Annotated in this window: 104 protein-coding genes, 1 tRNA gene and 1 pseudogene (2 of these 106 running past the window's edge); 56 read left to right on the top strand and 50 right to left on the bottom strand. The window is 65.5% G+C overall.

Annotated features, from left to right (window positions below; translation table 11 throughout):
- The 12 genes and pseudogenes from gspD (NLR35_RS13925) to NLR35_RS13870 all read left to right on the top strand — a co-directional run.
- Window positions 1-784, top strand: partial view of a type II secretion system secretin GspD gene (gspD, locus tag NLR35_RS13925; RefSeq protein WP_257167100.1) — the end only. 1,529 nt of this gene lie to the left of the window's left edge; 784 of the gene's 2,313 nt are visible here — the last part of the coding sequence; its start codon lies off the left edge, out of view; its stop codon occupies window positions 782-784.
- A pseudogene (locus NLR35_RS13920) lies at window positions 781-1,306 on the top strand (tetratricopeptide repeat protein). The gene gspD (NLR35_RS13925) and the pseudogene NLR35_RS13920 overlap by 4 nt, the downstream one beginning before the upstream one ends.
- A gap of 124 nt (window positions 1,307-1,430) precedes the next feature.
- A complete protein-coding gene (locus NLR35_RS13915; protein WP_257167099.1) occupies window positions 1,431-3,086 on the top strand; it encodes a GspE/PulE family protein in 1,656 nt (551 codons plus the stop codon).
- Window positions 3,087-3,090: 4 nt separating this feature from the next.
- Window positions 3,091-4,305, top strand: a complete 1,215-nt coding sequence (locus NLR35_RS13910) for a type II secretion system F family protein (protein ID WP_257167098.1) — start codon at window positions 3,091-3,093, stop codon at window positions 4,303-4,305.
- 5 nt (window positions 4,306-4,310) lie between these two features.
- On the top strand, window positions 4,311-4,799 hold the full coding sequence (gene gspG, locus NLR35_RS13905) for a type II secretion system major pseudopilin GspG (RefSeq protein ID WP_257167097.1): 489 nt from the start codon (window positions 4,311-4,313) through the stop codon (window positions 4,797-4,799).
- A gap of 2 nt (window positions 4,800-4,801) precedes the next feature.
- Window positions 4,802-5,275: a Tfp pilus assembly protein FimT/FimU gene (locus NLR35_RS13900; RefSeq protein WP_374940813.1), complete on the top strand. Its 474-nt coding sequence runs from the start codon at window positions 4,802-4,804 to the stop codon at window positions 5,273-5,275.
- Window positions 5,253-5,642, top strand: coding sequence for a type II secretion system protein J (locus NLR35_RS13895; protein WP_257167096.1), 390 nt, complete (start codon window positions 5,253-5,255; stop codon window positions 5,640-5,642). The genes NLR35_RS13900 and NLR35_RS13895 overlap by 23 nt, the downstream gene beginning before the upstream one ends.
- Window positions 5,642-6,340 (top strand): type II secretion system protein J, encoded by a 699-nt coding sequence (locus NLR35_RS13890; protein ID WP_257167095.1) that lies wholly within the window; start codon window positions 5,642-5,644, stop codon window positions 6,338-6,340. Before NLR35_RS13895 ends, NLR35_RS13890 begins: the two co-directional genes overlap by 1 nt.
- Before the next feature lie 2 nt (window positions 6,341-6,342).
- Window positions 6,343-7,281, top strand: coding sequence for a general secretion pathway protein GspK (locus NLR35_RS13885; protein ID WP_257167166.1), 939 nt, complete (start codon window positions 6,343-6,345; stop codon window positions 7,279-7,281).
- Between the two features lie 203 nt (window positions 7,282-7,484).
- Entirely contained in the window at window positions 7,485-8,363 is an 879-nt protein-coding gene (locus NLR35_RS13880; protein WP_308773862.1) for a PilN domain-containing protein, read from the top strand.
- Window positions 8,360-8,917, top strand: a complete 558-nt coding sequence (gspM, locus tag NLR35_RS13875) for a type II secretion system protein GspM (RefSeq protein ID WP_257167093.1) — start codon at window positions 8,360-8,362, stop codon at window positions 8,915-8,917. Before NLR35_RS13880 ends, gspM (NLR35_RS13875) begins: the two co-directional genes overlap by 4 nt.
- On the top strand, window positions 8,914-9,594 hold the full coding sequence (locus NLR35_RS13870; RefSeq protein WP_257167092.1) for a hypothetical protein: 681 nt from the start codon (window positions 8,914-8,916) through the stop codon (window positions 9,592-9,594). The genes gspM (NLR35_RS13875) and NLR35_RS13870 overlap by 4 nt, the downstream gene beginning before the upstream one ends.
- A gap of 82 nt (window positions 9,595-9,676) precedes the next feature.
- Here the strand turns inward: NLR35_RS13870 and NLR35_RS13865 are convergent, their stop codons facing one another.
- Window positions 9,677-9,979, bottom strand: coding sequence for a hypothetical protein (locus NLR35_RS13865; RefSeq protein WP_257167091.1), 303 nt, complete (start codon window positions 9,977-9,979; stop codon window positions 9,677-9,679).
- Between the two features lie 595 nt (window positions 9,980-10,574).
- Here NLR35_RS13865 and NLR35_RS13860 point away from each other — a divergent pair.
- The 4 genes from NLR35_RS13860 to NLR35_RS13845 all read left to right on the top strand — a co-directional run bounded on the left by NLR35_RS13860 (window position 10,575) and on the right by NLR35_RS13845 (window position 14,807).
- Window positions 10,575-12,569 carry a multicopper oxidase domain-containing protein gene (locus NLR35_RS13860; RefSeq protein WP_306577509.1) on the top strand — a complete coding sequence of 665 codons (1,995 nt, stop codon included), beginning with the start codon at window positions 10,575-10,577 and terminating at the stop codon, window positions 12,567-12,569.
- 400 nt (window positions 12,570-12,969) lie between these two features.
- The gene (locus NLR35_RS13855) at window positions 12,970-13,428 is read left to right on the top strand and encodes an FMN-binding protein (RefSeq protein WP_257167089.1); all 459 of its coding nucleotides are present in this window, start codon (window positions 12,970-12,972) and stop codon (window positions 13,426-13,428) included.
- Window positions 13,409-14,287 carry an FAD:protein FMN transferase gene (locus NLR35_RS13850; RefSeq protein WP_257167088.1) on the top strand — a complete coding sequence of 293 codons (879 nt, stop codon included), beginning with the start codon at window positions 13,409-13,411 and terminating at the stop codon, window positions 14,285-14,287. Before NLR35_RS13855 ends, NLR35_RS13850 begins: the two co-directional genes overlap by 20 nt.
- Window positions 14,277-14,807 (top strand): hypothetical protein, encoded by a 531-nt coding sequence (locus NLR35_RS13845; RefSeq protein WP_257167087.1) that lies wholly within the window; start codon window positions 14,277-14,279, stop codon window positions 14,805-14,807. Before NLR35_RS13850 ends, NLR35_RS13845 begins: the two co-directional genes overlap by 11 nt.
- 131 nt (window positions 14,808-14,938) lie before the next feature.
- Here the strand turns inward: NLR35_RS13845 and NLR35_RS13840 are convergent, their stop codons facing one another.
- The 4 genes from NLR35_RS13840 to gspD (NLR35_RS13825) all read right to left on the bottom strand — a co-directional run bounded on the left by NLR35_RS13840 (window position 14,939) and on the right by gspD (NLR35_RS13825) (window position 21,226).
- A complete protein-coding gene (locus tag NLR35_RS13840; protein WP_257167086.1) occupies window positions 14,939-16,057 on the bottom strand; it encodes a hypothetical protein in 1,119 nt (372 codons plus the stop codon).
- Between the two features lie 221 nt (window positions 16,058-16,278).
- The gene (locus NLR35_RS13835) at window positions 16,279-18,153 is read right to left on the bottom strand and encodes an alkaline phosphatase family protein (RefSeq protein WP_257167085.1); all 1,875 of its coding nucleotides are present in this window, start codon (window positions 18,151-18,153) and stop codon (window positions 16,279-16,281) included.
- Window positions 18,154-18,405: 252 nt separating this feature from the next.
- A complete protein-coding gene (locus tag NLR35_RS13830; protein ID WP_374940812.1) occupies window positions 18,406-18,897 on the bottom strand; it encodes a tetratricopeptide repeat protein in 492 nt (163 codons plus the stop codon).
- A 25-nt stretch (window positions 18,898-18,922) separates the two neighbouring features.
- A complete protein-coding gene (gspD, locus tag NLR35_RS13825; RefSeq protein WP_257167083.1) occupies window positions 18,923-21,226 on the bottom strand; it encodes a type II secretion system secretin GspD in 2,304 nt (767 codons plus the stop codon).
- Window positions 21,227-21,480: 254 nt separating this feature from the next.
- On the opposite strand from gspD (NLR35_RS13825), the gene NLR35_RS13820 reads away from it, so the two are divergent.
- From NLR35_RS13820 to NLR35_RS13775, 10 genes are read left to right on the top strand one after another with little or no spacing between them, the layout of a single operon-like run.
- The gene (locus NLR35_RS13820) at window positions 21,481-23,133 is read left to right on the top strand and encodes a GspE/PulE family protein (RefSeq protein ID WP_257167165.1); all 1,653 of its coding nucleotides are present in this window, start codon (window positions 21,481-21,483) and stop codon (window positions 23,131-23,133) included.
- 8 nt (window positions 23,134-23,141) lie between these two features.
- A complete protein-coding gene (locus tag NLR35_RS13815; RefSeq protein WP_257167082.1) occupies window positions 23,142-24,353 on the top strand; it encodes a type II secretion system F family protein in 1,212 nt (403 codons plus the stop codon).
- A gap of 22 nt (window positions 24,354-24,375) precedes the next feature.
- Window positions 24,376-24,852, top strand: a complete 477-nt coding sequence (gspG, locus tag NLR35_RS13810; protein WP_257167081.1) for a type II secretion system major pseudopilin GspG — start codon at window positions 24,376-24,378, stop codon at window positions 24,850-24,852.
- Window positions 24,845-25,306, top strand: a complete 462-nt coding sequence (locus NLR35_RS13805) for a prepilin-type N-terminal cleavage/methylation domain-containing protein (protein ID WP_257167080.1) — start codon at window positions 24,845-24,847, stop codon at window positions 25,304-25,306. The genes gspG (NLR35_RS13810) and NLR35_RS13805 overlap by 8 nt, the downstream gene beginning before the upstream one ends.
- Window positions 25,299-25,706, top strand: coding sequence for a prepilin-type N-terminal cleavage/methylation domain-containing protein (locus NLR35_RS13800; protein WP_257167079.1), 408 nt, complete (start codon window positions 25,299-25,301; stop codon window positions 25,704-25,706). The genes NLR35_RS13805 and NLR35_RS13800 overlap by 8 nt, the downstream gene beginning before the upstream one ends.
- Complete coding sequence (locus NLR35_RS13795; protein WP_257167078.1) at window positions 25,703-26,425, top strand: type II secretion system protein J; 723 nt, start codon at window positions 25,703-25,705, stop codon at window positions 26,423-26,425. Before NLR35_RS13800 ends, NLR35_RS13795 begins: the two co-directional genes overlap by 4 nt.
- Window positions 26,425-27,369 carry a general secretion pathway protein GspK gene (locus NLR35_RS13790; protein WP_257167077.1) on the top strand — a complete coding sequence of 315 codons (945 nt, stop codon included), beginning with the start codon at window positions 26,425-26,427 and terminating at the stop codon, window positions 27,367-27,369. The genes NLR35_RS13795 and NLR35_RS13790 overlap by 1 nt, the downstream gene beginning before the upstream one ends.
- Complete coding sequence (locus NLR35_RS13785; protein ID WP_257167076.1) at window positions 27,366-28,436, top strand: PilN domain-containing protein; 1,071 nt, start codon at window positions 27,366-27,368, stop codon at window positions 28,434-28,436. Before NLR35_RS13790 ends, NLR35_RS13785 begins: the two co-directional genes overlap by 4 nt.
- Window positions 28,433-28,993 carry a type II secretion system protein GspM gene (gene gspM / locus NLR35_RS13780; RefSeq protein ID WP_257167075.1) on the top strand — a complete coding sequence of 187 codons (561 nt, stop codon included), beginning with the start codon at window positions 28,433-28,435 and terminating at the stop codon, window positions 28,991-28,993. Before NLR35_RS13785 ends, gspM (NLR35_RS13780) begins: the two co-directional genes overlap by 4 nt.
- Entirely contained in the window at window positions 28,993-29,616 is a 624-nt protein-coding gene (locus NLR35_RS13775) for a general secretion pathway protein GspN (RefSeq protein WP_257167074.1), read from the top strand. Before gspM (NLR35_RS13780) ends, NLR35_RS13775 begins: the two co-directional genes overlap by 1 nt.
- A 14-nt stretch (window positions 29,617-29,630) precedes the next feature.
- On the opposite strand, the gene NLR35_RS13770 is transcribed toward NLR35_RS13775, so the two are convergent.
- The 5 genes from NLR35_RS13770 to NLR35_RS13750 are packed head-to-tail and all read right to left on the bottom strand — an operon-like array spanning window position 29,631 to window position 33,296.
- Window positions 29,631-30,122: an A24 family peptidase gene (locus NLR35_RS13770; RefSeq protein ID WP_257167073.1), complete on the bottom strand. Its 492-nt coding sequence runs from the start codon at window positions 30,120-30,122 to the stop codon at window positions 29,631-29,633.
- Window positions 30,123-30,168: 46 nt separating this feature from the next.
- Entirely contained in the window at window positions 30,169-30,789 is a 621-nt protein-coding gene (locus tag NLR35_RS13765; protein ID WP_257167072.1) for a HupE/UreJ family protein, read from the bottom strand.
- The gene (locus NLR35_RS13760; RefSeq protein ID WP_257167071.1) at window positions 30,786-31,397 is read right to left on the bottom strand and encodes a HupE/UreJ family protein; all 612 of its coding nucleotides are present in this window, start codon (window positions 31,395-31,397) and stop codon (window positions 30,786-30,788) included. Before NLR35_RS13760 ends, NLR35_RS13765 begins: the two co-directional genes overlap by 4 nt.
- A gap of 16 nt (window positions 31,398-31,413) precedes the next feature.
- Window positions 31,414-32,391 (bottom strand): HupE/UreJ family protein, encoded by a 978-nt coding sequence (locus NLR35_RS13755; protein ID WP_257167070.1) that lies wholly within the window; start codon window positions 32,389-32,391, stop codon window positions 31,414-31,416.
- On the bottom strand, window positions 32,388-33,296 hold the full coding sequence (locus NLR35_RS13750) for a peptidylprolyl isomerase (protein ID WP_257167069.1): 909 nt from the start codon (window positions 33,294-33,296) through the stop codon (window positions 32,388-32,390). The genes NLR35_RS13755 and NLR35_RS13750 overlap by 4 nt, the downstream gene beginning before the upstream one ends.
- Before the next feature lie 272 nt (window positions 33,297-33,568).
- Between NLR35_RS13750 and NLR35_RS13745 the strand changes: the two genes are divergently transcribed.
- The 3 genes from NLR35_RS13745 to NLR35_RS13735 all read left to right on the top strand — a co-directional run bounded on the left by NLR35_RS13745 (window position 33,569) and on the right by NLR35_RS13735 (window position 36,728).
- Entirely contained in the window at window positions 33,569-35,593 is a 2,025-nt protein-coding gene (locus tag NLR35_RS13745) for a hypothetical protein (RefSeq protein ID WP_257167068.1), read from the top strand.
- Window positions 35,594-35,698: 105 nt separating this feature from the next.
- Window positions 35,699-36,028 carry a hypothetical protein gene (locus tag NLR35_RS13740; protein WP_257167067.1) on the top strand — a complete coding sequence of 110 codons (330 nt, stop codon included), beginning with the start codon at window positions 35,699-35,701 and terminating at the stop codon, window positions 36,026-36,028.
- Between the two features lie 76 nt (window positions 36,029-36,104).
- Window positions 36,105-36,728, top strand: a complete 624-nt coding sequence (locus tag NLR35_RS13735; protein WP_257167066.1) for a 2OG-Fe(II) oxygenase family protein — start codon at window positions 36,105-36,107, stop codon at window positions 36,726-36,728.
- Window positions 36,729-36,736: 8 nt separating this feature from the next.
- Here the strand turns inward: NLR35_RS13735 and NLR35_RS13730 are convergent, their stop codons facing one another.
- Window positions 36,737-39,367 carry a spermidine synthase gene (locus NLR35_RS13730; protein WP_257167065.1) on the bottom strand — a complete coding sequence of 877 codons (2,631 nt, stop codon included), beginning with the start codon at window positions 39,365-39,367 and terminating at the stop codon, window positions 36,737-36,739.
- A gap of 404 nt (window positions 39,368-39,771) precedes the next feature.
- On the opposite strand from NLR35_RS13730, the gene NLR35_RS13725 reads away from it, so the two are divergent.
- The 8 genes from NLR35_RS13725 (at window position 39,772) to NLR35_RS13690 (ending at window position 53,163) form a co-directional block, all read left to right on the top strand.
- Window positions 39,772-42,357 (top strand): hybrid sensor histidine kinase/response regulator, encoded by a 2,586-nt coding sequence (locus tag NLR35_RS13725; protein ID WP_257167064.1) that lies wholly within the window; start codon window positions 39,772-39,774, stop codon window positions 42,355-42,357.
- 192 nt (window positions 42,358-42,549) lie between these two features.
- Window positions 42,550-43,908: a flagellar biosynthesis protein FlgA gene (locus tag NLR35_RS13720; protein ID WP_257167063.1), complete on the top strand. Its 1,359-nt coding sequence runs from the start codon at window positions 42,550-42,552 to the stop codon at window positions 43,906-43,908.
- A 213-nt stretch (window positions 43,909-44,121) separates the two neighbouring features.
- Window positions 44,122-45,582 (top strand): aldehyde dehydrogenase family protein, encoded by a 1,461-nt coding sequence (locus tag NLR35_RS13715; RefSeq protein ID WP_257167062.1) that lies wholly within the window; start codon window positions 44,122-44,124, stop codon window positions 45,580-45,582.
- Window positions 45,583-45,711: 129 nt separating this feature from the next.
- A complete protein-coding gene (locus tag NLR35_RS13710) occupies window positions 45,712-46,116 on the top strand; it encodes a carboxymuconolactone decarboxylase family protein (protein ID WP_257167061.1) in 405 nt (134 codons plus the stop codon).
- Window positions 46,113-47,030, top strand: a complete 918-nt coding sequence (locus NLR35_RS13705) for an NAD(P)-dependent oxidoreductase (RefSeq protein WP_257167060.1) — start codon at window positions 46,113-46,115, stop codon at window positions 47,028-47,030. The genes NLR35_RS13710 and NLR35_RS13705 overlap by 4 nt, the downstream gene beginning before the upstream one ends.
- Before the next feature lie 1,111 nt (window positions 47,031-48,141).
- On the top strand, window positions 48,142-49,812 hold the full coding sequence (locus tag NLR35_RS13700) for an amidohydrolase (RefSeq protein ID WP_257167059.1): 1,671 nt from the start codon (window positions 48,142-48,144) through the stop codon (window positions 49,810-49,812).
- Window positions 49,813-49,816: 4 nt separating this feature from the next.
- Window positions 49,817-51,619 (top strand): amidohydrolase, encoded by a 1,803-nt coding sequence (locus NLR35_RS13695; RefSeq protein ID WP_257167058.1) that lies wholly within the window; start codon window positions 49,817-49,819, stop codon window positions 51,617-51,619.
- A 41-nt stretch (window positions 51,620-51,660) separates the two neighbouring features.
- Window positions 51,661-53,163, top strand: a complete 1,503-nt coding sequence (locus NLR35_RS13690; protein ID WP_257167057.1) for an MFS transporter — start codon at window positions 51,661-51,663, stop codon at window positions 53,161-53,163.
- Between the two features lie 452 nt (window positions 53,164-53,615).
- Here the strand turns inward: NLR35_RS13690 and NLR35_RS13685 are convergent, their stop codons facing one another.
- The 15 genes from NLR35_RS13685 to NLR35_RS13615 form a co-directional block, all read right to left on the bottom strand.
- On the bottom strand, window positions 53,616-54,674 hold the full coding sequence (locus NLR35_RS13685) for a UDP-glucuronic acid decarboxylase family protein (RefSeq protein WP_257167056.1): 1,059 nt from the start codon (window positions 54,672-54,674) through the stop codon (window positions 53,616-53,618).
- On the bottom strand, window positions 54,671-55,816 hold the full coding sequence (locus NLR35_RS13680; protein ID WP_257167055.1) for a glycosyltransferase: 1,146 nt from the start codon (window positions 55,814-55,816) through the stop codon (window positions 54,671-54,673). The genes NLR35_RS13685 and NLR35_RS13680 overlap by 4 nt, the downstream gene beginning before the upstream one ends.
- Entirely contained in the window at window positions 55,813-56,901 is a 1,089-nt protein-coding gene (locus tag NLR35_RS13675; protein WP_257167054.1) for a glycosyltransferase, read from the bottom strand. Before NLR35_RS13675 ends, NLR35_RS13680 begins: the two co-directional genes overlap by 4 nt.
- Window positions 56,898-58,025, bottom strand: a complete 1,128-nt coding sequence (locus NLR35_RS13670) for a glycosyltransferase (RefSeq protein WP_257167053.1) — start codon at window positions 58,023-58,025, stop codon at window positions 56,898-56,900. Before NLR35_RS13670 ends, NLR35_RS13675 begins: the two co-directional genes overlap by 4 nt.
- Complete coding sequence (locus NLR35_RS13665; RefSeq protein WP_257167052.1) at window positions 58,022-59,116, bottom strand: glycosyltransferase family 4 protein; 1,095 nt, start codon at window positions 59,114-59,116, stop codon at window positions 58,022-58,024. Before NLR35_RS13665 ends, NLR35_RS13670 begins: the two co-directional genes overlap by 4 nt.
- Window positions 59,117-59,142: 26 nt before the next feature.
- Window positions 59,143-60,432, bottom strand: a complete 1,290-nt coding sequence (locus tag NLR35_RS13660) for a TIGR04295 family B12-binding domain-containing radical SAM protein (RefSeq protein ID WP_257167051.1) — start codon at window positions 60,430-60,432, stop codon at window positions 59,143-59,145.
- Window positions 60,429-61,490 (bottom strand): NAD-dependent epimerase/dehydratase family protein, encoded by a 1,062-nt coding sequence (locus NLR35_RS13655; protein ID WP_257167050.1) that lies wholly within the window; start codon window positions 61,488-61,490, stop codon window positions 60,429-60,431. The genes NLR35_RS13660 and NLR35_RS13655 overlap by 4 nt, the downstream gene beginning before the upstream one ends.
- Window positions 61,487-62,599, bottom strand: coding sequence for an SDR family NAD(P)-dependent oxidoreductase (locus tag NLR35_RS13650; protein ID WP_257167049.1), 1,113 nt, complete (start codon window positions 62,597-62,599; stop codon window positions 61,487-61,489). The genes NLR35_RS13655 and NLR35_RS13650 overlap by 4 nt, the downstream gene beginning before the upstream one ends.
- A gap of 133 nt (window positions 62,600-62,732) precedes the next feature.
- Entirely contained in the window at window positions 62,733-63,944 is a 1,212-nt protein-coding gene (locus NLR35_RS13645; RefSeq protein WP_257167048.1) for a phosphopentomutase, read from the bottom strand.
- A complete protein-coding gene (locus tag NLR35_RS13640) occupies window positions 63,932-64,876 on the bottom strand; it encodes a beta-xylosidase (protein ID WP_257167047.1) in 945 nt (314 codons plus the stop codon). Before NLR35_RS13640 ends, NLR35_RS13645 begins: the two co-directional genes overlap by 13 nt.
- Entirely contained in the window at window positions 64,873-65,637 is a 765-nt protein-coding gene (locus NLR35_RS13635; RefSeq protein WP_257167046.1) for a TIGR04290 family methyltransferase, read from the bottom strand. The genes NLR35_RS13640 and NLR35_RS13635 overlap by 4 nt, the downstream gene beginning before the upstream one ends.
- Window positions 65,634-66,434 (bottom strand): nucleotidyltransferase family protein, encoded by an 801-nt coding sequence (locus NLR35_RS13630; RefSeq protein ID WP_257167045.1) that lies wholly within the window; start codon window positions 66,432-66,434, stop codon window positions 65,634-65,636. Before NLR35_RS13630 ends, NLR35_RS13635 begins: the two co-directional genes overlap by 4 nt.
- Window position 66,435: 1 nt before the next feature.
- Window positions 66,436-67,536: a glycosyltransferase gene (locus tag NLR35_RS13625; protein WP_257167044.1), complete on the bottom strand. Its 1,101-nt coding sequence runs from the start codon at window positions 67,534-67,536 to the stop codon at window positions 66,436-66,438.
- Entirely contained in the window at window positions 67,533-68,129 is a 597-nt protein-coding gene (locus NLR35_RS13620) for a histidine phosphatase family protein (protein ID WP_257167043.1), read from the bottom strand. Before NLR35_RS13620 ends, NLR35_RS13625 begins: the two co-directional genes overlap by 4 nt.
- 11 nt (window positions 68,130-68,140) lie before the next feature.
- On the bottom strand, window positions 68,141-69,250 hold the full coding sequence (locus NLR35_RS13615) for an inositol-3-phosphate synthase (RefSeq protein ID WP_257167042.1): 1,110 nt from the start codon (window positions 69,248-69,250) through the stop codon (window positions 68,141-68,143).
- A gap of 316 nt (window positions 69,251-69,566) precedes the next feature.
- Between NLR35_RS13615 and NLR35_RS13610 the strand changes: the two genes are divergently transcribed.
- Window positions 69,567-69,842 carry a hypothetical protein gene (locus NLR35_RS13610; RefSeq protein WP_257167041.1) on the top strand — a complete coding sequence of 92 codons (276 nt, stop codon included), beginning with the start codon at window positions 69,567-69,569 and terminating at the stop codon, window positions 69,840-69,842.
- 47 nt (window positions 69,843-69,889) lie between these two features.
- The gene (locus tag NLR35_RS13605) at window positions 69,890-70,795 is read left to right on the top strand and encodes a hypothetical protein (protein ID WP_257167040.1); all 906 of its coding nucleotides are present in this window, start codon (window positions 69,890-69,892) and stop codon (window positions 70,793-70,795) included.
- Here NLR35_RS13605 and NLR35_RS13600 read toward each other — a convergent pair.
- Window positions 70,767-71,561 (bottom strand): Crp/Fnr family transcriptional regulator, encoded by a 795-nt coding sequence (locus tag NLR35_RS13600; RefSeq protein WP_257167039.1) that lies wholly within the window; start codon window positions 71,559-71,561, stop codon window positions 70,767-70,769. The two genes, NLR35_RS13605 and NLR35_RS13600, sit on opposite strands and share 29 nt — an antisense overlap.
- Window positions 71,562-71,745: 184 nt before the next feature.
- On the opposite strand from NLR35_RS13600, the gene NLR35_RS13595 reads away from it, so the two are divergent.
- Window positions 71,746-72,678: a c-type cytochrome gene (locus NLR35_RS13595; protein WP_374940811.1), complete on the top strand. Its 933-nt coding sequence runs from the start codon at window positions 71,746-71,748 to the stop codon at window positions 72,676-72,678.
- Between the two features lie 6 nt (window positions 72,679-72,684).
- Here NLR35_RS13595 and NLR35_RS13590 read toward each other — a convergent pair whose 3' ends face one another.
- Genes NLR35_RS13590 through NLR35_RS13555 form a run of 8 tightly spaced genes read right to left on the bottom strand, consistent with a single transcriptional unit; the run spans window position 72,685 to window position 79,546 of the window.
- A complete protein-coding gene (locus NLR35_RS13590) occupies window positions 72,685-73,095 on the bottom strand; it encodes a cytochrome c family protein (RefSeq protein ID WP_257167038.1) in 411 nt (136 codons plus the stop codon).
- Window positions 73,076-73,966 carry a cytochrome c oxidase assembly protein gene (locus NLR35_RS13585; protein ID WP_257167037.1) on the bottom strand — a complete coding sequence of 297 codons (891 nt, stop codon included), beginning with the start codon at window positions 73,964-73,966 and terminating at the stop codon, window positions 73,076-73,078. Before NLR35_RS13585 ends, NLR35_RS13590 begins: the two co-directional genes overlap by 20 nt.
- Window positions 73,954-74,289 (bottom strand): hypothetical protein, encoded by a 336-nt coding sequence (locus tag NLR35_RS13580; protein WP_257167036.1) that lies wholly within the window; start codon window positions 74,287-74,289, stop codon window positions 73,954-73,956. Before NLR35_RS13580 ends, NLR35_RS13585 begins: the two co-directional genes overlap by 13 nt.
- Window positions 74,286-74,888, bottom strand: coding sequence for a cytochrome c oxidase subunit 3 (locus NLR35_RS13575; RefSeq protein WP_257167035.1), 603 nt, complete (start codon window positions 74,886-74,888; stop codon window positions 74,286-74,288). The genes NLR35_RS13580 and NLR35_RS13575 overlap by 4 nt, the downstream gene beginning before the upstream one ends.
- Window positions 74,885-76,798, bottom strand: a complete 1,914-nt coding sequence (ctaD, locus tag NLR35_RS13570) for a cytochrome c oxidase subunit I (protein WP_257167034.1) — start codon at window positions 76,796-76,798, stop codon at window positions 74,885-74,887. Before ctaD ends, NLR35_RS13575 begins: the two co-directional genes overlap by 4 nt.
- Complete coding sequence (coxB, locus tag NLR35_RS13565; protein WP_257167033.1) at window positions 76,795-77,811, bottom strand: cytochrome c oxidase subunit II; 1,017 nt, start codon at window positions 77,809-77,811, stop codon at window positions 76,795-76,797. The genes ctaD and coxB overlap by 4 nt, the downstream gene beginning before the upstream one ends.
- The gene (locus NLR35_RS13560) at window positions 77,808-78,368 is read right to left on the bottom strand and encodes a cytochrome c (protein WP_257167032.1); all 561 of its coding nucleotides are present in this window, start codon (window positions 78,366-78,368) and stop codon (window positions 77,808-77,810) included. The genes coxB and NLR35_RS13560 overlap by 4 nt, the downstream gene beginning before the upstream one ends.
- A 50-nt stretch (window positions 78,369-78,418) precedes the next feature.
- Entirely contained in the window at window positions 78,419-79,546 is a 1,128-nt protein-coding gene (locus NLR35_RS13555; protein ID WP_257167031.1) for a DUF305 domain-containing protein, read from the bottom strand.
- A gap of 169 nt (window positions 79,547-79,715) precedes the next feature.
- Here NLR35_RS13555 and NLR35_RS13550 point away from each other — a divergent pair, with 169 nt between their 5' ends.
- The gene (locus tag NLR35_RS13550) at window positions 79,716-80,501 is read left to right on the top strand and encodes an SDR family oxidoreductase (protein ID WP_257167030.1); all 786 of its coding nucleotides are present in this window, start codon (window positions 79,716-79,718) and stop codon (window positions 80,499-80,501) included.
- Window positions 80,502-80,743: 242 nt separating this feature from the next.
- On the opposite strand, the gene NLR35_RS13545 is transcribed toward NLR35_RS13550, so the two are convergent.
- Both NLR35_RS13545 and NLR35_RS13540 read right to left on the bottom strand, forming a co-directional pair.
- Window positions 80,744-80,819: transfer RNA gene (locus NLR35_RS13545), tRNA-Ile, on the bottom strand.
- A gap of 196 nt (window positions 80,820-81,015) precedes the next feature.
- Window positions 81,016-81,981 carry a tripartite tricarboxylate transporter substrate binding protein gene (locus tag NLR35_RS13540; protein WP_257167029.1) on the bottom strand — a complete coding sequence of 322 codons (966 nt, stop codon included), beginning with the start codon at window positions 81,979-81,981 and terminating at the stop codon, window positions 81,016-81,018.
- A 107-nt stretch (window positions 81,982-82,088) separates the two neighbouring features.
- On the opposite strand from NLR35_RS13540, the gene NLR35_RS13535 reads away from it, so the two are divergent.
- Window positions 82,089-83,060: a TAXI family TRAP transporter solute-binding subunit gene (locus tag NLR35_RS13535; protein ID WP_257167028.1), complete on the top strand. Its 972-nt coding sequence runs from the start codon at window positions 82,089-82,091 to the stop codon at window positions 83,058-83,060.
- 135 nt (window positions 83,061-83,195) lie between these two features.
- On the opposite strand, the gene NLR35_RS13530 is transcribed toward NLR35_RS13535, so the two are convergent.
- The 3 genes from NLR35_RS13530 to mobA form a co-directional block, all read right to left on the bottom strand.
- Complete coding sequence (locus NLR35_RS13530) at window positions 83,196-84,407, bottom strand: ABC transporter substrate-binding protein (protein WP_257167027.1); 1,212 nt, start codon at window positions 84,405-84,407, stop codon at window positions 83,196-83,198.
- A 182-nt stretch (window positions 84,408-84,589) separates the two neighbouring features.
- A complete protein-coding gene (locus NLR35_RS13525; protein WP_257167026.1) occupies window positions 84,590-85,180 on the bottom strand; it encodes a cation transporter in 591 nt (196 codons plus the stop codon).
- 9 nt (window positions 85,181-85,189) lie between these two features.
- Window positions 85,190-85,813, bottom strand: coding sequence for a molybdenum cofactor guanylyltransferase MobA (gene mobA / locus NLR35_RS13520; protein WP_257167025.1), 624 nt, complete (start codon window positions 85,811-85,813; stop codon window positions 85,190-85,192).
- A gap of 196 nt (window positions 85,814-86,009) precedes the next feature.
- On the opposite strand from mobA, the gene mobB reads away from it, so the two are divergent.
- The 4 genes from mobB (at window position 86,010) to NLR35_RS13500 (ending at window position 89,710) form a co-directional block, all read left to right on the top strand.
- Window positions 86,010-86,555, top strand: coding sequence for a molybdopterin-guanine dinucleotide biosynthesis protein B (gene mobB, locus NLR35_RS13515; RefSeq protein ID WP_257167024.1), 546 nt, complete (start codon window positions 86,010-86,012; stop codon window positions 86,553-86,555).
- A gap of 111 nt (window positions 86,556-86,666) precedes the next feature.
- A complete protein-coding gene (locus NLR35_RS13510) occupies window positions 86,667-86,906 on the top strand; it encodes a sulfurtransferase TusA family protein (protein ID WP_257167163.1) in 240 nt (79 codons plus the stop codon).
- Window positions 86,907-87,631: 725 nt separating this feature from the next.
- Window positions 87,632-89,287 carry an OFA family MFS transporter gene (locus NLR35_RS13505; protein ID WP_257167023.1) on the top strand — a complete coding sequence of 552 codons (1,656 nt, stop codon included), beginning with the start codon at window positions 87,632-87,634 and terminating at the stop codon, window positions 89,285-89,287.
- A 177-nt stretch (window positions 89,288-89,464) separates the two neighbouring features.
- A complete protein-coding gene (locus NLR35_RS13500) occupies window positions 89,465-89,710 on the top strand; it encodes a hypothetical protein (RefSeq protein WP_257167022.1) in 246 nt (81 codons plus the stop codon).
- A gap of 39 nt (window positions 89,711-89,749) precedes the next feature.
- Here the strand turns inward: NLR35_RS13500 and dapA are convergent, their stop codons facing one another.
- From dapA to NLR35_RS13480, 4 genes are all read right to left on the bottom strand, one after another.
- Window positions 89,750-90,703 carry a 4-hydroxy-tetrahydrodipicolinate synthase gene (dapA, locus tag NLR35_RS13495; protein ID WP_257167021.1) on the bottom strand — a complete coding sequence of 318 codons (954 nt, stop codon included), beginning with the start codon at window positions 90,701-90,703 and terminating at the stop codon, window positions 89,750-89,752.
- Window positions 90,700-90,969, bottom strand: a complete 270-nt coding sequence (locus tag NLR35_RS13490; RefSeq protein WP_257167020.1) for a hypothetical protein — start codon at window positions 90,967-90,969, stop codon at window positions 90,700-90,702. The genes dapA and NLR35_RS13490 overlap by 4 nt, the downstream gene beginning before the upstream one ends.
- Window positions 90,970-91,106: 137 nt before the next feature.
- Entirely contained in the window at window positions 91,107-91,391 is a 285-nt protein-coding gene (locus NLR35_RS13485; protein ID WP_257167019.1) for a hypothetical protein, read from the bottom strand.
- A gap of 19 nt (window positions 91,392-91,410) precedes the next feature.
- Complete coding sequence (locus tag NLR35_RS13480) at window positions 91,411-91,854, bottom strand: hypothetical protein (RefSeq protein WP_257167018.1); 444 nt, start codon at window positions 91,852-91,854, stop codon at window positions 91,411-91,413.
- 241 nt (window positions 91,855-92,095) lie between these two features.
- Between NLR35_RS13480 and NLR35_RS13475 the strand changes: the two genes are divergently transcribed.
- The 8 genes from NLR35_RS13475 (at window position 92,096) to NLR35_RS13440 (ending at window position 100,968) form a co-directional block, all read left to right on the top strand.
- Window positions 92,096-92,284, top strand: coding sequence for a hypothetical protein (locus NLR35_RS13475; RefSeq protein ID WP_257167017.1), 189 nt, complete (start codon window positions 92,096-92,098; stop codon window positions 92,282-92,284).
- Window positions 92,285-92,293: 9 nt separating this feature from the next.
- Window positions 92,294-92,383, top strand: a complete 90-nt coding sequence (locus tag NLR35_RS13470; RefSeq protein ID WP_042340291.1) for a K(+)-transporting ATPase subunit F — start codon at window positions 92,294-92,296, stop codon at window positions 92,381-92,383.
- Between the two features lie 33 nt (window positions 92,384-92,416).
- Window positions 92,417-94,120 carry a potassium-transporting ATPase subunit KdpA gene (gene kdpA / locus NLR35_RS13465; protein ID WP_257167016.1) on the top strand — a complete coding sequence of 568 codons (1,704 nt, stop codon included), beginning with the start codon at window positions 92,417-92,419 and terminating at the stop codon, window positions 94,118-94,120.
- A gap of 16 nt (window positions 94,121-94,136) precedes the next feature.
- Window positions 94,137-96,257, top strand: a complete 2,121-nt coding sequence (gene kdpB, locus NLR35_RS13460) for a potassium-transporting ATPase subunit KdpB (protein ID WP_257167015.1) — start codon at window positions 94,137-94,139, stop codon at window positions 96,255-96,257.
- 116 nt (window positions 96,258-96,373) lie between these two features.
- Complete coding sequence (locus NLR35_RS13455; protein WP_257167014.1) at window positions 96,374-96,982, top strand: K(+)-transporting ATPase subunit C; 609 nt, start codon at window positions 96,374-96,376, stop codon at window positions 96,980-96,982.
- Between the two features lie 78 nt (window positions 96,983-97,060).
- On the top strand, window positions 97,061-99,778 hold the full coding sequence (locus NLR35_RS13450; RefSeq protein WP_257167013.1) for a sensor histidine kinase KdpD: 2,718 nt from the start codon (window positions 97,061-97,063) through the stop codon (window positions 99,776-99,778).
- The gene (locus NLR35_RS13445; protein ID WP_257167012.1) at window positions 99,775-100,464 is read left to right on the top strand and encodes a response regulator; all 690 of its coding nucleotides are present in this window, start codon (window positions 99,775-99,777) and stop codon (window positions 100,462-100,464) included. The genes NLR35_RS13450 and NLR35_RS13445 overlap by 4 nt, the downstream gene beginning before the upstream one ends.
- Window positions 100,465-100,668: 204 nt before the next feature.
- Window positions 100,669-100,968 (top strand): DUF6496 domain-containing protein, encoded by a 300-nt coding sequence (locus NLR35_RS13440; RefSeq protein ID WP_257167011.1) that lies wholly within the window; start codon window positions 100,669-100,671, stop codon window positions 100,966-100,968.
- Between the two features lie 343 nt (window positions 100,969-101,311).
- On the opposite strand, the gene NLR35_RS13435 is transcribed toward NLR35_RS13440, so the two are convergent.
- Window positions 101,312-102,190 carry a Ku protein gene (locus NLR35_RS13435; RefSeq protein ID WP_257167010.1) on the bottom strand — a complete coding sequence of 293 codons (879 nt, stop codon included), beginning with the start codon at window positions 102,188-102,190 and terminating at the stop codon, window positions 101,312-101,314.
- Window positions 102,191-102,844: 654 nt separating this feature from the next.
- On the opposite strand from NLR35_RS13435, the gene ligD reads away from it, so the two are divergent.
- A complete protein-coding gene (gene ligD / locus NLR35_RS13430) occupies window positions 102,845-105,559 on the top strand; it encodes a DNA ligase D (protein WP_257167009.1) in 2,715 nt (904 codons plus the stop codon).
- 68 nt (window positions 105,560-105,627) lie between these two features.
- Here the strand turns inward: ligD and NLR35_RS13425 are convergent, their stop codons facing one another.
- Window positions 105,628-105,792, bottom strand: coding sequence for a DUF3309 family protein (locus tag NLR35_RS13425; protein ID WP_006614022.1), 165 nt, complete (start codon window positions 105,790-105,792; stop codon window positions 105,628-105,630).
- A gap of 171 nt (window positions 105,793-105,963) precedes the next feature.
- Between NLR35_RS13425 and NLR35_RS13420 the strand changes: the two genes are divergently transcribed.
- Window positions 105,964-106,275 carry a polyhydroxyalkanoic acid system family protein gene (locus NLR35_RS13420; protein ID WP_257167008.1) on the top strand — a complete coding sequence of 104 codons (312 nt, stop codon included), beginning with the start codon at window positions 105,964-105,966 and terminating at the stop codon, window positions 106,273-106,275.
- Here NLR35_RS13420 and treY read toward each other — a convergent pair whose 3' ends face one another.
- The 4 genes in view from treY to glgB are tightly spaced (at most 4 nt apart) and all read right to left on the bottom strand, a layout consistent with a single transcriptional unit that may run on beyond the window.
- Complete coding sequence (gene treY, locus NLR35_RS13415; RefSeq protein ID WP_257167007.1) at window positions 106,276-109,080, bottom strand: malto-oligosyltrehalose synthase; 2,805 nt, start codon at window positions 109,078-109,080, stop codon at window positions 106,276-106,278. It lies immediately after the preceding gene.
- A 2-nt stretch (window positions 109,081-109,082) separates the two neighbouring features.
- Complete coding sequence (treZ, locus tag NLR35_RS13410; protein ID WP_257167006.1) at window positions 109,083-110,849, bottom strand: malto-oligosyltrehalose trehalohydrolase; 1,767 nt, start codon at window positions 110,847-110,849, stop codon at window positions 109,083-109,085.
- Window positions 110,846-112,921: a glycogen debranching protein GlgX gene (gene glgX / locus NLR35_RS13405; RefSeq protein ID WP_257167005.1), complete on the bottom strand. Its 2,076-nt coding sequence runs from the start codon at window positions 112,919-112,921 to the stop codon at window positions 110,846-110,848. The genes treZ and glgX overlap by 4 nt, the downstream gene beginning before the upstream one ends.
- Window positions 112,922-112,925: 4 nt before the next feature.
- On the bottom strand, window positions 112,926-114,070 hold the 3' portion of the coding sequence (gene glgB, locus NLR35_RS13400) for a 1,4-alpha-glucan branching protein GlgB (RefSeq protein WP_257167004.1). Its footprint extends 994 nt past the window's final position; the window shows 1,145 of its 2,139 coding nt (coding positions 995-2,139); its start codon lies off the right edge, out of view — the gene reads right to left on this strand; the stop codon is at window positions 112,926-112,928.

The following is a 114,070-nucleotide window of genomic DNA, read 5'->3' as shown; positions in this document are numbered from 1 at the left end:
CACCAGCAAGAATCTCGGCTTGAGGCCGGATCAGGGATCGCTGCTGAACACCACATCTACCTCGGCCCCGGCGACCGTCGCATCGGCGGCCGGGACGATCACCAATGCCTTCCTGAATCGCGCATTCCCCGGGTTCAACTTTCTGATCGGATCGGAATCGCAGCCGAGCGCGATCCTGAGCGCGTTGCATACCGTCACCGACGTCAAGGTGCTGTCCAATCCGTCGCTGGTGGTGATCGACAATCAGGCGGCCACCTTGCAGGTCGGTGACCAGGTGCCGGTGTCGACCGGCAGCGCCACCGTCCTGACGACCAACAACACCGTCGTGAACACCATCGACTACCGCAACACGGGAATCATTTTGCGCGTTGCGCCCCGGGTCAACGAGAACGGCAATGTGCGGCTGGAGATCGAGCAGGAGATCAGCAACGTCTCGCCGCAGACGGCCAACAGTCTCACGCCCACGGTGGCGCAGCGCAAGGTGAAGAGCTCGGTTGCGGTGGCGAGCGGCCAGACGGTGCTGCTTGCCGGTCTGATCAGCGAGACTCATCAGGGGACACGGAACGGAGTCCCTGGCCTCGACCAGATCCCCGGCCTGGGCGAGCTGTTCAGCAACAATGATCGCAGCCGCGGCCGCACCGAACTGATCATCTTCATTCGTCCGCAGATCATCCGCGACGGCACCGATGCCCACTATGTTGCCGAGGAGCTTCGCTCGAAGTTGCGGGGCACGATCAGGCCGATGTCGACGAGCGCCCTCCAGACATCGCGGGCCAGTCGATGAGATGGCATTCGACCATGATAGCCGGTGTCCTCGCGCTCTCGGTCGGGCTTGCCGCGGCTGACGCCCGACCTCGTGGGGACGGCTGGACGGCACTCGCGCGCGGCGATTACGCGCGCGCGGCCGCTCTGCTGGCGCCCTTGGCGCAGCGCGGGCAGCCGCGCGCCATGACCGCGCTCGGCTACATGTACGACAACGGCTTCGGTGTTCCGCAATCCTACGATGCCGCAGCCGAACTCTACATCGCTGCTGCCGAGCACGGCGATCCGGCGGCTCAGCATCTGCTCGGGCTGAGCTACGACAAGGGGCACGGCGTCGATCAGGACGTCGTGCTGGCCTACAAATGGCTGAGCCTGGCCGCGGCCGCGGCATCACAGCGCCAGCGCGAGCCGTATCTGCGAATCCGCAATGCGGTCGCATCGAAGATGTCGCGCGAACAGATCATCGAGGGGCAGCATCTCGTTGGAGTGGCAGCGGGACAGGATTGCAGGACCGCGCCGTGAGGCATCGACGTCGGGTTTGTAGTTGTTCTAAGTCGACGATCTCATAAGTGTCATCTTTGCATTCGAGTACGAAGGGTCTCAGACGAAGGATTCAGATCGTGCCCTCGGCATGAGGAGATCGGGTCCGGTCCATCACGGGAAGCGCCATGGTCTCGACTTCTCATCATCGCCCGGCCGACGATCCGCAGGGGCACGAGTTCGCCCGGCTCGGCGGCTCCCGGCCCGAGCGGAACGAGGGACCTGAAATTGCGATCGATACGATGTCTGGCGGGTTCGCCGATGAGATCGCCCGGCACCTCGGATTGCCGCGGATCACGCTCTCCGACCTGTTGGCTGCCGAGCCGCTGGTTGACCATTTTTCCCGGCGTTTCCTGCGGGAGACGATCGTCTTCCCGTTTCAATCGGCCCGGCATGGGCGGTGCCTTGCAGTGGCCGATCCGCGCGACACTGCGTCGGCGCGTGCGGCAGAGCTGGTGTTCGGCGGGCCCATCGCGCTCGTGGTGGCCTCGGCTGAGGATATCTCCGCGGCGCTGAGCAGGCTCGCTGACGATGATCATAGCCAGGCGCGCGCCGAGGCTCCTCAGCCGCAGCTGCGCGAGGATGACATCGAGGGCCTGCGCGACCTCGCAGCGGGAGCGCCGGTGGTGCGCGCCGTCAACGACCTGCTGGAGCAGGCCATCGAACTGCGTGCCAGCGACATCCATGTCGAAGCGATGCGGAGCGGGTTGTCGATCAGGATGCGCGTCGACGGTCTGCTGAAGCCGCTTGCTGCCCCCGCGGGTGTGCTGCCGCAAGCGGTGATCTCGCGGATCAAGATCGTCGCCGGACTGAACATCGCGGAGCGGCGGTTGCCGCAGGATGGCGCCGCACGGCTGCAGGTCGGCCGCTCCGAGCTGGACGTGCGCGTTGCCGTGATGCCGACGCAGCACGGCGAGTCGGCTGTGATCCGGCTGCTGCCCAGGGATCGCGGACTGCTTTCGATCGAGAAGCTCGGCTTTTCCGCGCACGACGACCGATCGCTCCGTCGGCTGTTGGCGCTGCCACACGGCATGATCGTGATCTGCGGCCCGACAGGCAGCGGCAAGACGACGACGCTGGCGACGGCGTTGTCGGTCCTCAACGAGCCGACGCGGAAGATCCTCACCATCGAGGACCCGGTTGAATATGAGCTGCCGGGCATCAATCAGTCGCAGGTCAAGCCGGCCATCGGGCTCACCTTTGCCTCCGCCTTGCGGTCCTTCGTGCGCCAGGACCCCGACGTCATCATGGTCGGCGAAGTGCGCGACGGCGAGACCGCCCATGTCGCGGTGCATGCGGCGCTGACCGGCCATCTCGTGCTGACGACGCTGCACACCGAGAATGCTGCGGCGGCGGTGCCGCGGCTGCTCGATCTCGGTGTGGAGGACTTCCTGCTTCGCTCGACGCTGCGGGCGGTGATCGCGCAGCGGCTGGTCCGCAGGCTGTGCGAACGTTGCAGGGCCAAGCGAACGCTGAGCGCCGATGATCTCGGTGCCGACCCGCGCTACGCGGCGGTCGGTTTCGGCGTCGGCGAGACCGTTTATGAGCCTGTCGGCTGCGACAGTTGCGGCGGCGCCGGCTATCGCGGCCGGCTCGGCATCTTCGAGGTTCTCGAACTCGATCCGGAGATCCGCTCGTTGATCCAGGGCTCGACCGACGCAAGCGCGATCGACCGTACCGCTATTCGCCGGGGCATGACGACGATGCTCGATGACGGCGTCGCCAAGTGCCGGGCCGGGGCGACGTCGGTTGCGGAAGTCCTGCGCGTCACAACGCTACGGTGAGCCGGTGAGCACATTCCGCTATCGCGCCCTTACCGAGACTGGTGATGTCGTACACGGCACCATCTCGGCCGCGACGGCCAAGGAGGTCGTCGACCGTATCGAATATCTGCGTCTGTTGCCGATCGAGACCTTCGAGGAGAAGGCGGCGGGCGCTGTCGCGCGGGATACGTTGGCCTGGTTTGGTGGTCCTGCTCCGGCCGATGTCACGATCTTCACGCGTGACCTAGCGTTGTTGCTGAAGGCGGGTGCACGGCTGGAGGATGCCCTCGATCTTCTCGCGGGCGACGCCGATATCGGGAAGCTGCGCCCGATCGTCGGCCGCTTGCGATCCAGCCTCCTTGCAGGAGAGAGCCTTGCCGAGGCGCTGGCGCATCATCCTCGGCAGTTTCCCGCGATGTATCTCGCATTGGTGCGGGTCGGCGAAGCCTCCGGCACGCTCGATCACGTGCTCGACATGCTCGGCGCCGAGCGGTCTCGCGCGGAAGCGACGCGCCGCAAGCTCACCGATGCGATGCAGTATCCGCTGTTTGTCCTCATCGCCGCCTGTCTCGTGATGCTGTTCTTCTTTGTCGTCGTGCTCCCGCAGTTCTCGACCGTGCTGCGCGACTTCGGCGCCAGGAGCGACGCAGCCATCACGACGTTTCTCGACATCTCTGACTTCTTGCGCGGGAACGGTCCCGTTCTCGCGCTCTTCGCCGGTACGATCATCGCTACGGGCGTTCTGTTGCTCAGCCGGGCGAGTGTGCGCGCCGCTGTGATCGCTTGGCTTTGCCGGCTGCCTGGCCTTGCGACAGTGTTCCGGTCGTACCGCACCAGCGTGTTCTGCCGCAACCTCGCCATCCTGCTCGGCAGCGGGCTGACGCTGACGGCGACCTTGCGAATCCTGGTCGATATCATGTCGGTCACCGGCAGCGGTGCAGCGTGGATCGCCGCGGCCGACCGCGTGCGGCATGGCGGCAAGCTCTCCGAAGCCGTGGCGGCGGCGGACATTCTGCCGCCGATGGCGACGCGGATGATCCGGATCGGCGAGGAGACCGGACAGTTGCCGGTGCTCGCCGGCCGCATCGCCGAGTTCTACGAGGCCAAGCTGCAGCGTAGCCTCGATCGTATCGTGGGCATCGTCGGGCCTGCCGCAATCATTCTCATCAGCGCCGTCGTGGGAGGTCTCATCGTGTCGGTCATGAGCGCACTCCTGTCGGTGACACAACTCGTCGGATAGAGACCATGGACGATCAGTCGAAGAAGCCAGCAATCGGCGGCGTCGAGCCGACCCGCATCACATGCGACGATCCTGAAAGCGGCTTCACGCTGGTGGAGATGCTGGTCGTCATCGCCATCATCGGCATGATCATGGGTTTGATCGGCCCGCGCGTGCTGTCGTCGCTGAACGAATCCCGGGTCAAGACCGCGCGAATTCAGATCCAGAGCTTTTCGAGCGCGCTCGATCTGTTCTACCTCGACACTGGTCGCTACCCGACCACGTCGGAAGGTCTGACGGCGCTGGTCCGGCCGGCATCGACCATTCCGGGCTGGGCCGGACCATATCTCAAGGGAGGAAACGTTCCGAGCGATCCCTGGAGCCATGCCTATGTCTACCGATCGCCGGGACAGCAGGTGCCCTATGAGATCGTCTCCTATGGATCGGACGGGCAGGAGGGCGGCACCGATCTCGCCACCGATATCTCCTCGTCGGTCGCCGTCGGTGGCAGATAGGGATGGATGATCGCGACGGCCGCACGGCCGGCTTCACGCTCATCGAAATGGTCTGTGTGCTCGCGGTCGTCGCGTTGATGGCGGCCGTGTCGTTGCCGGCGATGTCCAGGCAGACCTCGCGGCCGCGGCTGGAGGCTTATGCGCTCGAGACCGCCTCGTTGTTGAAGGCCGATCGAAATGCGGCCATTGGTCGTGGACTCGCGGTCAACACGCGGGTCGATGCGCGGGCGCGCCTGATCAGCGCGGGTGCGAGCAGGCAGGTGATCCGTCTTCCGGACGATGTCCGGCTGGAGACGGTGCTGCCGCGCAACTGCGACGACCGGCCGTCGTTCGAATCCATCAGCTTCTTCGGCTCGGGGATGTCGTGCGGCGGCGTCATCACGCTCACGCATCTCGATGCCGGCTACCAAATTCGCGTCAACTGGCTGACAGGAAGGGTTGAAGTGGGGTCGCATGCTGGCGTCACCAGACCATAATCGGGCCGCTGGCTTCACCCTGATCGAGACGCTGGTCGCGCTCGCGATCGTCGCGGTTTCGCTGGTCGCGATCGCGGCTCTCATGGGCTCGTCGAGCCGTGGGAGCCGGCGGTTGGAGCAGCATGTTGCATTGGTGCAGGCTGCTCATAACGCGCTGTGGCTGGCCTTTCCCTCGCGCCTGCCAGCTGCGCGGACAGCGGCGGGGGAGACGATGGCCCATGCCTGGCGCGCACAGGCGCAGCCATTCGGAACCGATGCCGGTGCGTCCGCGTGGGTGCCGCAACGGATCACGCTCCAGGTTCGATCGCCCTCCGGGGCAACCATGGAGCTCGAAACGATCCGTCTGTTCCGGAGGCAGGCCGAGTGATGGCGCGTCGCTCCAACGATTCGCAGGCCGGCTTCACGCTGATCGAAGTCCTGGTCGCGTTGGCGCTGATGGGGCTGCTGATCTCGGCCCTCGCGGCGATCACCGCGCAATGGATTCCGAGCTGGGATCGCGGCCTGCATCGCATCCAGCGCAACGAATCCCTAAGCCTCGCGCTCGACCGCATCAGCGCCGACGTCGCGGCCGCGGAATTCATCCGGCCCGATGCTCAGACCAAGTCTGTTCTGTTCGACGGATCGGAGACGTCGGTCACCTTCGTCAGGCTGTCGCTGGGACCGCGGAGCGGCCGGGGGCTCGATCTGGTTCGCATCTCGGAATCTGGCGACGGTGACGACGCGGTGCTCGTCCGAAAACGCGCCGCGTTCGCGCCTGGCAGTGCTCGTGAGTTGGCCGATCCCGTCGTGCTGCTCCAGGCGCCGTATCGCGTCTCGTTTGCCTATGCAGGGGCCGACCGGAACTGGGCGCCGTCGTGGCGGAGTGCCGAGAAGCTGCCGGCAGCGGTACGGGTGACGGTGCGCAACACGGCCGATGCGAGCGCGCCATCGATCTCACGAATCGCGATGATCCATATCTCGGCTCCGGCCGAGAGCGTCTGCAGCCCGGCAGACCGTCCGTGCGACAGGCAGATGCCGCAAGCGGACGTCACGGTCGGGCGTGCCGCGGCGCGGTCGGAGCCATGACCATGCGCAGCGCTCCTATCTCCACAGATGATGAAGGCCGTGATCGCGAAGGCGGCTTCGTCCTCGTTGCGGCGCTCTGGATCCTCGTTTCGCTGGCGGGGCTGGCCGGAGCTCTCTCGGTCTATCTTGTCAGTACCGTCCAGCGCCTGTCGCTCGACGACGCCCGGATGCGATCCGGCGCGCTGGCTTCTGCGGGTCTCGAGCTTGCCGCCTTCAAGCTCATCGCCATGCCGAAGTTGCAGCGGCCGCCGGCTGGGGCGTTCTCATTCCGGCTCGACCATGCGCAGGTGTCGGTCGCATTCCGGTCCGAAGCGGGCCGCATCGATCTTAATCATGCCCCAAAGCAGATGCTCGCTAACCTGTTCGCCGCGCTGGGCGCTCGCGCCGACAGGGCCAATGAGTATGCCGAGCGGATCATCGGCTGGCGGACCCCACCAGCCGAGAATGCTGCCGATCCGGAGCGTGAGCTCTATCGGACGGCAGGGATGGACTACGCGCCGCGTGGAGCGTCCTTTGCGAATGTCGAGGAGCTTCGCCTGGTGCTGAAGATCCCGCCGGCCCTGGTCGATCAGGCGATGCCGTTCGTGACCGTCTTCAGCGGGCGGCGTGAGATCGATCCGCTGGAGTCCGCGCCCGAAGTCGTCGCCGCGCTTCCCGGAATGACTCAGGATGTGTTGAAGAGCTTCCTGGAGCAGCGCGCCGGCCTGCGTCGCGAACCGAGATCGCTGGTATCGGCGCTTGGAGCGGCGCGCGCTGGTACGACGCTGGAGGTCGGCGACGCCTTCCGCGTGGGGATCACGATCGCTTTCGATGCAGGGCGACGCGCCGCGGTTGAAGTCGTCATCCTGCTGGCAGAGGGCGACGATCCATACCGTATCTTGTCGTGGCGGGACGACGTCGGAAGCGCGGTAATGCCCAGGCCGTCAGGAAAGGCGCTGTGATGAGAATGGCAATGGCCGCGCGCGGTGAGTTCGCAGCATGGATCCGCTCTGTGGCGGAGGCGATCATCGGTCTGAGCGGCCGGTTCAATCTCAAGTCCTCGGTGCAGCTGATCGAGACCGAGCACAATGTCTTCGTCGTCAAGTCGACGGGGCGATCCGGACCGCCGGATCATTCCGTTCTCCTGTCGAGCGGCGAAGCGGCCGTGCGGGCGCTTCCCGACAAATGGCTGGAGCTCGTGCGAGGCAGCCGGATCGAGGTGACGCTGCGGTCCGACCGCTTCCTTTGGCGACCGCTGGAACTGCCCAAGCGGGCCGTCGAGTTTCTGGAGCCGATGGTCCGCTCGCAGATCGATCGGCTGACGCCGTGGACGGCGCAGGACGCCGTGTTCGGCAGCACGGAGCCGGTCGAGATTTCGGCTGACCGCATTCAGACCACGGTCATTGCTGCGCCGAGGACGAGCACCGATCCCCTCATTCGGCTTGCCGAGTCCTGGCGAGCGGCCTGCATCGTGCTGATTGCCGCTCCCCAGGGCTCGGCGCACGAACGCGCCGCACCACGGGCAACGAGGCTGATCGAGCATCACCTGCGTGGACCGCTGGATGCAGGGCGCGTCGGCCGCATTCTGACGGTCGTGTTGGTCGTCGCAGGGCTCATGGCGACGCTATCGTTCGGCGCCACCAGCATTATGGGCGGCAAGCTCGAAGAGCAGCAGCGCGTGCTGTCACAACGGATATCGGAGCGGCGCGCAGCGCTGCGCCTGGGTGCCGAGGGGGCTGACAACAGCGCGTTCGGTGCCCTGCTGCGGAGCAAGCAGGAGAGGGCTGCCAGCGTGCTGGTGCTCGATGCGCTCTCCCGCGTGCTGCCGGACGAGACATACGTGACCGAGCTGCGCATCAACAGGGACAAGCTGCAGATCACCGGCATCAGTCGCGATGCGCCCGCACTGATTGGACTGCTCGAACAATCGGCGCACTTCAATCAAGCGACATTTTCAGCGCCGACGACGCGCGCGGCTGATGAAGCCGGAGAACGCTTCCACATCGAGGTCGGCCTCAAGGCTTACTTTGGGGGCAGCACATGAGCATCGCCAGCATGTTTGCGCGCACGCCGGCCTCGCCCGGCCTCGCCGCCACGGTCTATGTCGGGCTGCTCATGGCGCTGGGCGCGGCAACCGCGCTGCCCATCAAGAGCGTGCTCGATCAGCGCGCCGAACTGGCTGCGCTGACCGACACGCTGCGTCTTCTCGATGCCCACAGCATGGCCTTTGCGCGCGAGCACGGAAGCAATGCGACAGTCGTGACCGGATCGGCCTTTCTCGAAGGTTCCAGCGTCACCGTGGCCGGGGCGGCGCTGGTGCAGCGGGTGAATGAGGTCGTGAGTCGTCACGGCGGCAGCGTGTCTTCATCGCAGCTGGATGTGCAGAGCCCGCCTGCCAAGGCGCGGCAGATCAGCGTCAGCGCAAATTTCGAGGCCGATCAGGCTGCCTTGCAGCCGATTCTCTACGATCTGGAGGCCGGGATGCCGTGTCTGTTCGTCGATGAACTGGTTGCCGAGGGAGGCGGGTCCGCGGCCGCCGCGAGCGGCAAGCTGCGCATCATGATGACGGTGTCCGGACAATGGCAGGGCCCCCGATGAGGTATGTTGTCCAACTGGTCGCCGGCGGTTGTTGCTGCGTTCTCGCCGCCGCGTCGGCGTTTGCTCAGCTCGAGGGCTCGAGGCTCGATCCGGCTTACGCGATCTCCGATCAGCAGCCGCCCGCGCTCACGCAAGGCGCACCGCTTGTGTCCAGCCTGCAGGGGCGGGCCGCCAATCCGCTCTGGGGCATTCCACTCGATCGGCTCTCGGCGACGCGTGACCGCCCGATCTTCTCGCCCTCGCGGCGTCCGCCGCCGGCTGAAACGCCTCCGCCCGCCGTCGTGACCGCGCCGGAGGTGCAGGAGCCGATCCGGCCGGAGCGGCCGCAGCTGTCGCTCGTCGGAACCGTCGTCAACGGCAATCAGGGCCTCGCGATCTTCGTCGATCCAGGCAGCAAGACGCCATTGCGCATCAGGACCGGCGCGGACTACCAGGGCTGGATTCTGCGTCACGTCGAGGCGCGGTCGGCCACGCTAAAGAAGGGCGAAGACGTCGTCATTCTGTATTTCACACAGCAACCCGGACAACTGATAAGTCCCGTGACGACGGATATCGCTGAGACTCCGGTGACGCCGACTGCGCCTCCGTTGGCGCAAGCAGGGCCGCCTTTTCTGTCGCCCGAGTCGAGGCTGCTCCGCATGCATCAGCGGCAGCGCTCGGGTCGCCGGCAACTCTGAACGCACACGGCGGGGGATGACGATACGGTCGCATGGCGCCGCCGGCATTCCTGCCGGAAACGCCAGGAACGTTCCGGCGCCTTCAGCGCTTGCACAATCCGCTGGTCAGGACCCAACCCTTGTCGGTGAGCGCGGCTGAGACGATATCGAAATAGAGGCGCTTGTCCGGGTCGTCCTCGGAGACGAACGACACCTGACACAGGAAGCGCCCGTTCTCGTCGCCCTTGCCGCAAGTTGCCTCGACGATCTTGAGGCCCTTGTCGTGCCGGACACCCGATGCCGGTGCTTCCTGCTCATAGGCCTTCTGAATGATCTCGGTGGTCGGCGCGCCGCAGGCCATGCCGGTCACATTGCAGGCCCATGCGAGAACAACAGCAAGCAGCATCCTTAAGGTCTCCTTAGGACGGATCACCGGCGGAGCGCCGATCGATGGCCCATGGTGGGATGATAGGCCGCCTGTGATGATCTGAAGGTCGTGGCCGACGAACTAAGCAGGCTGGTTGTCGTTTTTGTGTCGCTCGGTGTGCGATGTGCGCACACAGCGGTTGTTTGTTCGTCTGATTAGATCGATTCTTGAACAGCGTGTCCGGAGTCTCACAAAGCGAAAGAAACGGTCACAAAGGAGACACCCGACATCCATAGCCAAAAAGGGGAGGGTGCGAGGGCGCATTGCTGACGATTGGAGTCAGCCCTCGCGAAGGCTGCGCCTATGAAGCTGCACGCTTTGCACCGATCTTAGTCTCGAAGCCAAATGGGGATCAGGCATGTTAGTCGGGTGTCTGCGGAAGCCAACGAAGAAAGCATTGATATCAGCAGCCGCGCTACTGGCGGGCTTGTCCCTGGCGGGCAGCGCAGCGCGCGCCCATGACCTGGTCGAGCCGACGGTATTCAGGAGCTGGCACGGAGTCCTGGACCTGTTGATGATCGCCAAGGCGAAGCCGATCTCGACGATCACCTATGCTCCGCCGGGCGGCTCGCCCATGAACCCGACCGGCTGGGTCTACGAGATCTGCCGCAGGCCCGCGTCGGGTAACACCTGTCCCGCCGGCGCCGCTGTGGCGGAGTATGGTGGCGTGCGCCTCGCGCTGCAAAAGGGGGACACGCTGAAGATCAGGCTGGTGAACCAGCTGCCGCAACTCGACGCGGCGAAGGTGAATCACAACACCGATCCCGGTCAGGCCAATCTGTTTCGCAATCCCACGAACCTGCATACGCATGGGCTGATCGTGGAGCCGCGTGCACCGACGCTGAGCGATCCGACGTTCGGGGACTACGTGTTCGTCCAGATCTTCAACTCCGCCAACGGCATGCCGGTGCCGCAGACAACGCATCAGCACGGCTCGAACAAGATGGACTATGCGGATTTCCGCATCGATATCCCGCGGAATCATCCGTCCGGACAGTTCTGGTTTCATCCTCACATCCATGGCATCTCGCTCAACCAGGTCTCGCAAGGACTGGCGGGTATCATCTCGGTCGGCGAGGTCTCGGACTATGCACATGGCGACGCCCGGGATACGCCGTTTCCCGACGCGAGCGTGCGCCACCTGATCCTGAAGGATCTTCAGGTCGCGCCAGGCGGCGCGGTGCAGTTCGACAGCGGCGCCGTCAACGTCCAGCCGGGCGAAGTGATCAATCAGCAGGATCCCGGCTTCTGCGCCCAATTCCCGGCAGACAGCTCCGAAGTTCGCGAAGGGGCGTGCCCCGGCGTCGATGCCTCGGCCGACGGCGGCTCGAATTTCACCGGCGGCAAATGGTACTTCACGGTCAACGGCAGGACATTCCCGAAGATGAAGGTGACCGATCCGGATGGTGAGGTCTGGCGGCTGACCAACGCCTCGGGCAGCCTGTCCTACAATCTTCAGCTGACTGACGACGACACCCAGAAGCCGATGATCATGCAGCTGATCTCGGTCGACGGCGTCAGCGTGAACCTGCCGCAGGACACGACGATGGACACCATGGTCCATCTCGGCGGCGCCCGCTTCCGCGTGGTGCCTTGTCCGCCGCTGCCGACCTCGCGCTTCCACTCCAAGCCGGTCTGCGTCACCCAGATGGTGATGATGCCGAGCTCGCGCACCGAAGTCTACGTCACCTATCGTGATCCGCAGACCGGGGCGATCGCGAGCTCCGGGCGTTCCGGGTCCGCGACGTTCAAGATGGCCGGATTGACGATGGGGAGCGGCGACCAATGGCCGGCGGTCGATCTCGCCAAGGTGCGCTTCCATCAGCATGGCTGGCGCAGCCACATTGCCTATGCGATGGATATCAGGGGCGATGCATTGGCCACGATGCAGCCCTCCGGCATTCTTGATGCAAAGGTCCCGTACGCGAACGCGGCGCCGTTGAAGGATGGCTGTCGTCCGCTGCCGCAAGGACACCGGCGCAGGATCTTTTTCGGTCTGGCCGATCTGAACGACGACGGCACCTTCGGTCTCGGCTATGAGGAGGTCGATCAAAACGGCAACCCTGTGCCGGGCACGCAGCTTCCCGTCAGTCAGTTCGATCCCGCGCAGAACATCGTCTGCCTGCCGCTCGCCGCCGGACAGCGCCCGGTCCACGAGACCTGGGAGCTTGTTCAGCTTTCGACCGAGAACCACAACTTCCACATCCACCAGACGCGGTTCAGGACCATCAACAGCAAGGCCGGAGAGAACACGCCGCTCGCGATCTCGTTCAACAAGAACATCGGCGGCGGCATGCTGCAGGACAACGTCCCGCTCGGGGTGGCGACTCCCAACGTGCCGGAGGTGATGGACGCTCAGAATGGCGTCTGCACCATCGAGCAGTGGCGCAGCGGGCAATGCACGTCCAAGCCCGTGGTGGTGGATATCCCGTTCTCGCAGGTCGGCGAGTTCGTCTACCACTGCCACATCCTCGAACATGAGGACGGGGGCATGATGGCGAAGATCAAGGTGGTGCCGTCGCCCTACGGCGCCTCGCCATGGGAGGCGATGAACCAGATGCCTTGGTAGGCGCTGCCGCGCTGATCCTCAGCGCAAGACGTCGGCGCCGCACGGGCGGCGCCGACGAGGCTGATGAGCTGGTACGCAGGCCTCCGTTTTGGCTCGGACGGTCGCTTGCCGTACAGCGCGGCGCTTGGGCGGTAAAAGCACGGTCGGCAACATCGTTATTCCCCAGCCGCTCCGGCAAATCGCCAATTTCGACGCGGCAATTCGCCGCAATCGGACCACTTACTAGCTGGCACTGACAATCGGAACGGTTTGCAAACGGCCGCGCCGTGCGTATCGGCAGCAGAGACAGTCCGTCGCCCGCTGCCGTCGGTCGAAGCGAGAGTTCTTCCTCGCCATCGAACCACGCCGGCTCCGGTCGCAAGGGAGGATGTGACATGACAACGGATTTGAGGTGGGCGCGATGAGCGGCTGGCTGAAATGGACGGCACCCGCTGCAGCCATCATGTCGGTCGCTTCGCCGGGATATGCGATGCAGTATATGAGCGTCGAAGAGGCGCAAAAGGCTGCGTTTCCCGGAGCGAGCTTCACCGAGGTTCAAGCCGGTCGCGTCTGGAAGGCCAGCAATGGCGGCTACTTCTATTACGACCATGTTGTCGGCAAGCACCTTCTGATCGACTACACGGTTGCGATCGGACCGGACGGGCGCGTGCGCAAGGTCGAGATCCTGAACTACCGCGAGTCGTATGGCGGCGAGGTGCACGATGCCAACTGGCTTGGGCAATTCGTCGGGAAAGGCAGCCAGAACGAGGTTCGCATCAATTCCGATATTCGAAACATATCGGGCGCGACGCTGTCATCGACCCACCTGACCGAGGGCGTGAAGAAGGTGCTGACCTATCATGCCAGCCACTTCCGCTAATCTGCGGCGAGCCAGGCCTCTGCTGGGAACATTCGTCGAGATCGACCTCGACGATGCGCCCGGGCACGACGCCGATGAGGTGATCGAGGCCGGGTTTGCCGCCGTCGCCGATGTGCATCGGCTGATGAGCTTCCATGATCCGGACAGTGACGTCTCGCGCCTGAACCGCGATGCATTCACGCGCCCGGTCTTGGTGCATCCCTGGACCTATTTCGTGCTGAAGACGGCCGTGGACATCGCGCGTCTTTCGGAGGGAGCCTTCGACGTCGCCGTGGCCGGATCGGCGCAGCCCTCCGCCGGCTTGTCTCCGAGAGCTGGCTCCGCGGTCGAGCTGCTGGCCGACCATCACGTCCGTTTCAATCACGCCGGTGTCAAGATCGATCTCGGCGGCATCGCTAAGGGGTTCGCCGTCGACTGCGCAGTCGAGGCGCTGCAGAGACGTGGCGTCCGCTCGGCCGTGGTGAATGCAGGCGGCGACCTCGCCGCTTTCGGGCCTCGCGCGCAAATCGTCGATATCCGCGATCCGACGGCGCCCGAGCGGATCCTGTGTCAGCTGGCCCTGCGCGACACGGCCATGGCGTCATCGGCGCGCCGCTTCGATCCATTCAGGTCGGCGGACACGACGGAGAGCGCCGTGGTCAATCCGGCAACGCGGCAGCCGGCCCGTGGCATCCATGGCGCAACGGTCTGCGCTCCAACCTGCATCGTCGCCGATGCGCTGACAAAGATCGTCATGATTACGGGTCAGCGGGCTGCCGGGCTGCTCACGCAGTTTCAGGCAAGCGCCATGCTCGTTGCGGCGGACGGCGACATCCTCACGACACCGGACTGGCAAGGAGATCTGCAGCATGCGGCTTAAAGGTGCGTTTCGCTTCGCCCTCTATGCGATTTTCGGGCTCCTCTTCGTCAGCGGAGCATTGTGGATCTATGCCGATCAGATGAAGACCCGCTCGGAGATGGACAGCGAGATCTGGCAACAGGCCGCCGCATTCCTGCTGAGCATGCATGGTGGAGCCGCGATGGTGACGCTTCTGCTGCTCGGTGCCCTCGGCCCCATGCATGTCCAGCGCGCGTGGCGTGCCCGCAAGAACCGGGCGACGGGCGTTCTCAGCCTCGCGCTCTATGCTCTGCTGATCGCGACCGCGTTCGGACTCTATTATGTGGGATCGGAAGCGCTGCGACCCTGGATCAGCACCGTCCATATCGCCTTTGGCCTCGGCGTCCCCGTCATCATCTCGGCCCATATCGTCGCTGGCCGCTGGAGCGTCGCTGCGGCGCCGCAGCCATTGCGTACGCAGCACGCGGCCGCTGCCACGCTGGTGCCCTCGGAGACGCCGGCCGATCCCGCACTGGTCGGTGTCATGAGCAAGGTGGGGTGACGCCGAGGGGCTCCCGAAGCAGTTCCCGGCAAGCCGGGCCGCTCTGGACAACTCGCGACCAGCGCCGCCCGGTCCTTTGATCGCTTGGGATCGTCCAGCACGCAGGCTGGACGATCCGATCTGCGGTGAGATCAGTTGGCGGCCGGCGCCGGGACGGCGGTGCGGTTCGCGGGCACGGTGACGGGCTGATAGGAGAACACGTCACGGCTGCGCGGGTCGACCGTCACCTTCAGCCAGCGCACGTCGTTGTTGCCATTGCCCTGGTTGTCACCGAACGTCTCGACTCGCACGAAGTTCTCCAGCCGCTGGCCGGCGCTGTTCAGGAAGGGCTGGTCGATCCGGAAGTAGTGGGAGTCGCCGTGGACGTAGGCGACCGGCTTGCGGAATGCCTCGACTTCGGTCCGCAGGGCCGACAGGAAGCTGGCGAAGCCGTCCGGCTGTCCATCGGTTTCGGCGAGCGTCTTGGGATCGCGGAGCGGGGCCCGCGTGGGATCTGCGAGGTCCCAGCCCGGATTGCCCTGGCTGATGAACATCACCGCGGCCGAGCGGTGCTTCTTGGCCTCTGCGAAGGTCTGCTGCATCCAGAGAATGACGGCGGCGTTGCGCGCGGTGTATTCGTCGGGATCGGGATTGGTATCGCACAGATTGTTGCATGAGCCCTGGACGTTCAGCGTCGCATAGGTGACGCGACCGACGGTCCAGCGACGGTTCTCGACACAGCCGACCTTGGTGCCATTGGCGCCGAGACACAGGGCATCGGTCTGCACCTCCTGGCGCAGCTTGCGCTGGCCGAGCGAGAACGGCGTCGAGAAGAACAATTTGCGCTCGTAGTCGAGCCGATCACGCGAATTGTAGCCGCCGTTCGAGGGGCGGTCGCAGTCGACCCAGTCATTGTCGCCCGGCGTGAACATCGCCGGCGCCTCGAGGCTGTTGAAATAGGCGAGCGCTTGAGCGTAGAGGCCGGCATCGCAGGCAGAGTTCGAGCCCTGCTTCAGGTCGCCGTCATGGACGGTGAACTTCAGCCGGTGCGCATTCATGTCGGCGATCAAGTTCGGGACCCCGACGGTGGCCTGCAGCGTGGAGTACGGCAGGTCGCCCCACAGGCCGATGGTGTAGCTGTCGTCACCATCGTCGCGGTCGTGGTCATGCGCAAGGCCTGATGCCACGGCGGCGAATGAGAGCAGCGAGACTGTCACCGACAATGTGAGCAGCTCGCGACAGGCAGAGTTGAATGATGATCGGAATGACATTCGGCAAGATCCCCCAAGACCTCGGTTGCATCGTCCGCTTGAACGCAAGCGGTCATGCGACGATGCGGAGCGTCGATAACGGGGACGTGACGATGGGCTGACAATCAGCTGACGGATCTGCGATGGTGCCGATCGGCGCGCTCCTGCTCGAAGGGGACGCGGAAAGCCCGCCGCGTTATGCGGCGGGCTTCGGCATCGATGGGCGTGCTCTCGCCTGTTCGTCAGCGATCGCGATCGTATCCGTCATCATCGTGGTCGTGGTGGTGCCATCCGCCGTGATCATGATCGCCGTCCTCATCGGCGAACACGAACAGGTTCATCAGATCACCGATTGCCGGACGGTTCTTTGGTACGTATCGGTTGTCGTCCCGATCGTGGATCGGATTCGGCAGCCGGTCGCGGCTGACCGCCGAGATCGCCGGCAGCCGCCAGTTGCGCTCGATGAACTTCAGCAGCGAGACGTGGTCGTAATAGGTGTGGTCGACATGCCCCTTCTTGGCCAGCGGCGAGACCAGGATGAAGGGAATGCGCGTGCCGTCGCCGAGGAAGTCCACGGGCTGAATATAGCCGGAGTCGTAGTAGCCGCCGCCCTCGTCGGTGGTGATGAAGATCGCGGTCTTGGCCCAGAGTTGCGGGTTGGCCTTGACGCGGTTGATCAGCGCCTCGAGGAACTTCTCATACAGATCCGTGGTCGAGTCGGCGGGATGGCCGGCCAGCGCCTCGAACGGACGGACGAACGATACGGCGGGCAGCGTATTGTTCTGCACGTCCTTCACGAACGCGCCGTAGTTCTGCAGCTTGGCCTCTTCCGCCGGGTTGGACATCACCTTGATGAAGCCGGTGAGCGGATCGCAGATGCCGCAATAGGAGTGGAACAGCAGCGGCACGCCGTCCACGCTGGTCGCGAAGGTGGTGGCGTCGTCGCCGCGGTCGGCGCTGTAATATTTCCACGACACGCCCTTGGCCGTCATCAGGTCGGCAATGGTGGGCGCGCTCTGCGGCGGCAGCACGAACTTGTCGGAGCCGAGCGCATTCGGCTTCGCGCTGGTCTGATTCCAGAACATGTTGTAATTGTTGACGAGATAATAGTGGTTCGGCGCGCAATTGTTGCGGAAGACGCCGTTCTTGAACAGTTGCTCGTTGACCGCGGCGACGCCGGGCGCGCTCGGATCGGAGCAGTTGACGTAAGAGCCGCCGCTATAGCCGTCCTGCTTGTAGTAGTTGTTGGTGCCGGAGACGGGGTCGGGATTCTCGATCTGGTTGGCATAGGGCACCGCGGGGGCGCCGTTCAGCGTCTCGGGATTGGTGAAGAACGCCGCATGACCGGTGACGAGGGACTGGAAGTTGGCGCCCGTGCCGCCCATGATCGCCTGGTGATAGTTGTCGCTGATGGCGTAGTCGTCGGCGAGCTGCTTGAAGAACGGCGCATCGCCCGGCTGCGCCTTGCCGGAGGCGTCGGTGAAGGGATTCATGTTGTAGAATCCCATCGAGATGGCGCCTTCCATCGGATTGAACCCGCCGGCCGGATAGGGCTTGCCGTTGGAGCCGGTGCCGATGCTCTGCTCGACCCACACGAACTTGTCGTGCTTGCCGCCGTCGATGTCCTGCCACATCTGGAAGAAGCGATGCACGGGGTCGCCGGTGTAGGCGGCGTAGGTTACATATTTCGAGATCTGGTACGGCCCGTTGGGCAGATTTGTCGGGAAGCGGGTGTCGAGCACGTTCTGCGGCAGCCCGATGCCGTAGGTGGTGTAGGGCTGGGGCAGCGTGGCGTAGGCTCCGGTGGAAGCGGTCTCCGCGGTGTAGCGCACTTCGTCGCGTCCGATGCGCTGCTCGGCCTTCTTGAAATGCGGGCCCGGCGTGCCGTCCTCGTTGACGATGCCCTTGCTGAGCAGGTTGTCGATGCTCTGGCCGGCCTTCGGCTTGTAGGTCCCGAACAGGTTGTCGAAGGTGTGGTTCTCTCCGACGATGATGATGACGTGCTCGATCGGCGTACTGGTCGCCGGTTGGGCAAGGGCGGGCGCGATGCTGGTCGCTGTAAAGACGGCGGTGGTCGCAAGGGCAAGCGCCTTGGACCGGGTGACTGTTCTGGTCATGACGGCTCCGAACGGAGGGAGGGCTGGCGTGCGCTCGAGCCGAGGCAACGCCTGCGACAAAACATCGCAGCAACAAATTGCAACGCCATGTCGGTCATGCTGCGGATTTATGAAAGCGGCTTGTGCGGCCTAACTAATCGTTGCGAGATCCGGCAAGCAGCCGATCGCAGCGGCGTGCTCGTCTCGCCGTCAGTCGCGCTCGGTCAACGTTCAGGAGAGCGTGGGCAAAGCGGTCTGCCGCGACCGTTTCGCTCAGAGCTGACCCGGCATCCAGTCAAGCGCCAGCGCCTGTCCCTGCGCGATCTGATCGGATGACATCTTCGAGGCAACGGCGTTGCGCAGGCGCAGATAGTAGCTGCGCTGCGCAGGCCGGGCATGTCCGGCGGCGAGGTTCAGCCATTTGTAGGCGAGCACCACGTCCTGCGGAACGCCGTGACCCTTGTCGTACATCAGCCCGAGCATGGCCTGGCCGAACGGGTTGCCTGCCGCAGCGGCCTGGCAATAGAGATCGCTGGCGACGACATAGGCTTGCGGCGTGCCGAAGCCGTTTTCATACATGAAGCCGAGCATGGCTTGCGCACGCGCATCGCCACGCAACGCCGGCGGCGTCAGCATGCGAACGGCGCGAACGAAATCGCCGCGCGCATAGGCGCTGCGTGCTGCCGCCACCGAATCGGCATGGCCTGGTGGTGCGGCTCCGAGCAGCAGGCTCACTGTCGCGAGCGCCGTTGCCAGGCGGCGCATCCGCGCTCGGACGACGCGTTTGATATCAGCGGGCGGTGCGGACACGCAGGTCATCCGTGATGCTGGCTCCGACCGATCCGCGGAGCTTGGAGCGGAGTTCTTCGGCCACCTGATGCGCATCGCTGCCGTCGCGAATGATCTGCGGCCGGATGAAGATGATCAGCTCGGTGCGCGTGCCCTTCTTGCCCTGGTGCGAGAACGCATCGCCAAGCACGGGGATCTCGTCGAAGCCGGGAATGCCGTTGCGGCTGCCGTTCTGCTGCTCGCTGATCAGGCCGGCCAGCAGCACCGTCTGGCCGTTTGCCACCGAGATCGCGCTCTTGACCTTGCGCTGCGACACCGTCGGGGTCAGGCTTGCCGCGGTCTGCGCTGCGACGTTGCTGATCTCCTGCTCGACCTCGAGCCGCACATTGCCGTTGGCAGCGATGCGCGGCACGACGCGCAGGATGATGCCGGTGTTGCGATAATCGATGGTGTTGACGACGGTGTTGCTCGACGACAGCACGGTGGCGCTGCCGGTCGACACCGGAACGACGTCGCCGACCTGCAGGGTGGCTGTCTGGTTGTTGATCACGACCAGCGAGGGATTGGACAGCACTTTCACGCTGGTCACGGTGTGGAGCGCATCGAGGATCATGTTGGGCGAGGCCTCGCTTCCGATCAGGAAATTGAATCCGGGAAGCGCGCGGTTGATCAGGGCCGTGGTTGCTGCCGAGGTCGCTGCTGTCGCCACCGATGTGGCCTGGGTGCTGCTGATCGATCCCTTGTCTGCGCCGAGGCCGAGAAACTTGCTCGAGAGATAGGACTGCACGCCGTAGGAGAGCTCGTTGGTCAGCGTGACCTCGGCGATCGTCGCGTCGATGCCGACCTGCAGCACCGGTTGGTCGAGCTGCTGCAGCGTGCTGGAGATGATGCGGTAGTTCTCGCGGTCGGCATAGATGAGCAGCGAGTTGTTCACGGTGTCCGGCGTGATGCGCACATTCGGCATCAAGGCCTGGCCTCCGCCGCCACCGGCGCGCGGCTCAAGTCCCGTCGAGGCGGACGTGCCGCTGGACGATGACGTGCCGGAGCCCTGCATGCCGGACAGACCCGCCCCGCCCTGCGTGCGGCCTGCCGGATTGGCCCCGGATCCCGACGATCCCGCCGCATTGGTGTTGAAGGAGAGCCGGTCGGCCACCGACGTCGTCGTGCCGTCCGATCCAGGCGCGGCCTGGCCGTCGGTGTTGTCCGCGGAGGAGGAGCTTGCGCCGCCGAACATGTCGGTCAGCACCTTCGCCAACTGGCGGGCATCGCCATAGCGGATCCGGTAGACGTGAACGCTGGTGCGGCCGGAGTCGGCCTGATCGAGCCGGCGGATCCAGGTCGCCGCGACCTGCAGCAGCGCCGGCTTGCGCGTCACCACCATGATGGCGTTGAGCCGGTTGACCACCTGAAGCTTGACGAGGTTCTGGCTCATGCCGTTCTCGCCGCTGTCCATGATCTTTTCGAGCTCGGCGATGACCGGCTCCGGCGCGGAGTTGCTGACCGGGAAGATGCCGACGGACTGGCCGCGCATCCAGTCGACATCGAAGCTCAACGCGGTTTCGATCGCGGAGCGGCGCTCGGCGCCGGTGCCTTGGATCAGCAGCAGGTTGCGGGTCGGATCGGCGCGCACGCTGCCGGCGCGCGTCGCAAAGCTGTCCATCAGTTTCAGGATGGTCTGCGCGCCGACATATTGCAGCGGCACCACGGAGACGCCATAGCCGGGCTCCGCGTGACTGGCCTCGGCATCGACCCGCCCGCCGCCGATGGCGTCGCCGAGCGGCGTCAGCTTGTAGCCGCCGCCTTCGCGCAGCAGCACGACGCCGGACAGACGAAGCGCGCTCTCGAGCACGAAGAGAATATCCGATTTCGGCACCGGGCGGGCCGAGACCAGGCTGACGCTGCCTTGCACCCGCGGATCGATGGAGTAGCCGGCGCCGAGGATATCGCCGATGACGACCTTCGCGACCAGCGCAATCGGCGTGTTCTCGAAGTTGAGATCGTAGCCTTTGCCATCCGCGGCCGGGAGCGGCCTGGCCTCGGCAACTTCCTGGACCATCGTCCCTTGATAGGTCCGTGCTGTCGCTCGCTCGACCTCGGGCCGTCCCTGGATCGAAGCGACCGGTGTATTGTCACGCGGCAGGATATCGATCGAGCGCACCTTGTCGATGACGTCGACATCCGCCGGCGCACTGGCCTGGGAGTTGAGAGTGGCCATGTTGCACGACGCGAGCAGCACTGCGGTCGCGAGCAATGAGGCCTGACGGACAACCGCAGCGGACTGGCTTCGATTGCCGATACGAAACATGCACTTGCCGATCTACTCGTGTTGACCGGTCGAGCTGGGAGCGCATCCCCTCTGGACCTTGGCGCCTGCATAGCGGTCCAATGTGACACTTATGTATATCCGCCCGAAGCTGCGCACCTTTGCATGACCTGTGTGTCGGAAATGTCGGCGCGGCCTGCGTTCGTACAGCTGTCATGTTCGCGATCGATAACGGCGGCAGCCAGCAGCGGGGTGCCGAGACGATGGGCCGGCGCGGGCGCTACCCGGATCACGCCATGAGCGGTACGCTGTCGACCCAGTTCCAGGATTATCTTCGGCAGCGCCATCCGCAGGCGGGCGAGCGCGCCGCTGCGGGCGAGGCTCAGGTCGCGCTTTGGGACAGGTTCGGCCTCAGCCCAGAAGTATTTGCCGAGGAGGCCGCACGCTTCACCGGTCTCGAACGCGTCTCGTTGCGCGAGCTGCTGGCGGCGTCGCCAGCGACTTCACAGTTTTCGGATCGCTTCCTGCGCGAGGTGCTCGGCTATCCCTATCAGACGGCCGAAGGCCATGCCGTGTTCGCCGTTGCAGATCCGACCGATCAGGCGGTGCGAAGGGCGGCCGAGCTCGTGCTTGGACCGGCGACCGTCTTCAAGGTCGCGTCTCACGAAGAGCTCGCTGTCGTTCTCGGCCAGCGCCTTGGCGGGCCGGAGGAGGCCGAAGTCTCGGCAGCGCAGGAGCTGCGCGACGACGACATCGAGAGCCTGCGCGATCTCGCCAGCGGCGCGCCGGTCGTTCGCGCAGTCAACGACCTGATCGAGAAGGCGGTCGAGATGCGCGCAAGCGACATCCATATCGAGCCGTTCTCGACCGGGCTTGTGGTCAGGCTGCGCGTCGACGGGCTGCTTCGTCCGATCGCGGCGCCCACCGGCGTGCTGCCGCAGGCCGTGATCTCGCGCATCAAGATCGTCGCTGGCCTGAACATCGCCGAGCGGCGCTTGCCGCAGGACGGCGCGGCGCGGATCCGCGCGGGGCGCGCCGAGATCGACGTCCGTGTCGCGATCATGCCGACGCAGGCCGGCGAGTCCGCCGTCCTGCGCATTCTGCCGAAGGACCGCTCGCAGCTGGTCGCGAACCGTCTTGGCCTGTCCGCGCGCGACGATGCGGCGCTGCGGCGGCTGATGACGCTGCCGCACGGCATGATCGTGATCACCGGACCAACCGGCAGTGGCAAGACCACGACGCTTGCGACGGTCCTGTCGATGCTCAACACGCCCGAACGCAAGATCCTCACGGTCGAGGATCCCGTCGAATATGAGATCCCCGGCATCAATCAGTCGCAGATCAAGCCGGCGATCGGTCTGACCTTCGCCAGCGCGCTGCGCTCCTTCGTGCGTCAGGACCCCGACGTGATCATGGTGGGCGAAATCCGTGACAGCGAGACCGCGCATGTCGCCGTTCATGCCGCGCTGACCGGCCATCTCGTGCTGACCACGCTGCACACCGAGACGGCGGCGGCAGCGGTGCCGCGACTGCTGGATCTCGGCGTCGAGGGTTATCTGCTGCGATCGACCTTGCGCGCGGTGATCGCCCAGCGCCTGGTGCGCCAGCTCTGTGAGCACTGCAAAACCGCAAGGCCGCTCGATGACGAAGCTTGCCGCGCTGATCCGCGCCTTCGCCATCTCGGTCTCGTGCCCGGCGACGTCATTTGGCATCCGACCGGCTGCGAGCGCTGCGGCCATAGCGGCTACCGCGGCCGCGTCGGCGTGTTCGAGCTGCTCGAGCTGACCAGCAGCCTTCGCGAGCTGATCGCCGATAGTGCCGACGGTCTCGCCATCGACCGGCGCGCCGTGCAGGAGGGGATGACGACGATGCTGGACGACGGCGTCGCCAAGTGCCGCGCCGGCGTCACCTCGGCGTCCGAGCTGCTACGTGTCCTCGTCGCGCGCTGAGGTGGACCGTGCCGAGCTATCGCTATCGCGCGCTGACGCAATCCGGTGAGGTCGTTGTCGGGTCTCTCGATGCCCCGTCGCGCGGCGAGGTCGAGCGCCGCATCTCCTACCTTCAGTTGCTGCTCATCGAAGCCGTCGAGGACAAGAGATCGGGCGCGTCGTCCTCGGGAGGGCTCTCGTTCGGCGGTCCGTCTGCAGCGGAGGTCACGACCTTTACCCGCGACCTGGCGCTGCTGCTCAAGGCCGGCGCGCGGCTCGACGACGCACTCGACCTGTTGTCGAGTGATTCCGATATTGGCCGGCTGCGTCCCGTCGTGGCGCGCCTGCGCGCCGCCATCATGGCCGGCGAGAGCTTTGCCGACGCCGCAGCCGCGCAGCCGTCGCTGTTCTCGCCGATGTATGTATCGCTGATGCGCGTGGGAGAGGCGTCTGGAACGCTCGATCACGTCCTGACGGCGCTCGCCGGGGAACGAGAGCGTTCCGAAGCGACCCGCCGCAAGCTCACCGATGCGATGCAGTACCCCGCCTTCGTGTTCCTGGCGGCGATCGGCGTGATGCTGTTCTTCCTCGTCGCCGTGCTGCCGAACTTCTCCGCCGTGCTGCGCGATTTCGGCGGTGGCGCGGATACGACGCTCGGCTTCTTCATGTCCTTGTCGGACATCGTGCGCGGCAATGCGGCGGCGATCTCGCTCGGTTGCGCCGCGCTGATCGCCGGTGGGTGGTGGCTATTGCGCCAGGCCGCGGTACGCGCCGCGCTGACCAGCGTCATCGCAGTGACGCCGGGGATCGGCGGCATTCTCATGTTCTATCGCACCAGCCTGTTCTGTCGCAATCTCGGCCTGCTGCTGGGCTGCGGCGTCACGCTGAGCGCGGGGCTTCGCATCCTCGTCGACGTGATGGCGGTGACATCCCAGCACGCGCCATGGTCGGCCGCCGCGGATCGCGTGCGTCATGGCGGCAAGCTGTCCCAGGCGCTGTCGGCCGACAACATGCTGCCGCCGATGGCGCTGCGCATGCTCAGGCTCGGCGAGGAGACGGGACAGCTGCCGACGCTCTCGACCCGGATCGCCGAGTTCTACGAAGCCAAGCTGCAGCGTTCGCTCGACCGCATCGTCGGCATCGTCGGCCCCGCCGCGATCCTGCTGATCAGCGTCGTGGTCGGCGGCCTGATCGTCTCGATCATGACGGCGCTGCTGTCGGTCACGCAACTCGTCGGCTGATTTTGAGAGCATGGAGACGGACATGACTTCGAGCACGAAAGCCACCCCCGCGAGCAGGGCGCGCCGCGACAATGAGCGCGGCTTCACGCTGGTCGAGATGCTGGTCGTGATTACCATCATCGGCCTGATCATGGGGCTGATCGGCCCACGCGTTCTGAACTATCTCAGCGAGTCCAAGACCAAGGCGGCGCGGATCCAGCTGCAGAGCTTCTCCAGCGCGCTCGATCTGTTCTATCTCGACGTCGGCCGCTATCCCTCGACTTCCGAAGGGCTTGCGGCGCTGGCGCAGCGGCCGGCCGGGTTGAATGCGTGGAACGGTCCCTATCTGAAGGGCGGGGCGGTCCCGAAGGATCCGTGGAACACGGCGTATGTCTACCGTGCGCCGGGAGATCGCGGCCCTTACGACATCATGTCCTACGGCGCCGACGGTCAGGAAGGCGGCAGCGGCACGGCCGCCGACATCGTGCTGGGAACGCAGACGAGCGCGCGCGGTGAGTAACGAGCGGCAGCGCGGCTTCACTCTGCTCGAGATGGTCTGCGTGCTAGCGATCATCGCGCTGCTGACGTCGGTCGCGCTGCCTTATCTCCCGCGCCAGACCTCGCGGCCGCGACTGCAGGCCTATGCGCTCCAGGCGGTCACGTTATTGAAGTCCGATCGCGCCGCTTCGATGCGCGGCGGGATGCGGGTTGACACCCACATCGATACGTCGCGACGCCTGATCCGCGCCGGCACGGGTGCTGCGCTGAAGCTGCCCGACGATGTATCGTTCCTGGCGACCTTGCCGCGCAGTTGCCAGCACCGGCCGGTGTTGGCGACGATCAGCTTCTTTCCCGATGGCCTGTCCTGCGGCGGCGCGATCACCCTGTCTCGGGCCGATCTCAGCCTGGAGATCCGGGTGAACTGGTTGACCGGACGGATCGACATCGTCTCGCGCGGAGCAGCTCATGGTTGACCACGGGAAGGCCGGCTGGGGCGAGGCGGGCTTTACGCTGATCGAAGTGCTCGTTGCCCTCGCGGTGGTCAGTGTGTCCCTCGTTGCAATAGGGGCGGTGGTTGCGCGCAACGCGAGCGGCGTGCGCAAGCTCGAGCAGCACGTGACTCTGGTGGCGGATGCGCGGCTCGCGCTGGCAACGATGCTGTCGGAGCGCAGTCGCCTGCAGCCCGGCCGCAGCGATCAGCGTTCCGGCTCGGGGGTGGTGGCGGTGCAGATCAGTCCGCTCGGCGGTGATTGGAGCCAGCCGGCGGGGCAGCAGGGCTGGATTCCGGAAATGATCATGCTGCAGGTGAAAACCGGCTCCGGCGCCGTTGCCAATGTGCCGACGGTTCGGCTGGTGCAAGGACCTCGCGAATGAGTGCTCGCGCAACGAGGTCGCAGGAGGCTGGCTTCGCGCTGATCGAGGCGCTCGGCGCGCTCGCCATCGCCGGCATCGTATTGTCGGCGCTGCTCGCGGTCAGCTCGCAATGGCTGCCGGCGTGGAAGCGCGGACTTGACCGGGTGCAGCGGGCCGAAATGGTGGCGGCGGCCCTGCGCAGGGTGGGCGATGATTTCGCCGCCGCACAGTTCGTCCCTCCCAATCGGGAGCAGAAAGGGCCGTTGTTCGTTGGCCAAGAGTTCTCCGCGATGTTCGTGCGCAGCGAGCTCGGTCCAAATGCCGGTCATGGCCTCGATATCGTGCGCATCGGCGAGGAGGGCGCGCGCAACGAGCGCGCAGTGCTACGCTCCCGCGCGCCGTTCGCACCGGTGCCGGTCGGCCAGCCCGTGGCCGAGCAGTTCCACTTCAGCGATTCCGTCGTGCTGCTGTCGGCGCCGTTCCGGATGTCGTTCGCCTATGCCGATCGGTCGATGGCTTGGACGACAGAGTGGCGGGATGCGACCAAGCTTCCGTTTGCCGTGCGCATGACGATCTTCGACGAGAGTCGCGGGCGAGAGCCCGTGCTCGTCAGTGCGGTCAGGATCGAGATCGACTCCCCCGGCGGCGCCTCCGTCGATGGGATCGCCGCAGGCAATGCCAACCGGCCACCGGCGGAAGCTCCGCCGTCGCAACCCTTCCAGAGTCAGCCGATCGACTGATGACGCCACGTTGTCCAAGCCACGCCTCGGCTCAGGGGCGCTCAGCGCAGGATGGTTTCATCCTGATTGCAGCCTTGTGGATGCTGGCCGCGCTGGCGGCTCTCGTCGTCATCGTCTCCCAGCAATTGGGCAGCTCGGCGCGCTTGCTCAGGCTGGAGGACGAGGCTGTCGAAGCCGATGCGCTGATCTCGGCGGCAACTGAATTGTCCGCCTATCGCCTGCTGCTGTCGAAGGAGGAGGACCGGCCGAAGCAGGGTGCATTTCGCCTCACACTCGCAGGCAATGACATCGCGGTCAGCTATGTCAGCGAGGCCGCGCGGATCGATCTCAACGCCGCATCGCAGGAGATGCTTGAAAATCTGTTCGTCGCCGTCGGCGCCGAACGGGACGCGGCGAAGGAGCATGCCGAGCGTGTCGTCGCCTGGCGGACCAGGCCGACAGACGCTGCGAAGGCGCAGGCGGAGGAGGCCCGCTATGCCGCGGCGGGACTGCAGCGGATGCCGCGGCTCGCACCGTTCGCCCATGTCGGCGAGCTCGCGCTCGTGCTTGGCCTGCCCGCTCCGCTGATCGACCGCGTGCTCCCGCTGGTCACCGTCTTCAACGGCTCGCCCGGGATCGACCCGACGATCGCGCCGACTGAGGTCGTGGCCGCGTTGCCCGGCATGACGCCGTTGATTCTGAAGGACTTCCTCAATTCGCGCGGCTCATCATCACTGGATGCGGACGGCCTGGCCAAGATGTTGGGGCCGGCTGCGAAGGATGCGGCCAAGGGCAAGAGCAAGGCGGTGCGCCTGCAAATCATCGTGGGACCGGCGGGTGGACTGCGTCATGCGGCGACCGTGGTGATCATCCCCGGTGAAGGCGAGCAGCCTTATCGGCTGCTGGCGCGGCAGGACGAAGGACCGCAACCGAGGAGCGCGCGGGAGGCGCGATCGAGCCGATGAAGCTGACCGAGAGCATCGAGCGCGGACTGACGGCGTGGACCGCCAGCGTGGCCGCCGGGATCGAAGCCGTCGCGGACCGGCAGCTCAGGCGCCCGCAGGTTCGTGTCACCTATCAGGGGCTCGACAATGTGGTCCTGTCGGTGCAGGCGCCCACGGCGAAATCCGAGGTCGAGCGGATCGTCGTCAATCTCGCCAAGGTCGACGCACGGGCCGCGCTCTCGCCCGAGTGGTCGCAGATCTTGCGCGGGTCGACGCTCGACGTCCATCTGTCGAGCACGAACGTGCTGGCACGGCCGCTCGACTTTCCGAAACAGGCCGAGCCGTTCCTCGACGGCATGATCCGCGCGCAGATCGGCCGGTTCACGCCCTGGACGCTCGATCAGGCGCTCTATGGCTACAGCGCGCCGCGCGCGGCAGACAACGAGCGGATCACGCTGACGCTCTTGGCGACGCCCCGCGCCCTCGTCCAGCCGCTCCTCACCTTTGCCGATGGGGTCGGTGCGGCGAAGATCGTCGTGCTGGCAGACGACGTTCTGAACGGCGGTGCCTCGATTCCGATCTTCAAGGCCTCGCTGCGCTCGGCGCTCGCAGGCGGCCGCGATCTCGGGCGCCTGCTCAAATTCGGTTGGCTTGGGGTTGCCGCGGCGACCGCGCTGCTGCTGGTGGCGACGACGCTGATCGGCGGATATCTCGACGGGGAGCGCGATGATGCACAGGCGCAGATCGCGCGGCTGCGGGCGGCGCTGCGACCCGCGATCGGTGCTTCGGCCGCGGACGGGCTTCTCGCCAAGCGCAAGCAGACGAGTCCCGCCAGCGTGATCGTCCTCGATACGCTGTCGAAGATCCTGCCGGACGGCACTTACGTCATCGAGCTGCATGTGGAGAATGATCGCCTGCAGATCTCCGGCCTCACCCAGGACGCGCCGGCGCTGATCCGGCTGATCGAGCAGTCGCCGCAGTTCAGCCGCGCGACCTTCTACGCGCCGACGACGCGCACCGCCGGCGAAGCGGGTGAGCGTTTTCACATCGAGGCGCGCATCAACGCGTATTTCGGAGACCGGGCATGAGCTGGCTGGACCCGTTGCGCCGAATCTTCGTCGGCTCGCCGGCCGTCGCCGCGGCGCTGTATGTCGCGACGTTGATCGTGCTGATCTGGGCAGGTGCTGCCGCCGTCATCGACATCAACGACAAGCGCGAGCAGCTCAATGATGCCAGCGCGCAACTGGCGCAGTTCTCCGGGCGCAAACGGCCGGGCGCAGCGGCCATGAGCGTTGCGGCGACACCAGGCGGTTCGGTGTTCGTCGAAGGACGGACGGTGACCATCGCGGGAGCGGCTCTGGTGCAACGCCTGACGGACGCGGTGGCCAAGGCCGGCGGCAACGTGCTGTCGACGCAGGTCGAGCTGCCGGCGGCACGCGCCAGCTCGAGCGTGATCAGCGTCGTCGCAAATTGCGAGCTGGAGCAGCCGGCATTGCAGCAACTGCTCTACGACATCGAGGCCGGATGGCCGTTCCTGTTCGTCGACCAGCTGCACGTCCAGCAATCGGTTGCCGACGCAGCCGGAGGCGCCGGGCGCCTGCGCGTGCTGCTGACCATCTCCGGGCAATGGCAAGGACAGATGTGATGCGTTCTCGGGTCACCCTCCGCGCGGTCGCGCTGGTCATGGCGTGCATGATCGGTAGCTTTCTTAGTCCGGCATGGGGCGAGGAAGGGGATGAGCCGGTTGCGCCGGTGCAGGCCGCAGCGACTGATCGCGCGGCGCCGTCCGTCAGCGCGGAGCCTGTGAAGCCTGCCGCCGCCGCGGGACCGACAGCGAGGAGCGCCAATCCGCTGTGGGATGTCCCGATCACCATATTGTCGGCCACGCGCGATCGTCCGATCTTCTCGCCGTCGCGTCGTCCGCCACCGCCGATCGCGGCGCCCGTCACGGTGATGCGCGCTCCGCCTCCGCCACCGCCGCAAGAGCCGGAGCGGCCGAACCTGCAGCTCGTCGGTACGGTGATCGGCGGCGACGAGAGTTTCGGCATATTCCTCGATCCGTCGTCGCAGACCTCGCTGCGGCTGCGCTTGGGGGCGTCGCATGAAGGCTGGCTGCTGCGGTCCGTGGAGTCGCGACAGGTGACGCTGGCGAAGGATGCCGAGACCGTTACCTTGCCGATGCCGCGACTCGGGCAGGCCGACGCCGATGAGAGGCAGCCACCCGCGCCGCCGGTGGGACGCGATCGCATGGCGCGGCGTTCACGCTGAGTACGTGCTGTCGCCTATGGCAGCACGATCCAATCGGCTCCCGCCGTCTGCAGCGCGAAGACCGCGAGCAGGCCGATGACCAGGAATGGGCCGAACGGCAGTGTCGTTGCTCCCGTCATGCGCCGGCCCATCAGGTGGAGCACGAGCACCGTCGCTAGCGCTGTTGTCGTGGCGATGAGCAGCAGGATCGGCAAGCCGGCCCAGCCGGTCCATAGCGTGGCAGCCATCAGAAATTTGACATCGCCGAGGCCCAGCCCCTGACGGCCGCGGACCATCGCATAAAGCCGGCGCAGCACCAGCAGGGCCATGCCGACGACCGCGGCCGCGGCGCCGTCCCGCAGGGCGTCCACAAGGTCGGCCTGTACGACCGTCCTGACCGCGCCGCTCGCGGCGACCAGCGCATTCATCCAGTCCGGCAGCAGGCCGCTGCGCAGGTCCGTCCAGATCAGCCCGGCGCAGGCCAGGACCAGCACGACGATGCAGATGATGTTGATGCTCTCGGTCACGCAGTTCCGATAGTCGCAGCCGCCGGGGACTGCAACATCGACGTGCTCATGGGGCCAGCGATAGTCCCGCCATCATCAGGCCGATCGCAGCCACCCAGCCGCCGACCGCGCGCACCGCGATGCCGCGCCAACTCGAGATCGGTGCGGTCTCAGGGCGTCGGACGGTGAGCGTCAGCGCCATCACCAGCGTGATGACCACGTAGCCGGCGCAGGCGAGCCCGGCTCCGTAGAGGAAACGGTCCATCTGCGGCGTCAGCTCGCCGGCATTCACGGCGCCGCGCATCATCCCGATGGCGAACGCGATGAAGCACACCAGCATGACCGGAATGCGCAGGGCGGACGCCAGCAGCAGGCCGAGCATGAGGATGCTCAAGGCATCGACGAGCGGTGACGTCGGAGCGACGCCGGCACTCACTGCGAGCGTCAGCCCGGCGCAGAGGCCGAGCGGAAACACCAGGACCAGCCATCGTCCACTGGCCGCGCCGAGCGAGCCGGCCAGCAGGCCGAGCGCGGCCCAGGTGAGGACGTCCTGCAGCGTGAGCAGGGGATGCAGGGCACCTGCGTAGAAATCACCGAGGCGGGCGGAGACGATGTGTGCGTCGGCGATCCCGCTCTGCGCCAGCCACACAAGGCAGGTGAGCAGTGTCGTTTTGAGGCGCGTGCTCATGCCGTGACTCCAAGGCTCGCGACCAGGAAGTAACCGCCGAGCGCGGCGATCGCAGCGCCGACGCCCCGGATGATGCGCTCGCCGCCCGGCCAGCGCGCGAGCGCGCCGATCGTGATGCCGCAGGCATGAAGCAGGCCGGTGGCAACGACAAAGCCGCAGCCATAGGCCAGGGGATTGGCCGAGGACGGAAGCTCGGCGCCATGCGCATGGCCGTGGAAGACGGCGAAGATGGCGACGATCGCAGCCGCTGCCGCGAACGGCACACGAATACGCAAGGCGACGGCTAATCCGAGGACGAGCGCCGACAGCGCGATCACCAGCTCCGGGACGGGCAGCCCGATCTTGAGAATGCCGAGCACGGCGCCGAACGCCATCACCAGCGGAAACACCACCGGCAGCACCCAGATCGCCACGCCGCCGAGCTGCGCGCCCCAGATGCCGACCGCGACCATCGCGACGAGATGATCGAGCCCGGTCAACGGATGCAGCAGGCCGCTGGCCAGACCGCCGCCGACGCCCGCCTGCTCATGTGCCAGCAGCGGACTCGCGCTGAGAGCCGACAACAGGGCGGCACTCGCGACCGTCTGCAGGATCTTGCGCCCGATCATGATCGCTCCCTTGTCGTCATACGGCGACCAGCACACGCGCGAGGCGGCCCAGGAACCAGAACATCGATACCGAGCCGATCGCGTAGGCGGGCAGCTCCACGCCCCAGCGCGGCATGACTGCGCCGAGCCGGCGATGCGCCCAGATCAATGCGAGCACCAGCGCCACGAACAGGATCTGTCCGATCTCGACGCCGACGTTGAAGAACAGCAGTGCCGCCGGCAGGATCCGCCGCTCCAGCCCGAGACCCGCCAGCGCGCTCGCAAAGCCGATGCCGTGGACGAGGCCGAAGCTGAAGGCAACGGCCCAGGGATAGCGGGCCGTGAGGCCGATCTCGCCGCGCTGCTGCTTGATGATCTCGACGCCGACGAACACGATGCTGAGCGCGATGCAGGCGTTGAGCGGGGCTTCGGGCACGCCGATCCAACCAAAAGCCGTGGCGGCCAGCGAGGCGCTGTGCCCGACCGTGAACGCCGTGATCGTCTTGAACAGCCGCCAGCCGCCCTGCACGATCCAGATCAGGCCGAGGACGAACAGCAAATGATCGGCGCCGAGCAGGATGTGGTCGATGCCGAGATTGACATAGGTCTTGCCGAGCTCGAGCCAGGTCTCGAGCGTCGGCGCGCCCGTGCCGAGCACGGTGACGACCGGATTGGCCGCCGAGATCGTGTAGCTGTTGGTCTTGCCGTCGAGCGAGGTGACGCGGATGATCGCCGCCGACATGTCCTCGCCGAGATTGGCGATGGTCATCTGCCCGACCAGGCCCTTATCGCCACAATTGAGTTCGGGCAGGCGCAGGAAGCAATGCGCGGGCATCTTCAGCTCGATGCGATTCTCGCTGTCCTTCGGCAGCGTCGTCCAGCGTCCGATATAGGCGCCGGGGCGCATCTCGCGGAATTCCAGCACGCCGAGCGTCGCCTGATGCGCGGCCACAGGGCGCGGGAGCAGCGGCGCTGCGAGCGCGAGCAGAACGAAGAGCAGCGCGCGCAGGCTCACGGCTCGTACCTGATCGTGTAGTTGGCCTTGAGCCGGCTCACGGCCTCCCAGGCCTGCTTGCGCGTCGCCTCGGTGTGCCAGATCTTGGCCGCTTCGGCGCGGATGTCATCGAACTTTGCCGGCGCGCCAGGCTTGCGCGCGTCGAGCCGGACGACATGCCAGCCGTCCTTGGATTGCAGCAGCGCCCATTCCTGCAGCGGCATCTTGAGGAGATTGTCACGGAAGCTCTGACCGAAGCCGTCGGCAAGGCTCGGGACCGGGCGATCGAGAATGGCGCGCGTCTGGTCGCGCAGCTCCTCGGATTCACGCTGCGCCTGGATGTCGTCGAGGTTGCGTCGCGCCGTCGCTTCATCGCTCGGCGGCGTCATGAAGAAGCTGACCCGCTCGGGCTCGTCGAACCGCTCGTGATTCTGCGCGAACCAGGCCTGCAGCTGCTCGTCGGTCGGTTGCGGCACCCGGACCTGATCGAAGATCAGATATTGCAGCTTGAAGGCGACGCGGTCGCGGATCATCTCGTCGCCGCGATCGACGCCGAGCAATTTGCCTTCTCTATAAAGAATCTCGCTGGCGACCCAGGCCTCGGTCATCTTCTGCAGCTCGGCCTCGCTCGGCACGCGCTGCTTGTCCTCGTCGAACGTGTCGATGAAGGATTGGCGCAGCGCCTTGGTCACGGTGATGACCTTCTCGTCCTTGGCGGGTGGATGCATGATCGCGTCAGCTGCAAAAATGAGACCGCCGAGAACGAGGAAGTGCAGCAGCGGCTCCCTGAGGAGTCCGCGCAGGACGCCAGGGGACGGCGGCGGTGCATCGCTCCGGCCGTGCAGCTCGCGATGGCCATCTTGCGGGCTGGCGCTTGCGGAGGCGCTCTCGAAGGTCGCCGCGTTCGACATGACAGGAGCTGACATCAATTCTTTACAACTGGACCGCGCTCATCGGCGCGGCGGGTATATGCAACGCCGCACTTGCCGTGTCACCGGACAATCCGCAGTGTCACAAAAATTTCGCAAGCGCCCCAAGCACGCGCCACTTCGCGAAGAGCGTGGAGCAAAGTTCAGAAAAATAAATCCTTCAACAAACTGTCTCCGAGTTTTGGTTTGGTCGCCGCGCGACAAGACGGCGCATCACTCGCGTTGTCATCACGGTTTTGAACTCGACGAATTCCTTTAGGGGCGACGACATGGTTCCATCTGCCAAGAAAATCCTGCTGACAGCGGCGTCGGTGACGCTCGCCTTGTCGCAAAACGCCGGCGCGGACGAGCGCTGGGGCGAGACGAGGAAGAGCAATCCGTATGTCGCCGGCGACATGCACAACCACAACACCTGCACCGACGGCTCGGTCGCAGCCGGCTATTCGATCGATCGTTCGGTCGGCAAGGGCACGTCGGCGGCCGGCGGCAACAATTTCGACCTCGACTGGTTCACGCTCGGCAACCATGGCGGCTCCGGTAACCGCGACTGCCGCTTCAGCGATGCGAGCGCCAATATCCCGGGCGACAACACCACCACCTATTGGAGCCAGACCCTCGGCAAGACCTTCGACGGCATCACCGTCACCAGCCTGAAGGGCACGCCGAACGGCACCGGCACCAACGCCACGATGTGGCGCTGGCAGTCGATCCAGGAGATCGAATATCCGACCATCGTCGCCCGCACCGCGACCTACAACAAGGTGCTGGTTGAAGGTCTGGAATGGATCGTTCCGGGCCATGAGCACACGGACGTCGCGGTCATCGCCGGCCAGAATCCCGGCGGCACCGGCAACGCGGACAAGATGGCCGAGTTCGAGTATCGCTACGACCGGGCCGACACCGACGCGATCGGTCCGGTCGATGGCGGCAACAACCCGATCTGGTCCGGCAAGGACAACGTCAACAACTCCGGCTCCGCCGGTCATGGCAAGGCTCTCGCCGGCATCACCTGGCTGCAGGCGAAATATCCGCTGCAGTCCTACGCGATCCCGACCCACACCGAGCGCCAGGGACCGTTCAATCCGAGCGGCACCGCCGGCTACAACATCGAGCACTTCCGCGACTTCAACAATGCCGGCCCGACCGTGGCGTTCGGCATCGAGGCTCCTGGCCACATGGCCGAGGGCGGCCTCACCGGCGGCTCCGGCTCGTACAAGTCGAACGCGGTCGGCGGCGGCACTTACGGCATGCACGGCGTCTACACCGCCAAGGTCGGCGGTTTGTGGGACGGCCTGCTCGGCGAGGGCCGCAACTTCTTCGTGTTCCAGAGCTCCGACTGGCACAGCCGCGGCGTCTATGGTGCGCGCGATGCCAGCACGACCGCGGACTTCATTCCCGGCGAGTACACCCGCCTCTATGTTCCGAACGAGCGGCGCTTCGACCAGCAGTCGATCATCGACGGCATGCGCTCGGGCAACTCCTACTCGGTGAACGCTCAGATCATCGGCCCCGACATGGTGTTCCGCGCCAAGGGCGAATGGGATGACGACTGGAAGACGATGGGCGAGACGCTGGTCGTGCGTCGCGGCGAGAAGATCGTGCTCGAGATGGAGGTGACTGTTCCGGCCTCCAACAACAGCCCGTACAGCTTCAACAACCCGCTGCTGCTGCCGGTCGGCATCAAGCAGCCGCTCAACAAGCCGTCTCTCGACCACGTCGATCTGATCACCGGTGACATCACCGGCCCGATCGCGCCGGGAGCTCCGGGCTATGCGGTCGCCAATGCCGGCGGCACCGCCGGTGCTGACATCGTCTACAACCCGTCGGCGAAGATCGCGAAGCAGATCCAGACGACCAAGATGCAGAGCTACAGACTGCGTGATGGTTCGACCCGTCTCAGCTTCCGGACCACCTTCACCGCCGGCAGCACGCCGTTCTACATCCGCGCCCGCGGCACCAACATCCCGCCGGCGACGCCGAACGTGTCCGACAGCGCCGGCAACCCGCTCCTCGACCTCAACAACGTCAATGTCAGCTGCACCGATGGGGCGTGCCCGTCGCATCTCGGCGTGGTCAACGGCGTGAAGAAGGTCACGAACGACGTGCAGGCCTGGTCGAACGTCTGGTTCTATGCGAATCCGATCTTCGTCCGAACCTATGGGACGCCCGAACTGCTGGTCGAGAAGAACAAGGAGCTGGCGCGCAAGCTCGCTCATGAGCATCACCACTGGCACGATTGGGATCACTGGGGTCATTGGGGCCACTGGGGTCACTGGGCCTTCAATCGCGACTGATTGATCCGCATCGATCCGGCGGGCGTCGTCCCGCCGGATCTGTCATCGGCGCCGGTTCGTAAACCGGCGCCTCGTCTTTAAGATAGACCCGTCCGGATGCGCTCGATGTTCCGTCTGCTCAGCCTGATCATCACTGCCCTCGCACTGTCGGTTGGGGGCGCGTCGGCGCATGACGAGGAGCCGACCAAGGAGAGCTGTGACGCCGCGGTGGCGGAGGCGCGGGCGCTCGCGGCAAGCCTGCCGGCCGACGACGTCTCGCGCTATTTCGCCGAGCGTGACATTCAGCAGGCGCTGGTCGAGGCCGGCAATGGCGAGTTCGACGACTGTGTCGAGAAGGCCGAGCAGGCGGTGTTCGAGGTGCGCGAGCGGCCGCACAGCCTCAAGCCGGGCGAGCGCCTGAACATTTTGCGCGCCGACGAGATCCCGTCGCGCTGACGCTCTTCGTCATGCCAGTGTCATGCATCTCGGCACATTGTCGGCGCCGTTCCGACGCGTGCAAGGCAGTCAAGGCATGGACCAGATCGAAGCTCTCTTCCCGATACCGCTGATGCGCTCGCCCGCGCTGCTGAGCGCGGAGTTGAAGGATGCAGCCGTGGCGGCGATCCGCAGCGCGAAGATCGAGACCAATCTGCGCTCCGGGCAGTTGTTTCATACGGAGGTCGCCGACCCCCGCGCCAACAACCTCTTTCAGACCATCGCCGATCTCGCCGTGCCCAAGCTGGTCGATTTCGGCGAGCTCCTGTTCGGCGACAAGCTGAACTGGACGGTCAAGGAGATGTGGACGAACATGCTGGAGACCGGCGGCAACCAGACCCTGCACGCCCACGCCAACAGCTTCATCTCCGGCATCTTCTATCTGACGCCATCACATCCGGGGAGCCGCACGGTGTTCGTGCGGCCGCCGGGCGGGAGCGACTTCTCGTTCCGGCATCACACGCGCAGTGCTGCCGTGGGTCCGTTCAATGCGGGCAAGTATGTGCTGCCGGAAGCCGAGCCGGGCGATCTCGTGCTGTTCCCCAGCTATCTCTATCACGAAGTGCCGCGCAATCAGGGCGACCAGCGCATCACCATCGCCTTCAACGCGATCCCCGACCATCTCGATTGCTGGGGTTATCGCGTCAGCTTCGGCACCTGATCACGCAGCTATCTTCCGAACTCCTTCGACAACAGCTCGCGCGCCTCGCGGCGTGACGGTGCTGCCGTGTCGATCGCCTGCAGCAGATGTTCCGCAGCGGTGCGATCCGATGCGAGCAGCGATCGCGCCATGCTGATCAGCGGCGCGTAGGCCGGCTCGAACTCGGCGCTCAGGCGGATGGCATCGAGCAGGCCCGGCGCGGCGGCCGCAATCAGCGCCGGCCCGCGCGGATCGCCGGTGAGCGCGGCGCCGGCTTGAAGAAAGCGGTTGCGGGCCTGCCAATAGGCCAGCAGGCGCTGATCCCATGCGGCACGCATCGAGGGATCGATCAATTCAGTCGCGCCGGTCCTCACCTGCGCCATCACGTTCAACAGCAGGTCCCACGGTGGTGCGGTGAGTGCCGTGACATTGCGCCGAGCATCGAAGGTGACGAACGGGAAATCGTCGGTGTTGTCGGGCCCGGCACCGGCAAACCGTGCCAGCGATGGCGCGCCGGCCACGTACTGGCCGAGCAGATCGATCGGCTGGGCAAACCCCAGCGGGAGAAGGACGGGACGAAGCTGCGAAGCCGAGAGTCGGACCGCAAGCCGATCGGGATCAAGGGCTTGCGGACGGCGCGATCCGATCAGAGCCAGCATCGGCGTGCGCACGCTGTAATGGTTCAGCCAGGCGGCACCTTCGGGGAAGACCGCAAGAAAGCTTCGGATGATGGCGCGTAGCGACGGTGCATCCAGCTGATAGAGCGGCAGCCATTGGCAGAACACGCCGTCGTCGCTCAGACGGCTGCGGACTGCGTCGAAATGCTCGCGCGTATACAGCGCGCCGCTGCCGTCCAGCGCGGGATGAAACAGGTCGGCGACGATCACGTCATAGCGCTTGTCGTCGGCGACGATGAAGCGTCGCGCATCGGCAACGGTGACCGGCGGCATGGCCGGCTTGGCCGCGTTGGTTTCGAACCACGGCAGCAGCGCGACGACTTCCGCCGACAGCTCGACCGCGCGGACATCGAGGTCCGGAATCTGCGCGCCGCCCAGCGCCGTCGCGCCGGTCCCGACGCCAAGAAAGAGCGCGTTGCGCGGCGCCGGATGCAGCAGCAGCGGCAGCATCGCTTGGCGGAAATCGGAGCGCACCGAGCTGGTGCCGCCCATGCGGAAATGCCCGTTCACCTGGAGATAGCGCGCGCCGGAGGCATCGTCGACGACACTCGCCGTCGCCATCGGTCCTTCGCGCAACGCCAGCAGCTTGCCGCCGGGCGGCACCTTCACCATGCTCGGCGCAGGCATCCACAGCAGCGCGAGCCCGACCAGGCTCGGCACGAATGCCCAGCAAAACGCTGCGCGGCTGGGCTGCAGCAGCATGAGATAGCCGAGCGCGACCAGCACCAGCGCGGTCCAGCTGCCGAAGGTCGGAATCAAAAGCTGCGCCGTCACCAGCGGCGCGATGGCCGCGCCGAGGCTGTTGATGCCGACGGCCCAGCCGACCGACCCGCTGATGTCGCGCACCTCCTGCATCAGCTGGCCGAACAATGCACCCATCGCCATCGACGGCAGTAGGAACAGGATCAGCGAGAGGCCCAGCTCGCCGGAAATGCCGAAGCTTGCTGCCTGATCGGCCCATCCTGCCATGAGCGGCGCCGAAACGGCGGTGCCCAGACAGGCGAGCGCGGTGATGGCCAGCAGTCCGGTCCTGCCGAAGCGCGCGACTGCGCCGATGCGCTGCCAGATCAGGCCGCCGGCTGCAGTCCCCAGCAGATAGGCCGCCAGCAGGCAGGCGAAGCTGTAGACGGTGTCCTGCATCATCTGCGCGGCGAGCCGAACGACCAGAACTTCGAAGGCGATGCCGATGAGACCGGTCAGGAACAGGGTGGCGCTCACGCGCAGCTCGATCGCGCCTGTTGCCGCGCGCGGCTCGCGCGCGGGCTGTTCGGTACCCAGTGACGACCCCAGTCGAAGGGCCGCCAGTGCGCAGGCCGCGTTGACGGCGGCCAGACAAAGAAGCGTCCTCGCCAATCCGAGTGTCGGGATCAGCACGAAGGTCGACAGCAGCGTGCCGGCGACCGCGCCGGCGGTGTTCGCGCCATAGACTCCGGCACTGACGGTGCCGCTGCGCCGCGCGCCCGACATCATGCGCTCGAGCGCCGTGAGCGTACCGCCCATCGCCACTGTGGCCGGCGACAGGATCAAGGTCGGCAGCAGGAAGCTCGCGCTCCATAGCAGCAGGGGCGACGGGGCGGTGCCCAGCAGCGGCGCGAGCGCGCGTGCGCTCGCTGGCAGCAGCCAGATTGCGCACACGCCCCATGCGCCGATCACCAGCTCAAGACCGGCATAGACCAGGTGCGGCCTCGCCGCGCGGCGGATTCGTCCATCCAGGACGAAGGCCCCGAACGCCAGGCCGGCGAAGAAGCCGGCGATGGCGCCGAGCACGGCCATCATCTCGGTGCCGAGCGCCAGCGCGAGCTGGCGGGTCCAGACGATCTCGTAGCCGAGGCCGGCCAGACCGGACGCTGCGGTGAGCAGCTTCAGGGCCAGCAGCGCAAGCGCCCCGAAGTCGTCGCGGGCGATGATGCCAGGAGACCCGGTGGACTGCTTCTCAGCGCCGACATTCGCTTCGCGCGCATCTGCATCAAGGATTTCAGTCAAGGGTCGCTAACCTGGTTCCTGAGATCGGTCGTCGCGCGATGCGGCGCAGGGATAGGCCGGCGCGCGCCACCGAGCTCCATTGCACCCCCGACGGCCTTGTTCTGTTTGCGTTTCGTGACGGTGGTTTGACAGGCGTCTGCATCCGAGCGGCCGCCCAGATGATGTCGCGCCAATCGCTCGCCGGTCGGGGCGGCATTGCGGGGCCGGCGTGCGGCGCCAGGGGATACCTGCGGCCATGACATCTCGCGCCAAAACGTGCTATGGGGACATCATGATCGTTCGCGAGGCGTTGGCCCCGAGATGACGCATTCTGCGAGGCTCCGGAAGCAAGGCTGACGGGAAATCGGCTGAATTCCCGCGGCGATCGATGGACCTGCTCGATCATTTCCTGACGTTCCGGCGGCATGTTGGACAACACCCAAACGACAACGGTCGATCCGCGCGGGTCGCGGCAGAGAGGCATGCTGGGCGCACTGATCGGCGGAGACCCGGCGTCCGGAATGGACCGGCGCTGGACGCCTCGGATCATCGTTCTCAGCGGGCTCATCCTGGCGCTGCTGTGTGATGCCTTCGTGGCGCACATGCTGTTCGTGAACTATCGGGAGACCTCTCGGACGACCGAAGCCGCCAACGGCGATCTCGCCCGCGCCCTCGAAGAATACATGCTGCGCAACATTCAGGGCGTCGACGTGCTGCTGAGCACGACGATCGGCAATCTCATCCAGAATCCGTCTCTGCTCACCCCCGGCAATCCGGCCCTGATCAAGGATCTCAAGCAGAGGGTCGCGCCGTATCCGATCGCGAGCGGAATCGTCGTGCTCGATGCGGAGGGCAACCTGCTGGGAGACAGCGAGGGCAACGGCGTGCCCGGGCGTCAAAGCAACTTTGCCGACCGCGCCTATTTCAAGGTTCAACGGGACGATCCGGGCCGCGGCCTCTTCATCGATGTCCCGCTCGTGGCGCGCGTGAACACCGGTTTGTTCATCGCAGTGAGCCGCGCGTTCAAGACGCTGGACGGACGTTTCGCCGGCGTGGTGTTCGTGCCCGTCGACTACGAAAATCTTCGCCGGTTCTTTCTGTCGCTGAACGTCGGCCAGCGCGGTACCGTCACCTTGTACCGCGACGACGGCACGATCCTGCTGCGGACGCCGAATGCGGACGAACTCGCCGGCCGAAACGTTCGATCGAATCGCCTGTTCAGCGTCTTTCTCCCGCAAGCATCGGATGGCAGCTTCGAAGGCAGCGGCGTGACCGACGGGGTCTCGCGGAGCGTCAGCTATCGACGAGTCGCCGGCCTGCCGCTGGTCGTCACCGTGGCCCGGCACCCCGTGGAGTACCTGGCCGGCTGGAAGAACAATGCATTGTACTACAGCCTCATCGCCGCCGGGCTCAATCTGCTGATCGTGGGGTTCGGCTTCACTCTGGCGCGGCAGTGGCAGCTGCGCGCGACATCCGAACAGGCGCTGCGGGACAATCTCGAGCAGCATCAATTGGTCACCGAGAACGTGCCTGCGCTGATCGTTCATGTCGGCGCCGACGGCCATATCCGTTACGCCAACCGTGTCGCGCGCGAATGGTATGCCGAGCCGTCTACCGAGGCCATCCGCAACCGCAAGATCGACGAGATCATCGATCCCTTGCCGATCGCAGAGGCGAGGCCGAAGATCCAGGCCGTGCTGTCGGGCCGCACGATCGGAGCCGAAGAGAAGGCGACGTTTCCCGACGGGCGTGAACGCTGGTGCGAGACCATTCGGGTGCCGGATTGCGGTCAAGACGGCACGGTGCGCGGCTATTTCGTCTTGTCGGTCGACATCACCGAGCGCAAGCGCATCGAGGACGAACTGCGTCAGGCGCAGAAGATGGATGCGATCGGGCAATTGGCCGGAGGCATCGCGCACGATTCCAACAACATGCTGGCGGCGACGCTCGGCAATCTCGACCTGCTGCTCGATGAATTGCCGTCCACCGACGCCTCCTGCCGCGGCATCGTCGAACGCGCCATCGAGGCGGCGGAGCGGGTGGCCGATCTCAATCGCCGCCTGCTCGCCTTCGCCCGCAAGCAGACGCTGCAGCCGCAGATCACCGACGTGAACCAGCTGGTCAGCGGGATGACCACCATCCTGCAGCGGACGCTCGGCGAGACGATCGAGATCGAGCTGGCGCAGGATCCGCAGCTCTGGCACTGCCTGATCGATCCGACGCAATTGCAGAATGCGCTGCTCAACCTCGCGCTCAACGCACGGGATGCCATGCCTGGCGGCGGGTGCCTGACGGTCACGACGGCGAACGCGGTGCTCGACGAGCCGCTCGATGACGGCGATGAGCGCATCGCTCCCGGTGACTACGTCACCATCGCGGTGTCCGACAGGGGAGACGGCATGTCGCCCGACGTCGCCCGTCGCGCCTTCGAACCATTCTTCACGACCAAGGAGTTCGGCAAAGGCAGCGGGCTCGGCCTCAGCATGGTCTATGGTTTTGCGCGGCAGTCGGGCGGCACGGTGGTGATCTCGAGCCGCGTCGCAGAGGGGACGCGCGTCACGCTGTATCTGCCGAGTGCAGGACCTGGTCCCACCGATCCGCCCCGCGCCGGGATCGATAAATTGTCACGGCCGGAGACCGGCGAGCGCATTCTGGTGGTCGAGGACAATGCGCTGGTCGGCGCGATGGCGTCGACGACGCTGTCTTCGTTGGGCTACAGTCCGGTCGTGGTCATCAATGCCAGCCTGGCAATCGCCGAGCTGGAGCGGTCGAACCCGGTATCGCTGCTGCTGACCGACATCATGCTGCCGGGCGGCATGACCGGCATCGACTTGGCGCGTCAGGTGCGCCGCAGGTGGCCGGACCTGCCGATCCTCTTCATGTCCGGATTCGCAGATCCCTCGCTCGTGCCGGAAGACTTCCGCGCCACCACGCAGCTTCTCACCAAGCCGTTTCGATTGGGCCAGTTGTCGGAAGCGATCGCGTGCGCCCTCGGCGGCCGCAAGAGCTGAATCCAAAAGAGCTGAAGCGAGGCAGGCAGCGATCATCGGCCGATCATGCGCCATGCAGCTCATCGCCGCGTGGCACGGCAGGCCTCATCGACAGGCCTCATCGACGAAGGCGCCTTGAAGTTCTCACGAACCACGCGCAAACAACCTGGATGGAACTTCAGATTCGTTCTGCCACCTCAGGAGATGCCGTCCGTGAATCTCTACGCCAAGCTCCTGGAGCGTAACGCCGCGCGCCGGCCGATCAAGGTCGGGCTGATCGGTGCGGGCAAATTTGGCGCGATGTATCTGCATCAGGTGCTGCGGACGCCGGGCATCCATCTCGTGGGCATCGCCGATCTGTCCCCGGCGCGTGCGATCGAGAACCTGAAGCGCGTCGGCTGGGACGAGCAGCGTTATGCCGCATCGTCGCTTGAGGACGCGTTGAAGCACGGCACGACCTTCCTGAGCGATGATTGGCAGGCCCTGGTCGGATGCGATGCGATCGATGTCATCGCCGAATGCACCGGCAATCCGATCGCTGCGGTCGAGCATTGTCTGGCGGCGTTCGCCGCCGGCAAGCCGATCATCAATGTCACCGTGGAGGCCGATGCGTTCTGCGGGCCGATCCTCGCGCACAAGGCAAAGCAGGCCGGTGTCATCTATAGTCTCGCTTATGGCGATCAGCCGGCGCTCGCCTGTGATCTCGTCGACTGGGCGCGCGCCTGCGGCTTTCCGGTGGTCGCCGCCGGACGCGGCCACAAATGGCTGCCGCACTACCGGGAATCCACGCCGGAAACGGTGTGGGACCATTGGGGCCTGACCGCCGAGCAGGCCGCGCGCGGCGGCATGAATCCCAAGATGTTCAACGCCTTTCTCGACGGCTCCAAGCCGGCGATCGAATCGGCTGCGATCGCCAATGCGACCGGTCTCGAAGCGCCATCTCAGGGCCTCGCATTCCCGCCGGGCTCGGTCGACGACATTCCGACCCTGATGCGGCCGCGCGCGGAAGGGGGCGTGCTGGAAGCCAAGGGCCAGGTCGAAGTCGTGTCCTGCCTCACGTCGGACGGCGAGCCCATCGCCAACGACATCCGCAAGGGTGTGTGGGTCTGTTTCGAGGCCGACAGCGACTACGTCCGCAATTGTTTCGAGGAGTATAAGGTCGTCACCGATCCGAGCGGCCGCTACATGAGCTCCTACAAGAAGTGGCATCTGATCGGCCTCGAGCTCGGCATCTCCGTCGCATCGGTGGTTTTGCGTGGCGAGCCGACCGGCGCGGCGATCTGCTTCAATGCCGACGTCGCGGCGACGGCGAAACGGGATCTCAAGCCCGGCGATATGCTCGACGGCGAAGGCGGCTATACCGTCTATGGCAAGCTTGCGCCGGCCGAAGCCTCGCTGGCCCAGGGTTATCTTCCGCTCGGGCTCGCCCATCAGGTGCGCCTGGTCCGGCCGGTCGCCAAGGACGCCTGCATCACCTGGTCGGACGTGGCCATCGACGAGACCTTGCCGGCCGTCCGTCTGCGCCGGGAGCAGGAGGCGCTTTATGCGCCCACCATGAGCCGGCATGCGTGACGGTGTCGCCGGGCGGGCGCGGTCGTGGTCGTCCGGCGGTGCCTGCAAATGCCGGTGATGGGCCGGGCCATGATGTGCAATCCGCGGCGTCTGATGCTAGAGCAGCCCTGGTCTATTTGAACGATCCAACGACCCGACCGCCACCGATGGAGGTCTCAGCGGCTGGCTGCAACGGCCCGGGAGCGAGGGAACGGAAGACGTGGGAGAGCTGCCATGAACGCCAATGTCAAACTGCCTGCCGCCAAGGGTGTCTTCATCGACAACAAATGGCAGCCGGCGCAATCGGGCCGGACCATTGCGATGCTGGCGCCTGCGACCGGGCAGGTGATCGCCTCGATCGCGGCCGGCGACAAGGCCGACATCGATCTCGCGGTCGCCGCGGCGCGCCGCGCGCTCGAAGGTCCGTGGGGCCGCCTCGCGGCCGTGGAGCGTGGGCGCCTGCTGTCGAAGCTTGGCCGTCTCGTCGAGGATAATGCGGAGGAGCTGGCGAAGCTCGAGGCCGCCGACACCGGCAAGCCGATGAAGCAGGCCAAGGCCGACGTCGTCGCAGTCGCACGCTATTTCGAATATTACGGCGGCGCTGCCGACAAGGTGCATGGCGATACCATTCCGTTCCTCGACGGTTTCTTCGTCACGACGGTTTATGAGCCGCTTGGCGTGACCGGCCACATCATTCCTTGGAACTACCCGGGTCAGATGTTCGGGCGTACCGTTGCGCCGGCACTGGCGATGGGCAATGCGACCGTGATCAAGCCGGCCGAGGAGGCCTGCCTGGTGCCGCTGCGGCTCGCCGAGCTTGCGGCCGAGGCCGGCTTTCCGGCGGGCGCCATCAACGTCGTGCCGGGTCTCGGCGAAGAGGCGGGCGCGGCGTTGTCGGCCCATGACGGCATCGACTTCCTCTCCTTCACCGGCAGCCCCGAGGTCGGCACGCTGGTGCAGACTGCGGCGGCGAAGAACCACATCGGCTGCACGCTCGAGCTCGGCGGCAAGTCGCCGCAGATCGTGTTCGCCGATGCCGATCTCGACGCGGCGCTGACGTCGGTGGCGGCGGCGATTGTGCAGAATGCCGGGCAGACCTGCTCGGCCGGCTCGCGCGTGCTCGTCGAACGCACGATGTGGGATCGCTTCCTGGCCGAGCTCAAGCTGCGCTTCGAGAAGATCACCGCCGGCACCCCGGAGATGGATCTCGATCTCGGCCCTGTCATCAGCGCGGTTCAGAAGAAGCGCATCGAAGGCATGCTGGCGCGCGCCGAGAGCGGCGGTGCGACACGCGTCGCTTCGGGCCGGATCGCCGAGGGCGTGCCGAGCGAAGGCTTCTATGTCGCGCCTGCGCTGTATCAGCACGTCGACCGCAATTCCGAGTTGGCGCGCGAAGAGGTGTTCGGTCCGGTGCTGGCGGCGATGCCGTTCGACGATGAGGCCGATGCGATCAGGCTCGCCAATGCCACGGATTTCGGCCTGGTTGCCGGCGTCTGGTCGGGCGACGGCTCACGCGCGATGCGCGTCGCGCGCAAGGTCAAGGTCGGCCAGATGTTCGTCAACGGCTACGGCGCCGGTGGCGGCATCGAGCTGCCGTTCGGCGGCATGAAGAAGTCCGGTCATGGCCGCGAGAAGGGTTTCGAGGCGCTGTACGAGCTTGCCGCGATGAAGACCCTGATCGTCAAGCACGGCTAGATCAGCGAATCCACGGCTCCGATCAATTCCGCCGCACGGACGCGACTGACGACGCTGTCCGGCGGCGTTGTTGTCAATCCCGACGGCAAGGCGTTAATTGCGTCAGGCTTTGCAGAAGGAGACGAGCGGATGAGCGACGAGAACGAGCTGTTCGAGAAGGGCCTGAAGGTGCGCCGTGAGGTGCTCGGCGCATCCTATGTCGATGGCAGCCTCGCCAAGGCCGACGACTTCATGATGGCGTTCCAGCACATCACCACCGAGATGTGCTGGGGTTATGCCTGGACGCGTCCGGGTCTCGATCGCCGCACCCGCAGCATCGTCAATCTCGCGATGCTGACTGCGCTGAGCAAGCCGAGCGAGCTCAAGCTTCACGTCAAGGGCGCGCTCACCAACGGTGTCACGGTGGATGAGATCAAGGAGATCCTGCTGCACGCCACCGTCTATTGCGGCATTCCCGCCGGCCTCGAGGCGTTCAAGGCCGCCCATGAGGTGCTCGTCGCGGAAGGCGCGATCCCGAAGAAGGACGGCGCATGAGCGCGCCGCAACGCATCCTGTTCGTCGGCATCGGCAATATGGGCTGGCCGATGGCCGGGCGTCTGCTCGGTGCCGGCTTTTCGGTCGCCGTCAGTGACGCCGTGCCGGGCCGCGCCGCCGATTTCGTGCGTCAGGTTGGTGGCACCGAGGCGGCGGATCTCGCGGCCGCCGCGCCGCTGGCGGATGTCATCATCACGATGCTGCCGACCAGCAAACATGTCGGCGAAGCCGTCGCCGCGCTGCGCGACGGCTTGAAGCAAGGGCAGATCCTGATCGACATGAGCTCCGGCGCGCCGGCGGCGACGCAGGCGATCGCGGCCGATCTTGCTCCGCTCGGCGTGACCATGCTCGACGCGCCGGTCTCCGGTGGCGTGCCGCGCGCGAGAACTGGCGAGCTCGCGATCATGGCCGGCGGCGATGCGGCCGCGCTCGATCGGGTCGAGCCGCTATTGCGCGCGATGGGCACCACGATCCATCGCATCGGCGGCCTCGGCTCCGGCCAGGCGATGAAGGCGCTGAACAATCTCGTCTCCGCCGGCGGCTTCCTGATCGGCATCGAGGCGCTGTTGATCGGCCAGCAGTTCGGCATCGATCCCGCGCTGATGACCGACGTGCTCAACGCCTCGACCGGCATGAACAACTCGACGCAGAAGAAGTTCAAGCAGTTCGTGCTGTCGCGCGAATTCAACAGCGGCTTCGGCCTCGACTTGATGGTCAAGGACCTGTCGATCGCACTCGAGGTCGCACGCGCAGCCGGAATCGCCGCGCCGTTCTCCAATCTCTGCCGCGAGCTGAGCGCGAGCGCGCAGGGCCTGCTCGGCCCGGGCCAGGATCACACGGCGCTGGCGAAGCTGAGCGAGGCGCTTGCGGGTGTCGAGCTGAACCGTGAACAAAGCCCGCCTTCGCAGAGCTGAGATCAGCGGATCGCAGCTCCTGGAAATCGGATGGGATCGGCGGCGAGCGATCGAACGCGCTAAATTGAGCGTCACGCTGATAACCTGAAGGTCATAGGTTCAAATCCTGTCGCGCAACAAACGAACGCCCGCAGCTTCGGCCGCGGGCGTTGTCGTAGGTACGTCGAACGTGGGCGGCGCCCTGCGGGGCGGTGAACGGGCGCAGCAGCGTGGATTGATCGCGTGGGGATCGACGACACTATCTGCTTCTGCCCGTTGCACGTGATCGCGTATGGCGAGCTCACCGAGCCGTTCTGGGCGCGCGACAGTGAAGGCTCGCACCGACCGGCGTCGTGTCCTCATGACGCAGATCGGCAGCTTCCTCGAGGTTCACGGCCAAACTGGATGCGCCGCGAGCGGTGGAGGCGATTGAAGTCGCCACCCGTCATCTGCAAGTCTGATCCGCAAGCCGAAGGGGGCGAGTGGCCTTCGTCCGCAGAGCGGCGCATGTTCCCTTCGTATCAACGGTCCAGCCGACGCGATTCCGCGTGGTAGTTAATCGCTTGTCTCTTCCGAACCTCAGCGCCGTCGATCGATTTGTGACGCGTAGCGATGCCAGTCGTTTGCAATCGCGAATCCGGCCGTAGTTGTACGGATCTACAAATACACGTTATGTGCAGGAAACTTTTCGGTTTGGCGGTAGTGTCACCGCGGCGTGTCTCGCTGCCTGTGACGCGACCTGAAGCTCCGTCGAACTTCGGCCAGAACATTTTTAGCAGGTATCAATTCAAACTGAATCCGACGGTGCAGAATGAATCTTACCGACATCGAAACGTGCGGGCAGCTGTGATGGCCCGTCCTGCGCCGTCATCTGCTGACGTGGCGGCATTTGGAAAAGGAAGAACTGATCATGTGTGTCGTATGCGAATGGGCGAGAGTGCTGGAGGATCCGAAAGCGTTCCCGCTCTCCCGCCGCGGGATGATCGGAAATGCCGCCAAATTCGCGGCGGTCGCCGTTGCCGCGCCGATCGCGGCTGGAGCGGAGACGGCTTCTGCAGCAGAGGATCGGGCCTCGTCGCGCGCGCAGCCGTCTGCAGCTGGCGGCAAGGCGGACTGGCTATTTCAAAATGGAATGATCTACACGGTCAATTCGGCGCAGCCGATCGCTGAGGCGGTGGCGGTCCGCGCCAAGGAGATCGTCTATGTCGGCGACAAGGCCGGCGCCGCGGCATGGCGAGGACCGCGCACCAGGGTGGTCGACCTCGCCGGGCGGATGCTGCTGCCCGGCTTCATCGATAGCCACAACCACCTCATCGCCCTGGCGGTCACCAAGCTCGGCCTGAACCTTCGCGACATCGTCGGCAAGGACAAGGTGCTCGACGCCATTCGTCAGTACATCGCCACGCTGCCACCCGGAGCGCCGCTGCGCGGCTATGGCTGGACGGGAGGCGTCTCGTTCGGCTCCGATCACTTTCCGCGACGCGAATGGCTCGACGAAATCACCGGTGATCGGCCGATGCTGATCTGGAACGCCGACATCCACGAGTCCTGGTTCAACACCGCCGCGATGAAGCTCGCGGGGATCGATAAGAACTCCCCCGATCCCGAACCGGGCAAGCAGTATTTCAAGCGCGATCCCGATGGTACGCCGACCGGCGTCGCGATCGAAGGCGCGACCATCCCGCTTGCGGTCGCGACCGGCGTGTTTTCGCGGGAGACGATCCGGGAGTCGCAGCGCCTGACCATCGACCGTGCGCCGTCATGGGGTTTGACGGCCTATATGGACGCCGGCGTATTGGCCGGCCCTTCCAGCGGCGGATCCGAGGTCTTGTGGCGAGACATCATCGATCGCGACAATCGCGGTGAATTGCCGATCCGCATCGTCGGCACGGTCTGGACCCGGGCCGAGAAGGATGATCCGAAAGCGATCGCCGCCGAGCTCGCCGCCTGGAACAAGAAGCTGCGTTCGCCTCACGTGCAGATCTCGATCTGCAAGATGTGGACGGACGGCACGGCGATGGCCGGCACGGCGCTGCTGCTGGACCCGCTGGAAAACCAGCCGGGCAACAAGGGCTCGGGCATTCTGTCGCCAGCCCATATCAGGGCGCAGGTCGAGGCCGTTCACCGCGCCGGATTCGACATGCACATTCATGCCGACGCGGATGGGTCGGTCCGGATCGTGGTCGATGCCATCGAGGACGTGCAGAAGCGGCTTGGCCAGCAGGGGCGGCGGCACACCGTCTGTCATCTGTCGCTCGCGCATCCCGACGACGTCAAGCGGTTCAAGCCGCTCGGCATCATCGCCAACGGCACGCCCGCCTGGGCCACCAATTACGACGGCGTCTATGTCGAGGAGTACAACAAGCTGTTCGGCGAGAAGCGCGTCGAGGAGCGCGTGTACGCCTATGGCGATCTCGTGCGGTCTGGCGCGACCGTCACCTTCGGCGCCGACCTGGGCGGTGTCGATATCGACGAATGCCCGCCGCTCTTCCAGTTGGAGGCGACCATCACGCGGCAGCGCCCCGGCTTTCGCGACGATCCTCCCTTGGTCCCGCGCCAGCGCATCAGCGTCGAGGAGGCGATCCGCTGCTTCACGATCAACGGCGCCTATCAAGTCCGGCTGGAGCATCAGATCGGCTCGATCGAGGTGGGCAAGAGGGCGGATCTCATCGTGCTCGGGGCCAATCTTCTCGAGATCGATCCGCACGACATCCACAAGGTCCCGGTGTTGCTGACCCTGATGGACGGCGAGGCCCGGCACGACAGGCTTCAGCCTGCGCGGGCGCGCAAGACACGGGCGTAAGACCATGTGCATTGCCTGCAACTGGGGCCGGTTTCGCGGCCTGCTCGAACTCGATGGCCATCCCACATCCGATGTCGATCCGGCGCGCCGCCGGCTGCTGCAGGCGGGGGCGGCGTTCGCCGCGACCGGCGTCGCGGCGGCGATGCCGATGCGCGCCGAGGCGGCCGACGGCAAGGCCGACATCGTCTTTCGCAACGGTTCCGTCTACACGGTCAGTGGCGGCCGCGAATGGGCGCGGGCGGTTGCCGTGGCGCAGAAGACGATCGTCTATGTCGGCGATGACACGCAGGTCGGCCGTTTCATCGGTCCGAAGACACGGATCGTCGATCTCGCCGGCAAAATGCTGCTGCCGGGGTTCATCGAGGGACACATTCATCCGCTGGCGGGCGCGGCCATCACCAGCGGCGTCGACCTGCAATACGACACCAAGGACGAGACGCTCGACGCGCTGACGGCGTATCGCGCCCGGCTTGGCAAAGCCGACGTCGTGCGCGGCTTCGGCTGGCGCTACCATGCCTTCCCGGGCACCGGGCCGCGCAAGGAGGATCTCGACCGGATCTGGCCGGACACGCCCGTTTTCCTCGCGGCGATCGATGGTCATTGTGGCTGGGTGAATTCGAAGGCGCTGGCGATGGCCAAGATCACCAAGGCCACCAAAGACCCGCTGCCGGGCTTCAGCTATTTTCAGCGCGACCCGGCGTCGGGTGAGCCGACCGGCTATCTCGTCGAGGTGCCGGCCATGCTGGTCGTGCTCAACGCCGCGGCGCCGTTCACCAGCAGATACATCACGGAGTCGGTCGAGGCGTGGCTGCCCAGGGCCTCCGCGGCCGGCATCACCACGGTGTTCGATGCCGGCATGCAGGTCGTCCCCGAGGTCGTGGGCTTTCAGCTCTACCAGGACCTCGAGCGGCGCGGAAAGCTGCCCTTCCGCGTCGTCGGATCGACCTATCACAACGACCCGGCGGTCGATCCCGTGCCGATCATCAAGGCGCTGCGAAAGCAGTTTCAGTCCGAGCTGGTGCAGGCCTCCGTGCTCAAGCTGAACATTGACGGCGGCGAGGCGCAGCGGACCTCGGCGATGCTGGCGCCCTACGATGATGATCCCAACACCAGCGGCGACACGCTGCTGCCGCCGGACCTGTTCAAGGACATCATCCTTCGGGCCGACAAAGACGGATTCAACATCCACATTCATTGCTGCGGTGACCGCGGCGCCCGGCTATGCCTGGACGCCTTCGAGGCGGCGATGAAGGCGAATCCGCCGCGCGACCGCCGGCATACGGTCTGCCATCTGGTGGTCGTAGCGCCGGAGGACCTGCCGCGCTTCGCCGCGCTCGGTGTCACCGCGGAATTCTCCGCGCAATGGGCGGTGCCGGATCAATCCTGGCGTGACATGGTGCGGCCGCGCTTCGGCGCGCGGGCCGAGACGGTTTATCGCTTCGGCTCGATCCTGCGCCATGGCGCCAACATCTCGCTCGGCACCGACTGGCCCGCGGCCAGCTACTACAGCACCTTTCGGCCGCTGGAGGCGATCGAGATCGCAACGACGCGGCGCGAGCTCGACAAGCCCGATCAGCCGCCCCTGGCGCCGCACGACGAGCGCATCAGCCTCGACCAGGCGCTGCGCGCCGCGACGATGGGATCGGCCTATCAGCTCGGCCTGGACCGCAAGATCGGTTCGATCGAGGTCGGCAAGCTCGCCGATCTGGTCGTGTTGGAGAAGAACCTGTTCGAGGTCGCTCCGCACGACATTCACAAGACGAAGGTCGTCATGACTGTGATGAACGGCCAGGTCCGGTACGAATGATCGGGCAGGGCGCTGAAGCGCATGTGAGGTTGTGAGCAGGGATGTCGAAACATGATCGCTGGCTGATCCTGTTGATCGTCTCCAGCGCGCTCGCGCTGATCGTCATCGACATGACGGTGCTGTACACGGCGCTGCCGAGTCTCACTCACGAACTCGGCGCGACGGCGTCGGAGAAGCTGTGGATCGTGATGGCGTACGGACTCGTCGTGGCCGGGCTGCTGCCCGGCTTCGGCGCGCTCGGCGACCGGTTCGGCCACAGATCGACGTTCGTCGGCGGTCTCGTCGTGTTCGGCGCGGCATCCCTCATGGCCGCCTATGCCCCGACGCCTGCCGTTCTGATCGGAGGGCGGGTCGTGCTCGCCGTCGGCGCCGCGCTGATGATGCCGGCGACGCTGTCGATCATCCGCGTCACCTTTTCCGACGACCAGGAGCGCGCGCTCGCGATCGGCATCTGGGGGGCCGTCGCATCCAGCGGCGCCGCGGTCGGCCCGCTCGTCGGCGGCGTGCTGCTGGAGTATTTCTGGTGGGGCTCGGTCTTCCTGATCAACGTGCCCCTGGTCGCGATCGTGCTCATCGTCGCCCTGCTGCTGATCCCTGGATATGGCGAGCGCAACGGCCGGATGCTCGATGTGCTCGGCTCGGTGCAGGTCATGGCCGGCCTGATCGGCTTTGCCTATGTGGTCGAGGATCTCGGCAGTCCGCACCCTCACTACGGCATCTCGGCAGGCGTTGCGGTCGGCACGGTGATCATGCTGACCATCTTCGTGCGCCGTCAGCTCCGGCTCGATCACGCCTTGATCGACTTCACGCTGTTCCGGGATGCCGAGTTCGCGCTCGGCGTGGCGACGGCGATCACAGCCGCGCTCGCGATCGCGGGCACCGAGCTTGCGATCAGCCAGCGTCTGCAACTCGTGCTTGGTTATTCGCCACTGCAGGCGGCGCTGTATATCCTGCCGGCGCCGCTGGCGGCGTTCATCGGCGGGCCACTGACAAGCCTGGCGCTCCGTCACATCGGACCCGCCAATGCCATGCGTGCTGCGCTCCTGCTCGCCGGGCTGGGTGCCGCGGGCTATCTCTTCTTCTTCACCGCGAGCCTTCCGCTGCAACTGGCCTGCATCGCCGTCAATGGTTTCGGACTGGGGGCCGCCATGGCGGCCGCGTCCAATGCGATCATGAACCAGGCTCCCGTGGGCCGCGAAGGCATGGCGGCCTCGATCGAGGAGGTCTCCTTCGAGCTCGGCGGCACGGTTGGGATCAGCATCTTCGGCAGCATCCTGTCCGGCGTCTACACCGCTGCGATGGTCCTGCCCGACAGGTCGGAGATTCCGCCGGGCGCGCGCGACAGCATCGATTCAGCCCTGATGATCGCTGAGCGACTCCCCGCCGAGATCGCGGGCCTCGTCATCTCGCAGGCCCATCAGGCGTTCGACCGGGCCTTCATCACGGTCGCTCTCGTCGCGACGATGTTGCTGCTGGGCGCCGCTCTTCTTTTCCGGGGGCGGAGAGGCCGGTACGCGGCCGAGGCGAGGCGACATGCCCATTGACGTCAGCCGAGAGAGGGCCCGGCATGATAGCCGTGCGCGAACCTCGTTGAGGAAAGCGCAACGGGCGAGCTGGGGTGTTCAGGCCAACGCATCTGCCTGCGTTGCGTGAAAAAATCAGAGCGAGCAAACCGTCGAGATCGCTGGTGGGCCCGGCAGGACTCGAACCTGCAACCAGACCGTTATGAGCGCGAGGGTATCGGTCGCGTTCGTTGATGTTACTGCGGATTGTTTGATTTCGACCGCAATTGCTGTCGTTCGTTCAGGTCGTTTCTGGTGCGAAACTGGTGCGGTGGCTGCATGGCAGCAACTCAACTTTTGGCCTTGGGCTGCTTGCTGTTTGTTCCGAGGTGTCTTCCGCCTGACGCTCCAAACGCGCACTTTACATTCCTGAACAAGAATGCTGTCGGACAAGGCCCTCTCGCGTTGCCCGACATAATGGCGCGAAAAGCAATTCAGTCGGAACGCGCGAGTGTGAGCCTTACAGAGCGTCCTCGTCGCGCCGGCGCGGCGGTTTGAATGTCTGCGGACGGCTCACGGCCGGCGACCTCGAGGGCAAAATAGGCGATGGTCGATTCCAGCCCTTCACGCAGGGCAACCCGCGGGTGCCAATCCAGTAGCTGTTCCGCCGTCGAAATCACTGGCTTGCGCCGCTTGGGATCGTCGACCGGAAGCGGCTTGAATTCCAGGGTGGAGGCCGAGCGGGTGCATGTCAGCACCTCCCGGGCGATCGCCTCGATGGTCAGCTCATGCGGATTGCCGAGATTCACCGGACCCGTCACCTCCGCCGGACTTTCCATCAATTTTTCTAGTCCGCGGACGAGATCGTCGACGAAGCAGAAGCTGCGCGTCTGGCTGCCAGACCCGTAGATCGTGATCGGCGCGCCACGCAGCGCCTGAACGATGAAGTTGGAGACGACCCGGCCGTCGTTCTCGTGCATGCGCGGGCCATAGGTGTTGAAGATGCGGGCAACCTTGATCTCCAGGCCGTGCATGCGCTGCGCATCGAACATCAGGGTTTCGGCGGCGCGCTTGCCTTCATCATAGCATGCGCGGGGGCCTATGGTGTTGACGTGGCCGACATAGCTCTCCGGCTGCGGATGGATCTCGGGGTCGCCATAGACTTCGCTGGTCGAGGCCTGCAGGATACGCGCGGATTTTTCGCGTGCGAGCTCCAGCAGATTGAGCATCCCGAGCACGCAGGTCTTCATCGTGCCGATCGGATCCTGCTGATAGTGCGGCGGCGACGCCGGACAAGCCAGATTGTAGATGCGATCGAGCGGTGCTTCGATCTCGAGCGGCTCGCGCACGTCGTGGGCAAGGAAGCTGAAATTGGGATGATTGAGCAGCGGGCGGATGTTGCGCTGCGAGCCGGTGTGCAGATTGTCGACACAGATCACGGTATCGCCACGTCGCAGCAATGTGTCGCAGATGTGCGAGCCGATGAAGCCTGCGCCGCCGGCGACGAGCGTTCGGTGGGATGGACGGGATGAAATCGTAGAACGAATGGTCATGACAGTCCCAGCTTGAGTTCGATGGCATCAGATGTCGCAGAAACGGCGGAGCGCCGCGCGAGCCGGGCGCGCCGGGCGAGCGCCTCGCGGTGGTAGTCTTCGAGCTGCCGTGCCCGGTGATCGGGGGTGTGATCACGCAGCACGCGGCGGCGGGCTCGGTCGCCTACCGCCCGACGGGTGTCCTCCGGCATCTCGCGCAGGATCGTCGCAACCTCCCGCGGCGAGGACACCACAAGGATTTCCTTGTTTGGCGTGAAGATCGTCTCCAGACCGGGCCAGGCATCGGAGAGCACCGGCGCGGCGCAGGCCGCGGCTTCGAACAGCCGGACGCTCGGCGAAAAGCCGAGGTTACGCATGTCGGCGCGGGTGACGTTCAGGGTGAAGTGCTGGGCGGCAAAAAAATCGGCATGTTGGTGCGGCGGGAGGTGTGTGATCCGATCGACATTGGCAGGCCAGACGATGTCGTCCGGATATTGCGCTCCGGCGATGGCGAAACGCGCATCAGGCGTGGCGCGCGCCGGCGCGAGCAGCAGGTTCTCGAGCTGGGGCTGACGATCAGCGCTGTAGGTGCCGAGATAGCCGAGCGACCAGCGATTGGGAACGTCGCGCGGTTGATACAGCTCGGTGTCGGCGCTGCAGTAGAGCACGCGCGCCATCGGACTGCCGTAGAGATCCTCGACCATGGCTAACGCTGGCCCGCCGGAAAACGAGAGATAAAGATCGAAGCGGGGAATCATCGACGCCGACAGATACGACAAGCCGTGACCATCCTCGAGACCGGCGAGCGTAACCGGAGTGTCGATGTCGTAAAATGCCGTGACGCCCTGGGCATGCGAGGTCACCCAGTCGGCGATGGCGATGCCGTCCGGCACGTAGGATCCGATGATGACAAGGTCGGCATCGCGGATCAGCGCGCCGAACCTGCGCGGCAGCTCCGGAAGCTCCTTGTAGAGATGGATGCGCCAGTCGCGGGGATCGGTCAGGTCGCGATGATCGCGGTACCACGGCACGTCGCGCTCCAGGAATGTTACGCTGTGACCGCGACGCGTCAGCGCCGCGAGCAGCGCGCGGTAGGTTGTGGCGTGACCGTTGCCCCAGGACGAAGTGACCGACAATCCGATGACGACGATATTGAGGTTCATTCTGCAGCCTCGATACGGGGGCGTCTGCCTTGAAGCAGGGTGTGGAATTGTCGCGCGCGCTGACGGTAGGTGTGATGCGCCATGACGCGCGCGCGGCCGCGTTCACCGATGGCGCGTGCGCGCGCGGGTGAGAGTGCGTCGAGATGCGCTGCGACGGCGGCGCCATCGGCGGCCACCAGGATTTCGCGGTCGGGCTCGAGGAAGAGCTCGATGCCGTCCCATTGGTCGGTGATGAGGCAGGCGCCCGCGCCCGCCGCCTCGAAGACGCGGGTCGGCGGCGAGAAGCCGTAGGTCGCCATGCTGTCGCGGTTGACGTTCAACGTCGCGCGCGCCGAGCCGAAGAAGGCGTTGTGATCGCCGGTTCCGACATGGCCGACGGCACGAATGTTCGCCGGCATCGGCTTGTCGTGCCAGCCGGAGCCGCCGAGCACGAAGCGTTTCCCCGGCAGCCGGCTGGCAGCGTCGATGAAGAAGCGCTCGATGCGGGCCTCACGGTCGGGCAGGCGATTGGCGAGCAGATTGAGGTCCGAGTCGAAATCCGCGCGGGCCGCTGCCGGATGGTGGGTGTCGGGATCGAGTGCATTGTAGATCGGCACGCAATCGCGCGCGCCGACGTTGCGATAGGCCGTCACGACCGGATCGCCGCCGCCGTAGGTCAGAACCGCATCGTAACGCGGAATGGCGCGACGCAGATGATGCCCGGCATCTGCGGCGATTGCATCCAAGGTGGCTGGCGCGTCGACGTCCCAGTAGAACCGCAGCGCACGGCCTTCGATCGCCGCTATGGCGTCATCGAGCTCGGCATCGAACACGCCGACGCCACTGGCCTTGATCAGAAGGTCCGCCGATCGGACCGCGTCGTCGAGCGAGCGCTGCCAGCCGTCCTGCGTTGCAGGATAGACCACGACGCGGGCCCAGGGCGGATCCGCGATATCGCGATGCGCCTGCCGCTCGAAGGCGTCCGGCTCGTAGAAGGTGACATCATGACCAAGCCTGGCGATCTCCTTGAGCATACCGCGGTAGTAGGTCGCGGCACCGTTCCAGTAGGATGAGACGAGGCTGGAGCCGAAAAAGCAGATGTTCATGACGCGGCTCCTTCGAACGCGCTCGACATCCGGGTCGCGCCGCTGGTCAACGTCCCGGCGATGTCTAGCAATTGCTGCGCCCGGTGGCGGCAGGTGTGACGCGCCAAAACCGTGCGGCGCGCCTTGTCGGCGATGGCGGCGGCCAACTCCGGATCACTCAACAGGCTCCGTAGCCCGCGGCGCATGTCGTCGCCGCTGGCCGCGCGCAGATAGGTGCCGTCGGGGAACAGGCTCTCGACATCGCTCCAAGGGGCCGAGACAATCGGAATGCCGCAGGCCATGGCCTCGAACATGCGGATGGTGGGAATGCCCGGCAGCGATTGCGCATAGGGCGCACGAGGAACATGAACCGTGACGCGGGCCGCAGCGAACGCTTCGGGGACGTGGTGCGCCGGCAGCCAGCCGCCGTACCGAATGCCCGCCCGCTGCATCGCCAACTGCGCGTCGTCCGGATAACGCACGCCGTAGATCGTTGCATTGAGCCGGAGAGCGGCGATCGGGTCTATGAGATAGTCGCGCAGCTCGACGCTGCGCTCGTTGTCGCCCCAATTGCCGACCCACACGAGGTCGTGTTGCGGAGTGACGTCGGGCAACGGACGGTACAGGGCGATGTCGGCAGCCTCGTGCCACGTGAACGCGCGTCGGGCCCAGCCGAGCTTCAGATAGATCTGGCGCAGCACCTCGCCAAAGGCGAGGACGCCGTCATAGCCGGCGAGATCGAAGCGCGCGAGCTCTTGCGGCGCCGTGACGGCGCGATGATGCGTATCGTGGAATAACAGAGCGTAGCGGCCGCTGGCGATACGGTGACGGCCGATCGCTTCGATCAGATCCGGCGCGTTCCACTCGTGCACCACGACCAGATCGGCACCGTCGAGCGCACGGGACAGGTCGAATGCACAATCGTAAGGTCTGACATCGACGCCTCGAAACAGCTCCGGCACCTCGCTCAGACTGGCCTCGCCACCGTCCTCAACCGCGTTGAGACGGCTCCAGCCATCGGCCGGCTCATAAACGATGACCTCGTGTCCGAGGGCATGAAGCTCGCGCGCGACGCCGCGCAGGAAATGCGCATTGCCATTGTTCCAGCAGGACGAGAACGCGTGGTAGAACAGCACGCACTTCATGCAAACGCCTCGGCGGGGATGTTGGAGTGAGGATCCGGCGACGCCGTGGCCAACAGCTCGCTGTAGAGATCGACGTAGGCTTTCGCCGCCCGGCGCAACGAATAGCGGCGAGACCTTTGGCGTGCCGTCTCCTGCAGCACGCGCCGCGCGGGCTGATCCGCAGCGAGCCAGTGCAGGGTGCTCCGCAGCGCGCTGATGTCGCCAGGGGGCACGAAAACGGCGGCGTCCTGCCAAAGCTCTCTAAACGTCGGAATGTCCGACAGCACCAGCGCGCAGCCGGCGGCGGCGGCCTCCAGCACCGACAAGCCGAACGGCTCGTACAGCGCCGGGCTCACGAAGATCGCGGCATGGCTCATCCGCTGCTGCAACTCGGCATGGGCGAGCTCGCCAAGGGCATGCAGATGTTCCGCGGAGCCGGCTCGATCCAAGCCTGATCCTGCAACATGGATCGGGCAGGGACATCCGGCCGCGATCTCGGCGAGTGCGCGCACGTTCTTGGCTTTGTCCCACATCCGCCCGGCCGCGAGCACGACCATCTGTTTGTTCGCCGGAAGGTCGTCGCGTGAGGCGATGCCGTTCCAGATCAGCCTCCGTGGGCGTGGCGGATCATAGAGCCTCCCCACGACCTCGCCAAAGGCACTGCTTGGCGCGACCCAGGCGGCGGCACGCCGCAATCCCTCGGTCACACGCGCGCTGTAGCACTGCCACTGTGGGTCTTGCAGAAATTGCGTTTCGTTGCAGGCCAGCCCCCACGATCCAACGCAGGAGTGGGTCACGACGAGGACCGGCGCTTCCCAGTCGAACGTCGCCTCGCGGAAGCTGTTGAGATGGACGACATCGGGCTCCACGTCGCATGCGATGGCATGCAGCACGCGCCTTGCTTCATCGACGTCGCGTCCTTCCGGATCCTGCCATTCCAGGGCCAGATCGGTTTCGATCACTCGGATGCCGCTTCCGGCGATGTCCGCGCGCTGATCGGAGCTCATCCGACGCCCCAGAGTGACGAGGTGAACCTCGACGCCAAGGTCGCCCAGCGCGGTTGCGAGGCTGGTGGCGTATCTCCACACGCCGCCCACGGTATCGGTGGTCATCAGGACGCGCTGGCGCCTCACCCTGCTCATGGCGCGACCTGCATTTCGAGCGCGGCCAATGGCACAGGGCGATCGTTCTGAACGTCACTGAACTGGCTGAAGAGCGTCAGGTAGTGGGCATGAGCCCGCTCCCAGGCTTGGTCGTCGGGCGTGCCCCACAGCTTCTGATAGTCCGGCGAGCCCGGATACGGGTACAGCGGCACGGGATCGTTGGCCCAGACGCCGGCATCCTGCATGCGCTGGCGCCAGCGTTGCACGACCGGATCGTCGTCCTGCGGCATTTCGATCAGATTGGCCTGTACGAACGGAACGTGCCGCCGCGCTTCGACCAGGCGCTCAGCGAGCTGCTCGGTGGTCATGCGGCAGTTCTTGGCCAGCGCGGCGCGGCCCTCAGGCGACAGGCTCTCGATGCCAGCCTCGATCGACACGCAGCCGGCGCGCCCGAGCAAAGCCAGCATCTCGGGCTTCCACAGGTCGATCCTGGTCTGCACACCGAATTTGAGGCCGCGGCCCACGAGCGCCTGCAGCAGCTCGGGATTGGGCAGGAAGATCTCGTCGACGAAGTAGACATATTCGACATCCTGTGTCAGCAGGGCATCGATCTCATCGAGGGTCACGGCAGCCGGGCGCTTGCGGTAGGCGTTGCGAAAATTGTCTTTGGCGCAGAACGTGCAGTGATACGGACAACCGCGCGACGCCTCGACCTCGGCTCCCGGCCCGACCGGCTTGGCCTCGAAGCGATGATGGTGGTGCTCATGCCGGCGGATCATTTCGGCTGGCCATTGCAGCGCCGGCTGATCGATGAAGCTGGCGGCCAGCGGTCCGCCGTGGATGCGGATCGCGCCGTGCGCATCTGCAAAGCAGAGACCGCGGAAATCGCGCTGGCCATCGGCCAGCCGTCTCACGGCCTGTTCGCATTCTCCCATCACGACGAGGTCGACCCCGAGTTTTCGCAAGGTCGCTCGCGGCGTGGTCGAGCCGTGCGGGCCGACAGCGACGAGGGTTGCTCCGCTCTCGCGCAGAACCGACACCAGCTCCTGCGGCACCCGCAACTCGGGCGGGGCGCAGCGCCAGAACAGATAGGTGGGGGCCGTCGTCAGCACGATCATGTCGGGACGGAACGTCAAGAGCTCGGCCAGAATGTCGGACGGCGTCAGGTCGAACATGTGCGCGTCGAGCAGCAGCGTCGCGTGGCCGGCCTCACGTAGCAGGTGCTCGGAGATCCCGAGCTCGAGGGGCAGATGTGGGCTGCGGCAGCCGAAGTAAATGCTGCCGTCGAACGTCCAGTTCGGATTGATCAGGGCGACGCGGGTCATGCCAGCGCCTCCCGGCCGGAGGCTTGCGCAAACCGCCCTGCGAGCCAATTGTGGAGGCCACGCAGGCCGTCAGCGAATGTCGTCCTTGGCTGCCAACCGGTGGCGCGGTTCAGCGCCGTGATATCCGAGACGTACCAAGGCTGATCGCCCGGACGCCAATCCGCGAAGCTGAAGGAGGGCGGGCCGGCCAGCGGCGTGATCAGATCGATCAGCTCCAGCAGGCTGATCGCGTTCGATGGGCCGCCGCCGAGATTGAAGAGGCGGCCACGGGCCGCGTCGATCCCGTCGAGCACTGCGAGCCACGCGTCCACCGCATCGGCGACGTAGAGCGCGTCCCGGACCTGGCAGCCGTCGCCATAGATCGTCAACGGCGTGCCGCGCAAGGCAGAGAGCACGAAATGCGCGATCCAGCCCTGATCCTCGGTGCCGAACTGGCGCGGCCCGTAGATGCAGCTCATCCGCAGCACGGCGGTCTTCAGGCCATAAACTCTGGAATAGTCGTGGACATATTGATCGGCGGCGCCCTTCGAACAGCCATAGGGACTGTAGAGATCGAGGGGGGCGGCCTCGGAGACGCCTTGCCTCAAGGCAGCATAGATCGGCTGATAGCGCTGGCCGGTGCGGACGATCTCGTCGTTGCCGATCAGGCGGCCGTAGACCTTGTTGGTCGACGCGAACAGCATGGCCGCTGACGGGTTGTGCAGCCGGACGGCCTCGAGCACGTTGAGGGTGCCGCGGGCGTTGATCTCGAAATCGTCCATCGGGCTGTCGAGGCTCGACGTCACTGCGACCTGCGCGGCGAGGTGCAGCACGGCCTTCGCCGGCTTGATGCTGTCGATGACGGTGATGGGATCCCTGATGTCGCCGACCGCGATCGTGATCCGGTCGCCGTGCCGGGATTTCAGCCATTGCGCATTCTCACGCACGCCGGCGCGGACGAGGCTGTCCAGGATCAGGACGTTGTCGCCGCGCGTGGCGAGCCGGTCGGCGAGATTGCAGCCGATGAAGCCGCAGCCGCCGGTGATTACGATGGGGGCGGAGGAGGCCAGATCCGTCATGCTACAAGCCCACGACGCAACAGCTCATCGGTGGCCTTCTCAGCCCGGTCCTCGGCGATCTGGCCAGCGAGATAGCCCGCCAGATCGGAAAGCCCATCCTCGAAGCGGACCTGCGGCCTGAAGCCGAGCAGGCGCTCGCTCTTGGTGATGTCGGCGAAGCAGTGCCGGATATCTCCCGCGCGGTACTTGCCGGTGATCGATGGCGTCATCTGCGACCGGCCCATGACGCGGGCGAGATCTTCAGCGACAGAGACAATCGTGCGACTCTGTCCGGAGCCGACGTTGAGAACGTCATCGGACTGGTCGCCGTCGAGCGCGAGCACACAGGCGCGTGCCACGTCATGGACGTGGACGAAGTCGCGGCGCTGCAGGCCGTCCTCGAAGACGAGCGGCGGACGATCGTTGAGGAGGCGGGCTGCGAAGATCGCGAGCACGCCGGTGTAGGGATTGGAGAGCGCCTGGCGGGGTCCGAACACGTTGAAGAAACGCAGCGCCAGCGTCGGGATGCCATACGCCTTGCCGGTGATCAGGCACATCCGCTCCTGGGCATATTTGTTCAGCGCGTAGATCGAGCTCAGCGTGGGCTGCTTGGTCTCCGGCGTCGGAATGGGCTCGAGCGGGCGACCATCCGAGTCGGCGAGCTCCCAGTCGCCGCGCCTGAGCTGTGCCAGCGTACGCTCGTCCGGCGCGACCGTTGCGCCATCTGCGGTCCGGCAAGCGCCCTCGCCATAGACGCTCATCGATGACGCGACCACCAGCCGCGCGACAGGGCGATTGGCCAAGGCCTGCAGCAGCACGGCGGTCCCGAGCTCATTGGTGCGGACATAGGGCTCGATGTCGTACATGCTCTGGCCGACGCCGACGCTGGAGGCCAGATGCAGCACCTTGTCGACGCCGCGCAACGCCCGCTCGACCATGACGGCGTCGGTGACATCGCCGACCATCAGCTCGGCATCCGCGTTCAGGTAGGAGGGGCGTTGACGCTGCGCGCCGTGCACCTGGGGAGAGAGAGAGTCGATCAGCCGGACCTCGTGGCCTGCGGAGATCAGTGCATCGGCCGTGTGCGAGCCGATGAATCCTGCGCCTCCGGTGATAAGGACACGTGTCATGCAGGGATACTCCGTCGCCGCGTCGTGAATGAACTTCTCCAGGTGAGAAGCAGCGCAAGGAATGTTCGTTCCTCCGCCATGTACAAACAATAATTTCCCTAATCTGGATCAATAACCCACGTGTAGCTGTGGTTTACCAGAAGGGTGAGCCGTTGGGCCCAGGATCAAGCTGAAGATGTCGTGCGACGGTCGCGCCCACATCGGCGAAGCTGGCGCGACGACCGATGGGGCCGGCGCTGGCGCCGTTGGCGATCAGGATCGGCACGCACTCGCGTGTGTGATCGCTTCCGCTCCAGGTCGGGTCGCAGCCGTGATCGGCGGTCAGCACGAGAAGATCGTCGCTACATAGCCGGCCCAACAGCTCGGGCAGTCGCGCGTCAAAGGCCTCAAGCGCGTGTGCGTAGCCGGCGACGTCGCGACGATGACCGTAGAGCGTATCGAAGTCCACAAAGTTGGCGAACAGCAGGCCTCCGTCGCCGAGGATGTCGAGAGCTTCGAGCGTGCGTGTGAATAGCGCATCATTGTGGTCGCCCTTCAAATTCCGCCCCGTGCCGCGATGCGCGAAGATATCGTCGATCTTGCCGATCGACAGGACCGGCCGCCCGTCCGCGGTCGCGGCATCAAGGATGGTCGTCTCCGGCGGAGGGACGGCGTAGTCGCGGCGACGCGCGGTGCGGCGGAATGTAGCGGCGGTGTCGCCGACAAAAGGACGGGCGATCACACGTCCTATGTTGAAGGGATCCACCAGGAGCCGCGCTGCCTCGCACAGGCGATAGAGCCGGTCCAGGCCGAAGGTCTCCTCGTGGGCCGCGATCTGGAACACGGAGTCCGCTGACGTGTAGCAGATCGGTTGTCCGGTCCGCATATGCGTCTCGCCCAGCTCGGCGATGATCTCGGTGCCGGAGGCGTGACGATCGCCGAGAATGCCCGGCAGCTCGGCCGTCGTGCAGAGCTGCCGAATGAGCTCCGGGGGAAAGGTAGGAATGCTCTTCGGAAAGTAGCCCCATTCGAACGCCACGGGCACGCCGGCGATTTCCCAATGTCCTGACGGCGTGTCCTTGCCGCGCGATCGCTCGCTGGCACAGCCGAACGCCGCGCCCGCGCTCGCGCGGCCGTCCAGACCCGGTGGCCGCCGGCCGGTCGCGAGCTCGCAAGCCTCGCCGAGGCCGAGCGCCACCAGATAAGGAAGCCGCAACGGGCCCTCGCGCCGGTCGTTGTTGGCGCGGCCAGTTGCACAGGCCTCGGCGATATGGCCGACCGTGTCGGCGCCGGCATCGCCGTAATCGGCGGCATCGGGCGCGCCGCCGATGCCGACGGAATCCAACACGAGGATCAAGGCACGCATGGCAATGGTTCCGGCAGGTCGGACGGAACGGCCGCGGAGCCTGTCCGCGCGCAGTAGCGCATGATCATGCTGGCGCAGAAGTCGGCGAACTCGTTGGCGTCGAGCGGCGGGCTGGTGTGGTGCGCGGCAAGGCCGCGATGCTCGGGCGTGAAGCAGAACGTGACGGTGACGTCGAACTCTGCCAGCGCCTCCATCTGCCGATCGAACCAGTCGAGCGCATTTGGACGGAAACTGTCGGCCCAGGACAGCCCGGTGCGAACGTGGCGGACGCCGAGCCGGCGCAGCCACAGCACGGCGTCGTTCAGGCGATGGTCCTCGAAATGAAACCATTGGCACAGGCCCATGCCGTGGGCATGTTCCGGGAACAGCTCCGCCGCCAGCTTTGGCGCGCCATCCTCGCGTAGGATACCCATGTGGAAGTGCCGATAGTAGGACGAGCCTTCGGCCTCCTTGTGCCGGGTCGTCGCCTCCCAGGCCATCGGCAGATCGTAAAGACTGTACCAGTGGACGCGCGGCGCGCGCCCGTTGAGCAGCTCGGCGGTGCGCTGCAAGCCCCAGGCTTGCACCTCGTCGGCGCCGAACGAGGACACCCCGACCTCGGTGACCCAGACCGGCACGGAGACGAGCGCCTGGATCTCCGCGAGCTTGGCCGGCCATTCGTCGATCTTCCAGAGATTCCAATCCAGCGGAAAACCGTGCACCGCGACGGCGTCGACGTGATCCAGCACGCCGCGCGCTTTCATGTTGTTGATGAAGGCGGGATCGATCGGCGAGATGCCGCCGAGCACCCGCGGCAACGTCGCCTGCGCCGAGCGGATCGCCTTGCCGGCCGCGATCGCGGTCTCCGCGAAGCGCGCCCAGTCGGGGTCGAGCTGAAGATCCCAATGCGACTTGTTGTTCGGCTCGTTCCAGATCTTGGCAGCCTCGATCATCGCACACCTCGCGCCGGATAGACCGGACCGTCCTGTTGTGGTCGCGGCGCCTTGCGGCACAGATAGACCTCGGCTTCGGGATGCGCGACGATCACGAAGCCTGAGCTGCGCAACATGGCCTCGACGCAGGCACGGTTCGGCGCCCACCAGTTCGTGGGATCATCGGCATAGCTCTGCTCGATGAAATGCATCCTGGGATAGCCCGGGCCGTCGAACGGACTGGTTGTCCAGAAATCATAGTTGCGGGCGACCTCGTCGACCTCCGATGAGCCGCGCTGCATCGACTGGAACAACAGTTGATCACCGACCACGTGCTCGCGGATGAGGTCGAGCGCCAGAAGCGGATGGCGCAGGTGGTACAGCACGCCCATGAAGATCACGAGATCGAAGGTCTCACCGAGCTGCCCGACATCGTAGGTCGAGAGCTTTCGAAACTCGATGTCGACCCCGTTCACGTCGGCAGCAAAGCGCGCCTGTGCCAGATAGTCGTCGTCCGTATCCAGGCCGAGCACGCGATCGGCACCGCGCCGCTTCATCTCCATGGCGTAGAAACCCGCGTTGCAGCCGATATCGAGCACTGATTTTCCGGTGAGATCATCCGGAATGATGTCGGCGAAGCGTCGCCATTTCACGTTGGGATAATCGCCCAGGAAGTGCGTCGGCGCTGTCGCGACGCCATTGAGGTCCAGGTTGTGAAACCACGGACCGAGTGCATCGACGCGGCGGCGAATCTCGTCTCGGGATAGCAGGGCGCTGGTCATGCGCGTCCTCCCGGGAGAGGCGCGGGAACGCCCACTCCGGCGGCCGCGCGCAGCATGGGACGCGGCTCTCGGCCATCCTGCGAGGCCGCGAGCAACGCGATCGCCGTGCGGTAGCCGTGGATCGTTCCCACATCGACATAGGCTTCGCCGGCCTTGACGCCGAGACCTGCGCCTCCGGCGGCGAGATAGCTGTTCACCAGCGTGCCGAAGTACTCGTCGCAGCGGCCACGGGCCTCCCACAGGGTGTTGAGGTCATGGAAGCCTCTCGCCGACATGCGAAAGGCGCCCCAGATCCAGTTCGAGGTGGCGTCGCGCTGCTTGACCTGGATTTCCGTGACGGCGTCGCCGTCCAGCACGACCGCGTCGAAGAATTCGGGATGCTCGACAGGAAACAGCAGGAACGATAGATCGGCTGCGGGCAGGCGCGCGAGGGCCGCCTTCGGAAACCATACGGTATCCGGCAGCCCGACGAGCACGTCCTGGTGGTCGCCGATCACGGTCGATGCGCGGAACACTGCATCGCATAGGCCTGCGGCCTCGGGCTGGACGACATAAGCCAGGCGCGCGCCGCCGTAGCGATCGCCGAAATATTCGAGGATGTCGGATTTTCCTGGCGAGATGACGAAGCAGATCTTGTCGGCGCCGCCGAGGATCAGCCGCTCGACGAGATATTCCGACACGGCGCATGGCCGCTCGACGCCGCCGTCGCTGCGGCTGCCGACCGGGAGCAGCTCCTTGGAAAAAGCCAGCGGCTGAATGCGGCTCCCGCGGCCAGCGGCTGGCACGATGCCCCACATGTCAGGCCTCCTGTGTCGTCAGCGACGGTGCGGCCCGGATCGCGCGTTCGAACAGACCGATCATCTCGTTTGCGCGCGTCTGCGAACCGTGTTCGTCCAGCACGCGCTGCCGGGCGCGCGCGGCCATGCGCGCCAGCTCCCCATCGTCACGGGCGAACGCGGCAAGCGTATCCTCGGAACGACTGGCCAGGATGATCTCCTCATCAGGCGCGAAGAAATCAGCGATGCCGTCCCAGGTATCGCTGAGCAGGGGCACGCCGCAGGCTGCCGCCTCGAACAGCCGTCCCGAAGGACACCAGCCCATCTCGGCCATCGCGCGGCGCGTGACGTTCAGGGTCAATCGCGACGAGGCGAAGAAGGCGGCGTGCTCCGCCGGCGGCAAATGACGGACGAAGTAGATGTTCGACGACCAGGGGAAATCCTGCGGATATTGCGCGCCACCGATCAGGAAGCGCAGGTCGCGACGACCGCGCGCCGGGGCGACGAACAACTCTTGGAGCGCAGCCTGGCGATCGGCCGAATAGGTCCCGAGATAGGACAGCGCGGCCCGATACTGCGGCTGCGGTGCGACCGGCCGATGCACGTCGGGATCGACATGGCCGTAAAGCGGCGCGATCGCGCGCGCCCCGAGCCGGTTGCGGTATTCGTCGACCAAGCGCGGCCCACCGGTGAAGCTGAGAACAAGGTCAAAATCGGCGAGCCCGCGCGGACCGATATAGGAGAGTGCCTCGCCGCTTCGCAGACGGTCGAGCGTGACCGGCGTATCGAGGTCGTAGAACACCTTCAATTCGCAGCGGCTGTCGAGGATCAAAGTGGTGGCGTCATGTCCATCCGGACAATAAGACGTCAGGATGGCGGCATCCGCGTCGGTCAAGATCGCCTCGGCCTGCCGCGCGACATCCTGCCAAGAACGATAGAGGATCAGATGACCCCCTGCGAGCTCGGCCATGTCGCGGTTGTCGGCATAATAGGGCACGTCGCGCTCGAAGAACACCATGCTGTGGCCGGCACGGATCAGGTTCTTGCACAGCCCACGCCACAGCGTGGCATGACCGTTGCCCCAGGAGGATGAGATGGTCAGACCGAAAATGACGATCTTCACGCCGGCACCTTCATGTTGGCCTGTGTCAGCTTCAGGCCGGTGGAATCCGCGACCAGCGTACTGATGCTGGCGGGCGCGACGTCGACAGACACGAAGTCATCGAGGGCGATCCTCGCGACCTGCATGATGACGGCTCGGATCGGCTCGGCATGGCTGACGAGCACGATGCAGGCGTTGCCATGCGTCCGGCGCAGTTGCGCGACGTGGGACATCATCCGCTGCTGGACCGCCGCCATGCTCTCTCCCTGGGGCGGCATCGCCGAACCACGTTCGGCGTTCCATCGCTGCCATGCCGGATCGGCGTCGAGTTCGGCAAAGCTGAGGCCGGTCCAGTCACCGACATCCAGTTCGTCCAAGGCCGGTGCGATCTCGACTGATTGCCCGTATTGGCGCGCGATGAGTTCGGCCGTCTGCAGCGCCCGCAGTTGCGGGCTCGACTGGATCAGCGTCGGAGGGGGATCGATCAGCCCGGCACAGATCTCGGCGTCGCGGCGCCCCTCGTCATCGAGCGCGACGCCGGCCATCCGGCCGCAAAGGGTGCGACCGAGCAGGGCATGATGCCCATGCCGGATCAGGTGAATCGTGGTGGTCATGACCTGGGCCTTCAGACGGCGTCGTCGAGCGGCACGTCGTCGATAAAGGCGCGCGTTCGGCGCCGGGCCTCCTCGTCGGTGAACTGCCGGGGCGGCGATTTCATGAAATAGCTGGACGGGCCGGTGAGCGCCCCACCGATGCTGCGGTCCATCGCCAGCTTGGCGCAGCGCACTGCGTCGATGACCACGCCTGCGGAGTTTGGCGAATCCCAAACCTCGAGCTTCAGCTCGGCGCTCAAGGGGACGCCGCCGAAGGTCGTGCCTTCGAGGCGGATGTAGGCGAGCTTGCGGTCGGTGAGCCACGGCACATGATCGCTCGGACCGACGTGAACATCGTCGGCCTGCAGCGGCACGTCGAACTGGCTGGTCACCGCCTGAGTCTTGGAGATCTTCTTGGAGCTCAGTCGCTCGCGTTCCAGCATGTTCTTGAAGTCGGTGTTGCCGCCGACGTTGAGCTGATAGGTGCGGTCGAGCCGGACTCCCCGCTCGCGGAACAGATTGGCCAGCAGGCGGTGAATGATGGTGGCGCCGACCTGGCTCTTGATGTCGTCGCCGACGACGGGAAGACCTGCATCCTCGAAGCGCTTGCGCCAGGACGCATCGGATGCAATGAAGACCGGGATGCAGTTGACGAAGCCGCAGCCGGCCTCGATGGCGCGGGCGGCATAGTACTCCGTCGCCTTCTGCGCACCGACGGGCAGATAGGAGACGACGATATCCGTGCGCGAGCGTCTCAGGACGTCGGTCACGTCCGCTTCCGGACCCGGCGCCAGCGGCACATCATCCTCGAGATATCGCCCGATGCCGTCCAGCGCCGGCCCGCGCGCGACGATGACGCCGGTTTCCTCGACGGGTGCGAAGCGACAAGTGTTGTTCGGCTTTGTCCAGATCGCGTCGGCCACATCGCGACCGACCTTGTCGGCATGCACGTCGAAGGCGGAGGCGATCTCGACGTCGCTGATGTGATAGCCGCCGATATCCGCGTTCATCAGCCCTGGGACGGGCTCGTTGGACTTCGCATCACGATAGTAGCTGAGGCCTTGGATGAAGGAGCTGGCGCAGTTGCCGACCCCGACGACGCCGACACGAACGCGGTGTCGATCTTGAAGACGGGAGTGCATCGAGTGTCGTCCTCCGGAGTTGCATGACATCAGCGAAACCTAAGTACGTCGGCGAACGTACCCCGGGTATGTTCGTTCCTGTTGGAGCGCCTTACAGTGCTGGTCCCCCGTAGTTTTCGTCCGATAAAACTGGAAAGGCTGATCTAGATTAGTTTCCGCCAACGAACAGCAGGAACGATCTTCTTCAACGATGATGAAGAAGAAGCTTTACGGCACATACTGCCATGGCTCGACTTACGAACAAATTGGACGCCCTCGCGTTTGACTGCAACAGCGAGGCACGATCAGTCTCGTCCGTCTTGTGAGGAGACCCGCGATGAGCGAGAGCGCAACCACGACCGATCACGGCAAGATCCGCAAATGGGCCGAAGAGCGCGACGGCCGTCCGTCCACCGTCGCGTCGACCGAGGAGGAGGGGCACGCAGGACTCCTGCGCATCGACTTCGGGCCGAAGGAGAAGTCCCTGGACGAGATCGCCTGGGATGAGTTCTTCCGCAAGTTCGACGAGGCCGACCTCGCGTTCCTGTATCAGGACCGCACCAAGGACGGGAAGATCAGCCGTTTCCATAAATTCGTCCGCCGCGACGCGTGAGCGGAACCGGCGACCGAAGTTCGGAGGGGAACAAATGGGTCGCCGCGATGCGCGCGCGGGACTTCGCGCGCGCATGGATGATTGCAGACCGCGACTTGTCAAGGCTCAAATCGACGGGCCCGGCAAAGCACGAGGGCCCGCGGCACTTGCAGAAAATATGGCGTGGCGAGGACCTCAGTGGTCGCGTCGTGCTGGTGCGCTGCTATCATGGGCTCGGCGACACTATTCAGTTTGCCCGGTTCCTGCCGGCGCTTGCCCGCGTCGCGCGTGACGTGATCGTGTGGTGCCAGCCGGCGCTGTGCGCGCTGATCGCGCGCGTGCCGGGCGTCCGACATGTACTTCCTCTGCATGACGGTGCGCCGGATGTCCCGTTCGAGGTGGATATCGAGATCATGGAGCTCGCGCATGCGCTGCGGGTCGCTGGCGACAACCTCAGCATGAGGGTGCCATATCTCGCGCCTGCGGCCACGCCGGTGTCGCTACCGGCGCATAACGGCCTCTCGGTCGGATTGGTGTGGCGCGTCGGGAATTGGGACAAGCGGCGGGAGCTGCCCGTCGATCTCGTCCGAACGCTGCTGATCCCCGGGATTGCTGCCTTCTCGCTGCAGCCCGACCTCGCCCCGGCGGAGGTCGCCAACGTCGGCGCCCGAGATATCAGCTCGGCTGACATCGATGTGCTTACGAATACTTTGATCGCCCTCGATCTGGTCATCACCGTCGACACCATGGTGGGGCATCTGGCAGGCGCGCTCGGTTGCGAAACCTGGATCATGCTGCACGCAGACCCCGACTGGCGTTGGCCCGCAGCTGGAACGCGAACCTATTGGTATCCGCGAACGCGCTTGTTTCACCAGCAGTTGCCAGGAGATTGGACCGGTGTCGTCGCCGAGGTAAGGCAATCGCTGTGCGACCGGGTCGCCGCGATCAGCTCGCGGCGCCAAGGCCCAGCGTAGACTCTGCGCCCAGCGGCCCCATCGCCCCAGACTCCAAAGCTGGCGGCTGACGCAGCATCAGATAGTCCGGTCGAAATCCAGCCAGTCGCGTCAGCCCCTTCCAGTCCGTGACCGTGATCGTTCGCGAATGCCAATGCAGCAGCGTACGACGGCGGAGGTCTTGGATAGTCCGGTTGGCATGCACGGAGGAGATGCCGCAGATCGCCGCAAGATCGGATTGAGTGAACGGCGATGGGAAACGCAGTTCCTGCCCAAGCCCGACAGCCCTCAGCCTCATGGTGACTTCGCAGATCAGGTGGGCCACGCGGCTCAGCGAGTCCCGGCTCCCCAGATTCGTCAGCCAGGTTCGCAGCGCTGCCGCATCGGCCAGCATCAGCAGCGAGAGCGCCTTTGCCAGCCGTTCGGAGTGAGCGCGCACGTCGCGAAAGAAGGCGTGCGGCACGAAGGCCGCGACGGCCGGCGTCAGAGCACAGAGGTGTCCCGCGACTTGTGGGACGATGGTCGTGGAGAGATCCGGCACATCTCCGGGAACGTAGATTGCGGTGATCTGGCCAGCGCCCGCATCGACGTCCTTCCAGCAGAGATAGCCCTGGAGCAGCAAGCAGCAGGTCGAAGGCTCATCGTTCTTGCGCCAGACCTCCTCGTGCGGAGCGAAGCTTCGTATCGTACTGGGCATTCGCCTCAGGAGCTCGAGATCGTCGACCGACAATTCCGTCAGGCTCGTCAGGCGGTCAACCAGCTTCGTAAACGCAAAACCTGCCTGCATCCGCTCTCGTCCTCAGGGCCCTTGTCGTCGGCGAGCCCAGTCTCCTTCTGCAATCAACTCAAGATCGGCACGGCGAATCGTTCCTATGGTTCGAGGTGCAGGCGTCCGTGCGTGTTCCCCGCGCAGGAACGATCGAGTTCGCGTCGGCGTTTGCGCTCGCGTCAGTTGCGGGAGGTGGAACGCGTTGTCGCGCCGATGGAAGCACATCTCGACCTGGCTGGCGGCGGCTCTTTGCCTGGTCTTGGCCGGCGTCGCAGGGACGTGGCTGATCACCGCGCCGAGGCCCGCGCTGTCGGCGGACGCGACCAGCCTCTACGATCAGGCGGGGGATCCCAAGCGGGGCGAGCAGGTGTTTCTCGCCGGAGACTGTGCGTCCTGTCATGCCTCGCCGGGCCAATCGGACAGGCTCCGACTTGGCGGCGGCATCGCGCTGGCTTCGCCCTACGGCACGTTCCGCGCGCCGAACATCTCCAGTGATCCCCAGGACGGCATCGGCGCCTGGACCGCGAAGGATCTCGCCAACGCGCTATTAAGCGGCGTCTCGCCGAACGGCAGCCACTACTATCCGGTATTTCCCTATTCCGCCTATGCGCATATGAGCCTCAGCGACGTGGCCGATCTCATGGCCTATCTGCGCACCCTGCCGGGGGTGCAAGGACGCGCGCCGCCACATCAGCTCGATGCACTGTTCCAGATCCGCCGCTTTGTAGGCTTCTGGAAACTGCTTTATTTCAAGCCTGGCGAGATCAAGCCGGATCCAGCGCACGATCCGCAATGGAATCGCGGCTGCTATTTGGTCGAAGCCCTCGGACATTGCGACGAATGTCACTCCACGCGCGACCTGTTCGGCGGCGTCAAGGACAAGACGCGGTTCGCGGGCGGGCAGGATCCGGTCGGAACCGGCTTCTATCCGAACATCACGCCGGCGCGGATCGGGCATTGGTCGCAGGAACAGATCGCCGAGCTGCTGAAATCCGGCAACACACCCGATCATGGCCGCGTCGGCTCGTCGATGGCCGATGTCGTGACCAACACCGCGCAGCTGCCGCAAGCGGATCGCGACGCGATCGCGGCCTACATCAAGGGGCTGCCGGCCCGGCCCACACCGAAGCCCTGAATTTGCTTAGTGCGCGTAGAGATAGGCCGCGACGTCGCGCGCCTCCGCCGGGGTGATGCCCGTGGCCGGCATCGCGGTGCGCGGCGAGAAGCTCTGCGGCGCGACGATCCACTGCACCAGGTTGTCGGCGGAGTTGTTGGCGACGCCGCCGATATAGACCCGCTGGCGCAGGCCGCTGAGCGGCGGTCCGACCTGTCCATCCGCACCAGTGATGCCGGCAATGGTATGGCATCCGGCACAGCCATAGCGCCGCAGCAACGCGGCGGCATGGTCGGGATCTCCCCCGGTCATGGCGCGGGCGGCGCGCTCGCTCTGCTGACGCGACGACCACGCCATCGTGGTCGGACCAGCGATGGCGACGAGCACGATCACCACGGCGGCGCTGATCAGCACCGGCCTAGACAGCATGGAGGACATGGGCCGACCTCGCTTTCTCACCCGACGTCTTGATCCAAAGCACGATGAGTGCGAGCGCAGCGCCGGCATAGATGGTGCCCGCGGGTACCCACATGATCAGCCCGGCGAGCTGCTGGTCCTCGAGCGGCGTCAAACCCCAGGCGACAGAGGTCGCGGTCTGTGCGCCGTAGAGCACGCGCGGCGCCAGCGCCATCAGCGCGCCCAGTACGCTGGTGTGCAGCATGGTGATCACCACGTGCCACGCCGCGGCGCCGGCCTGGCTGCGCCACAGCACCGCCCACCAGAACAGCACGGCGGTGCCGAAGAAGCTCAGATGCTGCAGCCGGTGCAGAGCGATCTGCTCGACCGCAGCGTCGAACAGCGGCGGAACATGCCAGACCCAAATGGCGACGCCGTGGAGCAGGGTCGCGTTGCTGCCGCGCGCGAGCCATGACCATCCGCGGCGCAGCATCGCAAGGTTCAGCGTCTTGCCGCTCCGTCGCCTCGCCTCGCGAGGCAGAGCCCACAGCATCGTTCCCAGCGGACGCGCGGCGACGATCAGCGGCGCCGAGATCGCCATCAGGATCTCATGCTCGATCATATGGAAGGTGAAGAGGTGCTCGCCCAGCCAGTGCAGCGGTGAGGTGAGCGTCGCGGCCAGTGAGAGCCAGCCGGCCCAGAAGGCGACAGCGCGGCCGGCTTGAAGACCATGTGCGCGTCGTGCCAGCCTCACGCTGCCGAGGGCATAGATCACGCCGCTGACGAGCAGGGGAGTGACGATCCAGGGATCGAACGTCCAGGATGCGCGGTCGCCGTTGGGGGCACCGCCATGCGCCGATGCCGCGCCCGTCGACGCGAGCAGCACGATCGCCAGGGTAATCAGCGCTCGCATCCGCTCAACACCACCGATGCGATCGCCTGCAGCACCACTGCGAAGGCGAACAGCAGCGCCGTCAGCGCGCTCAGTCGCGCGGCGAATGGCAGAGTACGGTCGGCTCGCGTGGACGGTCTGCCGTCGCGCCACCATGACAACCCGGCCGCGATGAGGACCACGGCAAGCAGCGCCGCCGAAATGACAGCCGAGGGACGAACCGCGCTGATGCAGTCGGTGGTCGCCAGCATCTCGCCGAGCTGGGTGTTGACAGCCCAGGCAAGCCCACCGATCACGAGGCCAGCCCAGGCCGTCAGCTTTGCCGTGGTCGTCGTTGCCGTCATATGCGCGCCAGCCAATAGATGCAGCCGTAGATCGGAAGCCACGCCGCCACGACAAAGTTCCAATACATCGCATTGTCCTGGACGTCGCCGTAGCGGCGCAGGTTGTCACCGTGCCGCGTGAACATCAGCGCGGTCAGCACCAGCGTGTCGATCAGATCGGTGATGATGTGCGTGGTGTGCAGGCCGAGCAGCGTCCAGACCACGGAGCCATAGGCATTGCTGTCCCATTTGATGTTGAGCGTTGCGAACTCGAAGACGCGGATGATCAGCGGCACGATGCCGAGCACGGACATCACGACCATGCCGATGCGCACCTTGCGCAAATCCTGGTGCTCGGCCCAGCGCGACAGCATGATGTTCGGCACCACGCTCGCAATCAGCACGACCGTCATCACCGTGCCCGCCAGCAGGTTCGGCGGCTGCGCATTCAGTGGCCAGATGGGCGCGAGGCTCATCAGATAGAGATAGACCGCGATCACCAGCGCGAAGCCGGTGCCCTCGATCAGCATGAAGCCGAGCGTGCCCCACCAGGTCACGCTGGCGGGCCCGAGCGCGTGCAGAGGCAGCTTGGACAGATCGAGGACGACGCGCTCCTTCATGCTTCGTCCTCCGGTGTGCCCTTGGGCCAGAACCAGCCGATCAAGGTGATCGCGATCGGGATCGAGCCCCACACCACGGCCCAGGGTGAGAAGATCGACCAGACGAGCATCACGCTGGTGGCGATGGCAGTCCACAGCGGCCAGATGCAGTTCTGCGGCGAGGATTCGCGCGCCTGCGGCTCGGCCGTGGTGATCGTCGTCACGACCACCTCGCGGCGATCGGTGTGCAGCCCATTTGCGACGTTGAGCGCGCCCGGCTGCTCCCAGAGCGGATTGGCGCTGCTCACGACCGGAATTTGCGCGAAGTTGTAGGCCGGTGGCGGCGAGGACGTCGCCCATTCCAAGGTTGGGGCATCCCACGGATTGTCGCCGGCCGGATTGCCGGAGCGGGCGCTCATGACGACGTCGATGAAGAAGACGAAAAAGCCTGCAGCAAGGATGATCGCGCTGGCGCTGGCAAACAGATTGAGCCCGTGCCAGGGCAGGTCGGGCTGATAGGTGTAGACCCGCCGCGGCATGCCCTCGAGGCCGAGGATGTGCATCGGAAAGAAGGTGGCGTGGAAGCCAGTGAAGATCAGCCAGAACGCCCAGCGGCCGAGCCGCTCGCTCATCATCCGCCCGGTGAATTTTGGAAACCAATAATACACCGCGCCGAGCAACGGAAACACGGCGCCGCCGATCAGCACGTAATGGAAATGGGCGACGACGAAATAGGTATCGTGCACCTGGGTGTCGAACGGCACTGACGCGACCATCACGCCGGTCAGGCCGCCGATGACGAAGGTGACGATGAAGCCGATCACGAAGAGCAGTGGCGTCTTGAACACCGGCCGGCCCTCCCACAATGTCGCGATCCAGCAGAAGATCTGGACGCCCGAGGGAATGGCGATCGCCATGCTGGAGGCCGTGAAAAAGCTCTCACCGAGCCGCGGCAGGCCGGTCGTGAACATATGGTGGACCCACAGGCCAAAGGCGAGGATACCCGTGCCGATGAGCGCCACGACGAGTGGGAGATAGCCGAACACCGGCCTCCGGGAGAACGTCGCAACCAGGGTCGAGACCATGCCGACCGCCGGAATGAAGATGATGTAGACCTCGGGGTGGCCGAAGAACCAGAACAGATGCTGCCACAGCAGCACGTCGCCACCTTCGGCCGGATTGAAGAAATGTGTGCCGACAAGACGGTCGAGAATGAGGCTGGTGCTCGCGACCATGATCGCCGGCATCGCCATGATGACGACGAAGGACGTGACCAGCATGGCCCAGACGAACAAGGGTATGCGGTCGAGCGACATGCCGGGTGCGCGCTGCTTGAACACGGTAACGACGATCTCGACGGCCACCGCGAGCGCGGCGACCTCCGTGAAGGTGATCATCTGCGCCCAGATGTCGGCACGCTTGCCCGGCGCGTATTGCGGACCTGACAGCGGCACATAGGCGAACCAGCCGACATCAGGCCCCATGTCCAGCGCGAACGAAATCCACAGCACGAGGCCGCCCGCCAGGAACATCCAGTACGAGAAGGCATTCAGCCGCGGAAAGGCGATGTTGCGGGTACCGACCATCAGCGGCACCAGATAGACGCCCATCGCCTCCATCACAGGCACAGCGAACAGGAACATCATGTTCGCGCCGTGCATCGTGAAGATCTGGTTGTAGCGGTCGGGGCCGATCAGTCGGCCTTCGGGGCCGGCGAGTTGCAGCCGGATCAGCATCGCGAGCACGCCGCCGAGCAGGAGGAACACGAAGGCCGTTGTGATGTAGCGGCGGCCTATGATCTTGTGATCGACGGTCGACAGCGCGCCCCACAGGCCGCGCTCTGTCTTCCAGGTCTCCTCAAGCTGGCTGGTGAGCTCGGGACGTTTCAGCTCCGTGTCCAGGATCTGCGCGCGGCGGATCGTGTCGGTCATTTCAGGCTCGCGAGATAGGCCGACATCGCGCGCAGCTCGTCGGGCGTCAGCGGCACCAACGGCATGTTGTTGCCGGGCTTGAGCGTCTGCGGATCGGCAACCCAGGCGGCGAGCGCGCCGCGCGAGGTCGGCAGCAGGCCGGCCGCGATGAAGGCGCGGCTGGCGAGATGGGTGAGATCGGGACCGCTCGTACCTGTCGCTTGCGTGCCGCGGATGCTGTGGCATCCGGCGCAGGGCTTGCGCATGAAGACGTCGCGTCCGGCGGCGATCTCCTCATCATCGGCGCTGTTCGCGGCGGGTGCGCGCTGGGCCCGTGCCCATCTCGCGAAATCCTCAGGCGTGTCGGCGGTCACGAGAAAGCCCATATGCGCATGCTGCAGGCCGCAGAATTCCGCGCATTGGCCGCGGTAGGCGCCCGGCCGCTCGGCGCGGATGGTGATCTCGTTGGTGCGTCCGGGAATGAGATCCTGCTTGCCGGCGAGGCTCGGCACCCAGAACGAGTGGATCACGTCGTCGCCTTGCAGCAGCAGGCGGACATTGCGTCCGGTCGGAATATGAATCTCGTTGGCGCTGACAAATCCGGCGCTTGGATCCGGGTCGAGATATTCGACGCTCCACCACCACTGCAGTCCGCCGATGCGGATCGTGAGATCATCCTGCCCGGCGACGCTGATGTCGCGCGTAGTGAAGAAGCTCGCGACCGTGAAGCCAAGGATGATCACGGCGGTCAGCCCGGTGCAGATGCTCACGATCCATCCGAGACGCCTCTCGCGTGGAGGCACCAGATCGAGCGGCGCCCGCCACGCCGTGCGGCGGCGCCACAGCGCATGGATCATCGCGATCATCACCAGCATCCAGATGACCGAGCACACGGCCACGATCAGGATGATGAGATGCTTGAGGCTGATGGCCGATGCGCCGCGGGCCTCCAGCGCGGATTGCCAATTGTCGCAACCTCCGAGTAGCAGCAGCAGTGGAAGCCCGAGCCGTGCTGTCCCGATGCGGCGCTTCACGGCGTCGGCCCCTGATCGGGATGAACGGGCGTGGGCCCCTCATCGAACAGGATCGCCGCCGGAGCGCGGTTCTCGGCCGGCCGGGTCTGCTTGTCGTCGTTGCGCGATGGCGCGGCGGTGCGCGCGGAATAGGCGCCGATGGTCTGCACATAGCCGGCCAGCTGCCAGATCTGCTCGGTCGTCATCTTGCCCTTGAACGCCGGCATGCCGTGCGGCCGGCCATCGCGGATCGAGGCGAAGATCGAGACGGTCTCGGGTCCGTAGGCCCACCAGCCGTCGAGGAAGGACGGGCCGATCCCGCCCTGGCCATCGCCATGGCAGGCCGCGCAGCCGAACCAAGTGTAGAGCCGCTTGCCCTGGCTGAGATCGTAGGCGTTGGTCTCGTAGGGTTGATCGAGCGCGAAATAGATCTGGGGTGGCGCGCCGCCGATCTTGTTCGGCATCAACGCGATCTTGTCGAGCGCGGCGGCCGCCGGCGGATCGAGCCGGAGCTGCCGTTCCTCGCGCTGGCATCCGCACAGTGTCACGATGCAGACTAAGCCCACGACGATCCGCATGGTGATATCCATCAAACTGAACGTACAATCGTTGGCCCATCCCTCGGTTCCTATTCGGTTCCGACGTCTGCCCGATTGACATTGTCCGCATACATGTTGCGGACGGCCTGCCGCACCGCATCGAGTCCAGCAACGTTGTGCATGAGCGCGATCTCGCCCTGCTGCTCATGGCGGATGGCGTGCGCCATGATGCGCAGGCGCGGGTCGCCGCGGCTGCGCCATTCTGCGTCGGCCATCCGGACCGCTCCGGCGTGGTGCAGGCTCATCAGGCGGATGAAGATGGCGTCGAATTCGCCGGGAGACGCGTTGCGAGCCTGCGCCAATTGCGCAACGGTGAGATAGCCAGGCATGTCCGCAAGCTCCTGCGTCGAGCAGGTCGGCATTGCGCTGTCGAACCAGCTCTGCCACCACGCATCGAAGATGCGGTTCTCGCCCACCTGGCTCGCGACCATGAGACGTGCCAGCGCCTGGAGACGCGTATCCTGCGCTCGCTCGGTGCCGAGCCGCGCGAGCGCGATGCCCTGGCGATGATGCGTGGTCATGTGGCGCATGTAGTCCTGATCGGCGGCGCGGTCTGCCCCCATCCACGGCAGCTGATAACCGAGCGTGCCGAGGGCCGCGACGCCGCCGAGCGCAAGAGCGACGGCGACACCGCCGACGGCCCAGGCCTTGGCGAAACGGACGTTGCGGGATTGAGGCGTTGTCGCGAACGGAAAGCGCAACCAGACAAACAGCGGATACATCACTGCCGAGGACGTGTGGACCAGGAGACCGATCCAATAAGGCTGCTGCAGCGTGAAGATCGGCTGGAAGAACGGAAACAGAGGCACCAGCACGAACCACTCGGATGCTGAGGTGAAGACGGCCCATGGCAGCGCCAGCGCGAGAATCGTGAGCGGACGCAGATCCGCTGTCCAGCGTCCGAACAGACCGAAGAACACCAGCGCCCAAGAGAAGTCAGCCCATTGATGGAACGCGATGCCACCGATGAGAGAGCCCCAGGACGGCTCCACACCGAGGATGTCATCACGCAGCGGAATGGCTGCGACAGTCATCCAGTCTACGGCGGCGTCGCGGCCGAGCTGCGCTGCGGCGAGCTGGCTGACGAGGGTCGAGAAGGTGCTGCTGATCACGCCAAGCTTGGCGGCGGCGATCCAGTTGGAATGAGCAGGCGGCATAAGCGGAGGTCGTACCTTGGGTGGGAATGAGATCGCCTCCAAGCAGAGAGACGTTCATTGGTTCCACGCGCTCGCGCTGCCGTCTTGGAAGCGGGCTGCCTCGCCAGGAACGATTGGAGCGTGGTGCGATTGGGCGACATCACCCGCTCGCGTACCCGAGGAGACTCTCATGGCGTCATCAAACCAATTCGCAATCGTCACCGGCGCATCGACCGGCATCGGCCTCGAACTCGCGCGCTGCTGCGCCGATGAAGGCTTCGATTTGCTGATCGCAGCTGACGAGCCGCAGATCGAGCAGGCTGCCGCTGCGCTGCGCGCCGACGGCGCTACGGTCGAGGCGGTGCGGGCCGACCTCTCGACCAGCGAAGGCGTTGAGAAGCTGTACGCCGCAGCCAAAGGCCGATCGGTTGATGCGCTGCTTGCCAATGCCGGCCGCGGTCTCGGCCGGGCCTTTCTCGACCAGGACATGGGTGACATCGGCAGGCTCATCAACACCAACGTGATGGGGACCATCGAGCTGATTCACAAGATCGGCAATCAGATGCGCGACCGCAATGCCGGGCGGATCCTGATTACCGGTTCGATCGCAGGCTTCACCCCCGGCAGCTTCCAAGCCGTCTACAACGCGAGCAAATCGTTCCTCAACTCGTTCTCCTTCGCGCTGCGCGAGGAGTTGAAGGACACGAACATCACTGTGACCTGCCTGATGCCGGGCGCCACCGAGACGGAGTTCTTTCGCCGTGCCGACATGATGGACACCAAGGTCGGCACCGAGGAGAAGGACGATGCCGGCGACGTCGCGCGGCAGGGCTTCCAGGCGATGATGGATGGCGAGAGCGATGTCGTCACCGGGCTGAAGAACAAGCTGCAGACCACAGTCGCCAATGTGATGCCGGCGGAGACGCTGGCCAGGCAGCACCGTAAGATGGCCGAGCCTGGCAGCGCGAAAGAATGATTCTGGCCACGCGGCCTGGGCGCCGTGGCTTGCCTGATCCTGGTTGATCTGCTGGGTGAGCGATACTGTCGCTGAGCAGCGTCCCTGCGGCCAGGTGATCTCCTACATCGTCGAACCTTCGCGCTGCTGGCGTGAACCAGCGGATGCTGAGCCGTGCGCCTTCTAAACGAACGAAAAGTGGACGTATCTGGTGCGGAGAAGCAGAGGCGCCGAAAGGAAGGCCAGTAAGTCGTTGAGTTTGCTGGTGGGCCCGGCAGGACTCGAACCTGCAACCAGACCGTTATGAGCGGCCGGCTCTAACCATTGAGCTACAGGCCCCGCGGCGCGGAGGGATCTTCGGGGGACGGGCGGGACGGGCCTGCCCGCGGCGACCCGGGAGACCCAGCGGCGGTGCGGGCCTCGTTTACAGCCCTTGCGCCGATCCGGCAATCCTGCTGCCGGATCGATTTGCTGTGTTGCCGGGCCGCCGCCGGGGCGTGCCGGATCTGGGCTGTGCGGTTCGGACCGCCGCGCGCTAGTCGACCGAGACCCCGGCGAATTCGACCACCTTGCGCCACTTCTCGGTCTCGTCGGCGACGAGCTTGCCGAATTCGGCCGGCGTCATTGCGCGGGGGATGCCGCCGGTCTCGGTCAGCCGCGCCACCAGCTTGGGGTCCTTCAGCGCTTCGCCGACCGCCTTGTTGAGGATGTCGACGATCTCGGGCGGCGTGCCCTTCGGCGCGGAGATGCCGTAGAAGCCGACCGATTCGTAGCCCGGCACGGTTTCGGCGATCGCGGGCACGTCCGGCACCGTCGGCCAGCGCTGCGGCGAGGTGACGCCGAGCGCACGCACGCTGCCGCCGCGCGCCTGCTCCAGCGCCGTCGGCAGGTTGTCGAAGATCAGCTGCACCTTGTTGGAGATGATGTCCGGGAACGCCAGCGCCGAGCCGCGATAGGGCACGTGCAGCATGTCGCACTTGGTCATCGCCTTGAACAGCTCGGCCGCCATGTGGACCGAGGTGCCGTTGCCGGAGGAGGCGAAGGCGATCTTGCCGGGATTGGCTTTGCAATAGTCGATGAACTCGCTCACCGACTTGGCCGGAACATCATTGCTGACCACCAGCATGTTGGTGAGCTGCATGATGCTGGCGACCGGCACGGTGTCGCGGATGAAGTCGTAGGGAAGCTTCTTGTAGAGCGAGGTGCTGATCGCGTTGTTCGGCGCGACGAACAGCAGCGTGTAGCCGTCCGGCGGCGAATTGATCGCGGCGGCCGCGGCGATGTTTCCGCCCGAGCCGGTGCGGTTCTCGACCACGACCTGCTGGCCAAGACGGTCCGACAGCCATTGCGCCATGATGCGTGCGACGATGTCGACCGGACCTCCCGGCGCGAATCCGATCAGCCAGCGGATCGGGCGGTCCGGATAGGCCGCGGCGGCCGGCTGGGCCATCAGACAGGCTGCGGCCACGAGGCCGGCTAGGAACGCACGCGTCCACTTCATCTTGTCCTCCCCAAGCTCTTGTCGTTGTCGTCTGCTGCATGCTTCCATAGATCTGCACGCTTGCATACAAGCTCCTGCCGGATGCACAGGCACAGAAGGGCGGCCCGATGAAATTGTTGCCGAGGCTGGGCCTTGCCGTCGCGCTGCTCTCCGCGGGTGCCGCAGCGCAGCAGCAGGGGGGAGGAGAGGCCATCAGCAAGCAAACGCTCAGTCTCGGGACCGCGACGCCCGGCGGCGGCTTCCCGCTTTATGGTGATGCCTTCACCAAGGTCATGAACGAGGCCCAGGCCGGATTCACGATCGTCCCGCGCAACACCAAGGGCAGCAACGAGAACATCCCGCTGCTGGAGCAAGGCGAGCTCGATCTCGGCCTCGTCGCCGGCGAGCCGGCCTATCAGGCCTTCATGGGCATCGACCGGCCGAAAACCCGGCTGAAGATCCTGACCGCGATTTTCTCCAGCCCGGGCCTGTTCGTGGTCCGGTCGGACAGTCCTTATCGTCGCATCCGCGATCTCGTCGGCCGGACGGTTGTCTTCGGCGCCAAAGGTTCCGGTTTGCCGATCATGGCGCGCTATATGCTCGACGGTCTCGGTCTGAAGCAGGACGAGGATTTCAAGGCGATCTACCTCGATCGCGCCGGCGACGGTCCCGCCATGGTGCAGGACGGCCGCGCCGCCGCGTTGTGGGGCGCCAGCGTCGGGTGGCCGGGTTTCGCGGCGATGGCCGGGACGTCCGAGGGCGCGCGCTTCATTGCGCCGTCCGCCGAGGAGATTGCGCAGATCAGGGCGAAGCACGGCTTCCTGAAGGCCTTGACGGTCCCGGCCGGCAGCTATGCCGGGCAGGACAACGCAATCCCCTCGATCGGGTCGTGGAGCTACGTGCTGGTGCGCGAGAGCTTGCCGGACGACACGGCCTATCGGCTGGCGAAGACGCTGCATGGCGCGGAAGCCGCGTTGTGCAGGACGCTGGCACAGGCCTGCGAGACCACGGCCGCCAATACGCTCGCGGCAGCGCCCAGCCCCGATCTGATCCATCCCGGCGTGATGAGATATCTGAAGGAGATCGGGCTCGCCAAGTAGGTCGCGATGGTCGCATTCACCGCTGGGACAGAGCGCGGCGCCGTGACGGGAAGTCGCGACCATCGCGCGTCGTATGACGGCTCGTAGCCGTGGCCCCGCTTGCGCGGGAGCACGTCTGTCATGTCGTGGCCAGCGTCACTTCTTGATCATCGGACATGCCGGATCCGGCGGGCCGAACGCGTCCTCGCCTTTGATCGTCGCGAGGATCTTGTAGTAGTCCCACGGATATTTGCTCTCCTCCGGCGACTTGACCTGCGCCAGCACGAGATCGTGCACCATCAGATTGTCGGCGCGGAGCTTGCCGTTGCGGGCGAAGAAATCCTCGACCGGGGTCTCGCGCATCTTGGCGGCAACCGCGAGCGGGTCATCGCTGCCCGCTGCCTTGACGGCGTTGAGATAGTGCGTGACGGCGGAGTAGACGCCGGCCTGCCACATCGTCGGCATCCGGTTCATCTTGGCGAAATATCGCTTCGACCATTCGCGCGTCTTGTCGTCCATGTCCCAGTAGAACGACGTCGTCAGCAGCAGCCCCTGCGCCGCCGGCAGGCCGAGCGAATGGATGTCGGTGATCAGCGCGAGCAGCGCCGCCATCTGCTGGCCGCCCTTGAGCAGGCCGAACTCGGCCGCCGTCTTGATCTCGTTCATGTTGTTCGGCGGACCTGCGGCAATGCCGATGATCTTGGCCTTGGAGGCCTGTGCCTGCAGGATGAAGGAGGAGAGATCGGGCGTGGCAAAGGGCGGCCGGACCGCGCCGACCACCTTGCCGCCATTGGCGGTGACGACGCTCGACGCATCGCGCTCCAGCGAATGGCCGAAGGCATAGTCGTCGGTGATGAAGAACCAGCTGTCGCCGCCGCGCTTGACGACCTCCTTGGCCGTTCCGGTCGCGAGCGCGCGGGTGTCGAACACCCACTGCATGGCGTAGGGCGAACAGAACTTGCCGTGGAAATCGGCCGCGCCGGTCGACTGGGTGATGAACAGCTTCTTCTTTTCGGTCGCGATGGTCTGCACCGCGAGGCCGACGGCGGAGACCGGAACATCAACGATGAGATCGACCTGCTCGGTGTCGTACCAGCGCCGCGCGATCGCAGCGCCGATGTCGGGCTTGAGCTGATGGTCGCCGACGATGACGCTGATCGGCTTGTCCAGCACCTTGCCGCCGAAATCATCCACCGCCATCTGCGCCGCGGTGACCGAGCCCTGTCCGGTCGGCGTCGACGCCGGACCGTTCATGTCGCTGAGGACGCCGATCTTGACGACGTTGTCGGAGATCTCAGCCTGCGCGGCCGTGGTGACCAGCAGCGCTGCGGCCGCCCACGCGGCGGTCCTCAAGGAGCTCAGTTGCAATCCGTCCTCCACCGATGCCGGCATGACGCCGTTGTTCGTCGCGGCTCTGCCGGCCGCTCCGCCTATCTGCAATCAATCCAGGGCAGCCGTCAATCACGCCGGGCCGCGGGGCAGTGGAGCGACGATGTGCGATGCAATGCGGCAGGCCTCTTGCAGCGCGAGAGCGATGCGATCGCCGCGGCTCAGGCCTTGGCCGCCTTGTGCTCTTCATGCGCGGCCTCCCACACCTCGCGCGCCGCGTCCGCATTCATCAGCGCGATGCCGACCCCGACGATCAGATCCGGCCAGATCGAACGCCAGAGCAGGGCGGTGACCAGGCCGGCCGCGATGATCGCGATGTTGGCAAAGGCGTCATTGCGCGCCGAGAGGAACGCCGCCCTGGTGAGGCTGCCCTGATGATCCCTGACCCGCGCCAGGATCAGCGCGCAGCCGAGATTGACGATGAGCGCGCCGAGGCCGGTGATGGTGAGCGGCAGCGGCGCCGGCACGACCGGCGTGAAGAACTTCTCGCCTGCGGTCCACAGCCCGGCGAGCGCCGGTGCGAGCAGGATCAGCGCCAGCACCTTGCCGAGCTGCGCGCGATTTGCCGGGCTCCAGCGCAGCGCCAGCGCGATCAGCAGATTGACCGAGGCATCCTCGAGGAAATCGACGCTGTCGGCGAACAGCGACACCGAGCCGATCGCCAGCGCCACCGCGAACTCGATACCGAAATAGCCGAGATTGAGGGCTGCCACCGCAATGACCGCGCGGCGGACCGGGACTGTCGCATCCATCACGCGTCCTCACTCATCCAGCGCTGCCAGCTGTTCCGCCTCGGCAAGATCCTCGGCGGTGTTGGCGTTGAAGAACGGATCGAACGGGACGACCGGCCATGTCACGGTCGCGACCTTGTAGCGCGCCGTGAAGCGGGTGACCCTCCGGATGTCCTCGGCCGTCAGGGCGCGGCGGAGGTCGTCGCGCAGGGCGACCGGCCACAGGCCGATCACGGGATGGGTCTGGCCGTTCGATGCCGCCAGTGCGAGTTCAGCCTGATCCGCCTCGCGCGCTTCGGCGAGCCGTGTCACGAGATCGCGGGGCAGAAACGGGCAATCGGTGGCGGCGCTCAGCATCCACTGTGCCGACGGCCGATGCGCTGCAACCCAGTCGAGCCCGGCCACGATGCCGGCCAAGGGACCCGGAAAACCCGCGATGGTGTCGGGCACGACGGGGAGGCCATAGGCGGTAAATCGCGCGGGGTCGCCATTGGCATTGAGGATCAGCGGATCGCATTGCGGTTGCAGCCGCGCGATCACGCGCGACAGCAGCGTGCGACCGCCGATCATGCGCGTCGGCTTGTCCCCGCCACCGATGCGCCGGGCGAGGCCGCCGGCGAGGAGGACTCCTGGAATCGAAGCCGTGGCTGTCATCGTCGGCTCCGTTACCATGCATCGCAGCGCCGCGTCAGCGCATTCGCTGTGATGATCCACGATTTGGAGATGATCGCTGGAAAGGCCGGCGCGGCCGCCGCGGCTCCCCGAACCGTGGTCCATGCAGGCATGACATCTCCGTTCAGCCGTTATAGAGCAGTCGAAAACCGCTCGGTCTTTCGACCTGGAGACTCTGATGAAGATCATCGGCCTCGCCGGCTGGAGCGGCGCCGGCAAGACCACGCTGCTCACACGGCTCATTCCGCACCTCAACGCGCAGGGGCTGCGCGTGTCCGTGATCAAGCACGCGCACCACCGGTTCGACGTCGATACCCCGGGCAAGGATTCCTGGCGGCACCGCGAGGCCGGAGCAGCCGAGGTCCTGGTCGCCTCCGGCACGCGCTGGGCCTTGATGCATGAACTGCGCGGCGCGCCGGAGCCCTCGCTGGCCGATCTTCTGGCGCGGCTGTCGCCGGTCGATCTCGTCGTCATCGAAGGCTACAAGGCCGGGCCGCATCGCCGGATCGAGGTGCATCGCGCAGCCAATGCCAAGCCGCTGCTCTTCCCTGCCGATCCCGGCATCGTCGCGATCGCCAGCGACGTTCCGGTCGAGGCGACCCTGCCGCGTGCGCATCTCGACGATATCCCGGCGATCGCCGTGCTGGCGCGTGAGCATGCCATGCCCTTGGCCGAGGTCCGGGCCCTCCACGACCGGATGGGTCCAGAAACATGGAACTCCTGAGCGGCGCGTGGAACCCGCAGAGCCGGGGCTGCTCCGTCGCTGGAACTTGGGCTCTGTGGCGGTCGAAATGACCGGGTTGACGTGCCGGATCCACTTCGCCATGGTCCGCCCATGAGCATCACAAGGCTGGATTTGACGGGCTTGAAGTGCCCGCTGCCGGCACTGAAGACGCGCAAGGCGCTGCAGTCGCTGCGGCCGGGCGAGCGCCTCGAAGTATGCTGCACCGACCCACTGGCAGTGATCGACATTCCCTGCCTGATTCGCGAGACCGGCGATCGCGTGGAGATCGTCGACCGCAGCGATCTTGCCATCTTGTTCTTGATCGAGAAGGCGTCGGGGCCATTGGAATAACGACGCCGTCGGCGTGTTCATCACATCACCATGGTTGTCCAACTAAGTAGTTCGTGCGCGGTCGTCGGTGCCGTGTGGCTGTCAAGCGGCGCAGCCGCTTCCTATCGTCGCAGGCTCGCCGGAGGTCGCCCATAACAATGCCGCGTTCTCAGTCCAGGCTTGTGATGATGTGGGGAGGCAAGGAGAGGTTGCTGTTGTCTTCACGATTTCGCGAGCACGCAGCGCTCCGAATGGTGTCTGTCGCGATTGCCGGCGCATCTCATTAGTTGATTCTGTGAGTGATGCTGGATCGTCCGAAGTAGTCGAGACCATCATGACTACAGCCGAGAGTGGCGGTGGCGTCGGTTGCACGTCGATTTTCCGTGTTTGTTAGCAACACACGCGCGCTGCAGTGCGATCAATCCACGAAGTTTGACTGATTATTACCATTTTACTATCGACATTTTGCCGCGCTTCTGCACCAATTGGGGCGCTTCCGCGGAGGTTGCGGAAGATAAGTCATGCCCGCTGGGGAGCGGGCCAGGCGGAACCGCGGCACAATGATGACACGGTGCATGAGACCCGGTGGGGGGTGTCATGCCCATGGAACCGTTCTTGGCGTTTGTGCGTCGCGAAAATGGTCTGGTACGTCGGCGGCGGGCAGGGTGAGTAGGCGTATTGATTCTGATCAAGGGGACAGAACATGAGGTCGTTGCGTTGGACGGGAGTCCGTAGGGGAGGAATGCATGGCTACCATTGAGAGCGCGGGCTCGCTCCCGACTGCGCAAGCGGGAATTTTCGATCGCGAACACACGGTCGCGAAAGCCGGGTTCAACCGTTGGCTGGTCCCGCCGGCTGCGCTGTGCATTCATCTGTGCATCGGCATGGCCTATGGCTTCTCGGTGTTCTGGCTGCCTCTGTCGCGCGCCATCGGCGTGACGCAGAGCCAGGTCTGCACCGACATGAGTCTGGTGCAGGAGCTGTTCACGACCACCTGCGACTGGAAGGTCGCCAGCCTCGGCTGGATGTACACGCTGTTCTTCGTGCTGCTCGGCGGCTCGGCGGCGATCTGGGGCGGCTGGCTCGAGCGGGCCGGACCGCGCAAGGCCGGCGCCGTGGCAGCTTGCTGCTGGGGCGGTGGTCTGCTGATCGCGGCGCTCGGCATCTATGTGCACCAGCTCTGGATGATGTGGCTGGGTGCCGGCGTGATCGGCGGCATCGGCCTCGGCCTCGGCTACATCTCGCCGGTGTCCACGCTGGTGAAATGGTTTCCGGACCGTCGCGGCATGGCGACCGGCATGGCGATCATGGGCTTCGGCGGTGGCGCGATGATCGGTGCTCCGCTCGCCAACCTGCTGATGAACTATTTCAAGACCCCGACCTCGGTGGGTGTCTGGGAGACGTTCGTCACGATGGGCGTGATCTATTTCGTGTTCATGATGATCGGCGCCTTCGCGTATCGCGTCGCCCCGGTCGGCTGGCAGCCTGAAGGCTGGACGCCGCCGGCGGTGAAGAAGGCGATGATCTCGGAGCACCACGTGCATCTCGACAATGCGCACAAGACTCCGCAGTTCTGGCTGGTGTGGTCGGTGCTCTGCTTGAACGTGTCGGCGGGTATCGGCGTGATCGGCATGGCCTCGCCGATGCTGCAGGAGATCTTTGCCGGCAAGCTGATCGGTCTGCCCGACGTCAGCTTCAACCAGCTCGACGCCACGCAGAAGGCGGCCATCGCGGGCATCGCGGCGGGCTTCGCCGGCCTGTTGTCGCTGTTCAACATCGGCGGCCGCTTCTTCTGGGCGTCGCTGTCGGACCACATCGGCCGCAAGGCCACCTATTACTGCTTCTTCCTGATCGGCATCGTGCTGTACGCATTGGCGCCGACCTTCGCAGCAATGGGCTCCAAGCTGCTGTTCGTGGGCGCCTTCGCCATCATCCTCTCGATGTATGGCGGCGGCTTCGCCACGGTGCCGGCCTATCTCGCCGACCTGTTCGGGACCCAGTTCGTCGGCGCCATCCATGGCCGGCTGCTGACGGCCTGGGCGACTGCCGGCATCGTCGGTCCGGTGGTGGTCAACTACATCCGTGAGTTCCAGCTTGCCGCGGGCGTGCCGCGCGACCAGCTCTACAACACGACGATGTACATCCTCTGCGCCATGCTCCTGGCCGGCCTGATCTGCAACCTGCTGATCAAGCCCGTCGACGACAAGTGGAACATGAGCCCGGACGAGGTCGCGCAGTATCAGGCGCAGCTCGCCAAGAACGAGTCGGCGATCCAGCATGGCTCGTTCGGTATCGGCAAGGGCGGTTTCGACGCCAAGGCTGCGCTGTTCTGGGCCTTCGTCGGCGTGCCGCTGGCCTGGGGCGTCTGGAAGACGCTGGAGAGCGCGGTCAAGATCTTCTGATCCGAGCATCGGATCTGAGTACGCGGGGCGGCCTGTTCGGCCGCCCCGTTTCGTTTGCGCGCTTATGCTTCTTCTATAAGTGACGACTTCGGCCCGTCTCGCATTCCTACGCTGAGGGGCTCCATCCTCCGCTTCGCCGGCCAGATTTCGTGCCGGCGGTCCTTGCGGAGAATGGACATGAACTCGGTCACGCTGTTTCGCGACATCCGCGGCGCTGAAATCATCTGGGCGCCCCGGCTGTCGCGCCTGGGCAGAATGCTGCGCAAGCCCTTCAGGGCCATCCATGCGGCGGTCGCCGCAGCCAAGCTCCGACGCCTGCGCAACGAGCTGCTCCTGCGCCGCAGCTCCGTCGCCCGCATCGAGGCTGATATCTCTCGCCGGCCGCAAGTGCCGTTGATCCTTCGCGACAAATGGGACTTCTGAGGCTCCGGCCGCCAAATCGGAGATTCCGGCCCTTTGGTCTCAGAGCAGCGGATGGCTCGGTCTCGCAACGGATCTGGACGGCGCCGTGCCGATCTGGGCTACGGCTCGCGCCACCGCCGCCTTCGCAGCCGGGTCCAGCTCTGTCAGCGGCAGGCGGACATCGGCTGCGGCGAGGCCCTGCAGACTCAAGGCATATTTCAAGGCCGCGGGCGCATCGCGGTCGAACAGCTCGATCAGCGGCAGCAACCGGCGGTGCAGGCGTCGTCCGGCGGGCCAGCGTCCGCACTGACAGGCGGTGAGCACCGCGCTGCAAAGATGCGGAGCGACATTGGCCACCAGTGAGAACCAGCCGTCACCGCCCGCTGCCGCAAACGGCACGGCCGCCGCGTCATCGCCCGCCAGCAGGCGGAAGCCCGGCGGCACCAGTGAGCGCAGGCGAACGACGCGCGCGACATCGCCGGCGGCGTCGCGCAGGCCGCCGAATTGCGCCCATCGCGCCAGCCGGATCAGGATCTCGTCAGGCAGCGTCCGCCCTGTCCGCGACGGGCAGTCATGCAGGATGAGCGGCAGCGCAGTTGCATCCCCGACCGCCCGGAAATGCGCGTAGATGCCCTCCGCGGTCGGCCTGTTGTAGTAGGGGACCACCGACATTACCGCGTCGGCGCCCGCGGCTGCCGCCTGCCGTGTGTTCTGCACTGCCTGCAGCGTCGAATTTGATCCTGCGCCGGCGATGACGAAAACCCGATTGCAGGCCGCGGCGACCGCCGCGCGAATGACGGCCTCGCGTTCCGCCGCCGTCAGCGTGGATGCTTCGCCGGCCGCCTCACAGACCAGGATCGCGCTTGCGCCCGCCTCGATCTGGCGTGCGCAGAGTCTGGTGAGCGCGCTGATGTCGAGCCCGCCGCTGCGATCGAACGGCGTCGGAATATCGGCGATGGTGCCGGCGAGCCAGCGTGTCGCAGGCTCGCGCCGCGTAGGGGAGGTGCGGCTCATGCGGCCGGCCGCTTGCCGTAGAGCAGGCCGATGGGGGCGAGGCGTCCCTCGGTGTCGAGTTCGATGCTGCGCGACAGCTCGACGATGGTCTCGGGGTGATGGCCGTTCTCGAACAGCGCATATTTCATCGCTTCCGCGCGGCTGACGAACAGGCCGCCATAGAGGCCGTTCTGCTCCTGGGCGACCCATTGGCCGCGGCCATTGCGGCCGATGAAGACGAGCGCGGCTGCTGATTTGTCCAGCGAGGGAGGTTCGACGAGCTTCATGGTGATGGTCCTTCCATTTCACGTCCGCACCGCGATGAGGTCATGGTGCGGTCGTTGATCGACTATCGCGGTGGGCAGATAGGAAATCGAGGCGGGTGCGCGTGCCACGTCATAGGCGCGGCGTATGCGGCGGCGGACTACGCGTCCACGAGATGATTGAGCGCCATGACGCCGCAATACAGCGCGAGATAGCCGGTCATCTCGTCCCAATGATTGAGCCCGGCGGAGAAGACGCGTTCGCGCCGCAGGGTGGCCAGCACGGCACAGAGGATGACGGTCATCCAGAGCAGGGCAGCGAGGCTGCGCGTGAAGCCGGCGCCGCCGAAGGTCGCGAACAGAGCGAGGACCGCCGCTCGCATCCCGAAACGAAGCAGGACGCGGGCCGTGGACAGCTCCACGGGTTTGTCTGCCGAGAGGATCATCGTCGCACGCTTCGTCAGTTCAGAAATTGTCGCAGCAGAGCAGCTGCGTGAGCGCCGGCTCGGGGGAGCCCTGTCCCGACGACGCGGCCAGGCTCGGCTCCAGGCGGCGCGCCTCGACAGCGGCGTGGAGGATGGCAAGCGCGAGGTCGGCGTGCCTGGCCTCGGCGCATTGATCGAGCCAGTCGGGCAGCTCGCGCCGGTGCGACAGCGCGCAGTGCCACTCGCCGTCATCATAGGCCAGGCGACGCAGCGCCCAGTGCGGCAACCGCAGCGCGATGAGCTCGAGCGCGGCATCGATCCGGGCTCCGGCCTGCATCATCCGGTCGATCCGTCCCCGGCGCCGTGCCCGCGCCGACAGCGGCGAGACGTCCTCGTCTCCGCCCAACAAGTCGGCCGATAGCGCGGACCAGTCCTGGGTCGTCTGCGGAAGGTCTGTGAAATCCAGTGTCATGGTGACTGGCATGTGAGGATCCGTCGTCAGTGAGCGGCGGCCCGGTTGGAGCCGCATCGTCCAATCTGGCGCTTCAGGCCGTAGGAATGCGAGATGGCGAGGGGAGGGAAGAAATAAGCGTCGCATAAAGGCGCGATGCCGCGATGGGGGCTCCTCTACGGCCCCGGCCGCAGCTGACCCTTTTCGGGGCGGGCAGACCCGCCGTCTTTATGAGATTCCTATAACTCTGCCGCCGGCGCTGTCTCGAAAACCTATGAGGTCCGATGCCATCTGGGACCGTGGAACGAACCGCGGCGGCCACTGCACGCTCCCGGCCGTTCCACGGCTGCGCGCCTCTCGCGCGCATGAGGAGCACATCATGCTTGACCTTCTGATGCTGGCGCTGGGCGCCGGCCTCTTCGCCCTGGCGATCGGCTACACCTATGCCTGCGAGCGGCTCTAGGAGACGACGATGATCTTCGACTACTCGCTCGCCGGCGCCGTGTCGCTCGGCCTCCTGATCTACCTCACCTACGCGCTGCTGCGGCCCGAGCGGTTCTGACCACCGGCATCGGCACCTTCAAGGACAATCCCCATGACCGTGATCGGCTGGATTCAGATCCTGCTTTTCTGCGCCGTCGTCGTCGCGCTCGCCAAGCCGCTCGGCTGGTACATGACGCGCGTCTTCAATGGCGAGCGCACCTTTCTTTCGCCGGCGCTGCGCCCGGTCGAGGCCGCCATCTACTGGATCGGCGGCGTTGACGAGAAGCGCGAGCAGCATTGGCTGACCTATACGGTCGCGATGCTGCTGTTCCATGTCGGCGGCTTCCTGATCATCTACGGCGTGATGCGGCTGCAGGCCCTGCTGCCATTCAATCCTGCTGGCCAGTCCGCGGTCGCGGAAGACTTGTCGTTCAACACCGCGATCAGCTTCCTCACCAACACCAATTGGCAGAACTACGGCGGCGAGAGCACCATCTCCTATCTCGTCCAGATGCTCGGCCTGACGCATCAGAACTTCCTCTCGGCCGCCACCGGCATCGTGCTCGCGATCGCGCTGATCCGCGGCTTCTCGCGTGCGTCCGCGCGCACCGTCGGTAACTTCTGGGTGGATGTGACACGCTGCACGCTCTACATCCTGCTGCCGCTGTGCATCGTCTACACGCTGTTCCTGGTCTGGCAGGGCATCCCGCAGACGCTGGGGCCCTATGTCGAGGCGACGACGCTCGAAGGCGCCAAGCAGACCATCGCGGTCGGGCCAGTGGCGTCGCAGGTCGCGATCAAGATGCTCGGCACCAATGGCGGCGGCTTCTTCAACGCCAATGCCGCGCATCCGTTCGAGAATCCGACGGCGCTGTCGAACTTCATCCAGATGATCTCGATCTTCGCGCTCGGCGCCGCGCTCACCAACGTGTTCGGCCGCATGGTCGGCAACCAGCGCCAGGGCTGGGCGATCCTCGCCGTGATGGGCGTGCTGTTCATCGCCGGCGTCGGCATCACCTATTGGGCCGAGGCCAGCGGCAGCCATGTGCTGAACGCGCTCGGGCTGACCGGCGGCAACATGGAGGGCAAGGAGGTCCGCTTCGGCATCGTCGCATCCTCTCTGTTCGCCGTGATCACCACGGCCGCCTCCTGCGGCGCGGTCAACGCGATGCATGACAGCTTCACTGCGCTGGGCGGCATGATCCCGCTGATCAACATGCAGCTCGGCGAGATCATCGTCGGCGGCGTCGGCGCCGGCCTCTACGGCATGCTGCTGTTCGTCGTGCTCGCGATCTTCGTCGCCGGCCTGATGGTCGGGCGCACGCCGGAATATGTCGGCAAGAAGATCGAGGCCCGCGAGGTCAAGATGGCGATGCTGGCAATCCTGGTGCTGCCGCTGATGTATCTCGGCTGGACAGCGGTCGCCGTGGTGCTGCCACAGGCGGTGGCCTCGATGGCCAATGCCGGACCGCATGGCTTTACCGAGGTGCTCTACGCCTTCACCTCGGCGACCGCCAACAACGGCTCGGCCTTCGGCGGCCTCACCGGCAACACCTTCTTCTATAACCTGACGCTCGCGTCATCGATGTTCGTCGGCCGCTTCTTCATGATCGTCCCGGCGATGGCCATCGCCGGCTCACTCGCCGAGAAGAAGTCGATCCCGCCATCGGCCGGCACTCTGCCGACCACCGGCGGCCTGTTTGTCGGCCTCGTCGTCGGCGTCATCCTGATCATCGGCGGCCTCACCTTCTTTCCCGCACTCGCTCTCGGTCCGATCGTCGAGCATCTCGCGATGACCGCCGGCACCGTGTTCTGATCTCGGAGCAATCTCCATGGAAACCGTCAAACTGCAGAAGCGCTCGTCGATGTCGACGATGCTCGATCCTGCGATCCTGCTGCCGGCCATCAAGGCCGCATTCGTCAAGCTCGATCCGCGGCTGATGATCAGGAACCCCGTGATGTTCGTCGTCGAAATCGTCGCGGCGCTCACCACGGTGATCTTCCTGCGCGACGTCGTCACCGGCGGCGCCAATCTCGGCTTCACCTTCCAGATCATCCTCTGGCTATGGTTCACCGTGCTGTTCGCCAATTTCGCCGAAGCCGTCGCCGAAGGCCGCGGCAAGGCGCAGGCGGATTCGCTGCGCAAGACCCGCACCGAGAGCCAGGCCAAGCTGCTGACCGGCTCTGGTACGTCCGATCACAGCTACAAGCTCGTCGCAGGCACCAGCCTGAAGGTCGGCGACATCGTGCTGGTCGAGGCCGGCGACACCATCCCGTCGGATGGCGAGGTGATCGAAGGCGTCGCCTCGGTCAACGAGGCCGCCATCACCGGCGAGTCCGCGCCTGTCATCCGCGAGTCCGGCGGCGACCGCTCGGCGGTGACCGGTGGCACGCAGGTGCTGTCGGACTGGATCCGCGTGCGCATCACCGCGGCCCAGGGCTCGACGTTCATCGACCGCATGATCAGGCTGGTCGAGGGCGCCGAGCGGCAGAAGACGCCGAACGAGATCGCGCTCAACATCCTGCTCGCCGGCCTCACCATCATCTTCGTGTTCGCGACAGTGACGATCCCGAGCTACGCGGCCTATGCCGGCGGCTCGATCTCGGTGGTGGTGCTGGTGGCGCTGTTCGTGACCTTGATCCCGACCACGATCGGCGCGTTGCTGTCGGCGATCGGCATCGCCGGCATGGACCGCCTGGTGCGCTTCAACGTGCTGGCGATGTCCGGCCGCGCCGTCGAGGCCGCCGGTGACGTCGACACCCTGCTGCTCGACAAGACCGGCACCATCACGCTCGGCAACCGCCAGGCGACCGCGTTCCGTCCCGTCAGGGGCGTCAGCGAGCAGGAGCTCGCGGACGCCGCGCAACTCGCCTCACTCGCCGACGAGACGCCGGAGGGCCGCTCGATCGTCGTGCTCGCCAAGGAGAAATACGGCATCCGCGGTCGCGACATGTCCGAGCTCGGCGCCACCTTCGTGCCGTTCACCGCGCAGACCCGGATGAGCGGCGTCGATGCCGGCGGCTCCTCGGTGCGCAAGGGCGCGGTCGACGCCATCCTCAACTACATCGGCGGTGGCGCCATCACGCAGGTCGCGTCCGGCAATACCATGCGCGCGATCCCGCAAGCCGAAAGCGAGCTCGCCCGCGAGATCCGCGCCATCTCGGACGAGATCGCGAAAGCCGGCGGCACGCCGCTGGCGGTGGCCAAAGACGGCCGCCTGCTCGGCGTCATCCAGCTCAAGGACATCGTCAAGGGCGGCATCCGCGAGCGCTTCGCCGAGCTTCGGCGGATGGGCATCCGCACCGTCATGATCACCGGCGACAATCCGATGACCGCTGCCGCGATCGCGGCCGAGGCTGGTGTCGACGACTTCCTGGCGCAGGCGACTCCCGAGGACAAGCTCAAGCTGATCCGCGACGAGCAGGCCAAGGGCAAGCTGGTGGCGATGTGCGGCGACGGCACCAACGACGCGCCGGCGCTGGCGCAGGCCGATGTCGGCGTCGCCATGAACACCGGCACGCAGGCGGCCCGCGAGGCCGGCAACATGGTCGATCTCGACTCCAACCCGACCAAGCTGATCGAGGTGGTCGAGATCGGCAAGCAGCTGCTGATGACGCGCGGCGCGCTGACGACGTTCTCGATCGCCAACGACGTCGCCAAATATTTCGCGATCATCCCGGCGATGTTCCTGGCGTTCTACCCGCAGCTCGACGTGCTGAACGTGATGCATCTCGCCAGCCCGCAGAGCGCGATACTGTCTGCGATCATCTTCAACGCGCTCATCATCATCGCGCTGATCCCGCTGGCGTTGAAGGGCGTGGCCTACCGCGCCATCGGCGCCGGCGCGCTGCTCGGCCGCAACCTGCTGATCTACGGGCTCGGCGGCATCATCATCCCCTTCATCGGCATCAAGGCGATCGACCTGCTCGTGACCGCCTTGCATCTGGCTTGAACCATCAACCGCCGTCATTGCGAGGGGCGAAGCGACGAAGCAATACAGAGTCCCACACGTAGCCCTGGATTGCTTCGCTTCGCTCGCAATGACGGCAGCGATATAGGAGACTCAAAATGCTCAAAGAAATCCGTCCCGCCATCTTCGTGCTGCTCGCGCTGACGCTCATCACGGGCCTGATCTATCCGCTCGGCATGACCCTCGTCGCCGGCAGCATCTTCCCGGCACAGGCCGAAGGCAGCCTGATCACCCGCAACGGCCAGGTGATCGGCTCCTCGCTGATCGGCCAGGAGTTCAAAGACGACAAATATTTCCACGGCCGGCTCTCGGCGACGACGACCGCCGATCCGAACGATGCGCCCAAGACAGTGCCGGCGCCCTACAACGCCGCCAACTCCTCGGGCTCCAATCTCGGCCCGACCAGCAAGGCGCTGGCCGATCGCGTCAAGGAGGACGTCGACAAGCTCAGGTCCGAGAACCCCGCGCAGCCAGTGCCGGTCGACCTCGTGACATCATCGGCGAGCGGCCTCGATCCGGACATCTCGCCGGAGGCGGCGCTGTTCCAGGTGCCGCGGGTCGCCAAGGCGCGCGGCATTGCCGAAGATCGGGTGCGAGCGCTGGTGGCGACCGCCACGGAAGGGCGGCTGATCGGGCTGCTCGGCGAACCCCGCGTTAACGTGCTTGCGCTCAATCTGGCGCTCGATGCCGCAACGGCAACCAAGTAACGGTCGAGTGAGGTCGCCCTGCGTCCAAGTCTTAGCACCGAGATCTTGGCCTCGGGGGACCTCCGTCTATAATGCCGCATGGCCAGCCAACGCCGCGATCCTGACCAACGTCCCTCGCCGGAAGCCCTGCTCGAAGCAGCCCGGCGGGAGGACAGTCCTGCCGGCAAGCTCAAGATCTTTGTCGGCGCCGCCCCCGGCGTCGGCAAGACCTATGAGATGCTGTCGAGCGCGCATGCCCGGATGAAGGCCGGACTCGACGTCGTCGTCGGCTTCGTCGAGACCCATGGCCGGATCGAGACCGAGGCGCTGGTGCGTGGCCTTGAGGTCATCCCGCGCAAGCGCATCACCTACAAGGACCAGGTCGTCGAGGAGATGGACCTGGACGCTGTGATCGCGCGGCGTCCGAAGCTCGCGATCGTCGACGAGCTCGCCCATACCAACGCCGCCGGCAGCCGGCATCCCAAGCGCTATCTCGACGTCGAGGAGCTGCTGTCGCACGGCATCGACGTCTACACGGCCGTCAACGTCCAGCACATCGAAAGCCTCAACGACGTCGTCGCCCAGATCACCCACGTCCGGGTGCGCGAGACGGTGCCCGATTCGATCTTCGACCGCGCCGACGCGATCGAGCTGATCGACCTCACCCCCGATGACCTGATCCAGCGGCTGAAGGAGGGCAAGGTCTATGTCCCCAAGCAGGCCGAGCGCGCGCTGGAGCATTATTTCTCGCCCGGCAATCTGACCGCGTTGCGCGAACTTGCGCTGCGGCGGACCGCCGAGCGCGTCGACGAGCAGTTGCTCACCCACATGCAGGCCAACGCGATCGCCGGCCCCTGGGCCGCCGGCGAGCGCATTCTCGTCTGCGTCTCCGAGGATCCGCGCGCCGCGAGCCTCGTTCGCTACGCGAAGCGGTTCGCCGATCGCGTCCATGCGCCATGGACGGCGGTGACCATCGAGACGCGGCGCAACCTTCAGCTCACCGACAAGCAGCGCGACCGGCTCGCCGACACGTTGCGGCTGGTCGAGACGCTGGGCGGCGAGGCGCTGACGATTCCAGGCGTGGGCCGCCGCATCGCCGATGACCTGATCGGATTCGCGCAGGCCAACAACGTCACCCAGATCGTCATCGGCAAGTCCCACCGCTCGCGCCTGTTCGAGATTCTCCGGGGCTCGGTCGTGCACGATCTCGTCCGGCGCGCCGGCAATATCAGCGTCCACGTCATCGCGGGCGAGGAGCCGGCGGAGGCGGCGGCGGCCTCCGTGCAGACGCGGCCGCGCAGCGAGCCGCTGCGGCCGAAACCCTATGCCATGGCGCTGCTGTTCACGTCGCTTGGTCTTGGCATGGCCGAGCTCGTCCAGCCGTTCTTCGGCATCGAGAACGTCGATCTGGTGTTCCTCACCGCGGTGGTGAGCGTGGCCGCGCGCTATGGGCTGGGGCCGTCGCTGCTGGCCAGCGTCGTCTCCTCGCTCTGCTACAATTTCTTCTTCCTGCCGCCGCTCTACACTTTCACGATCACCGATCCGACCAATGTCGCGGCGTTCTTCTTCTTCATGCTGATCGCGATGCTGGTGTCGAACGTCGCCGCCCGCGTGCGCGCGCAGGCGGACACCGCGACCTTGCGCATCCGCACCACCGAGCAGCTCTATGCCTTCAGCCGCAAGCTCGCGGGCACGGCAACGCTCGACGACGTGCTGTGGGCGACGGCCTATCAAGGCGCGCTCATGCTCAAGGTGCGCGTCGTGCTGCTGCTGCCGCAGGCCGGCAAGCTCGTCGTGATGGCCGGCTATCCGCCGGAGGACCAGCTCGACGATGCCGATCTCGCCGCCGCGAGCTGGGCGTTCGCCAACGATCGCGCCGCCGGCCGCGGCTCCGACACCTTGCCCGGCGCCAAGCGCCTGTTCCTGCCGATGCGCACCGGCCGAGGCCTGATCGGCGTCATCGGCATCGACGACGACCGCACCGGGCCGCTGCTGACGCCGGACCAGCGCCGGCTGCTCGACGCGCTGGTCGACCAGGGCGCGCTCGCGATCGAGCGCGTGCTGCTGGTCGAGGACATGGACAAGGTCAAGCGCACCATGGAGCAGGACCGGCTGCGCTCGGCGCTGCTGACCTCGATCTCGCACGATCTCAAGACGCCGCTCGCCTCCGTGCTCGGCGCCGCCTCGACGATGCGCGATCTCGCGACGCGGCTGTCGGACCGCGAGAAGCTCGACCTGCTCGCCACCGTGATCGACGAGTCCGAGCGGCTGAACCGCTTCATCGCCAATCTGCTCGACATGACCAAGCTGGAGTCCGGCGCGATCGTGCCGAACGCGGCGCTGCATGATGTCGGCGAGATCGTCGGCAGCGCGCTGCGGCGCGCCAGCAAGATCCTCGCCGGTCACAAGGTGTCTCTAGAGCTCGCGTCCGATCTGCCGATGGTCGAGGTCGATGCCGTGCTGTTCGAGCAGGTGCTGTTCAATCTGCTCGACAACGCGGCGAAATACGCGCCGCCCGATACGTCGATTGCGATCCGCGCGGCACGTGACGCCAACTGGATTGTGCTCGACATCAGGGACGAGGGCGACGGCATTCCGGCCGCCGAGGTCGAGCACGTGTTCGACAAGTTCTACCGCGTGCAGAAGGGCGACCAGGTGCGCCCCGGCACCGGGCTCGGGCTCGCGATCTCGCGCGGCTTCATCGAGGCGATGCACGGCCGCATCTTCGCCGGCAACCGCACCGACCGGCGCGGCGCCGTCCTCACCATTCGCCTGCCGGTGCCGGCGCAGGCCAAACCGCTGGACACCGCCGCATGACAGGCGCTCCCATCAAGGTCCTGGCGATCGACGACGAACCGCCGATCCGCAAGCTGCTGCGGATGGGGCTCGCCACGCAGGGCTATGAGATCCTGGAGGCGCCGAGCGGCAAGGTCGCGCTCGAAAAGCTCGCGGAAGATCCCGCGTTGATCATTCTCGATCTCGGCCTGCCCGACATCGACGGCCACGAGCTGCTGCGCACCATTCGCGCGCGCAACGAGAGCATTCCGATCGTGGTGCTGTCGAGCCGCGGCGATGAGGCGGGCAAGGTCAAGGCGCTCGATCTCGGCGCCGACGACTACATCACCAAGCCGTTCGGCATGGACGAGCTGCTAGCGCGGCTCCGTGCCGCGCTGCGCCATCAGTTGCAGGTGCAGGGCGAGCGCCCTGTGTTCCGCACCGGCGATCTCTCCGTCGACTTGGTCCGCCGCATCGTCAAGCTCGGCGAGCGCGAGATCAAGCTGTCGCCGAAGGAGTACGACCTGCTGCGCGTGCTGGTGCAGCACGCCGGCAAAGTTCTGACGCATCGCTTCCTGCTCAAGGAGCTCTGGGACGAACTCACCGACGCGCAATATCTGCGCGTCTACGTCCGCCAGCTCCGCCAGAAGATCGAGGCGGACCCCGAGCGTCCGCAATTCGTCCTGACCGAGACCGGCATCGGCTATCGCCTGCGCGCGCCGGATTAGTCTCTACTTTGTTCATACCAACTGGTGCAACGAGCACGCTGCGCCCCCTCTCCCCGTTCTTACGGGGAGAGGGTTGGGGTGAGGGGCCACCGCACGGGTGGTGCCTACCGACATGCGAGACCTTTCTCATTCGCGTTGGTTCCTCAAAATCGGAACCTTCGGTGCTCCTCGTGATTGCCGTGCTGTCACAGGGAGAACATGTTGATGGCAAAGACAGCACGCAAATATTCCAAGGGCGCCTCCAAGGACGTCGAGCGCGCGATGAAGAAGCGCAAGGCTGGCACGCTGAAGAGCGGCGGCTCGAGGCGCAAGGTCAAGAGCCGCAAGCAGGCGATCGCGATCGGCCTCTCGGAGGCGCGCCGCGAAGGCAAGAAGGTGCCTGCGAAGAAGAGCGCGAAGTCGTCGGCGAAGAAGACGGCCAAGAAGTCGTCGAAGACGTCCAGCAAGAAGAGCACGAAGAAGTCCGCCAAGAAGATGACGAAGAAATCCTCGAAGAAGAGCTGACAGGTGCGCTCGTCCGCGCCGCGCCCGCCGTGAGGCACAGCCGTCGTAAAACCCTCCGCTGTCGTCCCGGCGAACGCCGGGACCCATAACCCCAGGGAGAAGTGATTAGGCGGGATGTTCGACCAGTCTTGTCTTACCACGGCCGCCGCGGAGTATGGGTCCCGGCGTTCGCCGGGACGACGGCGGTGGGCGTGTGGGGCGCTTGCGTTAAGAAGCACCCTGTAGCCCGAATGAGCGAAGCGACATCCGGGGGTCTCGCGAGCTGTACGCGTGAATCCGGATGTCGCTGCGCTGAAATCATCGAAGAAGAGCCGACGGGTGCGCTCATCCGGGCTACGGCTTCTCACCCCGCCTTGCGTTGCCGTGCCGCCGAGCGATGCGCCTTCTTCGCCGGACGCCGATGCGACGGCGCGCGCCGTGATGGTGTGCGCGAGGCCTTCTTCCCGCCCTTGCCCAGGCTCTGCTTCAGCGCGTCCATCAGGCTGACGACGTTGCCGGACTTCTCCTCCGGCTCCGGCAGCTTGATCGGCTTGCCCGAGGCCTTGCGCTTGACCAGCGCCTTCAGCGCGGTCTCGTACTGGTCCTTGAACTCCGACGGTTTGAAGTGCGCCGCCTTGGTCTGCAGAATGTGCCCCGCCAGCTCGACCATGTCCTTGGTGATCTTCGGCGACTTGATGTCGTCGAAGAATTCCGCTTCGTCGCGCAGCTCGTAGGGAAAACGGAGCGTGGTGCCGAGCATGCCCTTGCCCATCGGCTCGATCGCGATGATGTGCTCGCGATGTGTCAGCACGATGCGCGCCAGCGCGACCCGATCCTGGTCCTTCATCGCGTCCCGGATCACCGCGAAGGCGTCGACCGCCGCCTTGCCGTCCGGGGCGATGTAGTAGGGGTGGTTGAGATAGCGCTGGTCGATCTCCTCCCGCGGCACGAAGCTGTCGATGTCGATCGTATGGTTGCTTTCGATCTGGACCGCCTCCAGCTCCTCCGGCTCGATCTCGACATACTGCCCCTTGGACAGCTCGTAGCCGCGCCCCTTCTGATCGCCCTCGACGATGTCGCCGGTCTCGGAATCGATCATCTGCTGCTTCAGCCGGTTGCCGGTCTCGCGATTGATCAGGTGAAAGCGCGTCTTCTCCACTGAGGTCGACGCCGGATAGAGCACGACGGGACAGCTGACGAGCGAAAGTTTGAGCGAGCCTTTCCAATAGGCGCGGGGGGCCATCGTGGTCTCCGTGAGCGAATGAGATAGAGCGCAACGGACGAGGACTGTTGCGGGTTCCATCGCTCAGGCCGCAGTCAGTGACTTAGCGGAACATATTTGCCCGTCGGGTTACTATGTCGCAGTCAATCTCCCCTGCCTCGTCGGGCAAATCAGATCGATCTTTCCGCGCATCCCGCCTCATGCAGAGGGCGTACGCGTCGTCACGATACGTGGAGGTGGGAGGCGATGGACGAGGCGGCAGCGTGCGCATCTGCGCGGACGAGCGCTGTCCCTCGGACGTGAAGTCGCGTGGTCCTGGCGCCCCGAAGCTGGCGTCAAGTCCGTGCTGCTGACGAAGCGGGCGGGCGACGGTGGCTCACAAGCCGGACACCGGGGAGAGCGCGAAGTAAGCGTTAACACCATCGCGCAGGGAAGGCCGGTTGAAGGCCGTACCTGTGGTGACTGCCGCCTGCTTTTTGTCTGCAGGCGGGCCATGGGCCGCGGTCAGCACCCGGCCTTCCCTGCACCCTCTCGCTTGAGGGAGGGCGACGGCAGCAGGACCCGAGCTCATCGAGCGGCGGGAACGCGCAACTTTGCCCGATGTTATCATGCGGATAGGCCGGTTTCACGACCCCGCCGGCTTTGCTACGCTACCGCTCAACGCGAGGGATCACCGTGGCGCTCAAGAAGCTTTCCACCTATCGCAAGAAGCGCGATTTCGGCAAAACGGCAGAACCGTCCGGCGAAGCCAAGGTCGCGCCCGCGGAGCGGCCGCGCTTCGTGATCCAGAAGCATGATGCGACCCGGCTCCATTACGATCTCAGGCTGGAATTCGGCGGCGTGTTCAAGTCGTGGGCCGTGACCAAGGAGCCCTCGCTTGATCCGCACGACAAGCGGCTCGCGGTCGAGGTCGAGGACCATCCGCTGGACTACGGCGATTTCGAAGGCACCATTCCCGAAGGCGAATATGGCGGCGGGACGGTGATGCTGTGGGATCGCGGCTATTGGGAGAGCGACGATCCCGAGCGCGGATTCAAGAAGGGCGACCTGAAGTTCACGCTTGAGGGCGAGAAGCTGCATGGCAGCTGGGTGCTGGTGCGGATGCGCCACGACCGCACCGGCGGCAAGCGTACCAATTGGCTGCTGATCAAGCATCGCGACGAGTTCGCCAGGGAAGGCGCGGCCAACGACATCATCGAGGCCGACAAGTCGGTCGCGTCGGGACGTTCGATGGAGCAGATCGCAGCCGGCAAGGGCAACGCGCCGAAGCCGTTCATGCTGCCCAAGACGCAGCGCATGAATGCCGACGCGGTGTGGCACTCCAACCGCGGCGACAGCGGAACGAAGTCGACCAGCAAGGTTTCGACCAAGGCCTCGTCGCCGAAAGCCAAGGCGTCGAAGGGGAGCGCTGCCAAGGCTCGCGTTGCGAAGACGGCCGAGCCGCGGACCGTCGCGTCGCTGCCGGACTTCGTCCCGCCCGAGCTCTGCACTTCCGTGGCGGCGCCGCCGAGCGGCGAGGGCTGGGCCCACGAGATCAAGTTCGACGGCTATCGCGTGCAGATCCGGGTGGAGAACGGCAAGGCAACCTTGAAGACGCGCAAGGGCCTCGACTGGACCGCGAAGTTCGGCGCGATCGCGCAAGCCGCGGCCAAGCTGCCGGATGCGATCGTCGACGGCGAGATCGTCGCGCTCGACAAGGACGGCAACCCGAACTTCTCGGCGCTGCAGGCCGCGATCTCGGCCGGGCAGACCGATGACCTGGTGTTCTTTGCCTTCGACCTGATGTTCATCGACAAGTTCGACCTGCGCCGCCAGCCGCTGCGCGAGCGGAAGGCGCGCCTGGCGAAGCTCCTGAAGGCGAACATCAAGGGAAAGACGCCTCGCATCCGCTATGTCGAGCATTTCGAGAGCGACGGCGAAGCCGTACTGGAATCGGCGCGCAAGCTGAGCCTCGAAGGCATCGTCTCGAAGAAGCTGGATTCGGCCTATCACTCCGGCCGCACCGAGAGCTGGACCAAGGCCAAGACGCGGCCGGGGCACGAGGTCGTCATCGGTGGCTGGAAGACCACCAACGGCAAATTCCGCTCGCTGATGGTCGGCGTCAACAAGGACGATCACCTCGCCTATGTCGGGATCGTCGGCACCGGCTTCGGCCAGGACACGGTGAAGGAGATCATGCCGGCGCTGAAGGCGGCGGCGGCTGAGAAGAGTCCGTTCAGCGGCACGAACGCGCCGCGCAAGACGCGTGAGGTGCATTGGCTGAAGCCCGAACTCGTTGCCGAGATCGAGTTCGCCGGCTGGACGGCAGACAACAACGTCAGGCAGGCCTCGTTCAAGGGACTGCGCCAGGACAAGCCGGCGCGTGAAGTTGTCGCCGAGGAGCCCGTCGTCGCGGCCAAGGTGACGAAGCCGGTGGCGCGCGCCGCGGCCACGGTGGCGACCGGCGGCACGACCGTGCATAAGACGCCGTCGCGCACGAAGAGCGCGGCCACGGTGATGGGCGTCGCGATCTCCAAGCCGGACAAGGCACTCTGGCCCGATGCCGGCGACGGTGAACCCGTGACCAAGCTCGATCTCGCCAACTACCTCGAAGCCGTCGGCGACTGGATGATTGATCATCTCAAAGGTCGGCCGTGCTCGATCGTGCGCGCGCCCGACGGCATCGGCGGTGAGCGGTTTTTCCAGCGGCACGGCATGCAGGGCATGTCCGATCTGCTCGAGCTGGTGAAAGTCTCCGGTGACCGCAAGCCGTATCTGCAGATCGATCGCGTCGAGGGACTGATTGCGGTGGCGCAGGTGGCTGCGGTGGAGCTGCATCCGTGGAATTGCGCGCCCGATGCCTATGACGTGCCGGGACGCCTTGTGTTCGATCTCGATCCCGCGCCGAACGTCGCCTTCGCGGAGGTGATCGCGGCCGCCAAGGAGATGCGGCAGCGTCTGAAGACGCTGGGTCTGGAGAGCTTCTGCAAGACCACCGGCGGCAAGGGCCTGCACGTCGTGACGCCGCTGCTGCATGGCGCGCGCGATAAGGTGACGTGGCCCGAGGCAAAAGCGTTTGCGCAGGGCGTGTGCCAGTGGATGGCCAATGACAGCCCCGACGACTATCTGCTCAACATGTCGAAGAAGCTGCGCAAGGGAAAGATCTTCCTCGACTATCTGCGGAACGACCGGATGTCGACTGCGGTCGCGGTGTTGTCGCCACGGGCGCGCGAGGGCGCGACGGTGTCGATGCCGGTGACGTGGGCGCAGGTGAAGACCGGGCTCGATCCCAAGCGCTATACGATTCGAACGGTGCCGGCGCTGCTGGCCAAGACGAAAGCATGGGCCGGCTATGACGACGCAGCCGGCGCGATCAAGCCGGCCATCAAGAAGCTGACGGCCAGGTTGTGAGCGGTTGTTAGATCGTGCGGGCAGACATGGTCTCCGCCACGTCTGCCCGCGGAATTATCACAGGTGAATCAGATCCGTCCGAGCAGGACGAGGATCAGCACGATGACGATGATCAGGCCGAGACCGCCGCCGCCATAGTAGCCCGTGCCGTAGAACGGACCGCCGCCGATGCCGGAGAAGCCGCCGAGCAGGGCGATGATGAGAATAATGAGGATGATTGTTCCGATGGACATGTACTTTCCTCCAGAGCCCGGCAGCGGGGCGGTGCGTCACTCTGCCTTCGCCGAGGAAACTGGTCGGAACTTCGAAAGTTCCGGGAGTGAAACAGGTAAAATGCGGGGTGTGGCTTTGCGGTCGCGTCGACGCGTGACTACATCAGGACGGTTGTTAGTCAGGAGCTCGCGATGTCAAGACCGCTTGTCGTTTCCATTCCGCATCGCCTCGGCAAGGACGAAGCCGTGCGCCGGCTGCAAGCCGGCCTGAGCAGGGCCGCCACCAGCATTCCGGTGCTCAGCGTCGATGAGGAGCGCTGGGAGGGCGACAAGATGTTCTTTCGCGTCCGCGCGCTGGGCCAAGCCGCGTCCGGCCACGTCGATGTGGCCGAAGATCGCGTCCAGGTCGAGATCACGCTGCCCTGGCTGCTGCAGCGCTTTGCGGAAGCCGCGCAGAACGCCATTCGCAATCGCGGCCAGCTATTGCTGACGAAGAAGAGCTGATCAGCTCTGCGGCGCCAGTGCCGAAGTTTGCTTGGCGCCGTGATCGGAGGAGCTTTCCACGCGAGCAGCCAACAGCGCGGCCGGAAGGTGAGCGAACAGCGATGAGACGGGGACACTGCCGTTCTGGATCTGGGGAGCAGAATAGCCCGGAACGTGCACAATCGCATCGAACGCATCCGCATGCGGCCAGACCCGGCCGCTGTCGGTGAACGGCGCCAGCGTCCGGGCGGCAACCACAATGACGGCCTCGCGTCCGCGGCGGCGGGCGAAGGCGACGATGTGCTCGGCGTGTCGGCCGGTGACCTCGAGCGGCTCGTAGGCGCCGTCCGTGAACACCGCGGCCATCTCGTTGCGCTGCTTGATGAGCTTCCGCGTCCAGGCCAGCTTGATGCGGCCATCCGGCCAGTGGTCCGCGAGGTCGGCCCAATCCGGCGCCTCGCTCTCGCGCAGCGCCTGCTCGCGCGCGGCAAAATCGACCGCGCGGCGGTTGTCGGGATCGACCATCGAGAGATCCCAGAACTCGGTGCCCTGGTAAAAATCCGGCACGCCCGGCATCGTGGCCTTCAGCGTCAGCTGTGTCAGCGAGTTCAGCGCGCCGAGCAGCGCCACACGCTTGGCGACGGTCTCCAGCGATTGCAGGAACTCGGCCGAGCGCTCCCGGTCCAGGATGCCGGCGATGAAGCTGCGCAAGCCGTTCTCATACGCCTCGTTCGGGTTGAGCCAGCTGGTCTCCTCCTTGCCCTCCCGTGCCGCCTTCATCGCATAGGCCTGCAGACGCTCGACAAGCCTGTCGTCCGCTCCTGTCGCGGGCCAGATGCCGACGAGCGTCTGGTAGAGCATGTATTCGAACGTCGCCGAGGGCGCGCGCATATGGCCGTCCGTGACGACATGCGGCGCGTTCATGGTCTTCCAGCGCGCGACCGCGGAGGTCCAGTCGTTGGGCAGCTCGGTGATGGCGGCGAGCCGGGTCCGGGCATCCTCGCCGCGTTTGGTGTCGTGGGTCCCGGTCGCCGTCATGCCATGCGGCCAGTGCTTGGCGCGGCTTTGCATGAGCTTGTGGAAGTCGGCGATCGACAACGCGTGTGCCGACGGATCGCCGCCGACCTCGTTGAGCGCGAGCAGCCGGTGGAAGCGATAAAAGCCCGTGTCCTCCAGCGACTTCGCCATGACAGGCCCGGTGAACTGCTGAACCTTTAGCGCGAAGCGACGGACGCGCGGCACGGAGTGCGTGGTGCTGCGGTCGCGCTTGATGAGATCCATCGTCAGCGCGTCGCGCAGAAAGTCGAAGATCGAGCCGTCGGACGCGAACCACTCGGCACGCGCACCGGCGATGGCGTGATCAATCAGCTTCCGGTCGGCCTCGGTCGGTCCGGCGGCGGTCAGATAGGTGCGATAGACCGGGAAGTGCAGCACGTACAATTCCAGCGCCTGGCGCAGGCTGTCCTCGGAGTAATCGCGCGTGGAGTAATGACCGTTGGCGATGCGCGCGAGCAGGCGCGTCAGCACGGTGAACTCGCTGGTCAGCAGGGTTTCCAGCACCCGCCGCTTGGCCTCCTTGATGACGGGCGCGAGCTTCGGCGGCTTGTTGCTGATCTGCCGCCAGATCTCGTCGAGTGGCTCCAGCCCACGGCCGTCGATCAGCAACTGGGTGATCACGTTCATCCACTCGTATCCGGTGGTGCCGTGGACGCCGGCGAAGCTCGGAAGCTTCTCGTGCTCGCAAAGGATCTTCTCGATCACGACGTAGAACGGTCCGGCTGCCGGTCCGCGCGCGTCGCGAATGAGACGGCGCAGCCGCTGAAAGTATTGCGCGGGATCGCGCAAGCCGTCGATATGGTCGAGCCGCAGGCCCTGCAGCTGGCCGTCGGCGATCAGCTTCTTGACGAGGCGATGGATGGCCTCGAACGTGCCGGCATCCTCGACGCGCAGGCCGGCCAGCATGTTGACGTCGAAGAAGCGGCGGTAGTTGATGTCGCTGGAAGCAAGCCGCCAATGGCCGAGCTTGTAGTGCTGCCGCTCCAGCAGATGATGCAGGGCCAAGGTCGGCGCGGCGCGATCTTCGCCCGCCTTGTAGGCCGACAGACCGCGTACGATGACGTCGGCAGCACCGGGGATGGCCTTGAGCGCTGCCTTGAAGCCTGGCGCTTCCTTGCGATTGGGATGGCGCAGGCCGGGATAGCGCGAGGCGAGCTCCAGCATGGCCTTTCCCGTGTCGCTGCTCTCCTCGCCCGCGTCCTTGACGATGATGCGCAGCATCTCGCCGTAGCGCTCCGGCGCGATCGGGAGGCGATGCTCGAAGTACCAGCAGGAGAACGAGCCGTCTTCCGGATCGTAGCGGAGCTCAATGTCGCCTTGCTCGAGCGCGTGACCGTAGGAGGTGCCGATGATCGGCAGCAGCACGCCGCCGCGCGCACGGTAAGGCAGCTGGTCCCAGTCGATGTCGAACGAGGCCGCATGCGGCGAGGCCTGGCCCCATTCGAGCACGTCGAGCCACCACGGATTATCGTCGAAATGCACGCCGACATGGTTGGGGACGAAATCAAGGATCAGGCCGAGATCGTGCTGCTTCAGCGCCGCGCTCAGCTTTGCGAATCCGTCCTCCCCGCCGAGCTCCGGATTGAGCTTGGAGTGATCGGTGATGTCGTAGCCATGGGTCGAGCCCTTGCGTGCCTTCATGAAGGGCGACGCATAGAAGTGGCTGATGCCGAGCGCCTTCAGATAGGGAACGACGCGCGCGGCCGCTTCGAAATTGAAGTCGGCGGTGAGCTGGAGGCGATAGGTCGCGAGCGGAATGGCTGGAGGCATGGCTATCCTCCGATGCTCCAGAACACGGACCAGGGCGGCAGACGATCCCCCGGCGTGCCGCCCCAGATCGGCGTGCCTGCGAGCGGGCTCTCGTCACCCGCGATCTCCTTATCAGAGACGTTGGCGAGCAGCCGCAGCGCGCTGCCGTCGCCCATCACCCAGTGCGCGCTCAGGCGGCCATCGTCGGTGACCTCGGCTTTGCCGAAGCTCGCGCCGGGCAGTCGCGGCGCCACATGCCTGTGACGCGCGATGAGCAGATTGCGCACCAGAGCCAGTCGCTCACGACCAGGAGACTCGTTGCGCGCGTCCCAATCGATGATCGCGGACTTGAACGTCTCGATGTCGAGCGGGTCGGGGACCTCGTCGCCATACTTGTCGTATGCCCACTCATACTCCTTGCGACGGCCCCTGCGCACGGCGTTTGCGAGATCGCCCTGGAAGTCGCAGAAGAACGGGAACGGCTGCTTCGAGCCCCATTCCTCGCCCATGTACAGCATCGGCACGGTCGGTGCGAGCAGGGTCACGGCGAGCGCTGCCGTAATGCCTTCCGGCGGCGCCAGCGCTTCGAGGCGGTCGCCGAACACGCGGTTGCCGATCTGGTCGTGGTTTTGCAGGAAGTTCACAAACGCGCCGGGGGCGAGATGACCGCTCGGTTCACCGCGTCGAATGCCGCCCCAGAAGGCCGCCTCCTCGCCTTGATAGACGAAGCCGGACGCAAGCGCCCGCGCCAAGCCGTTGCGCGGCGATTGTTTATAATCGCCGTAGTAGCCGCCGGTCTCGCCGGTGAGCATGACGTGCCAGACGTGGTGATAATCGTCGTTCCATTGCGCACGGAATTTGCCGCGGGGTGGATCTTCCGCCGCGTCGAGCATGCTGGCGGCGTTATCGCCGTTCTCCAGCACGAGATGGATGTGCCGTCCGGTCTGCTCGACGAGCTTGCCGACAGCGGCGCTCAGATCGTGCAGCATCGGGATCTCACCCTCGTTGTGAAGGATGTGATTGACGGCATCGAAGCGGAGGCCGTCGAAGCGATAATCGGTCAGCCAATGCAGCGCGTTCTCGATCGCGAAGGCACGCACCTCCGGCTTGCGGTAGTCGATGGCGCTGCCCCACGGCGTGTGCGCATCAGTGAAGAAGGTCGGCGCATAACGGCCGATGTAATTTCCTTCGGGGCCGAAATGATTGTAGACGACGTCGAGGAACACCATCAGCCCGCGCAGATGCGCCTCATCGATCAGCGCGCGCAGATCGTCGGGGCGGCCATAGACGCTATCGGGCGCATACAGCAGCACGCCGTCATAGCCCCAGTTGCGGCTCCCCGCGAAGTCTGCCAGCGGCATCAGCTCGAGCGCGGTGATGCCGGTCTCGACGAGATGATCGAGCTTATCGATCATCGCGCGATAGGTGCCGTCCTGAGTGAAGGTGCCGACGTGACTTTCGAGGAACACCGCGTCCTGCCACGGTCGTCCCCGCCATTCCTTGGCGCGCCAGGCATAGGCGGAGTGATCGATGACTTCGCTCGGTCCCGTCACGTCCTCGGGCTGGAAGTCGGAACCGGGATCGGGAACATCGAGCTCATCATCGATGCGGAACTTGTAGCGCGCGCCGCCGCCGACGCCAGGGACTTCGAGCGTGTACCAGCCGCCGTCGCCGCGCTGCATTTCATGACGTCGATCGAGCACCAGATCGACCCGCTTGGCGGCGGGGGCCCAAAGTCGGAAGGTCGTGCCATTGGCCGTGATGCGAGGTCCGAACTGCCGCGAGGTCATGACAAGCCCGCATACGCCAAGACCGAGCGGGGCGGAGCCTTGAGGTCGGTCCCTGCTGCGAAGTCGGCCGGCTTCTGCTGGGCTTGGGTGGTGTCGAGAACCTGTTGCCAAATCTTGGTTTCGGCGAGCTTGGGCAATTTGAATCCGATCTCTTCGGGGGCCGCGTTCAGAACGATAAAGATCGGAGCCTGCTCCTGTTCCACAGGAGCGAGCACATAGGCGAGAAATCGTCCGTCGGGAAAGGTCCAGTCGGTTTGCGTCATCTCCTCCGCCGAGGGCGTCAGCCACAGCACGCCGAAGCTGCCATCGGCACGGCGGCCGTCGAGCCAGCGACGCGCACGGATCTGTCCGAAGCGGCGGCGCAGCTCGGTCATGTGGGTGATGAAATCGATGAGGTCATCGCCCTCGCGCCCCATGCCGCTCCAGTCGACCCAGCCGACCTCGTTGTCCTGGCAATAGGCGTTGTTGTTGCCGGCTTGCGAGTTGCCGACCTCGTCGCCCGCGAGCAGCAGCGGCAGGCCTTGTGCGAGGAACAGACAGGCAAGCTGATTCTTGCGCGATTGCCGGCGCAGCGCATTGATCACGACGTCGTCGGTCGGCCCCTCCTGGCCGAAATTGTTGCTGTGGTTGTCATTGGAGCCGTCGCGATTGTCCTCGCCATTCGCTTCGTTGTGCTTGCTGTTGTAGGCGAAGAGATCGGAAAGCGTAAAACCGTCATGGACGGTGACGTGGTTGACGCTGGCGCGCTGAGTGCGGCCGTCATGGTTGAAGATGTCGGACGAGCCGGTCATGCGGCTGGAGACCTCGCCGATCAGGCTGCCTTCGCCGCTCCAATAGCGTCGCATGGCGCTGCGATAGCGGTCGTTCCATTCCGACCATTGCGACGGGAAGGCGCCGACCTGATAGCCGCCGAGGCCGACGTCCCAGGGCTCGGCTACGAGCTTGACGCCGGCGAGAACAGGGTCCTGACGGATCGCGGTGAGGAAGCCGCTGCGGCGGTCGAAGCCGTGCTTCTCCCGTGCGAGCGTGGTCGCGAGGTCAAAGCGGAAACCATCGACATGGCAGACCTCGACCCAGTAACGAAGAGAGTCCATCACCATCTGCAGCACGCGCGGATGGGTGAGGTTGACCGACGAGCCGCAACCGGTGAAGTCGTCGTAGAAGCGCGGATTGTCGGGCTTGAGCCAGTAATACGACGCATTGTCGATGCCGCGATAGCACAGCGTCGGCCCGAGATGATTGCCCTCGGCGGTGTGGTTGTAGACGACGTCGAGCATCACCTCGATCCCGGCATCGTGCAGCCGAGCCACGGTGGTCCTGAAGGCGTCGAGCGGATTGTCCTGCGCGTAGCGCTGCTCCGGCGCGAAGAACGAGATGGTGTTGTAGCCCCAGTAGTTGACCAGCTTCTTCTCGACCAGCATGCGGTCGTCGATGAAGGCATGGATCGGCAGCAGCTCGACCGTGGTGACGCCGAGCCGCTTGAGATGCTTGATCATGGCCGGCGACGACAGCCCGCCATAGGTGCCGCGGAGGTTCGGCGGGACGTCGTCGCGCTTGTTGGTCAGGCCCTTGACGTGGGCCTCGTAGATGATCGTGTCCTCCCACGGGATCTGCGGCCGCATTTCGCGCCGGCCCCAGTTGAAGGTCTCGTCGATGACGACCGCCTTCGGCATGCCGCGCGCGTTATCGCGGCGGTCGAAGGAGAGGTCCTCGCGGGGCGAGCCGGCGCGGTAGGCGAAATGCGCGTCGCTCCAGACCAGCCGCCCGGCGAGCCGCTTGGCATAGGGATCGAGGAGAAGCTTGTTGGCGTTGAAGCGGTGGCCGTGCTCCGGCTCGTAGGGGCCGTAGACGCGGTAGCCATAGAGCTGCCCCGGCGAGACGTCGTTGAGGTAGCCGTGCCAGACATCCTCTGTCCGCTCGGGCAGTTCGATCCGCTCGATCTCGCGGCGGCCCTGGCTGTCGAACAGGCACAGCTCAACCTTCTCGGCGTTGGCGGAGAACAAGGCAAAATTGGTCCCCCGCCCGTCCCAGGTGGCACCGAGGCGGGCGTGACTTCCTGCGGCCAGACGCATCGCGTCAGGCTTCCGGGACGAGAAATACCGCTGCCATGGGCGGGAGGATGAGGTTGAGGTGCTGATCTTCAGAGGCATGGACCTGGCCGACATTGCCGACATTGCTGCCGCCATAATGCGAGGAGTCGGAATTGAAGACTTCCCGCCATGTGCCGCTGAGCGGCGCGCGGACCCGGTAATTGTAATACACGTTGGGCGAAAAGTTCACGACCACGACGCAGCGGGCCCGGTCATCAAAGCCTTTTCTCACCCAGGCGAACACGTTGCGGTCGGAATCGTCGGTGATCAGCCACTCGAACCCTTCCGGCTCGCAGTCGCGCTCGTGCAGCGCCGGCTGGTTGCGGTAGAGGTGGTTGAGGTCGCGGATCAAGGCCTGGATGCCGGCATAGCGGGCATCGCCGAGCAGGTGCCAATCCAGTGACGTGTCGTGATTCCACTCCCGCTCCTGGGCCAGCTCGCAGCCCATGAACAACAGCTTCTTGCCGGGATGGCCGAACATGAAGCTGTAATAGGCGCGCAGGTTGGCGAAGCGCTGCCAGTCGTCGCCTGGCATCCGGCCGAGGATCGAGCGCTTGCCGTGCACGACCTCGTCATGCGACAGCGGCAGGATGAAGTTTTCCGAAAAGGCGTAGTGCAGGCCGAACAGGATCTCGCCGTGGTGATATTTGCGGTGGATCGGGTCCTTGCTGACGTAGCGCAAGGTATCGTGCATCCAGCCCATGTTCCATTTGTAGCCGAAGCCGAGACCGCCGGTGTCGACGGGACGGGATACCTGCGGCCAGGCAGTGGATTCTTCGGCGGCGGTCGTCGCCTGCGGGAAATGGCCGAACACGTCGATATTGGTCCGGCGCAGGAATTCGATTGCCTCGAGATTTTCCCGCCCGCCATATTTGTTCGGGATCCAGCCGCCCGAGGGACGGCTGTAGTCGAGATAGAGCATCGAGGCGACGGCGTCGACGCGCAGGCCGTCGATGCCGTAGCGCTCCAGCCAGAACAGCGCATTCGAGCGAAGGAAGTTGGCAACTTCGGTGCGGCCGAAATTGTAGATCAGCGTGCCCCAGTCGAGATGCCGGCCCTGCATCGGATTGGCGTGCTCGTACAGCGCGGTGCCGTCGAAATGGCCGAGGCCATGCGGATCGTCTGGGAAAT

Source organism: Bradyrhizobium sp. SRS-191, from assembly GCF_024586915.1.
Classification (GTDB): domain Bacteria; phylum Pseudomonadota; class Alphaproteobacteria; order Rhizobiales; family Xanthobacteraceae; genus Bradyrhizobium.
This window is presented reverse-complemented; position numbering and strand designations above follow the sequence as displayed.

Bases quoted from the DNA above. Each gene is read 5' to 3' on its own strand.
- NLR35_RS13915 (WP_257167099.1), top strand. From the start codon at position 1,431: ATGGTCTCGACTTCTCATCATCGCCCGGCCGACGATCCGCAGGGGCAC.
- gspG (WP_257167097.1), top strand. From the start codon at position 4,311: ATGGACGATCAGTCGAAGAAGCCAGCAATCGGCGGCGTCGAGCCGACC.
- NLR35_RS13900 (WP_374940813.1), top strand. From the start codon at position 4,802: ATGGATGATCGCGACGGCCGCACGGCCGGCTTCACGCTCATCGAAATG.
- NLR35_RS13895 (WP_257167096.1), top strand. From the start codon at position 5,253: ATGCTGGCGTCACCAGACCATAATCGGGCCGCTGGCTTCACCCTGATC.
- NLR35_RS13890 (WP_257167095.1), top strand. From the start codon at position 5,642: ATGGCGCGTCGCTCCAACGATTCGCAGGCCGGCTTCACGCTGATCGAA.
- NLR35_RS13885 (WP_257167166.1), top strand. From the start codon at position 6,343: ATGCGCAGCGCTCCTATCTCCACAGATGATGAAGGCCGTGATCGCGAA.
- gspM (WP_257167093.1), top strand. From the start codon at position 8,360: ATGAGCATCGCCAGCATGTTTGCGCGCACGCCGGCCTCGCCCGGCCTC.
- NLR35_RS13870 (WP_257167092.1), top strand. From the start codon at position 8,914: ATGAGGTATGTTGTCCAACTGGTCGCCGGCGGTTGTTGCTGCGTTCTC.
- NLR35_RS13865 (WP_257167091.1), bottom strand. From the start codon at position 9,979: ATGCTGCTTGCTGTTGTTCTCGCATGGGCCTGCAATGTGACCGGCATG.
- NLR35_RS13860 (WP_306577509.1), top strand. From the start codon at position 10,575: ATGAACCCGACCGGCTGGGTCTACGAGATCTGCCGCAGGCCCGCGTCG.
- NLR35_RS13855 (WP_257167089.1), top strand. From the start codon at position 12,970: ATGAGCGGCTGGCTGAAATGGACGGCACCCGCTGCAGCCATCATGTCG.
- NLR35_RS13850 (WP_257167088.1), top strand. From the start codon at position 13,409: ATGCCAGCCACTTCCGCTAATCTGCGGCGAGCCAGGCCTCTGCTGGGA.
- NLR35_RS13845 (WP_257167087.1), top strand. From the start codon at position 14,277: ATGCGGCTTAAAGGTGCGTTTCGCTTCGCCCTCTATGCGATTTTCGGG.
- NLR35_RS13840 (WP_257167086.1), bottom strand. From the start codon at position 16,057: ATGTCATTCCGATCATCATTCAACTCTGCCTGTCGCGAGCTGCTCACA.
- NLR35_RS13835 (WP_257167085.1), bottom strand. From the start codon at position 18,153: ATGACCAGAACAGTCACCCGGTCCAAGGCGCTTGCCCTTGCGACCACC.
- NLR35_RS13830 (WP_374940812.1), bottom strand. From the start codon at position 18,897: ATGCGCCGCCTGGCAACGGCGCTCGCGACAGTGAGCCTGCTGCTCGGA.
- gspD (WP_257167083.1), bottom strand. From the start codon at position 21,226: ATGTTTCGTATCGGCAATCGAAGCCAGTCCGCTGCGGTTGTCCGTCAG.
- NLR35_RS13820 (WP_257167165.1), top strand. From the start codon at position 21,481: ATGAGCGGTACGCTGTCGACCCAGTTCCAGGATTATCTTCGGCAGCGC.
- gspG (WP_257167081.1), top strand. From the start codon at position 24,376: ATGACTTCGAGCACGAAAGCCACCCCCGCGAGCAGGGCGCGCCGCGAC.
- NLR35_RS13800 (WP_257167079.1), top strand. From the start codon at position 25,299: ATGGTTGACCACGGGAAGGCCGGCTGGGGCGAGGCGGGCTTTACGCTG.
- NLR35_RS13795 (WP_257167078.1), top strand. From the start codon at position 25,703: ATGAGTGCTCGCGCAACGAGGTCGCAGGAGGCTGGCTTCGCGCTGATC.
- NLR35_RS13790 (WP_257167077.1), top strand. From the start codon at position 26,425: ATGACGCCACGTTGTCCAAGCCACGCCTCGGCTCAGGGGCGCTCAGCG.
- NLR35_RS13785 (WP_257167076.1), top strand. From the start codon at position 27,366: ATGAAGCTGACCGAGAGCATCGAGCGCGGACTGACGGCGTGGACCGCC.
- gspM (WP_257167075.1), top strand. From the start codon at position 28,433: ATGAGCTGGCTGGACCCGTTGCGCCGAATCTTCGTCGGCTCGCCGGCC.
- NLR35_RS13775 (WP_257167074.1), top strand. From the start codon at position 28,993: ATGCGTTCTCGGGTCACCCTCCGCGCGGTCGCGCTGGTCATGGCGTGC.
- NLR35_RS13765 (WP_257167072.1), bottom strand. From the start codon at position 30,789: ATGAGCACGCGCCTCAAAACGACACTGCTCACCTGCCTTGTGTGGCTG.
- NLR35_RS13760 (WP_257167071.1), bottom strand. From the start codon at position 31,397: ATGATCGGGCGCAAGATCCTGCAGACGGTCGCGAGTGCCGCCCTGTTG.
- NLR35_RS13750 (WP_257167069.1), bottom strand. From the start codon at position 33,296: ATGTCAGCTCCTGTCATGTCGAACGCGGCGACCTTCGAGAGCGCCTCC.
- NLR35_RS13745 (WP_257167068.1), top strand. From the start codon at position 33,569: ATGGTTCCATCTGCCAAGAAAATCCTGCTGACAGCGGCGTCGGTGACG.
- NLR35_RS13740 (WP_257167067.1), top strand. From the start codon at position 35,699: ATGTTCCGTCTGCTCAGCCTGATCATCACTGCCCTCGCACTGTCGGTT.
- NLR35_RS13735 (WP_257167066.1), top strand. From the start codon at position 36,105: ATGGACCAGATCGAAGCTCTCTTCCCGATACCGCTGATGCGCTCGCCC.
- NLR35_RS13725 (WP_257167064.1), top strand. From the start codon at position 39,772: ATGTTGGACAACACCCAAACGACAACGGTCGATCCGCGCGGGTCGCGG.
- NLR35_RS13715 (WP_257167062.1), top strand. From the start codon at position 44,122: ATGAACGCCAATGTCAAACTGCCTGCCGCCAAGGGTGTCTTCATCGAC.
- NLR35_RS13710 (WP_257167061.1), top strand. From the start codon at position 45,712: ATGAGCGACGAGAACGAGCTGTTCGAGAAGGGCCTGAAGGTGCGCCGT.
- NLR35_RS13705 (WP_257167060.1), top strand. From the start codon at position 46,113: ATGAGCGCGCCGCAACGCATCCTGTTCGTCGGCATCGGCAATATGGGC.
- NLR35_RS13700 (WP_257167059.1), top strand. From the start codon at position 48,142: ATGATCTACACGGTCAATTCGGCGCAGCCGATCGCTGAGGCGGTGGCG.
- NLR35_RS13695 (WP_257167058.1), top strand. From the start codon at position 49,817: ATGTGCATTGCCTGCAACTGGGGCCGGTTTCGCGGCCTGCTCGAACTC.
- NLR35_RS13690 (WP_257167057.1), top strand. From the start codon at position 51,661: ATGTCGAAACATGATCGCTGGCTGATCCTGTTGATCGTCTCCAGCGCG.
- NLR35_RS13685 (WP_257167056.1), bottom strand. From the start codon at position 54,674: ATGACCATTCGTTCTACGATTTCATCCCGTCCATCCCACCGAACGCTC.
- NLR35_RS13680 (WP_257167055.1), bottom strand. From the start codon at position 55,816: ATGAACCTCAATATCGTCGTCATCGGATTGTCGGTCACTTCGTCCTGG.
- NLR35_RS13675 (WP_257167054.1), bottom strand. From the start codon at position 56,901: ATGAACATCTGCTTTTTCGGCTCCAGCCTCGTCTCATCCTACTGGAAC.
- NLR35_RS13670 (WP_257167053.1), bottom strand. From the start codon at position 58,025: ATGAAGTGCGTGCTGTTCTACCACGCGTTCTCGTCCTGCTGGAACAAT.
- NLR35_RS13665 (WP_257167052.1), bottom strand. From the start codon at position 59,116: ATGACCACCGATACCGTGGGCGGCGTGTGGAGATACGCCACCAGCCTC.
- NLR35_RS13660 (WP_257167051.1), bottom strand. From the start codon at position 60,432: ATGACCCGCGTCGCCCTGATCAATCCGAACTGGACGTTCGACGGCAGC.
- NLR35_RS13655 (WP_257167050.1), bottom strand. From the start codon at position 61,490: ATGACGGATCTGGCCTCCTCCGCCCCCATCGTAATCACCGGCGGCTGC.
- NLR35_RS13650 (WP_257167049.1), bottom strand. From the start codon at position 62,599: ATGACACGTGTCCTTATCACCGGAGGCGCAGGATTCATCGGCTCGCAC.
- NLR35_RS13645 (WP_257167048.1), bottom strand. From the start codon at position 63,944: ATGCGTGCCTTGATCCTCGTGTTGGATTCCGTCGGCATCGGCGGCGCG.
- NLR35_RS13640 (WP_257167047.1), bottom strand. From the start codon at position 64,876: ATGATCGAGGCTGCCAAGATCTGGAACGAGCCGAACAACAAGTCGCAT.
- NLR35_RS13635 (WP_257167046.1), bottom strand. From the start codon at position 65,637: ATGACCAGCGCCCTGCTATCCCGAGACGAGATTCGCCGCCGCGTCGAT.
- NLR35_RS13630 (WP_257167045.1), bottom strand. From the start codon at position 66,434: ATGTGGGGCATCGTGCCAGCCGCTGGCCGCGGGAGCCGCATTCAGCCG.
- NLR35_RS13620 (WP_257167043.1), bottom strand. From the start codon at position 68,129: ATGACCACCACGATTCACCTGATCCGGCATGGGCATCATGCCCTGCTC.
- NLR35_RS13615 (WP_257167042.1), bottom strand. From the start codon at position 69,250: ATGCACTCCCGTCTTCAAGATCGACACCGCGTTCGTGTCGGCGTCGTC.
- NLR35_RS13610 (WP_257167041.1), top strand. From the start codon at position 69,567: ATGAGCGAGAGCGCAACCACGACCGATCACGGCAAGATCCGCAAATGG.
- NLR35_RS13605 (WP_257167040.1), top strand. From the start codon at position 69,890: ATGCGCGCGCGGGACTTCGCGCGCGCATGGATGATTGCAGACCGCGAC.
- NLR35_RS13600 (WP_257167039.1), bottom strand. From the start codon at position 71,561: ATGCAGGCAGGTTTTGCGTTTACGAAGCTGGTTGACCGCCTGACGAGC.
- NLR35_RS13590 (WP_257167038.1), bottom strand. From the start codon at position 73,095: ATGTCCTCCATGCTGTCTAGGCCGGTGCTGATCAGCGCCGCCGTGGTG.
- NLR35_RS13585 (WP_257167037.1), bottom strand. From the start codon at position 73,966: ATGCGAGCGCTGATTACCCTGGCGATCGTGCTGCTCGCGTCGACGGGC.
- NLR35_RS13580 (WP_257167036.1), bottom strand. From the start codon at position 74,289: ATGACGGCAACGACGACCACGGCAAAGCTGACGGCCTGGGCTGGCCTC.
- NLR35_RS13575 (WP_257167035.1), bottom strand. From the start codon at position 74,888: ATGAAGGAGCGCGTCGTCCTCGATCTGTCCAAGCTGCCTCTGCACGCG.
- ctaD (WP_257167034.1), bottom strand. From the start codon at position 76,798: ATGACCGACACGATCCGCCGCGCGCAGATCCTGGACACGGAGCTGAAA.
- NLR35_RS13560 (WP_257167032.1), bottom strand. From the start codon at position 78,368: ATGCGGATCGTCGTGGGCTTAGTCTGCATCGTGACACTGTGCGGATGC.
- NLR35_RS13555 (WP_257167031.1), bottom strand. From the start codon at position 79,546: ATGCCGCCTGCTCATTCCAACTGGATCGCCGCCGCCAAGCTTGGCGTG.
- NLR35_RS13550 (WP_257167030.1), top strand. From the start codon at position 79,716: ATGGCGTCATCAAACCAATTCGCAATCGTCACCGGCGCATCGACCGGC.
- NLR35_RS13540 (WP_257167029.1), bottom strand. From the start codon at position 81,981: ATGAAGTGGACGCGTGCGTTCCTAGCCGGCCTCGTGGCCGCAGCCTGT.
- NLR35_RS13535 (WP_257167028.1), top strand. From the start codon at position 82,089: ATGAAATTGTTGCCGAGGCTGGGCCTTGCCGTCGCGCTGCTCTCCGCG.
- NLR35_RS13525 (WP_257167026.1), bottom strand. From the start codon at position 85,180: ATGGATGCGACAGTCCCGGTCCGCCGCGCGGTCATTGCGGTGGCAGCC.
- mobA (WP_257167025.1), bottom strand. From the start codon at position 85,813: ATGACAGCCACGGCTTCGATTCCAGGAGTCCTCCTCGCCGGCGGCCTC.
- mobB (WP_257167024.1), top strand. From the start codon at position 86,010: ATGAAGATCATCGGCCTCGCCGGCTGGAGCGGCGCCGGCAAGACCACG.
- NLR35_RS13510 (WP_257167163.1), top strand. From the start codon at position 86,667: ATGAGCATCACAAGGCTGGATTTGACGGGCTTGAAGTGCCCGCTGCCG.
- NLR35_RS13505 (WP_257167023.1), top strand. From the start codon at position 87,632: ATGGCTACCATTGAGAGCGCGGGCTCGCTCCCGACTGCGCAAGCGGGA.
- NLR35_RS13500 (WP_257167022.1), top strand. From the start codon at position 89,465: ATGAACTCGGTCACGCTGTTTCGCGACATCCGCGGCGCTGAAATCATC.
- dapA (WP_257167021.1), bottom strand. From the start codon at position 90,703: ATGAGCCGCACCTCCCCTACGCGGCGCGAGCCTGCGACACGCTGGCTC.
- NLR35_RS13490 (WP_257167020.1), bottom strand. From the start codon at position 90,969: ATGAAGCTCGTCGAACCTCCCTCGCTGGACAAATCAGCAGCCGCGCTC.
- NLR35_RS13485 (WP_257167019.1), bottom strand. From the start codon at position 91,391: ATGATCCTCTCGGCAGACAAACCCGTGGAGCTGTCCACGGCCCGCGTC.
- NLR35_RS13480 (WP_257167018.1), bottom strand. From the start codon at position 91,854: ATGCCAGTCACCATGACACTGGATTTCACAGACCTTCCGCAGACGACC.
- NLR35_RS13475 (WP_257167017.1), top strand. From the start codon at position 92,096: ATGAGGTCCGATGCCATCTGGGACCGTGGAACGAACCGCGGCGGCCAC.
- NLR35_RS13470 (WP_042340291.1), top strand. From the start codon at position 92,294: ATGATCTTCGACTACTCGCTCGCCGGCGCCGTGTCGCTCGGCCTCCTG.
- kdpA (WP_257167016.1), top strand. From the start codon at position 92,417: ATGACCGTGATCGGCTGGATTCAGATCCTGCTTTTCTGCGCCGTCGTC.
- kdpB (WP_257167015.1), top strand. From the start codon at position 94,137: ATGGAAACCGTCAAACTGCAGAAGCGCTCGTCGATGTCGACGATGCTC.
- NLR35_RS13455 (WP_257167014.1), top strand. From the start codon at position 96,374: ATGCTCAAAGAAATCCGTCCCGCCATCTTCGTGCTGCTCGCGCTGACG.
- NLR35_RS13450 (WP_257167013.1), top strand. From the start codon at position 97,061: ATGGCCAGCCAACGCCGCGATCCTGACCAACGTCCCTCGCCGGAAGCC.
- NLR35_RS13445 (WP_257167012.1), top strand. From the start codon at position 99,775: ATGACAGGCGCTCCCATCAAGGTCCTGGCGATCGACGACGAACCGCCG.
- NLR35_RS13440 (WP_257167011.1), top strand. From the start codon at position 100,669: ATGGCAAAGACAGCACGCAAATATTCCAAGGGCGCCTCCAAGGACGTC.
- NLR35_RS13435 (WP_257167010.1), bottom strand. From the start codon at position 102,190: ATGGCCCCCCGCGCCTATTGGAAAGGCTCGCTCAAACTTTCGCTCGTC.
- NLR35_RS13425 (WP_006614022.1), bottom strand. From the start codon at position 105,792: ATGTCCATCGGAACAATCATCCTCATTATTCTCATCATCGCCCTGCTC.
- NLR35_RS13420 (WP_257167008.1), top strand. From the start codon at position 105,964: ATGTCAAGACCGCTTGTCGTTTCCATTCCGCATCGCCTCGGCAAGGAC.
- treY (WP_257167007.1), bottom strand. From the start codon at position 109,080: ATGCCTCCAGCCATTCCGCTCGCGACCTATCGCCTCCAGCTCACCGCC.
- treZ (WP_257167006.1), bottom strand. From the start codon at position 110,849: ATGACCTCGCGGCAGTTCGGACCTCGCATCACGGCCAATGGCACGACC.
- glgX (WP_257167005.1), bottom strand. From the start codon at position 112,921: ATGCGTCTGGCCGCAGGAAGTCACGCCCGCCTCGGTGCCACCTGGGAC.